Source organism: Cobetia sp. UCD-24C (genome assembly GCF_001306765.1).
Taxonomy (GTDB): domain Bacteria; phylum Pseudomonadota; class Gammaproteobacteria; order Pseudomonadales; family Halomonadaceae; genus Cobetia; species Cobetia amphilecti.
The window spans coordinates 230,685-346,027 of the sequence record NZ_LJTD01000004.1; the positions used below are offsets into that span (position 1 = coordinate 230,685).

98 protein-coding genes, 3 pseudogenes and 1 riboswitch (2 of these 102 cut by a window edge) are annotated in these 115,343 nt (G+C 60.0%); of the genes and pseudogenes, 43 read left to right on the forward strand and 58 right to left on the reverse strand.

The annotated features are described in order from the left end of the window. Window positions 1-731 carry the 5' portion of a 5-oxoprolinase subunit PxpA gene (locus AOG28_RS17700; RefSeq protein WP_082388459.1) on the reverse strand. The gene continues 34 nt to the left of window position 1, outside the view, so the window shows 731 of its 765 coding nt (coding positions 1-731); the start codon lies at window positions 729-731; its stop codon lies beyond the left edge, outside the window. A gap of 112 nt (window positions 732-843) precedes the next feature. Between AOG28_RS17700 and AOG28_RS17705 the strand changes: the two genes are divergently transcribed. Together AOG28_RS17705 and AOG28_RS07420 are read left to right on the forward strand one after the other, a co-directional pair. Further along, a complete protein-coding gene (locus tag AOG28_RS17705; protein ID WP_082388460.1) occupies window positions 844-1,746 on the forward strand; it encodes a LysR family transcriptional regulator in 903 nt (300 codons plus the stop codon). 174 nt (window positions 1,747-1,920) lie between these two features. Further along, on the forward strand, window positions 1,921-4,113 hold the full coding sequence (locus tag AOG28_RS07420) for an OsmC domain/YcaO domain-containing protein (protein WP_054555905.1): 2,193 nt from the start codon (window positions 1,921-1,923) through the stop codon (window positions 4,111-4,113). Window positions 4,114-4,325: 212 nt separating this feature from the next. On the opposite strand, the gene AOG28_RS18170 is transcribed toward AOG28_RS07420, so the two are convergent. Then, on the reverse strand, window positions 4,326-5,405 hold the full coding sequence (locus tag AOG28_RS18170; protein WP_152965360.1) for a hypothetical protein: 1,080 nt from the start codon (window positions 5,403-5,405) through the stop codon (window positions 4,326-4,328). 95 nt (window positions 5,406-5,500) lie between these two features. Continuing rightward, window positions 5,501-6,418 (reverse strand): LysR substrate-binding domain-containing protein, encoded by a 918-nt coding sequence (locus AOG28_RS07425; RefSeq protein WP_054555906.1) that lies wholly within the window; start codon window positions 6,416-6,418, stop codon window positions 5,501-5,503. A gap of 169 nt (window positions 6,419-6,587) precedes the next feature. Here AOG28_RS07425 and AOG28_RS07430 point away from each other — a divergent pair, with 169 nt between their 5' ends. Continuing rightward, on the forward strand, window positions 6,588-7,292 hold the full coding sequence (locus tag AOG28_RS07430; protein ID WP_054555907.1) for an SDR family oxidoreductase: 705 nt from the start codon (window positions 6,588-6,590) through the stop codon (window positions 7,290-7,292). Window positions 7,293-7,536: 244 nt separating this feature from the next. Beyond that, entirely contained in the window at window positions 7,537-8,220 is a 684-nt protein-coding gene (locus AOG28_RS07435) for a type 1 glutamine amidotransferase domain-containing protein (RefSeq protein ID WP_054555908.1), read from the forward strand. Between the two features lie 201 nt (window positions 8,221-8,421). Here the strand turns inward: AOG28_RS07435 and AOG28_RS07440 are convergent, their stop codons facing one another. From AOG28_RS07440 to AOG28_RS07480, 9 genes are all read right to left on the reverse strand, one after another. After that, window positions 8,422-9,477, reverse strand: a complete 1,056-nt coding sequence (locus tag AOG28_RS07440) for an ABC transporter substrate-binding protein (RefSeq protein ID WP_235506980.1) — start codon at window positions 9,475-9,477, stop codon at window positions 8,422-8,424. 142 nt (window positions 9,478-9,619) lie between these two features. After that, window positions 9,620-11,815: a TonB-dependent siderophore receptor gene (locus AOG28_RS07445; RefSeq protein WP_160317857.1), complete on the reverse strand. Its 2,196-nt coding sequence runs from the start codon at window positions 11,813-11,815 to the stop codon at window positions 9,620-9,622. A 401-nt stretch (window positions 11,816-12,216) separates the two neighbouring features. Continuing rightward, window positions 12,217-14,049: an allophanate hydrolase gene (gene atzF / locus AOG28_RS07450; protein ID WP_235506981.1), complete on the reverse strand. Its 1,833-nt coding sequence runs from the start codon at window positions 14,047-14,049 to the stop codon at window positions 12,217-12,219. Next, on the reverse strand, window positions 14,049-17,888 hold the full coding sequence (uca, locus tag AOG28_RS07455; RefSeq protein WP_082388464.1) for an urea carboxylase: 3,840 nt from the start codon (window positions 17,886-17,888) through the stop codon (window positions 14,049-14,051). Before uca ends, atzF begins: the two co-directional genes overlap by 1 nt. Before the next feature lie 193 nt (window positions 17,889-18,081). Continuing rightward, window positions 18,082-18,792, reverse strand: a complete 711-nt coding sequence (locus AOG28_RS07460; protein WP_082388466.1) for an urea amidolyase associated protein UAAP2 — start codon at window positions 18,790-18,792, stop codon at window positions 18,082-18,084. Between the two features lie 84 nt (window positions 18,793-18,876). Beyond that, window positions 18,877-19,647 (reverse strand): urea amidolyase associated protein UAAP1, encoded by a 771-nt coding sequence (locus AOG28_RS07465; RefSeq protein WP_082388468.1) that lies wholly within the window; start codon window positions 19,645-19,647, stop codon window positions 18,877-18,879. Next, on the reverse strand, window positions 19,631-20,497 hold the full coding sequence (locus AOG28_RS07470; protein ID WP_082388470.1) for an ABC transporter ATP-binding protein: 867 nt from the start codon (window positions 20,495-20,497) through the stop codon (window positions 19,631-19,633). The genes AOG28_RS07465 and AOG28_RS07470 overlap by 17 nt, the downstream gene beginning before the upstream one ends. Next, window positions 20,494-21,318 carry an ABC transporter permease gene (locus tag AOG28_RS07475; RefSeq protein ID WP_043332237.1) on the reverse strand — a complete coding sequence of 275 codons (825 nt, stop codon included), beginning with the start codon at window positions 21,316-21,318 and terminating at the stop codon, window positions 20,494-20,496. The genes AOG28_RS07470 and AOG28_RS07475 overlap by 4 nt, the downstream gene beginning before the upstream one ends. Window positions 21,319-21,426: 108 nt before the next feature. After that, window positions 21,427-22,575: a putative urea ABC transporter substrate-binding protein gene (locus AOG28_RS07480; protein ID WP_082388472.1), complete on the reverse strand. Its 1,149-nt coding sequence runs from the start codon at window positions 22,573-22,575 to the stop codon at window positions 21,427-21,429. Window positions 22,576-22,628: 53 nt separating this feature from the next. Beyond that, window positions 22,629-22,737: riboswitch (guanidine-I (ykkC/yxkD leader) on the reverse strand. Between the two features lie 315 nt (window positions 22,738-23,052). Between AOG28_RS07480 and AOG28_RS07485 the strand changes: the two genes are divergently transcribed. From AOG28_RS07485 to AOG28_RS07495, 3 genes are all read left to right on the forward strand, one after another. Further along, a complete protein-coding gene (locus AOG28_RS07485; RefSeq protein WP_200906750.1) occupies window positions 23,053-23,499 on the forward strand; it encodes a DUF6998 domain-containing protein in 447 nt (148 codons plus the stop codon). A 45-nt stretch (window positions 23,500-23,544) separates the two neighbouring features. Next, window positions 23,545-24,234 carry a DUF6998 domain-containing protein gene (locus AOG28_RS07490; RefSeq protein ID WP_054555909.1) on the forward strand — a complete coding sequence of 230 codons (690 nt, stop codon included), beginning with the start codon at window positions 23,545-23,547 and terminating at the stop codon, window positions 24,232-24,234. 508 nt (window positions 24,235-24,742) lie between these two features. Continuing rightward, a complete protein-coding gene (locus tag AOG28_RS07495; protein WP_054555910.1) occupies window positions 24,743-25,729 on the forward strand; it encodes a pyridoxal phosphate-dependent aminotransferase in 987 nt (328 codons plus the stop codon). A 93-nt stretch (window positions 25,730-25,822) separates the two neighbouring features. Here AOG28_RS07495 and AOG28_RS07500 read toward each other — a convergent pair whose 3' ends face one another. Together AOG28_RS07500 and AOG28_RS07505 are read right to left on the reverse strand one after the other, a co-directional pair. Then, the gene (locus AOG28_RS07500; RefSeq protein WP_054555911.1) at window positions 25,823-26,236 is read right to left on the reverse strand and encodes a DUF6691 family protein; all 414 of its coding nucleotides are present in this window, start codon (window positions 26,234-26,236) and stop codon (window positions 25,823-25,825) included. After that, complete coding sequence (locus tag AOG28_RS07505; RefSeq protein WP_054556117.1) at window positions 26,233-26,691, reverse strand: YeeE/YedE family protein; 459 nt, start codon at window positions 26,689-26,691, stop codon at window positions 26,233-26,235. Before AOG28_RS07505 ends, AOG28_RS07500 begins: the two co-directional genes overlap by 4 nt. Before the next feature lie 139 nt (window positions 26,692-26,830). Between AOG28_RS07505 and AOG28_RS07510 the strand changes: the two genes are divergently transcribed. Further along, window positions 26,831-27,742 carry a LysR family transcriptional regulator gene (locus AOG28_RS07510; protein WP_054555912.1) on the forward strand — a complete coding sequence of 304 codons (912 nt, stop codon included), beginning with the start codon at window positions 26,831-26,833 and terminating at the stop codon, window positions 27,740-27,742. 142 nt (window positions 27,743-27,884) lie between these two features. Here AOG28_RS07510 and AOG28_RS07515 read toward each other — a convergent pair whose 3' ends face one another. From AOG28_RS07515 to AOG28_RS07550, 8 genes are all read right to left on the reverse strand, one after another. Further along, entirely contained in the window at window positions 27,885-28,634 is a 750-nt protein-coding gene (locus tag AOG28_RS07515; protein WP_054555913.1) for a 2OG-Fe(II) oxygenase, read from the reverse strand. Between the two features lie 235 nt (window positions 28,635-28,869). Then, a complete protein-coding gene (locus tag AOG28_RS07520; RefSeq protein WP_152965363.1) occupies window positions 28,870-29,658 on the reverse strand; it encodes a CmcJ/NvfI family oxidoreductase in 789 nt (262 codons plus the stop codon). A gap of 183 nt (window positions 29,659-29,841) precedes the next feature. Beyond that, window positions 29,842-30,162, reverse strand: coding sequence for a DMT family transporter (locus AOG28_RS07525; RefSeq protein WP_043332225.1), 321 nt, complete (start codon window positions 30,160-30,162; stop codon window positions 29,842-29,844). A gap of 14 nt (window positions 30,163-30,176) precedes the next feature. Beyond that, the gene (locus tag AOG28_RS07530; protein WP_082388480.1) at window positions 30,177-30,617 is read right to left on the reverse strand and encodes a DMT family transporter; all 441 of its coding nucleotides are present in this window, start codon (window positions 30,615-30,617) and stop codon (window positions 30,177-30,179) included. 189 nt (window positions 30,618-30,806) lie between these two features. Beyond that, window positions 30,807-32,216 (reverse strand): NAD(P)-binding domain-containing protein, encoded by a 1,410-nt coding sequence (locus tag AOG28_RS07535; RefSeq protein ID WP_054555916.1) that lies wholly within the window; start codon window positions 32,214-32,216, stop codon window positions 30,807-30,809. A gap of 163 nt (window positions 32,217-32,379) precedes the next feature. Further along, on the reverse strand, window positions 32,380-33,270 hold the full coding sequence (locus AOG28_RS07540) for a PAS domain-containing protein (protein ID WP_054555917.1): 891 nt from the start codon (window positions 33,268-33,270) through the stop codon (window positions 32,380-32,382). Continuing rightward, a complete protein-coding gene (locus AOG28_RS18870; RefSeq protein WP_326998955.1) occupies window positions 33,267-34,196 on the reverse strand; it encodes a response regulator transcription factor in 930 nt (309 codons plus the stop codon). Before AOG28_RS18870 ends, AOG28_RS07540 begins: the two co-directional genes overlap by 4 nt. Then, window positions 34,193-35,500 (reverse strand): sensor histidine kinase, encoded by a 1,308-nt coding sequence (locus tag AOG28_RS07550; RefSeq protein WP_054555918.1) that lies wholly within the window; start codon window positions 35,498-35,500, stop codon window positions 34,193-34,195. Before AOG28_RS07550 ends, AOG28_RS18870 begins: the two co-directional genes overlap by 4 nt. Window positions 35,501-35,766: 266 nt before the next feature. Between AOG28_RS07550 and AOG28_RS07555 the strand changes: the two genes are divergently transcribed. The 3 genes from AOG28_RS07555 to AOG28_RS18420 all read left to right on the forward strand — a co-directional run bounded on the left by AOG28_RS07555 (window position 35,767) and on the right by AOG28_RS18420 (window position 40,225). Beyond that, window positions 35,767-38,196 (forward strand): DUF1989 domain-containing protein, encoded by a 2,430-nt coding sequence (locus tag AOG28_RS07555; protein ID WP_235506982.1) that lies wholly within the window; start codon window positions 35,767-35,769, stop codon window positions 38,194-38,196. 385 nt (window positions 38,197-38,581) lie between these two features. Continuing rightward, window positions 38,582-39,907 carry an ammonium transporter gene (locus tag AOG28_RS07560; protein WP_442854948.1) on the forward strand — a complete coding sequence of 442 codons (1,326 nt, stop codon included), beginning with the start codon at window positions 38,582-38,584 and terminating at the stop codon, window positions 39,905-39,907. A gap of 150 nt (window positions 39,908-40,057) precedes the next feature. Continuing rightward, window positions 40,058-40,225, forward strand: a complete 168-nt coding sequence (locus AOG28_RS18420) for a hypothetical protein (protein ID WP_160317858.1) — start codon at window positions 40,058-40,060, stop codon at window positions 40,223-40,225. A gap of 103 nt (window positions 40,226-40,328) precedes the next feature. On the opposite strand, the gene AOG28_RS07565 is transcribed toward AOG28_RS18420, so the two are convergent. Beyond that, window positions 40,329-41,339: a LacI family DNA-binding transcriptional regulator gene (locus AOG28_RS07565; RefSeq protein ID WP_054555921.1), complete on the reverse strand. Its 1,011-nt coding sequence runs from the start codon at window positions 41,337-41,339 to the stop codon at window positions 40,329-40,331. Between the two features lie 126 nt (window positions 41,340-41,465). Between AOG28_RS07565 and AOG28_RS07570 the strand changes: the two genes are divergently transcribed. Both AOG28_RS07570 and AOG28_RS18675 read left to right on the forward strand, forming a co-directional pair. Then, on the forward strand, window positions 41,466-42,683 hold the full coding sequence (locus AOG28_RS07570) for an ABC transporter ATP-binding protein (protein ID WP_054555922.1): 1,218 nt from the start codon (window positions 41,466-41,468) through the stop codon (window positions 42,681-42,683). 262 nt (window positions 42,684-42,945) lie between these two features. After that, window positions 42,946-43,287 (forward strand): annotated as a pseudogene (locus AOG28_RS18675) (carbohydrate ABC transporter permease); the annotation flags it as partial. Window positions 43,288-43,392: 105 nt separating this feature from the next. Here AOG28_RS18675 and AOG28_RS18425 read toward each other — a convergent pair. After that, window positions 43,393-43,722, reverse strand: a pseudogene (locus AOG28_RS18425) (hypothetical protein); the annotation flags it as partial. Window positions 43,723-44,447: 725 nt separating this feature from the next. Between AOG28_RS18425 and arfA the strand changes: the two are divergent. Next, on the forward strand, window positions 44,448-44,627 hold the full coding sequence (arfA, locus tag AOG28_RS07580; RefSeq protein ID WP_054555924.1) for an alternative ribosome rescue factor ArfA: 180 nt from the start codon (window positions 44,448-44,450) through the stop codon (window positions 44,625-44,627). Between the two features lie 331 nt (window positions 44,628-44,958). Then, a complete protein-coding gene (locus AOG28_RS07585) occupies window positions 44,959-45,861 on the forward strand; it encodes a LysR family transcriptional regulator (RefSeq protein ID WP_054555925.1) in 903 nt (300 codons plus the stop codon). A gap of 117 nt (window positions 45,862-45,978) precedes the next feature. Here AOG28_RS07585 and AOG28_RS07590 read toward each other — a convergent pair whose 3' ends face one another. The 6 genes from AOG28_RS07590 to AOG28_RS07610 form a co-directional block, all read right to left on the reverse strand. Next, window positions 45,979-46,560 (reverse strand): HvfX family Cu-binding RiPP maturation protein, encoded by a 582-nt coding sequence (locus AOG28_RS07590; RefSeq protein ID WP_054555926.1) that lies wholly within the window; start codon window positions 46,558-46,560, stop codon window positions 45,979-45,981. Continuing rightward, the gene (locus tag AOG28_RS07595; RefSeq protein ID WP_054555927.1) at window positions 46,557-47,288 is read right to left on the reverse strand and encodes a DUF2063 domain-containing protein; all 732 of its coding nucleotides are present in this window, start codon (window positions 47,286-47,288) and stop codon (window positions 46,557-46,559) included. Before AOG28_RS07595 ends, AOG28_RS07590 begins: the two co-directional genes overlap by 4 nt. Then, entirely contained in the window at window positions 47,260-48,117 is an 858-nt protein-coding gene (locus tag AOG28_RS07600; RefSeq protein WP_054555928.1) for a DUF692 domain-containing protein, read from the reverse strand. Before AOG28_RS07600 ends, AOG28_RS07595 begins: the two co-directional genes overlap by 29 nt. Beyond that, complete coding sequence (locus AOG28_RS17715) at window positions 48,105-48,419, reverse strand: hypothetical protein (RefSeq protein ID WP_082388484.1); 315 nt, start codon at window positions 48,417-48,419, stop codon at window positions 48,105-48,107. Before AOG28_RS17715 ends, AOG28_RS07600 begins: the two co-directional genes overlap by 13 nt. Window position 48,420: 1 nt before the next feature. Further along, window positions 48,421-49,377 carry an MBL fold metallo-hydrolase gene (locus AOG28_RS07605; protein WP_054555929.1) on the reverse strand — a complete coding sequence of 319 codons (957 nt, stop codon included), beginning with the start codon at window positions 49,375-49,377 and terminating at the stop codon, window positions 48,421-48,423. Window positions 49,378-49,797: 420 nt separating this feature from the next. Next, window positions 49,798-50,997 (reverse strand): oxidoreductase, encoded by a 1,200-nt coding sequence (locus AOG28_RS07610; RefSeq protein WP_054555930.1) that lies wholly within the window; start codon window positions 50,995-50,997, stop codon window positions 49,798-49,800. A 143-nt stretch (window positions 50,998-51,140) separates the two neighbouring features. Between AOG28_RS07610 and AOG28_RS07615 the strand changes: the two genes are divergently transcribed. Both AOG28_RS07615 and AOG28_RS07620 read left to right on the forward strand, forming a co-directional pair. Further along, a complete protein-coding gene (locus AOG28_RS07615; RefSeq protein WP_054555931.1) occupies window positions 51,141-52,019 on the forward strand; it encodes a LysR family transcriptional regulator in 879 nt (292 codons plus the stop codon). Between the two features lie 111 nt (window positions 52,020-52,130). Continuing rightward, window positions 52,131-52,910 (forward strand): NYN domain-containing protein, encoded by a 780-nt coding sequence (locus AOG28_RS07620; protein WP_054556118.1) that lies wholly within the window; start codon window positions 52,131-52,133, stop codon window positions 52,908-52,910. A gap of 88 nt (window positions 52,911-52,998) precedes the next feature. Here the strand turns inward: AOG28_RS07620 and AOG28_RS07625 are convergent, their stop codons facing one another. From AOG28_RS07625 to AOG28_RS07635, 3 genes are all read right to left on the reverse strand, one after another. Next, window positions 52,999-53,241 (reverse strand): YdcH family protein, encoded by a 243-nt coding sequence (locus tag AOG28_RS07625; protein WP_054555932.1) that lies wholly within the window; start codon window positions 53,239-53,241, stop codon window positions 52,999-53,001. A 93-nt stretch (window positions 53,242-53,334) separates the two neighbouring features. Further along, the gene (locus AOG28_RS07630) at window positions 53,335-54,180 is read right to left on the reverse strand and encodes an enoyl-CoA hydratase/isomerase family protein (RefSeq protein WP_054555933.1); all 846 of its coding nucleotides are present in this window, start codon (window positions 54,178-54,180) and stop codon (window positions 53,335-53,337) included. 252 nt (window positions 54,181-54,432) lie between these two features. Further along, the gene (locus AOG28_RS07635) at window positions 54,433-55,620 is read right to left on the reverse strand and encodes a CNNM domain-containing protein (protein ID WP_082388485.1); all 1,188 of its coding nucleotides are present in this window, start codon (window positions 55,618-55,620) and stop codon (window positions 54,433-54,435) included. A gap of 469 nt (window positions 55,621-56,089) precedes the next feature. On the opposite strand from AOG28_RS07635, the gene AOG28_RS07640 reads away from it, so the two are divergent. Beyond that, on the forward strand, window positions 56,090-57,121 hold the full coding sequence (locus AOG28_RS07640; protein WP_160317859.1) for a helix-turn-helix transcriptional regulator: 1,032 nt from the start codon (window positions 56,090-56,092) through the stop codon (window positions 57,119-57,121). Between the two features lie 125 nt (window positions 57,122-57,246). Here the strand turns inward: AOG28_RS07640 and AOG28_RS07645 are convergent, their stop codons facing one another. The 3 genes from AOG28_RS07645 to AOG28_RS07655 all read right to left on the reverse strand — a co-directional run bounded on the left by AOG28_RS07645 (window position 57,247) and on the right by AOG28_RS07655 (window position 61,835). Continuing rightward, entirely contained in the window at window positions 57,247-59,226 is a 1,980-nt protein-coding gene (locus AOG28_RS07645) for a tripartite tricarboxylate transporter permease (RefSeq protein ID WP_054555935.1), read from the reverse strand. 176 nt (window positions 59,227-59,402) lie between these two features. Continuing rightward, window positions 59,403-60,536: a tricarboxylate transporter gene (locus tag AOG28_RS07650; protein ID WP_235506983.1), complete on the reverse strand. Its 1,134-nt coding sequence runs from the start codon at window positions 60,534-60,536 to the stop codon at window positions 59,403-59,405. A 183-nt stretch (window positions 60,537-60,719) separates the two neighbouring features. Next, window positions 60,720-61,835 (reverse strand): 4-oxalomesaconate tautomerase, encoded by a 1,116-nt coding sequence (locus AOG28_RS07655; RefSeq protein WP_054555936.1) that lies wholly within the window; start codon window positions 61,833-61,835, stop codon window positions 60,720-60,722. Between the two features lie 134 nt (window positions 61,836-61,969). On the opposite strand from AOG28_RS07655, the gene AOG28_RS07660 reads away from it, so the two are divergent. Beyond that, complete coding sequence (locus AOG28_RS07660) at window positions 61,970-62,860, forward strand: LysR family transcriptional regulator (protein WP_043332186.1); 891 nt, start codon at window positions 61,970-61,972, stop codon at window positions 62,858-62,860. 262 nt (window positions 62,861-63,122) lie between these two features. After that, a complete protein-coding gene (locus AOG28_RS07665) occupies window positions 63,123-64,964 on the forward strand; it encodes a dipeptidase (RefSeq protein ID WP_235506984.1) in 1,842 nt (613 codons plus the stop codon). Window positions 64,965-65,177: 213 nt separating this feature from the next. On the opposite strand, the gene AOG28_RS07670 is transcribed toward AOG28_RS07665, so the two are convergent. Then, window positions 65,178-66,626: an amidase gene (locus tag AOG28_RS07670; protein ID WP_054555937.1), complete on the reverse strand. Its 1,449-nt coding sequence runs from the start codon at window positions 66,624-66,626 to the stop codon at window positions 65,178-65,180. 218 nt (window positions 66,627-66,844) lie between these two features. Between AOG28_RS07670 and AOG28_RS07675 the strand changes: the two genes are divergently transcribed. Then, complete coding sequence (locus AOG28_RS07675; protein WP_043332182.1) at window positions 66,845-67,033, forward strand: DUF3008 family protein; 189 nt, start codon at window positions 66,845-66,847, stop codon at window positions 67,031-67,033. Between the two features lie 166 nt (window positions 67,034-67,199). Here AOG28_RS07675 and AOG28_RS07680 read toward each other — a convergent pair whose 3' ends face one another. Then, window positions 67,200-67,988, reverse strand: coding sequence for an OBAP family protein (locus AOG28_RS07680; protein WP_054555938.1), 789 nt, complete (start codon window positions 67,986-67,988; stop codon window positions 67,200-67,202). 272 nt (window positions 67,989-68,260) lie between these two features. Between AOG28_RS07680 and AOG28_RS07685 the strand changes: the two genes are divergently transcribed. Then, window positions 68,261-68,998 (forward strand): HAD family hydrolase, encoded by a 738-nt coding sequence (locus AOG28_RS07685; RefSeq protein WP_082388488.1) that lies wholly within the window; start codon window positions 68,261-68,263, stop codon window positions 68,996-68,998. Between the two features lie 172 nt (window positions 68,999-69,170). Here the strand turns inward: AOG28_RS07685 and AOG28_RS07690 are convergent, their stop codons facing one another. After that, window positions 69,171-69,482: a hypothetical protein gene (locus AOG28_RS07690; protein WP_043332181.1), complete on the reverse strand. Its 312-nt coding sequence runs from the start codon at window positions 69,480-69,482 to the stop codon at window positions 69,171-69,173. A 576-nt stretch (window positions 69,483-70,058) separates the two neighbouring features. Here AOG28_RS07690 and AOG28_RS07695 point away from each other — a divergent pair. After that, a complete protein-coding gene (locus AOG28_RS07695; RefSeq protein WP_054555939.1) occupies window positions 70,059-71,690 on the forward strand; it encodes a BCCT family transporter in 1,632 nt (543 codons plus the stop codon). A 187-nt stretch (window positions 71,691-71,877) separates the two neighbouring features. On the opposite strand, the gene AOG28_RS07700 is transcribed toward AOG28_RS07695, so the two are convergent. Continuing rightward, entirely contained in the window at window positions 71,878-72,909 is a 1,032-nt protein-coding gene (locus AOG28_RS07700; RefSeq protein ID WP_054555940.1) for an LLM class flavin-dependent oxidoreductase, read from the reverse strand. Between the two features lie 272 nt (window positions 72,910-73,181). Here AOG28_RS07700 and AOG28_RS07705 point away from each other — a divergent pair, with 272 nt between their 5' ends. Both AOG28_RS07705 and AOG28_RS07710 read left to right on the forward strand, forming a co-directional pair. Then, a complete protein-coding gene (locus AOG28_RS07705) occupies window positions 73,182-73,949 on the forward strand; it encodes an extensin-like domain-containing protein (RefSeq protein WP_235506985.1) in 768 nt (255 codons plus the stop codon). Window positions 73,950-74,242: 293 nt separating this feature from the next. Beyond that, window positions 74,243-74,671 carry an Sbal_3080 family lipoprotein gene (locus AOG28_RS07710; RefSeq protein ID WP_054555941.1) on the forward strand — a complete coding sequence of 143 codons (429 nt, stop codon included), beginning with the start codon at window positions 74,243-74,245 and terminating at the stop codon, window positions 74,669-74,671. A gap of 153 nt (window positions 74,672-74,824) precedes the next feature. On the opposite strand, the gene AOG28_RS07715 is transcribed toward AOG28_RS07710, so the two are convergent. Beyond that, window positions 74,825-75,247 carry a glyoxalase/bleomycin resistance/dioxygenase family protein gene (locus tag AOG28_RS07715; protein WP_043332174.1) on the reverse strand — a complete coding sequence of 141 codons (423 nt, stop codon included), beginning with the start codon at window positions 75,245-75,247 and terminating at the stop codon, window positions 74,825-74,827. Window positions 75,248-75,517: 270 nt separating this feature from the next. Here AOG28_RS07715 and AOG28_RS07720 point away from each other — a divergent pair, with 270 nt between their 5' ends. From AOG28_RS07720 to AOG28_RS07730, 3 genes are all read left to right on the forward strand, one after another. Beyond that, a complete protein-coding gene (locus tag AOG28_RS07720; protein ID WP_054555942.1) occupies window positions 75,518-76,255 on the forward strand; it encodes an SCO family protein in 738 nt (245 codons plus the stop codon). After that, window positions 76,252-76,728: a hypothetical protein gene (locus tag AOG28_RS07725; RefSeq protein WP_054555943.1), complete on the forward strand. Its 477-nt coding sequence runs from the start codon at window positions 76,252-76,254 to the stop codon at window positions 76,726-76,728. Before AOG28_RS07720 ends, AOG28_RS07725 begins: the two co-directional genes overlap by 4 nt. A gap of 108 nt (window positions 76,729-76,836) precedes the next feature. Next, window positions 76,837-78,363 (forward strand): PepSY-associated TM helix domain-containing protein, encoded by a 1,527-nt coding sequence (locus tag AOG28_RS07730; protein ID WP_054555944.1) that lies wholly within the window; start codon window positions 76,837-76,839, stop codon window positions 78,361-78,363. A 311-nt stretch (window positions 78,364-78,674) separates the two neighbouring features. Here the strand turns inward: AOG28_RS07730 and aguA are convergent, their stop codons facing one another. The 3 genes from aguA to AOG28_RS07745 all read right to left on the reverse strand — a co-directional run bounded on the left by aguA (window position 78,675) and on the right by AOG28_RS07745 (window position 82,761). Next, window positions 78,675-79,811 carry an agmatine deiminase gene (gene aguA / locus AOG28_RS07735; protein WP_054555945.1) on the reverse strand — a complete coding sequence of 379 codons (1,137 nt, stop codon included), beginning with the start codon at window positions 79,809-79,811 and terminating at the stop codon, window positions 78,675-78,677. A 10-nt stretch (window positions 79,812-79,821) separates the two neighbouring features. After that, entirely contained in the window at window positions 79,822-81,150 is a 1,329-nt protein-coding gene (locus tag AOG28_RS07740; protein ID WP_225996407.1) for a Na+/H+ antiporter NhaC family protein, read from the reverse strand. 162 nt (window positions 81,151-81,312) lie between these two features. Continuing rightward, on the reverse strand, window positions 81,313-82,761 hold the full coding sequence (locus AOG28_RS07745) for an aminotransferase (protein ID WP_082388492.1): 1,449 nt from the start codon (window positions 82,759-82,761) through the stop codon (window positions 81,313-81,315). Between the two features lie 284 nt (window positions 82,762-83,045). Here AOG28_RS07745 and AOG28_RS07750 point away from each other — a divergent pair, with 284 nt between their 5' ends. The 3 genes from AOG28_RS07750 to AOG28_RS07760 all read left to right on the forward strand — a co-directional run bounded on the left by AOG28_RS07750 (window position 83,046) and on the right by AOG28_RS07760 (window position 86,883). Continuing rightward, window positions 83,046-84,302: a M20 family metallo-hydrolase gene (locus tag AOG28_RS07750; RefSeq protein ID WP_054555946.1), complete on the forward strand. Its 1,257-nt coding sequence runs from the start codon at window positions 83,046-83,048 to the stop codon at window positions 84,300-84,302. A gap of 65 nt (window positions 84,303-84,367) precedes the next feature. Beyond that, the gene (locus tag AOG28_RS07755) at window positions 84,368-85,858 is read left to right on the forward strand and encodes an aldehyde dehydrogenase (protein WP_054555947.1); all 1,491 of its coding nucleotides are present in this window, start codon (window positions 84,368-84,370) and stop codon (window positions 85,856-85,858) included. 248 nt (window positions 85,859-86,106) lie between these two features. Beyond that, window positions 86,107-86,883, forward strand: a complete 777-nt coding sequence (locus AOG28_RS07760) for a response regulator transcription factor (protein ID WP_235506986.1) — start codon at window positions 86,107-86,109, stop codon at window positions 86,881-86,883. A gap of 146 nt (window positions 86,884-87,029) precedes the next feature. Here AOG28_RS07760 and AOG28_RS07765 read toward each other — a convergent pair whose 3' ends face one another. Next, complete coding sequence (locus tag AOG28_RS07765; RefSeq protein WP_043332160.1) at window positions 87,030-87,614, reverse strand: NAD(P)H-dependent oxidoreductase; 585 nt, start codon at window positions 87,612-87,614, stop codon at window positions 87,030-87,032. Between the two features lie 561 nt (window positions 87,615-88,175). Between AOG28_RS07765 and AOG28_RS18175 the strand changes: the two genes are divergently transcribed. Together AOG28_RS18175 and AOG28_RS07770 are read left to right on the forward strand one after the other, a co-directional pair. Then, window positions 88,176-88,619, forward strand: a complete 444-nt coding sequence (locus tag AOG28_RS18175; RefSeq protein WP_152965365.1) for a hypothetical protein — start codon at window positions 88,176-88,178, stop codon at window positions 88,617-88,619. 4 nt (window positions 88,620-88,623) lie between these two features. Further along, window positions 88,624-90,177 carry a DUF4041 domain-containing protein gene (locus AOG28_RS07770; protein WP_054555949.1) on the forward strand — a complete coding sequence of 518 codons (1,554 nt, stop codon included), beginning with the start codon at window positions 88,624-88,626 and terminating at the stop codon, window positions 90,175-90,177. Between the two features lie 192 nt (window positions 90,178-90,369). Here AOG28_RS07770 and AOG28_RS07775 read toward each other — a convergent pair whose 3' ends face one another. The 5 genes from AOG28_RS07775 to AOG28_RS07795 all read right to left on the reverse strand — a co-directional run bounded on the left by AOG28_RS07775 (window position 90,370) and on the right by AOG28_RS07795 (window position 95,843). After that, window positions 90,370-91,644, reverse strand: a complete 1,275-nt coding sequence (locus AOG28_RS07775) for a Y-family DNA polymerase (protein WP_054556122.1) — start codon at window positions 91,642-91,644, stop codon at window positions 90,370-90,372. An 8-nt stretch (window positions 91,645-91,652) separates the two neighbouring features. Beyond that, on the reverse strand, window positions 91,653-92,114 hold the full coding sequence (locus tag AOG28_RS07780) for a LexA family protein (protein ID WP_043332158.1): 462 nt from the start codon (window positions 92,112-92,114) through the stop codon (window positions 91,653-91,655). Between the two features lie 243 nt (window positions 92,115-92,357). Next, a complete protein-coding gene (locus tag AOG28_RS07785) occupies window positions 92,358-92,669 on the reverse strand; it encodes a putative quinol monooxygenase (RefSeq protein WP_043332154.1) in 312 nt (103 codons plus the stop codon). Between the two features lie 233 nt (window positions 92,670-92,902). Further along, on the reverse strand, window positions 92,903-94,393 hold the full coding sequence (locus AOG28_RS07790; RefSeq protein ID WP_054555950.1) for a CoA-acylating methylmalonate-semialdehyde dehydrogenase: 1,491 nt from the start codon (window positions 94,391-94,393) through the stop codon (window positions 92,903-92,905). A gap of 100 nt (window positions 94,394-94,493) precedes the next feature. Beyond that, window positions 94,494-95,843: an aspartate aminotransferase family protein gene (locus tag AOG28_RS07795; RefSeq protein ID WP_043332339.1), complete on the reverse strand. Its 1,350-nt coding sequence runs from the start codon at window positions 95,841-95,843 to the stop codon at window positions 94,494-94,496. 149 nt (window positions 95,844-95,992) lie between these two features. Between AOG28_RS07795 and AOG28_RS07800 the strand changes: the two genes are divergently transcribed. Both AOG28_RS07800 and AOG28_RS07805 read left to right on the forward strand, forming a co-directional pair. Continuing rightward, entirely contained in the window at window positions 95,993-96,979 is a 987-nt protein-coding gene (locus tag AOG28_RS07800; RefSeq protein ID WP_054555951.1) for a LysR family transcriptional regulator, read from the forward strand. Then, window positions 96,976-98,043, forward strand: coding sequence for a LacI family DNA-binding transcriptional regulator (locus tag AOG28_RS07805; protein WP_054555952.1), 1,068 nt, complete (start codon window positions 96,976-96,978; stop codon window positions 98,041-98,043). Before AOG28_RS07800 ends, AOG28_RS07805 begins: the two co-directional genes overlap by 4 nt. A gap of 22 nt (window positions 98,044-98,065) precedes the next feature. On the opposite strand, the gene AOG28_RS07810 is transcribed toward AOG28_RS07805, so the two are convergent. From AOG28_RS07810 to AOG28_RS07830, 6 genes and pseudogenes are all read right to left on the reverse strand, one after another. Beyond that, a complete protein-coding gene (locus tag AOG28_RS07810) occupies window positions 98,066-99,202 on the reverse strand; it encodes a hypothetical protein (RefSeq protein ID WP_054555953.1) in 1,137 nt (378 codons plus the stop codon). A 171-nt stretch (window positions 99,203-99,373) separates the two neighbouring features. Beyond that, on the reverse strand, window positions 99,374-100,015 hold the full coding sequence (locus AOG28_RS18820; RefSeq protein ID WP_326998956.1) for a sodium:solute symporter family transporter: 642 nt from the start codon (window positions 100,013-100,015) through the stop codon (window positions 99,374-99,376). A 34-nt stretch (window positions 100,016-100,049) separates the two neighbouring features. Next, a pseudogene (locus tag AOG28_RS18825) lies at window positions 100,050-100,994 on the reverse strand (sodium:solute symporter family protein); the annotation flags it as partial. 380 nt (window positions 100,995-101,374) lie between these two features. Further along, window positions 101,375-101,803: a GNAT family N-acetyltransferase gene (locus tag AOG28_RS07820; protein ID WP_054555954.1), complete on the reverse strand. Its 429-nt coding sequence runs from the start codon at window positions 101,801-101,803 to the stop codon at window positions 101,375-101,377. Window positions 101,804-101,867: 64 nt separating this feature from the next. Further along, window positions 101,868-102,476 carry a helix-turn-helix domain-containing protein gene (locus tag AOG28_RS07825; RefSeq protein ID WP_054555955.1) on the reverse strand — a complete coding sequence of 203 codons (609 nt, stop codon included), beginning with the start codon at window positions 102,474-102,476 and terminating at the stop codon, window positions 101,868-101,870. A gap of 468 nt (window positions 102,477-102,944) precedes the next feature. Further along, window positions 102,945-104,090 carry an aminomethyltransferase family protein gene (locus tag AOG28_RS07830; RefSeq protein ID WP_054555956.1) on the reverse strand — a complete coding sequence of 382 codons (1,146 nt, stop codon included), beginning with the start codon at window positions 104,088-104,090 and terminating at the stop codon, window positions 102,945-102,947. Between the two features lie 686 nt (window positions 104,091-104,776). On the opposite strand from AOG28_RS07830, the gene glnT reads away from it, so the two are divergent. The 8 genes from glnT (at window position 104,777) to amt (ending at window position 114,046) form a co-directional block, all read left to right on the forward strand. After that, window positions 104,777-106,111 carry a type III glutamate--ammonia ligase gene (glnT, locus tag AOG28_RS07835; protein WP_054555957.1) on the forward strand — a complete coding sequence of 445 codons (1,335 nt, stop codon included), beginning with the start codon at window positions 104,777-104,779 and terminating at the stop codon, window positions 106,109-106,111. A gap of 117 nt (window positions 106,112-106,228) precedes the next feature. Next, a complete protein-coding gene (locus AOG28_RS07840) occupies window positions 106,229-107,146 on the forward strand; it encodes a class II glutamine amidotransferase (protein WP_054555958.1) in 918 nt (305 codons plus the stop codon). Further along, entirely contained in the window at window positions 107,146-107,832 is a 687-nt protein-coding gene (locus tag AOG28_RS07845; RefSeq protein ID WP_235506987.1) for a protein glxC, read from the forward strand. The genes AOG28_RS07840 and AOG28_RS07845 overlap by 1 nt, the downstream gene beginning before the upstream one ends. Window positions 107,833-107,846: 14 nt before the next feature. After that, a complete protein-coding gene (locus AOG28_RS07850) occupies window positions 107,847-109,187 on the forward strand; it encodes an FMN-binding glutamate synthase family protein (RefSeq protein WP_054555959.1) in 1,341 nt (446 codons plus the stop codon). 656 nt (window positions 109,188-109,843) lie between these two features. After that, window positions 109,844-110,530 carry a dimethylamine monooxygenase subunit DmmA family protein gene (locus AOG28_RS07855; protein ID WP_054555960.1) on the forward strand — a complete coding sequence of 229 codons (687 nt, stop codon included), beginning with the start codon at window positions 109,844-109,846 and terminating at the stop codon, window positions 110,528-110,530. Then, window positions 110,515-111,459: a PDR/VanB family oxidoreductase gene (locus AOG28_RS07860; protein ID WP_054555961.1), complete on the forward strand. Its 945-nt coding sequence runs from the start codon at window positions 110,515-110,517 to the stop codon at window positions 111,457-111,459. The genes AOG28_RS07855 and AOG28_RS07860 overlap by 16 nt, the downstream gene beginning before the upstream one ends. Before the next feature lie 39 nt (window positions 111,460-111,498). Then, complete coding sequence (locus tag AOG28_RS07865) at window positions 111,499-112,554, forward strand: heme-dependent oxidative N-demethylase family protein (protein WP_054555962.1); 1,056 nt, start codon at window positions 111,499-111,501, stop codon at window positions 112,552-112,554. Window positions 112,555-112,699: 145 nt separating this feature from the next. Continuing rightward, the gene (gene amt, locus AOG28_RS07870; protein WP_200906753.1) at window positions 112,700-114,046 is read left to right on the forward strand and encodes an ammonium transporter; all 1,347 of its coding nucleotides are present in this window, start codon (window positions 112,700-112,702) and stop codon (window positions 114,044-114,046) included. A 271-nt stretch (window positions 114,047-114,317) separates the two neighbouring features. Here amt and AOG28_RS07875 read toward each other — a convergent pair whose 3' ends face one another. Further along, complete coding sequence (locus tag AOG28_RS07875; protein ID WP_054555963.1) at window positions 114,318-115,163, reverse strand: IclR family transcriptional regulator; 846 nt, start codon at window positions 115,161-115,163, stop codon at window positions 114,318-114,320. 141 nt (window positions 115,164-115,304) lie between these two features. After that, window positions 115,305-115,343 carry the 3' end of a hypothetical protein gene (locus AOG28_RS07880; RefSeq protein WP_054555964.1) on the reverse strand. The gene runs 657 nt beyond the window's last position, so only the last 39 of its 696 coding nucleotides appear in the window; its start codon lies beyond the right edge, outside the window; its stop codon occupies window positions 115,305-115,307.

The window sequence follows — 115,343 nt, forward strand, 5'->3', positions numbered from 1 at the left end:
TCGTTTAATGAGGTGCGTACTGCCTTGACTATATCTAGAGCTCCTGGTGTGTCGCTATGAATACAGATAGATTGGAAGCTGACAGGGACAGTCTTTCCATGGATACTTTTCACGAGGTTTTCACGGCATGCCAAGAGTACTTTTTGAGCGATGTGGCTTGGATTCAATCTATCAATCCGGCGTACGAATATAATGTTTCCTTGTTCATCGTAATCTCTATCAGCATAGAATTCGTGCACACGTTGCAAGCCAAGCTTCTTGGCAGCAAAGTCCAGCTCAGATCCTGCGAGACAGTAAATCGGAAGTTCTGGTGCAGAGGCATATAGCCCTGTACTTAATGCCGATGCAAAGCATCTGTCGCGTACACCGTGCATATAGAGGGCCCCATGCAGCTTAATATGATGCAGTGCTATACCTTCACGCTTCGCTAATTCACGAAGCGCGCCAAGCTGGTAGAGAACGTCGTTTACCAGCTCCTCAGGTGCTGCATCAATATGGCGTCTCCCGAAACCGACGAGATCATTGAATCCAGGGTGTACTCCTACAGCTACGCCGTTCTGCCTTGCTTCACTCAACGTACGGGCCATGGTGGAGGGGTCACCGGCATGAAAACCGGCTGCAACATTGGCGGTGCTTATCAGTGGTAGTATCGAGCTATCGACACCATCACCTATGGTCCAAGCGCCCAAGCTTTCGCCCATATCTGTATTCAGATCAATGCTATCAATCATTTTTCTACCTCTGAAAGCGTGTACTACAGTATTGCTCCTTCAAGATTGCCTTTGGAAATATCAATTTTTGCTTTACTGTATCAAAAAATCCGAATGCTGAGGTTCACTGTCCATGTCTCGAGATCCTTCCCTGCGCAAGCTGCGGTATTTCCTTGCGGTAGCTAACAGTTCTCGTGTAACTCAAGCTGCTATAGATCTCAACGTTTCGCAGTCTTCAATCACTACCGGAGTGCGTGAGATAGAGGAGCAGCTGGGGGTTGCGCTATTTCAGAGAACGCCGCAGGGAATGAAACTTACGCAAGAAGGCGTTCGATTCAAGCAGCAGGTTATTCAAATCTTCCAAGCGGTAGATGAAGCTTTTGATAATCTTCAGGATCACCAGCCGCTGGTTGAAGGTAGCCTTGATCTGGCCGTCAGCTATACTGTTGCAGGATATTTTCTCCCTGCACTAGTTGCGAAGTTTCAGCGTAGTTATCCATGGGTACAGCTTCGTTTATATGAAGCATCGCGGCTAGATATTGAGCAAGGGCTGTTATCTGGTCGCTTTGAATTGGCGATTATGTTGATATCTAACCTTGACGCTGCTGACTCAATCGAATGTCAATCATTGACCTTTTCCCCAAGGAGGTTATGGGTTTGTAGTCATCATCCATTGCTCTCGAGAGATAGTGTGGGGTTAAAAGATGTTGCTCATCATCCTTATATCATGCTGACGGTCGATGAAGCGGATCAAGCAGCGGCCGAGTACTGGAAGCGCTCAGGTTTGACTCCTAATGTACTTTTTCAGACCTCTTCGGTGGAGGCAGTACGTAGTCTCGTAGCCAACGGTACAGGGGTGAGTATATTGTCGGATATGGTTTATCGCCCTTGGTCATTGGATGGGAGGAGAATAGAGCATATCGATCTGTCGGTCGCTATCCCTAGTATGGAGATAGGGCTTGCTTGGGCAAGGCATCGAGCGCTATCACCGGCAGCAGAAGCCTTCCAGAGTCAGACCACCACCTTTCCCCCCTAGCTAGCCTGATGCTTTGATTCAGGATTCATTAGAACTAGTCAGGCACATACTATCTCTAGAAGGCTTTTCGCCTCACCCGCGACGCAGGCCCCCAAAATCTGGATAATGGCGGCCATCGCGTAGCCGTCAGACTGGCGTGCTGGCGCCCACACTCTTTACAGCGGTGCATCGTTCATGGAAATCAAGGTCAACTTTCTCGACAACCTGAGGCTCGAGGCGAAATTCGACGACTTCACGGTCATCACCGATCAGCCCATCCGCTACAAGGGTGATGGGTCGGCGCCGAGCCCGTTCGACTACTTCCTGGCGTCGTCGGCGCTGTGCGCGGCGTACTTCGTGAAGGTGTACTGCGTGGCGCGGGACATCCCGACCGAGAACATCCGTCTGTCCCAGAACAACATCGTCGACCCGGAGAATCGCTACAACCAGATCTTCAAGATCCAGGTGGAGCTGCCGGAAGACCTCTCCGACAAGGACCGCCAGGGCATCCTGCGTTCCATCGAGCGTTGCACGGTGAAGAAGGTCGTCCAGACCGGCCCGGGCTTCGAGATCGAGACGGTCGACAACCTCGATGAGGACGCCCAGGCCTTGCTGATGGCGGAGCCGCCGGAAGGGCAGAGCACCTGGATCGAAGGCAAGGACCTGCCGCTGGAGCAGACCATCGCCAACATGACGGGCCTGCTGAATGATCTCGGCATGAAGATCGAGATCGCCTCCTGGCGCAACATCGTGCCGCACGTCTGGTCGCTGCACATTCGTGATGCCGCCTCACCGATGTGCTTCACCAACGGCAAGGGCTCGACCAAGGAGAGCGCGCTGTGCTCGGCCCTGGGCGAGTTCATCGAGCGCCTGAGCTGCAACTTCTTCTACAACGACCAGTTCTTCGGCGAAGCCATCGCTGACAGCGAGTTCGTGCACTACCCGAACGAGAAGTGGTTCCAGCCGGGCCCGAATGACGAGATCCCGGAAGGCGTGCTGGATGACTACTGCCTGGAGATCTTCAATCCGGACGGCGAGCTGGGTGGCTCCAATCTGATCGACACCAATTCCGGGCGTGCGGATCGTGGCATCGTGTCCCTGCCGTTCACTCGCCGTTCGGACGGTGAGACGATCTACTTCCCGTCCAACCTGATCGAGAACCTGTATCTCAGCAACGGCATGAGCGCCGGCAACACACTGCCGGAAGCTCAGGTGCAGTGTCTGTCCGAGATCTTCGAGCGTGCGGTGAAGCGCGAGATTCTCGAGCAGGAACTGACCCTGCCGGACGTGCCGCAGGAGGTGCTGGCCAAGTACCCGGAAATCGTCGAAGGCATCGAGGCACTGGAAGCCCAGGGCTTCCCGATTCTGGTCAAGGACGCCTCGCTGGGCGGCCAGTTCCCGGTGGCCTGCGTCACGCTGATGAACCCGAAGACCGGCGGTGTCTTCGCCTCCTTCGGCGCGCACCCGAGCTTTGAGGTCGCCATCGAGCGCAGCCTGACCGAGCTGATGCAGGGCCGCAGCTTCGAGGGGCTCAACGACTTCATGCCGCCGACCTTCAACTCGCTGGCCGTGTCCGAGCCGAACAACTTCGTCGAGCACTTCATCGACTCCTCGGGTCTGGTCTCTTGGCGCTTCTTCAGCTCCAAGACCGACATCGAGTTCGTCGAGTGGGACTTCTCCGGCAGCAACGAAGAAGAAGTCGCCAATCTGTTCGGCATCCTCGATGAGATCGGCAAGGAGGCCTACATGGCGGTGCACGAGGATCTTGGCGCGCCGGTGTGCCGTATCCTGGTGCCGGGCTATTCCGAGGTCTATCCGATCGAGGACCTGGTGTGGGACAACACCAACATGGCGCTGGATTACCGCGAGGACATCCTCAATCTGCATCGTCTCGATGACGAGCAGCTGGCGGACCTGGGCGAGCGTCTCGAAGAGAGCCAGCTTGATGAGCACATGGACATCAAGACGCTGATCGGCATCGAGTTCGACGAGAACACCATCTGGGGTCAGCTGACGATTCTCGAGCTGAAACTGATGATCAACCTCGCGCTGGGTCAGCACGAGGACGCGCTGGATCGTGTCGAGATGTTCCTGCAGTACAACGACAACACCGTCGTGCGTGGCCTCTATTATCAGGCCATGAAGGCGGTGCTGGAGATCACGCTGGATGACGAGCTGGAGCTTGAGGACTACCTCTACAACTTCCGCCGCATGTTCGGCGAAGACACCATGGCTGCCGTGGTGGGCTCCGTGCAGGGCGAGGTTCGCTTCCATGGTCTGGAGCCGACCAACATGCAGCTGGAAGGGCTCGATCGCCACCTGCGTCTGATCGAAAGCTACCAGAAACTGCACGCCCATCGTGCTGCCCTGGCGGCCAAGCAGGGCTGATGCTCGCCTGCTGAATCCCGTGGCATGACAAGAACGGCCCCTCACTGGATGGTGAGGGGCCGTCGTGCTTGTGCTGACACTACAATAGTTCTTGTTCTAAGAAGCCGTAATCGAGCTTGCTGGTGTGTGCATTTAAACAATTAGGGCTTCTGTTTTTAATTATAAGAAATTTTACCGCATGTTAGAATATGCCCTGCGTATCAATAAGTTTATTAAAATGGCCAAAGTACACCATGCCATGCAATATAAGCCTCCTTGAAATCGTTGGGTTTTAACTCTACTAAGTTTAAGAGAGATATAAACGTCAACCCGATGCCTACTAAGGTTAGCAGTTGGTTTCTACTGGACTCTCTTTCTTTAATTAGTAAGTTGTTCATTTTTTCTCTTTCATTCTTCTCTTTTTCTAGTCTTTCTTTGTTACTTTTTTCAATCGCTACCCTTTCCCTTTCAATATTTTCGCTTTCTTTTATCCTCAGGTCTTCGGCACGCCATCGTTGCTGAATTTTTATTTCGTTTTCCTGCCTGTTTTTAAGCTCTAAATGTCTAGCGTTATTCTTTTCTTTTTCGGCCCTGCTATGCAGTATAAGAGCTACATCCTTGAGTTGAGACGTTAGCTCTTGATTTAGCTCATATATATGCCAATGTTCTCTTATTTGATTCCAGGCTTCAAAAAGTTCATGTCTGTTAACCAATACTGGGTATGTGTAAAAGTCAGTAGCATTGAAGAAAAGTATAATTTCGTATAATTTATTTACAGTGACATAATCATGTGCTTTAAGTTTCTCGGTCAGCTTTGTAATACAGTTTGTTAAGATGCGATGGTACGCTGTGGCTAATGCTTGACATAGTACTATTCGCTCAAATTGTGATGCGTCGTTAGAGCAATAAGCCAAGCCTTTTCTGTCATTTACTATATATCTTCCAGAAGACGTGGGCCTTATGTCCTCAATTGTCAAAGCGTTCGAGTTTCTTAAAAAAAAAGAAATTTTGTTTTTTTGAGAGTCTAAGCTTGCTGTATTTGATAATGAGAAATAGCCGGCAGTAGCTAGTATATTTCTATGGTCTTCTTGAATATCATCACAAAATGTTATTTTAAAACTGGTTTGAAGAAGGGTTTTCTTGAAAAAAGTAATTAGCCATTCTTTTTTCGCTGTAGAGTTTATTAAATAAAACTCACTAAAGTCATGTATCGTCGGTAAGAAAAATGCAATGTTTTTACCATCGATTGTAAGCCTTTCTTTACTGTAGTTATCGATTTCTTTGTTACCAATCGACTTAATGTATGCATACATATATAGAGCTCCGTCTCTTTATGTCCATGTGCACAATATTAGCACTATTAACAGATCAATAGATGCTTATGCAATTTAATATCTATGACCAATGCTTACAAGTCCTGACAGCATTTAATGATCTGCTCGCGGATCCAGCGATGCGCGGGGTCCTTCTGATAGCGGCGATGCCAGCTCAAGTGGAAGGGGAAGGAGGCGAAGGCGACCGGCGGTGCCACACGGGTGACGGCGAACTGGCGGCAGAAATGCTGGCATAGCCCGGTGGGCAGGCTCGCGATCAGTGGCGAGCGCTCCAGCAGGGAGGGCACGGCCATGAAGTAGGTGACCGCCAGGGCCACCTCTCGCTTGAGCCCCTGACCCTCGAGCTGCTTGAAGATGCCGCTTTTCAGGCGGGTATGGGGCTGTACCAGCACATGGGCGTGGTGCTCGAAATCCGCCTTTGTCATGCGGCCTTCATCATCCAGACGCTCCAATAGCGGATGCCCGTTGCCGACCAGACAGTCGATGCCTTCCGTGATCACTTCCCTGACCACCAGATTCTCGGGCGGATCGACCTGACGGCCGAAGGCGAGGTCCGTCGTGCCGCTCATCACGCCGGCTTCGCTCATGTCCTGCGAGAGGCGGCGTACCTGGAGGGTGATGCCCGGCGCCTGTTCACGCAGGATCGTCGCCAGTTGCGGCAGGATCAGCACCTCGAAGTAGTCGTTGGCGGCGATCTCGAAATGACGGCTTTCGGTGGTGTGGTCGAAGTGCCGCTCGCTGTTGATCAGGCCGTCGAGGTCGGTCAGCGCCGCCTCGATGGTCGGGAACAGGTGATCAGCCTTCTCGGTAGGGCGCATGCGCTGGCGGTCGCGGATGAACAGCGGGTCATTGAACAGCTCGCGCAGCCTGGAGAGCGCCGCGCTCACCGAGGGCTGACTCAGGTGAAGACGCTCGCCGGCGCGCGTGACGTTCTGCTCGAGATACAGCGCATGGAAGGTGCGCAGGAGGTTGAGGTCGTAGTTGAGCTTCATGATGACTACCAGAGCAGGCGGAGTGTCGCGGTTGCACTCGGGCGAGTGAGCACTATTTGTCTGGATGATAGCAGCTATCTGTACTATCGATTATCACGATGGCAAGTTCAGGCGGTAGGGTAGTGATCAGAACACGACGAGTGATCCAAGCGACCCACAGGAGTGAGCCATGAGTGATGTGAAGCGGACGCAAGCCGAAGAGGAAAAGATCGTGCTGATCACCGGCGCCTCAAGCGGTATCGGTGAGGCCACCGCGCGCACACTGGTGAAGGCCGGGCACAAGGTCGTCGCGACCGCCCGTCGCAAGGAACGTCTCGATGCGCTGGTCGATGAACTGGGCAGCGACAAGGTGCTGGCGATTGCCGCCGATGCGACGGACTACGATCAGCTTGCCAAGGTCGTCGAGCAGGCCGTCGCCCAGCATGGCCGTCTGGATGTGGCGTTCGCCAATGCCGGTACCGGCGTCAGCCAGGCAGGCACCGAGAACGGCGATCCCGAGGAGTGGAAGCGAGTCATCGACATCAACATCAATGCGCTGCTGTGGACCGCCCACGCGACCCTGCCGCACCTGAGAGAGAGCAAGGGCCACTTCCTCCTCACCAGTTCCGTGGCCGGCCGCGCCAACCATGCAGGCTCCATCTACAGCTCCAGCAAGTGGTTCGCCTACGGCTTCGGCCAGAACCTGGCGATGGAAATGGCCGAGTGGCAGGGCCGCTGCACCACCATTACCCCGGGCATGGTCAATACCGCCTTCTTCGACCAGCCCAAGCCGGACAAGCTGGACCCGCAGGATGTGGCGGATGCCGTGCTCTACGCCATCAGTGCCTCACCGCGTGCCAATATCCGCGAAGTGCATCTGATGCCGACCTATTGAGCCGGTTGCCGGCATGCGAGTTGGCGAGTGAATGGGCCGATGAGCACGCTGGTGCAAGATAACTATTTGTGTGTGCGATAGTGGCTATCCGGACTATCGATTATGACGATGGTGGCGTGAGCAGTAAGCTTCATTCAACACAGGGCGAGCACCACTTGGTGCCCATCACGTGGTGACCATCACGTCGCCGACATCTTTCGTGAAGTGACCGTTGCGGGCTATCCCGCACGTTGAGGAGAGCATCATGAGCAAGGTTCTGGTAGTAGTGACATCCCACGATACGCTGGGTGACACGGGCAAGAAGACAGGCTTCTGGCTGGAAGAGCTGGCGGCTCCCTACTACGTCATGAAGGACGCCGGCATCGAGGTGACGCTGGCCTCTCCCAAGGGCGGTCAGCCGCCGCTGGACCCGGCAAGCCAAGGCGAGGATTTCCAGACGGATGCCACGCGTCGCTTCGACAAGGATGCCGCTGCTCAGCAGGACCTCGCCACCACCGCCGTGCTGGCAGACATGAAGGTCGAAGACTTCGACGCCATCTTCTACCCGGGTGGCCACGGCCCGCTGTGGGATCTGACCAACGACGCGGATTCCATCCGTCTGATCGAGCAGTTCCATGCGGCTGGCAAGCCGGTCAGCTCCGTCTGCCACGCCCCGGCAGTGCTGTTGAACGCCCGCAAGCCTGACGGCACTCCCTTCGTGGACGGCGTGCGTGTCACCGGCTTCACCAATGGCGAAGAAGAAGGCGTCGGCCTCACCAATGTCGTGCCGTTCCTGGTCGAAGATGCCCTGCAGCAGAAAGGCGGCATCTATGAGAAGAAGGCCGATTTCACCTCCTTCGCGATTCAGGATGGCCTGATCATCACCGGTCAGAATCCGATGTCCTCCGAAGGTGTCGCTGAGCTGCTGATCGACAGCCTCAAGAAGTAGATCGGGCTAGTTCAGGCAGCATGAAAAACCCCGCGACCGGGTCACCGGTCGCGGGGTTTTCGTCTTTCAGGTGGCGGGCCTCAGCTGCGCCCGCCTGGTTCAGTTGTTCTGAGTCAGTCGCCTGAGCCAGTCACCTGAGCCAGTCGCCTGTTTCAGTAGAATGAGTCAGTCGCCTGTTTCAGTAGAACACGCCAGTCACCATCAGCCATTCGAGGCTTTCGCTGCCCGCGCAAGCTGGGTCACGTAGGCATCGAGCACTTCCGGCATCGAGAGCGGTGTCGGGTTGGCCGCCGTGCCCATCGGGTCATTCTCCAGCAGGATGACCCTGTCGTTGCTGAAGGTGGGCAGGTCATTGTCCGCGAGGTGCTGGTTGAGGCGCTCAATCAGCGCCTGGCCGCCATAGGTCAGGATGATATCGACGTCGGCCAGCTCCGCCAGTTGTTGCGGTGGCACTCGCCCGCCAATCTTGCCGTCGCTGGCACTCGCCGTCACGAAGGACGGGGAAGTCAGCCCCAGCTCGGCAAGGAAGCGCCCCCGGGCATCGTTGTCGTTGTAGAAGGCGATCCGGGTCGGGTCTTCGGGGTCGATATAGCGCAGGGTGATGGCCGACTTGCCCTTGATCTCCGGGTGGGTGGCGATGTTCTCGGCGACCTGCGCCTCGAGACGCTCGATCAGTGCTTCCCCTTCGGCGGCCATGCCCATGCCGGCACTGTCGAGGCGAATCATGTCGCGCCAGCTGGAAGACCAGCGCGGGCCGGGGCGCGCCACGACCGGCGCGATCTTGCTGAGCTTCTCGTAATCGTCTTCGCTCAATCCTGAATAGGCGGCGAGGATGACGTCCGGCTGGCTGGCGGCCACGGCATCGAAATCGAGGGTCTTGCCCTGATCGAACAGGTTGGCTGAGTCGGCCCCCAGTGCTTCGAGGCGCGCCTTGACCCACGGCATCATGCCGTCACCATCATCATCCCCGAAGTCCTGTCGGGGGAAGCCCACAGGTACCACGCCCAGCGCCAACGGCACTTCATGATTGGCCCAAGCGACGGTGGCGATACGTTGCGGCTTGTTCTCGATGACGGTGGTACCGAAGGCATGTTCGATCGTGAGCGGATACTGCGCCGTTGCCTCGGCGGAGGCGGCAGATGATCTGGCAGATGACGTGTGTGCAGTCGCTGACTCGTGTGCCTGTACGGCAGGCGTGAGGCAGGCAGCCATGACGGTGGTCAGGCCGATGGCGCAGGAAAGTCGCGTGAGTCGCAAGGGAGACTCCTTGTGTGATCGGCTGGCGGCAGACGCCGCTGGCCTGAGACGAGATGACAGCCCCTGGCGGGGAGGGGCTGTCAGTGGTTAGGCAAGCGTTACGTGTGGAGACGAGTGTCCTGTCGGCAGGGCGGGCCCGTGCTCAGAAGTCGTAGGTCATGCTCAGCAGCGCACTGCGCGGCGCGCCGTACAGGTACTGGCTGTAGAAACCCTGCTGCGTGTAGTACTCCTCATCGAAGAGGTTGGACACGTTGAGCTGGGTGCTGAAGTTGTCATTGAAGCGATAGCGCGCCATGGCGTTGGCGAGGAAGACATCGCCCTGGCCGACCTTCTCGGTACCGGTGGGCGTGTCGGTATCCTTGTAGGTATCACCCTGCCAGGTGCCACCAGCGCCCAGCGTCAGACGCGACCAGTCGCCGGGCAGCTGCCAGGTGGCGTAGACCTTGGCCTGCTGGCGCGGATAGCTGGTATTGAGCTGGGTGCCATCGGCGTCCTCGGCGTCTACCAGTGCGTAGCTGGCGGAGAGATTGATGCCCGGCGTGACCTCACCGGCCACTTCCAGTTCGAAGCCTTCGACCACGGCGCCGTCGGACTCGGTGTAGGCCTGATCGGTGGTGCCGGCGACATAGACGCCGGGGATCTCGACGGCCAGATTGTCCTGCTCGCTGCGGAAGACGGCGAAGGACACGTCAGCGCGGTCCTCGAACAACGCAGCCTTCAGGCCCGCCTCATAGCTGGTGCCCTCGAGCGGGTCGAGCAGGGCGCCATCGGGGGCACGTTCGCTCTGGGTATTGAAGATCTGCGTGTAGCTGGTATAGGCGGTGAGGTTGTCGGTAATGTCGACGATCAGGCCGGCATAGGGCGTGAACTCGTTGTTGTATTCATAGCTGCGCTCGCCACGGTAGTCCTGGTCGATCTCCCAGTCGGTCAGGCGGGCGCCGATGATCAGGTGCACGGGGTCGGCCAGCGAGAAGCGCGTCACGGCGTAGAAACCGCTCTGCTCGGTTTCGGTGTCGTCGGTCAGGCCCCATTCGCCCCATTCCGGCTCGGCCAGCGCCGGGTCATCGCGATCGGTGAAGCTGCCCAGCGCCGGCACGGCGCTCGCCGGGGTGCGGCTCCAGATCTCGTACTCTTCCTTGAGCTGCATGTAGCCAAAGCCCAGCTGGTGATCACGACCGAGCAGCTCGAAGGGACCCTCGGCGCTCAGATTCAGGTTCTTCTGGGTGCGATCACCGCGATAGTCGACCAGATACGAGGTCGTCGGTACCTGACGATTGCTGTCGTAGTAGAGGATGCCATTGTCACGATCCACATAGCCGCCACGGTAGTTGTAGGTCAGCCCGTAGTTGGCATCACCATGACTGTAGGCGGCGGTCGCCTTCCAGCCGTTGGCGAAGTAGTGGGTCAGGTCGGCGAAGCCGCGCGTGTTCTCGGTGAAGAAGTGCGCCCATTCGGTATTGTTGGCGACCGACTGGTCGAAGTCGGTGCGCGTGCCGTCGGTGTAGTAGAGCGGCACGCCCAGATAGGCGCCATCCTGGTCATAGCGCTGATACTCGACCCCGACGTTCAGCTCGGTGTCAGGCGTCAATTCGGCGGCGATCACCCCGTAGAGGGTCTCGCGGTCATTCTCGACATCATCCATGAAGCTGTCGGAGCGGTCCTTGGCGGCCACGAAGCGCACGCCGACCTTGCCGGCATCATCCAGCGGCGTGCTGACATCCACCACGCCACGTCGTCGGTCCCAGCTGCCGACAGCGCCTGTCACGCTGGCCGCGGCTTCGTCCAGCGGCTTCTTGCGCACGAAGTTGACGGTGGCGGACGGATCGCCGACGCCTGTCATCAGGCCGGTGGCCCCGCGGACCACCTCGACGCGATCATAGATGGCGGTATCCCATTCGGCGTCGCCGAACGGCCAGAAGCTGCTGGTGTTGCTCTGTTGGCCATCGAACTGGAAATTGCGGATGGTATAGCCGCGCGACTGGAAACTGGCGCGGGTACCGTCCAGGCGATTGGAGGACACGCCTGGCAGGCGGTTGATCGCCTCGGTGGTGCTGGTCAGCGCCTCATCATCCATCTGCTGGCGGGTCAGAAAGCTGATAGACTGCGGTGTCTCGCGCGGCGACAGGGTCAAGCCATTGGCGCTGGTGCTGGAGTCGACCGTATACGCCTGAGTCTCTTCCGTGGTGCCGCCTTGCGCCTCACCGACGATGGTCATCGCCTCAAGTGTGCGTGTCTCATCCGCGATAGCGGTGGCACTGAGCAGTGACGAGGTCGCGAGCGCAATGGAGAGGGCGAGTGGCGAGCGAGTGAAACCTGGACGGCGGAGTGAGTGAGCCAAGACTGCGTTCCCTAGTTGTTTATAATAATCATTATTATTTACCCGCTGGCGGCACTTTTGTTTTGCGAAATGCCAGACACGCTTTGCGGGATGCCAAGAATGAAAATTTCGGGGAACTTCATGAGCCCGGCGTGGTGCTATCGGGCGATGGGTCTGGTCATGCGGCAGGCCTGAGACAGCCGCCGGGCCTCTCATACAGGCCATGCATGTGGGCCACGCGCGCGCTCCACGCATTCAGGCCACGCACGCAAGCGACATACTGAAACGCCCCGCGACCGTTCATCCGGTCGCGGGGCGTTTCGTTTCAGAACTGTTGCTCTTTGTCTTGTGGTGCAGGGCGGCTGAGGGTTATAGATCAGGGGTTACGGATCAGAGGTTGCGGATCAGGGGTTACGGCGCGCTTACTCGCGCTCGACCCACGCCTTCCAGCCGCCGTACTCGCTGATGTCCGTCATCGGCACGCCGCTGTCAGCGGACACCGAGCAGATGAAGCCGGCGACCCAGCGGCCATCTTCGAGTTCGATCTGGCCCAGTCCCAGCGGGAAGGGGATGCCGGCGAGGAAGCTGCCGACACTGCCGATGGGCAGTGACCAGACCTCCAGCACGATGCTGGTGCCGTTCTGCGGGGCACGCAGCATGGCCGGTTTGGCGGGTGTCGCGTCGTCCAGTTGATAGAGGCGGTAGCTGGGCGCGCTGTGAGTGCGCGCGACCAGACGGGCATCGCGCTGGGTGAGCTGATGATTGAGCGGCATGCCACTGAGGTGTGCGCCGCAAACGGCGATCTCAAGTCGGCCATTGGCCGCCGCGGGCAGCTGGCTTTCCGCGAGACGCGCCTGGGGACGGGCGACGGCGCTGGCACCCAGCGGCAGCGCGAATTCGTGCTCGAGCAGACGCGCGATGCTGAGCAGCTGCAGGTCTTCGAAGGCCGGCGCGAACAGCGTCACGCCCCCCGGCAGGCCCTGGCGATTGAAGCCCGCCGGCACGGCCAGCGCGCTCAGATCCAGCAGGTTCATGAAGTTGGTCCAGGTGCCCAGCTCGGAATTGACCGCGATCGGCGCCTCGGCCAGTTCCGCCTTGGTGGGCAGGCGCGGCGTGGTCGGCGCCAGCATCACGTCCACCTGCGCCAGCAGCGCCTCGGCCTGACGGCGGTATTCGGCCAGTTGATAGCGCGCATCGAAGGCATCGACGGCCAGCGGCGTGGCACCGCCGAGGGTGATCTCGCGGGTTACCGGGTGCAGCGCCTCGGGATTGCGCTCGATCAGCTCGCGCACCGCGTGATAGCGCTCCGCCACCCACGGACCTTCATAGAGCAGGCGCGCGGCGGCCAGCAGCGGGCTGCAATCCAGCTCGACCAGCTCGGCCCCCAGCGCCTTGCACTGGCGCATCGCGGCTTCCATGTAGCCGCTGTAATCGCTGTCGGTATGCCATTGAGCACGCGGCGGCACGCCGATGCGCAGGTCAGTCAGGTCGGGCAGCACGCCATAGGCCTGGCCGTGAACGCTGAAGTCATGCTCGCGCGCCCAGCGGTTGTCGGCATCGAACTGTGCGGTGACGGACAGCACCTTCGCGGCATCATCGCAGCCCAGCGCGAAGATGGAGATGGTATCCAGCGTCGCGCAGGCCGGTACCACACCGCCTGCGCTGAGCAGGCCAAGCGTCGGCTTCACGCCGACCAGATTGTTGAAGCAGGCCGGAACCCGCCCGGAACCCGCCGTGTCCGTGCCCAGCGCGAAGCTGACCTGGCCCTGGGCGGTGACGACGGCGGAGCCACTGCTGGAGCCACCCGGCACATAGGCGGGGTCGAAGGCATTGGCCGGGGTGCCGTAGACCGGCAAGGCGCGTTCACCGACCAGCCCGGTGGCGAACTGGTCCAGATTGGTCTTGCCCATCGGAATCGCGCCTGCCGCGATCAACTGCTTGACCACGAAGGCATCATCGCTTGGCGTGTAGGCAAAGTCCGGGCAACCGGCGGTGGTGGTCACGCCGGCGAGATCGATATTGTCCTTGATCGCAAAGGGAATGCCGTAGAGCGGTAGCGACTCAGGCGCCACGTCGTCCAGACGTGCCAGATAGGGTTCCAGCTGTTGTGCTGACAGGCGGGTGATCCAGGCGGCGTCGGTCTCGGCCTGCGCGGCCAGCAGCTCGTCCACCAGTTGGCGCGGCCTCATCTCACCGGCCTGATAGGCCTTGCTCAGCGCCGTGATGCTCAGGTTGAGCGGGGTATGGGTCATCATCACAGCGTCTCCTCGGAGGACAGGGTCGATTGGGCGTTGTCTGGTGCGCTGGCATCAGCGGAATCCGTGGCTTCGATGGCGGTCGACAGTACGATCAGCGGTTGGCCGGGGGCGACGCCGCTGCCTTCCTTGATCGGCAGGCGCACGACACGGCCAGCGGTATGGGTGCGAATCTCGACTTCCATCTTCATCGACTCGACCAGCGCCACCACCTGGCCGGCCTCGACGTCATCGCCTTCGGCGACTTCCAGCTTCCACAGGCTGCCGGTGACCGGCGTCTCGATGCCCAGCTCGTCATCACTCAGGCTGTCGGCTTCCTGCACCTCGTTGATCTGATCCTCGAAGGTGAACTGGCCGCGCGCATGCCAGTCGTCGATTTCCTGCTGGAAGGCCGCCTGGCGGCGTTCACGGAAGGCATCGGTCTCGGCCTGGTGCTCGGCGATCTGCGCCTGATAATCGGCGAGACGGAAGCGGGTCTTCTCGATCTTGAGGTCGTAACGCCCCTGTGGATGATCACGACGAATCTGCTCGAGCGCTGCATGGCTGACCGGATGGAAGCGCAGCTGATCGAACACGCGCAGTAGCCACGGGGTGGTGAAGTGTTCAGTGCGGCGATAGCGATTCCACATCTGCAGCGTGCGGCCAACGAACTGATAACCGCCCGGGCCTTCCATGCCATACACGCACAGATAGGCGCCGCCGATGCCCACCGAGTTCTCGGCAGTCCAGGTGCGTGCCGGGTTGTACTTGGTGGTCACCAGCCGCTGGCGCGGGTCCAGTGGCGTGGCCACCGGCGCGCCGAGATAGACATCGCCGAGGCCCATCACCAGATAGCGGGCGTTGAGCACCGTCTCGCGTACCGCCGCCTCATTGGCGAGGCCATTGATGCGGCGAATGAATTCCAGATTGCTCGGGCACCAGGGGGCATCCGGGCGCACCGAGCGCTGGTACTTGTCGATGGCCTGCTGACACGCCGGGTCATCCCAGGACAGCGGCAGGTGCACGGTGCGGGCCTCGATCTCGATGTCCTCGACATCCTTGAGCGCGACTTCGGCCTGTTCGAGATGCGTCATCAGCGTCTCGAGCGTCAGGCTGCGCGGGTCGTAATGCAGTTGCAGCGAGCGAATGCCCGGGGTCATCTCCATCAGGCCGGGCAGCGGGTGCTCCTTGAGCCACAGCATCCAGGCGTGGGCGCGGAAGCGCAGCGCGATATCCAGCTCCATCTGGCCGAACTCGATCAGCAGGAAGTCATCGCCGGCGCGGCGATAGACGATCTGCTCGCCGCCTTGTTCGGCGCTCAGGCGCTTGAGCACCGGCGAGTCATCGGGGCGCGGACGTTTTGCGGCGATGGCGCTCAGCGTGGCACCGCTGGTCTCCGTCAGGTGCTGTTCCAGTGCGTCGAGCTTGCCACTGGCGAGGGCCGCGATCACGGCGTCCTGCTGCACCTCGATGGCGCGAGCCTCATCCAGAGTCAGCGCGACGAAACGGATGCGATCGCCGGCGGCCAGCTGGCCCAGCTTCCAGCGCTCGGCGCGGACCACGGTAGCCGGGCACACGAACCCGCCCAGCGACGGGCCGTCCGGACCGAGGATGACCGGCATGTCGCCGGTAAAGTCGATGGTGCCGAAGGCGTAGGCGTTGTCGTGGATATTGGAGGGGTGCAGACCGGCCTCACCGCCGTCGGCGCGCGCCCACTGCGGACGTGGGCCGATCAGCCGTACGCCGGTGCGGCTGGAGTTGTAGTGCACTTCCCAGCGGTGACCGAAGAAGGTGCTGATGTCGTCTTCGGTGAAGAAGTCCGGCGCGCCATGCGGGCCATAGAGCACGCCGATCTGCCATTCGCGGCCTTGTGTCCTGTCTTGAGCGTTCCCGCCTTGTTCATCCGCGACCAAGCTCGCGCCCTGCGGGACCAGCGCCTCGGGCAGCCGGGTCAGGGCGGGCGGGGGGCACTCGGCGAGATCGGCCAGCGGCAGGGTGTCGCCACTGCGCAGCGCACGGCCGGCATGGCCGCCGAACTGGCCCAGGGTGAAGGTCGCGCGCGAACCCAGATACTGCGGGCTGTCGATGCCGCCGGCGATCAGCAGATAGCTGCGCGCGCCGGCAGCCACCTTGCCCAGACTCAGGGTGCTGCCAGCGGCGATCTCATGCACCTGCCACAGGGCAAGCTCGTGAGTCGCGGCGTCAGCAGCGCCGTCTTGCGGTGCTGAAACGGACAGCGTGGCGGGCAGCGGCGCGCCGGCCAGTACCACGCGCGTGGCGCGGTGGAAGTGCAGCGTCGGGCCATTGAGGGTGATCTCGAGGCCTGCGGCATCGGTGGCGTTGCCCAGCAGCGCATTGCCGAGACGGAAGGCGTAGTCATCGAAGGGGCCGGAGGGCGGCACGCCCACATCCCAGTGGCCCAGGCGACCCGGCATGTCCTGCACGGTGGTCAGAGTGCCGGGCACGAGCACCTCGAAGGTCGGCGCGGCCCACTCGAGGCCTTCCAGCCAGCGGGTGTAGATCTCGACATTGATGAAACGTGGGTCTTCCAGCAGGTGCGACAGCCACTGACGGTTGGTCTCGATGCCGTAGAGGCGAGAGGCCGCCAGTGCCCTGGAGAGATCGCCGCGCGCCTGCTCGCGAGTCGGTGTGTGCACCATCACCTTGGCCAGCATCGGGTCGAACCAGGCGGGGACCTCGAAGCCGGCCTCGATGGAGTGATCCACCCGCAGCTGGCTGTCGTCGGCGAGGGCGGCGGTCACGGCGTCATTGGCGAATTCCACCTCGGTGAGCAGGCCGCTGGAAGGGCGGAAGTCGTGCTGCGGATTCTCGGCGTAGACGCGTGCCTGCATGGCGTGGCCGCGGGGTGTGAGCGGCGCGACCAGCTCGCGCAGATTGCCCAGCTCACCGGCGCCCAACTTGAGCATCCAGGCGACGATATCCACGCCCCACACAAGCTCGGTGACACCGTGCTCGACCTGCAGGCGCGTATTGACCTCCAGGAAATAGAAGGCCTGACGCTCGGCGTCATAGATGAATTCGACGGTGCCGGCGCTGCGGTAATTGACGGCTTCGCCGAGGCGGATGGCGGTGGCGATCATGTCTTCGCGAACGTGCTCGGGCAGGTTGGGTGCTGGGCATTCCTCGATGACCTTCTGGTGGCGGCGCTGACTGGAGCAATCGCGCTCGCCCAGCGCGATCACCGTGCCTTCGCCATCGCCGAACAGCTGCACTTCCAGATGACGGGCGCGGGCGATGTACGCCTCGAGGAAGACGCCACCATCACCGAAGTTGCGCTCGCCGAGGCCCTTGACCGAATCGAAGGCGCGGGAGAGAGAGGCTTCGTCGTCACAGACCTGCATGCCGATGCCGCCGCCGCCGGCGGTGGACTTGAGCATCACCGGATAGCCGATACGGGCGGCCTCGCTCAGTGCGCTCTCGACATCGTCCAGCAGGCCGGTGCCGGGCACCAGCGGCACGCCGGCGTTCTCGGCGATGGTACGCGCTTCGTGCTTGAGGCCGAAGGCGTGGATCTGCTCGACGGTCGGGCCGAGGAAGACCAGGCCGGCGGCGTCACAGGCTTGGATGAAGCGGGTGTTCTCGGACAGGAAACCATAGCCCGGGTGCACGGCCTGGGCGCCACTTTCGCGGGCGATGGCGATCAGCTTGTCGATGTCGAGATAGGTCTCGGCGGCGGCACCTTCGCCGAGGCTGTAGGCTTCATCGGCCTCGCGCACGAAGGGGGATTCACGATCGGCTTCTGCGTAGACGGCGACGCTCTGGACACCGAGGGCACGCAGCGTGCGCTGGATTCGGGTGGCGATGGCGCCACGGTTGGCAATCAGGACCTTGTGGAACATGACGGAGTCATCCTTCCGGCGGCGGGTCGTCCCGCCTTCAAACTGTGAGCTGCCGGTCGTCCGGTAGCCGGGCAGAGCCTTGGGAGCTGACGAGTGATGCAAGAGAGATGACATCGTCAGGTGGGGCTCGGCCTATCTTGTCGTATGCGTGTTCGAAAGCTTCGCTTTCAGCTCGGCGGCTCAGCTCGGCCGATCAGCCCAGGGGCGAGTCGCTGATGCGGATGGCGACCGGTGTCGGGTCGTAGCCATTGCAGGGGTTGTTGAGCTGCGGGCAGTTGGAGAGCAGCACGTAGACGTCACGCTCGGCGACCATCTCGACGTACTTGCCCGGGCCGGACAGGCCGTCTTCGAAGCTCAGGCCGCCATCGGCGGTGACCGGCACGTTCATGAAGAAATTGATGTTGTGGCCGATGTCGCGCTTGGTCAGGTCGTACTTCGGGTAGCGGGCGATGGCCAGCATCCAGTTGTCACGACAGGAGTGCATGTGGCGCTTCTCCAGGTCGTAACGCACGGTGTTGGACTCGCTGGAGCAGGCGCCGCCCAGGGTGTCATGCCGGCCGCAGGTATCGCCGGTGATGGTCAGCAGCGCACGGCCACGCGTGGAATAGAGCACCGTGCCGGTGGTCAGGTAGACCTTGCCCTGCTCGCGCACGGTGTCCATCGCGCTGTAACGCTCGGCGGTGTCGTCGGCTGAGAAGAACAGGGTGTCGGCGGCCTGATTGCCGTGCAGGTCGGTGATACGCAGGTGCTGGCCGGCGCGGACCAGGCCGATGAAGTGGTCGCCGGCCTCGACGGTGCGCTCAAGCTCGCGCGGCTGCTGTGCGGGGTCGGCGTAGCTCAGCGGGGCACCGTCCGTCGCGGCTGGGGTGTGGGCATGTGGGTATTCGAGTGTCGAGGTGCACATGGGGATGTCCTTTGTCCTTGTCATCTGGGGCGTCGTTTGCCACTAGCCAGTCGCCGTGGCGTCCGTCTGCTGTCGGGGGACGCCTCAGCCCGCCAGGTGATAGAGCTGGTTGTTGGCGTAGGCGCGGGCATTCTCGGGGCGCGACAGATAGCAGGCGTCGTGCTCATCCATCGGCGTCGCGGTGCCGAAGGACATGTCCACGCCACGCAGCGGATAGTCCTCGGCGGGGTCCAGCGGATGCGGACAGGTGTGTAGCATGACGAGGGTGTCCATCTCGAAGCGCAGGGTGACGCTGTCGCCGGCGGCGCAGTGGTCCGCGACGTAGTGCAGATTGGCGTCTTCATCGGCGCGCACGCGGGAGAACAGGTTGAGGTTGGCGCACAGGTCGCGCTCGCCCAGACCGTACTTGGCCATCTCGATCAGCAGGCTGTCGTGGCCGCTGGGCGTGAAGTCATTGAAGGCTTGCTGATAGGCCTTCTTGTGCCAGCCCTTGGCGGCGAAGTGTTGCTCCATCAGGTTGCCGCTGGCGCTGTCATGCCAGCCGAGATCGTCCTGGATGATGGAGGCGAAGATACGGCCCATGTCGGAATACAGGCAGTGGCCTTCGGTGAGGCGGAAGGTGTGCTGACCCTTGAGGGTATCCGGCAGATTGAGGCGCTCAAGCGTATCCAGCGGGTTGTACATCACCAGGCCGACATTGGCGTTGGCCTCGCTCGCGGTCAGCTTGAGCGCGCTGCCACGCGGCATGCGCATCGACCAGTGATGGCCGCCGGGCAGATGGGTCTGATACTTTGCAGTAAAGCTCGCGGTAAAGCTGGCGCGGGCGGCGGTTGCGGCATCAAGCGGTATGTTCATTGAATTGGCCTCCGGTGAGAGTGGCTTGGGAAACGGAGTGGGCTGGTGTCATCAGCGCTTCGTGCTCGGGCGTCGGTTGACCAGAGCCCGTTTTGACAGAGCCCGGCTGCGGGGACGACGCCTTGGTCTTGCTACGCTCGGTGGGCAGGTCATAGGTGATGGTCGAGCCATAGGCCTGCGGGGCCTGCGCATCGACACGCACCTTGTCGAACACCCAGACGCGCGAGCCCAGCTCGAAGGCTTCCTTGAGGTCATGAGTGATCATGAAGATGGTCAGCTGCTGTTCTTTCCACAGGCGCAAAATCAGCTGGTGCATGTCCTTGCGGATGCCCGGGTCCAGCGCGCCGAAGGGCTCATCCAGCAGCAGGATGCGCGGCTTCATCATCAGCGCCTGGGCGATGGCGAGGCGCTGCTGCATGCCGCCGGACAGCTCATGCGGATACTTGTCCAGCGCATGGGACAGGCCGACTTCCGCCAGGCGCGCTTCGGCGGCGACCCGCGCTTCACGGCGCTTGGCCCCGAACAGCTTGCCGGTCAGCGGGGCACGTGCCAGCTCCTCGGCCATGATCACGTTGCCCAGCACGGTGAGGTGCGGGAAGACGGAATACTTCTGGAAGACGATGCCGCGGTCCGGCCCCGGCTCGCCGGGGATGGGCTTGCCATCGAGCAGCAGCTCACCGCGCGAGACGCCCTCGGTGCCCAGCAGCAGCTTGAGGAAGGTGGTCTTGCCGCAGCCGGAGGCGCCGACCAGGGTGATGAATTCTCCGGCCTCGACGGTCAGGTTCATGCGTTCCAGCACGACCTGCTGGCCGTAGTGCTTCTCGAGGCCCTTGGCGTGGATCAGGCTCATGATTGGCTCTCCTCAGCGTGGTACCAGGGGAAGGCGCGGGTCGAGACGAGCACCAGCAGACGGTCGAGCAGGAAGGCCAGCAGCGTGATCCAGGCCACGTAGGGCAGGATGACGTCCATCGCCAGATAGCGGCGCACCAGGAAGATGCGATAGCCGAGGCCGTCCTGGGCGGCGATGGCTTCCGCAGCGATCAGGAACAACCAGGCGCTGCCGAGAGCCAGGCGCGTGGCGCTCAGAAGGCGCGGGGTCAGCTGGGGCAGCAGTACGCGGGTCAGCACCTGCCAGGAGCTGGCGCCCAGCGTCTGGGCCTTGATCAGCTGCTCATCGGGCAGGCGCAGGGCCTGATTCTGCAGGTCGCGAATCAGGAAGGGCGTGATGCCGATGACGATCAGCGCGATCTTGGCCAGCTCGCCGGTACCGAAGGCGATGAACAGGATCGGCAGGATCGCCATCGGCGGAATCAGGGACAGCACGGTAATCAGCGGTGACAACTTGGCGCGCAGCAGCGGCAGGCCACCGGTGAGCAGGCCGACGGTCAGGCCGATCAGCGCGCTGATCAGCACGCCGGCCAGCAGGCGCTCGAGACTGGCGAAGGTGTCGGTCCACAGCGGCAGGTCGCCGGTGCGCACGTTGACCTCGGTGGCCAGTCGCGAGAACGACTCGCCCATGGCGGCGAAGGACGGCAGCAGGCGGTCATTCGGGTTGTCGAGCAGTCGCTGGTTGGACTGCACGATGTAAAGGATGGCCAGCAGCGCGAAGGGCAGGCCACCGAGCAGCCAGCGGCCACCACGGGAGGGTGTCAGATTGATCAGGCGTTTCATGCGCGGGCTCCACGGGTGCGAACGAGGGTGCGGTCGAGGGAGGCGGTCGGTTCACGTTCCGCGAGGCAGGCTGCCCCGCGGAGCGTGTGCGGCATCCACCGCGTGGCGTTACTGGCTGTCGGCCAGTGCGGCGGTGTAGCTCGGGTCGAAGCGCAGCATCACGTTGCCTTCATTGCCGATGACGCCGGCGGGGGTCTCGATACCGATGAAGCCGGCATCCGGGGCGCCTTCGCCCAACAGGCCCTGCGCGAAGCTGAAGTCGGCGATGTGCTGCATGGTGTCCTTGAGACTCGGCGCATTGAAGGCGGCCACGGCTTCGGCGGGGGTGTAGTACATGTGGGTCGCGGCCAGCTGGGACTGATAGCCGGCGAGGTCGGTGCCGGCGGCATCGGCCATCTGGGAGAGGGCGTCTTCGTCACCGGCTTTCATCTTCTCCATCACCTCATACCAGGCACCGACCAGCGCGTGGCCGAAGTCCGGGTTGTCCTTCAGCGTCTGGGTGTTGACGACCATCAGGTCGAGAATCTCGCCCGGGATGTCGCTGGAGTTGAAGACTTCGGTGTAGCCGGGCATCTCCTTGAGCGTGGCCAGCTGCGGGTTCCAGGTCACCACCGCCTGGGTGTCGGTGTTGCTGGCCAGCGCCACGATGTCGGCATCGCCGGTATTGGTGGTGGTCAGGTCGCGCTCGCTCATGCCGACGCTGTCCAGTGCGCGTGCCAGCAGGTAGTGGGAGACACTGAACTGCACCAGATTGACCTCGCGGTCCTTCAGGGACTCGATGGAATCGCCGTCGCGGACCATCACGCCGTCGTTGCCATCGGAGTAGTCGCCCAGAATCAGCGCGGTGGAATCGACGCTGCTGGCGGCGGGGAGGGTTAGGGCGTCCATGTTGGTCATGGCGCAGCCATCGACATTGCCGGAGGTGTACTGATTGATGGACTCGACGTAATCGTTGACCTGCACCACATCGATATTGATGTCGTACTTCTTGGCCCACTTGTCGACGATGCCCTGGGTGTCCGCGTATTCCCACGGCATCCAGCCGGCATACACCGACCAGCATACGCTGAAGGAATCCTGCGCCATGGCCTGCGGGCTCAGCGATGCGCCAAGCAGCAGGGCGCCGGCCAGCGCGGCATGTCTGGAAGTGTTTCGGGAAACGGTAGATGAAGCAGATGAGACAGCAGCGGATGACACCTGGGCGCTGGCATCCGAGGGGGAAGTCGCGGACTGGGAAAGGCGAGTGAGCTGGGTCATTGTCGTTATCTCCGGCGGAAAAAGTGAGAGGCGCCGACCTTTACAGGCTTTGCGTCTCCCGGGCTTTTGTCCCGCCGTGTAACCCCCAGCTTGGAGGTCGAGTGCTCTCGGACCAGTCGTGACGGCTATCAGCCAGTCACCGGAACCCTAGCGCTCCATTGGTGTAGATTTTCGATTGTTGTATGCCTATCGGTGCCTCGGTGAATGTCTAGCAGGAAGTGTGCCTGTGAGAATTTCTTCATATAAAACAATGCTATATAAGATTTCATGCAGCATGGATATGCATATCGAAATCGTACGCTGCACCAATTTGATGAATTCTTCCGTCTCTTGCACCTTGGTGAAGTCAGTCGAGAGTGAGTGCTATCCAGTGGCCAGTGAGAGAGAAATTCAGAGATATTTTTAATACACAGTTGGTTGTTTTCAAAACATGGTAAAGATAATATGTGATTACCTTGGATAATTGATGACTAAATCGTGGATAAAAATAAACTCAAAAGCTTGGTAGGCGACTTATATAATATTGTTAATGAGCTGGAAGAAATGTTCCCCGGGCGACATTTCACTCCGGATGGCCATATGGTAGGGAGTCTAGGAGAGTGTCTAGTTGCCAATGCATATGATCTAGAGCTTTTGACTGCTTCCAACAAAGGGTATGACGCTATCGCCAAGTGCGGTACCAAGATCGAAATCAAGGCAACACAAGCGAAATCGGTTGCATTTCGCAGTGAGCCCGAGCATGCAATTGTGATCAAGATTTTACCCGATGGTAGCTTTGAAGAAATCTATAATGGCCCTGGGTCATTAGTTTGGCAGCAGTTTTCTGAAAAGAAATTACCTAGTAACGGGCAGTTTCAGATTTCTCTTGCAAAACTGAAAGTGATGAACAAGTCAGTCCGTTTTGAAGAGCGTATAAGGCCGTAATATAAATGCATTATGCATATGTCAACCTTCTATGAGTAGTTGATCATGGCACTTTCACAGATGCAGATCATCCAATCCTTGGGTGAGGCAATGGCCTGGTTCGAGCGAGAACTGAACTGGGGCGTGCCGCCGACTGAGCTACGTCATCTTTGCGGACGCATTGGTGAGCTTTACGCTGCATTGATCACCAATGGTCAGATGGCGACCGAGGTGAATCAGCGCGGCTATGACGTGGTAAGCGGTGACGGTGAGCGAATCTCGGTCAAAACCACTGTGATGATGAGCGGTGGAGGCCATGTTGCTTTCAATCCCCGCTCGTTGGATGAAGTGGAGCGCATCATCATCCTGCGTATCAATACAGAAGAGATGCAGATCGAGAAGTTGCTGGATGCCACATTGGAAGAGGCAAGGTCGTTGATGTCACCGGAGCGCGCGGGCAAGCAGAGTATCTCGTTGTCTCGATTGGCCAAGACTACGAAGCCGCGCAGCGAGCTGAAAGCCGTGCGTGAGGTCATGTACGCGTCTTGTATTGTTCGCGAGCTTGAGAACGGCAGCATCGAAGTAGAGCGTGATGATGGTCAGGGGATGCAGTCAGTGAGCCCTGTTCAGCCAGTGCTGCGTGAATTGGCAAAACAGTTGAATCTGCCGCTGGTGAATGGCAACGGCAATCCGCACAACACCCGTCAGCTGGGTAGCCTGGTCATCAGGGAGATTGCTCAGGAATCTGCTGGGTGATTCAGCTGTGATGGGATACGAAGACGCCGGCCTTTGGCCGGCGTCTTCGTATCTTGAGCTGCTTTTATTTCTGCTTTATCGGGCGCTCACAATGTAGCGCGCCGCTTTCCCAAGGGGTTGCCATTGCCGCGGCGCATGGTTGCGCGATCCGGCGCGTCGTTTCGTTGTGCCTCTCACCAAAGTCTTATACGTTGGTGGTGCTTTATTAGCACATACAAAAACAACGGCTTGCTCCCGATTGCCCGTGTGGTTTCACACGAGGGGGAAGGGCAGCAGCGACAGACAAAGGACACACGATGACAGACGTAGTCGAGAAGGATCTGCAGAAGTCTTCTGTGGTTCAGGCGGTTGAGAAGGGCTCTCCATCATCGCGTTCGCGTCGTGGTTTCCTGGGTATGAGTGGGGCGGCAATTGCCGGGGCGGCGTTGGGTCAGTTCCTGCCGGGGATTCCCAGTGCCTTGGCCAAGGAGACGGCACCTGCGGCGGCGGCAACGAGAACGCGCTTGGCATGGCACCGTCTGCACAGCGCGCCGCAGCGGCATCCATCCCGCATTCCAATCGCTATCCCTTCGCCCATCTGGGCAAATTGCAGTCACTGGTGGCGACTCATCACAAGGTACCGAGCGAGAGCATTCTGTTCACGCCGGGCTCCTCGGATGCGATCCGTGCCAGTGTGCTGGCCCATGCGACTCCCGATACCCAGCTGGTGATTCCCGAGCTGACCTACGGCGATGGCGCCCTGTATGCCGGCTTCTATGACCTCGCCATTCGTAAGGTGCCGTCCTCGCGCGAGGACTGGTCATTCAAGATTTCCGACATGAAGCAGGCCGTGGCCGACCACGCCGGCCCCTCCATCGTCTATCTGGTGAATCCCAACAACCCGACCTCGACCATCATTTCCAGTGATGAACTGGAGGCCTGGGTCAACGACAGCCGCGACGACACGCTGTTCATCATCGATGAAGCCTACGCCGAATTCGTCAATGACCCGGCCTTCCGCTCCGCCGATCATCTGATTGCTGGTGGCGCGAAGAACGTCCTGCTGCTGAAGACCTTCTCCAAGATTCACGCCATGGCTGGCCTGCGTGTCGGCTACGCCGTCGGCGATATCGATCGTCTCGAGCATGTCTCCCACTATGTCGAAGACGATGCCATGACGCTGTCGTATCCTGGTGTGATGGCGGCGACGGCCTCCATGCAGTCACCGGAGTTTCTGGTCCACAGCAAGCAGAGCAACGATGAAGCGCGCGCCATCTTCACGGCGACGCTCGACGAGCTGGGTTGGGAATATCTGCCGGGGCAGACCAACTTCGTCTTCCACCGTATCTCCAGGCCGCTGAAGGAATTCCAGACCGCGATGAAGGAACGCCACGTGCTGATCGGGCGCGCCTTCCCGCCGGCGGATGGCTGGTGTCGCATGTCACTCGGCACACCGGAGGAGATGCACTATGTCGCCGCCGTGCTGCGCGAAATGAAGGCCAAGGGCGTCGTCTAACCGTGACGATCTCCCTTGTGGAAGACGCAAACGCCCGCCATTTGGCGGGCGTTTCTCATGCGTGGCTTTTTCTTGAGTCGCGTAGCGCTCGGGTCAGTGACCACGCGTCAGGCGGGTGGCCAGCCACCAGCCCAGCAGCATCGTCACCAGAAAGCCCGCCAATGGCAGACTCATGGCGCTGCTGGAGACGATGGCAGGCCCGGGGCAGTAGCCGCTCAGCCCCCAGCCGATACCGAACAGGGCCGCGCCGAGCAGCAGGCGGCCATCGATATCGCGACGCGTGGGCAGCTGGAAGCGCTCGCCCAGCAGGGGAGTGCCACGCCGCCAGACGAGGCGATAACCGAGGAAGGTGGTGATGACGGCACCGCCCAGCACGAAGATCAGCGTGGGGTCCCAATCTCCGGCCACGTCGAGAAAGCCGACCACACGTGCGGGGTCGGTCATGCCGCTGAGTGTCAGCCCGAGGCTGAAGACCAGCCCGGTAAGAAAGCCGATGACCGTTTTCATGGTGACTCCCCCAGCAGATGTTGGCTCACGAACACCGTCAGCATGGCCACAGTCACGAACACCACCGTGGCCACCAGCGAGCGAGGTGATAGGCGCGCGATACCGCAGACCCCATGACCACTGGTACAGCCGCCGCCGATGCCTGTTCCGATACCCACCAGCAGACCGGCGAACATCATGCTCAGCACTCCGCTGGTGGGATTGCCGATCAGCGCATCCTTGCTTGCGGCCACGTTGCCCCAGTCAAGGTTGAGCAGCAAAAGCAGCAGCGGGCCGCTGATCAACCCGAGCACGAAGGCGAGACGCCAGCGGCGGTCCGGGCCTGATTCCAGCAGCGCGCCGCGCGTGATGCCACTGATACCGGCGATACGTCCCAGAAAGGCCATCAGCATCACTGCCGAGAGACCGATCAAAACGCCACCGGCGAGTCCTTTCATGCTGCTTATCATGTCCATGTCGTTCATCCTCGTGTCGCGATCATCCTGCGGTGCGTCGATGATATGCTCGTGGCTGGCGAGCGCCAACCGGCTGTCTGGCCGCTTGGCTGTACGACCAGGCCGCCGACCTTTCGATGGAGGGCACCGCAGGAGCACCATGAACGAACTGACCCAACGCCTGCGCACCTTTCTCAAGGTGGCGGAGCATCAGAGCTTCAATGTGGCGGCGCGAGAGCTGGATATCGCCAGTTCCACGGCGACGCGTCACGTCAATCATCTGGAGCGCCAGCTGGGCGAGCCGCTGCTGGTGCGCACCACGCGCCATGTACGGCTGTCGCCGGCCGGCGAGCGCGCCCTGATCCGCTTTCGCGCCATTCTGGCCGAGGTGGACCAACTGGAGGATGAGCTGGAGACGCTGAGTGAGCGGGTCGCAGGGCCGCTGCGCATCTCGGTGCCGTGGCGCTATTCACGCCTCTATCTGGCGCCGCTGGTGAGCGAGTTCATGCAGTGCTATCCCGAGGTGGCCCTGGATATCGTCAGCAGCGACCAGCGGGTGGACCTGGTCGAGGACCACTTCGATGTGGCCCTGCGCATCGGCCATCTGGAAGATTCGAGCCTGATCGCGCGCCAAATCAGTGATCAGCGCTTCGTGCTGGCTGCCGCGCCGTCCTACCTCGCCGCCCAGCCGCCTATCCATCAGCCACAGGACCTGGAGCACCACCGCCTGCTGACCTTCAGCTATACCACCGCCAATCATCACTGGCGGCTGGTGCAGGGCGACCGGGAGCATCGCATCTCGGTGCGCGCCCGCGCGCTGCGCACCAACAATGCCGACATTCTCACCCAGGCGGCACTGGGGGGCGCCGGTGTGGTGGTGCAGCCGCTCTGGGCGATTCGGGAAGAGCTGGCAAGTGGCCGCCTGCTGCCGGTGCTGGAGGACTTTCAGGTCACCTCATCGGATTTCGACACCGGTATCCACGTCGTCTTCGCGCGTGAGAATCAGCACAACCCGCGCGTACGTGCCTGGGTCGACTTCCTGCTTGCCCGCCGCGAGCGGCTGTCCTGCTGACAGGCCCTGTGAACGACACGCAGGAAAACACGAAGGGCCCGGTCTCGAGAGATCGGGCCCTTCGTGTTTTCAGACTGCGCGCTGGGTACTTATCAAGCGGCAACTGCCAAGCGGCGCATGGCCACTGCTGCTCAGGCAGTCATCAGTAGAGGATATCGCTGCGGATGATGTACTTGGCACCGTCGCGGATCGGCTCACTGGCATGCACGCAGTGCTGCGGGTGCGAGCCATGCGGGAAGCATAGTACGCCACCCTTGGGCGTGGAGACCGAGACCTTCTGGATGTCATCCTGCGACTGGGCCGGCTTGCCGGGGTCGCGACGGCTGACCAGAAACTCGGTGCGCCCGCCGGTATAACCATCGCTCAGGAAGATGAGGAAGGTGTACTGGCTCATCAGGCCCGGATAGGCGTCCTGGACGATCTCGCCATTGATGACACGACTGCCCGGCCAGGCACCATCGGTGTGCGGCTTGAAGAAGTCGCCGGCCTCGTAGCGATAGACGCGAAAGCGCGCATTGATGCCCTTGGCGCCTTCGCCCTGGATCTGCTCGGTCACCAGTGGTGCCGAGCGCTGCCAGATAACCTGATCGACCGCTTCACTGACGACCCAGTTGACGTTGTGGTTGTGGCGTACCGAACGCGGCAGGGAGACGGGCGCATCTTCCTCGAAGCCCATTTCCTCCAGGGCGGCGACGAAGTTGTCGGCCTCGGCGTGTGTCAGCACATTGAGCAGCTGGAAGGCACCCGGGACACCCTCGACTTCCTGACGGACCACCTCTGGTGTCGCGTCGGCCTCGAAGAGATCAGACACGTCGCCGTTGTCGGTCCAGATGGGCAGGGGCGTGGGAGAGAAGCCGCGTTCGTGGCGGACGACATGGAAAGACAAGCTCATGGCAAAGCTCCTGAATGACGAAGAGTGTGTGACGAGAACGTGGTGGCCGCTAAGCGGTAGCCGCCAGGCCTGCAAGGAGGGAGGCCTGGACGACGGTCATCTGGCGGCGAGTGCCGTTAAGTTCGGGCGAGGGGCGAGAGAGGGGCAGCTACCCGGATGGGCCAGGTGTCTGCCATCTCGACCACGGCGCTCAGCCGCCACTAGCCAGTCGTTATCAACCAGCGGCCGTGACACCTCAGTCGGGATAGCGGACCAATACCCGTGTCTCGAGACTGGTGCGTGTCGGCGCATCGTCGGGCGTATCGAGCAGCTCGGCCGCGGTATGCGCGACCGGTGGCTTGCCGGCGCTGTCGAAGGCATTGAAGACGATGGCTTCGTCGGGGCGCATCTGTGAGGCGAAGTACCAGCGGTGAGCCGGGTTGTGCACGAGGCCCTGGATCTGGCCGCAGCGGTCCGGATAGAGGATGTCGATGTTGACCCAGTCCTCGTGTTGCACGCTCTGGGTATCGGCGAAGGCCAGCGGGTCACGCGCGACGGCCTGCTCGACCGGCTGCCAGACATTGACGATGCCGTAGTGGCCGCTCAGCCACTGCTCCGCCTGCTCGGGCGGGAGCAGATCGTGCACGCGCTGCGGGCCAGAGCGCGGCGAGTAGTCGACATGCACATGCTGCGCCGGCACGCGCTCCCCCTCGAAGCCGCGCAGGGTGTGGTCGAACACCTGCACTTCACTGACGCCGAGCTGCTGCTTGAGCAATGCCTCGATGGCCGGTGTGTGCAGGCGATCGCGCACCTTGGCATCGCGCACATCGACGGCAAGTTCGGGCGTGTCGAGAAACAGCAGCCCCTGGGCGGCGAAGCTGGGCGGTGTGGCGCGCAGGTCCTGCAGCCTGACACCGCGGCGGTCATGCTCCGGCTCGATGCGGCGACCAGTCTCGCCGTTCGGGTCCACCTTGATCTGCAGGCCTTCCGGGCAGTTGAGCTGATAATTGACGAACGCCATGCGGGTAGGGACGGGCGCTGACATGAACGAGACCTCCTTCACGATGGGTTGTCAGAGGAAGCCGCAGGACAGGCACTCAGGCGGGTGCCTGCGGTGCCGAGTCCAGGAGGCTGGTTCACGAGGCTAGTGGACTGGCGCGGGCAGAAAAAGGTGCCTGTCGGCAATTGGTTATTGCACAAATGGCAATAATCAAGCGCCGACCGGCGCTCAATGCCCGCCGGACAGGTGCAGACCGGCGATGGACAGCACGATGACGCCGATGCAGGCCATGCGTCGAAACGAGAAGTGCTCGCGCCAGAACAGCACGCCGATGATGGCGCTGACCACGGTACCGATGCCGGAGAACACGGCATAGGCGATGCCCAGACTGATGGTGTCCATGGCCAGATACAGCAGGCTCAAGGAGGAGCTGAAGCCCAGCGCGACCAGCAACACGCCCATGCGGCGGTGCTGATTGGCGTACTGGTTGAAACCGGTGACGCCGACGACTTCACAGCAGCCGGCGGCGATCAGATAGACCCAATCCATGGCGTCACTCCTGGTCATTCACTGAAGGTGGTCTGCGGTGTGGCACTCGCGCGAGGCTGCTTGTCGGCAGGCGCGCTGGGGGCCGTCTTGAGCACGATGATGCCGATGAGCATCAGCACCACGAAGCCCAGCGTGGACCACTGGAATTCGAGATCGAAGAACAGCAGGTCAGCGACTACCGTCCCCACCGTGCCCAGGCCGACGAAGATGGCGTAGGTGGTGCTGGCGGGCAGTGTCTTGGCGATCTGGGTGACCAGACTCAGGCTGATGATGACCAGCAGCACCGTCAGTGCCCATTCCAGCGGACTGTCGGCGACTTTCAGGCCCGTGGCCCAGCCGATTTCGCATAGGGTCGAGATCAGGAAGTAGAGCGTGATGCGCATGGTGATCGGGTGTCCTTGTGGGGTGTCGGGGAAATGCGGTGTTTCATCACCTGTGAGAGACCTGCGTTTCATCAATATCCAACAACCAATACCAGTCTATATGAGTTTTTGTTGATGTTTTGATGCAGTAAAAGGCGGAGGGAAGCCCTCCGCCTGGTGTCCCTCCACCTGCTGCCTGGCAAGTCGAAGGCGCAGCCTTGTTTGGCCAGAGCCCTGGTGAACAAGAGCTTCTGTAAACACGAGCCCTGGTGATCAGGAGCGTCAGGAGGCCAGCGGCGTGGTCGTCGCTTGAATGTCTGATTCCGCATCGGATGGTGTCGCGGCCTCGGCAGGCTGGGCCAGATAGGCTTCCAGCGAGTCATCCATTGCCTCCAGCCACGGCGTGTGGTGCCTGGGCGCCTGGGTGCCGGTCATCAAGGAGCGATAGCCGTGATCGCGGAAGGTCATGATGTTCTCGTGCTTGTGATGCTCCCATTCCAGGAAGGTGCGATTCACGCCATCGATATCGAAGCTCGGGTAGTCGGTCTCCTCGATCAGCGATTTCACGTAATCGCCCTGGAAAAGAATCATGTCCTCATCACTTTCCAGCGTTTCCTCGCGGGCCCGCCACGCCAGACTGTCTTCACGCATCGCGTCCAGTGACGGCAGGGGCAGGGTGCCGAGAATCGCATCACGCACCCACCAGGCCTGGGCATCGAACATGTTGAAGGTGTACCACTGGTCCTGCATGCCGAGATAGAACAGGCGCGGATTCTCTTCCCACGCCACCCCCTTGTAGAGCCCCAACGGCCACATGCGGTTCTGGGTCTTGAGGCGCAGCGACTCCTCGAGGAACGGGAAGTGATGCAGATAGCCGGTGCACAGGATGATGGCATCGACGCGCTTGTGGCTGCCGTCACTGAAATAGGCGGTATCGCGATCAACCTTCACCAGCAGCGGCTTCTCTTCCCAGTTGTCCGGCCATTTGAAGCCCATCGGGGCGGTGCGATAGCTGGTGGTGATGCTGCGCGCACCATACTTGTAGCACTGCGAGCCGATGTCCTCGGCGGAATAACTGCTGCCGAGCAACAGCAGGTCCTTGCCCTTGAATTCCAGTGCATCACGGAAGTCATGGGCATGCAGAATGCGGCCATTGAAGCTCGAGAAGCCGGGGAATTCCGGCACATTGGGCGTCGAGAAATGCCCGGATGCTACGATGACGTGATCGAATCTTTCGCTGGTCACCAGATCGAGCGCCTGGTCATGCACGCTGACCGTGAATTGCTGGCTGGCATCATCGAAGGTGACCTGGCGCACCGGGCAACCGAAGCGAATGTACTTGCGTACGCCGGCCTTCTCGACGCGTCCCTTGATGTAGTCGAACAGCACCGCGCGCGGCGGATAGGAGGCGATAGGGCGCCCGAAATGTTCTTCAAAGGAGTAGTCGGCGAATTCGAGACATTCCTTGGGGCCATTCGACCACAGATAGCGATACATGCTGCCGTGGACCGGCTCGCCGTGGGCATCCAGTCCGGTACGCCAGCTGTAATTCCACAGACCCCCCCAGTCATCCTGCTTTTCGTAACAGACAATCTCGGGAATCTCGATGCCCTTGTCGGCGGCGGATTGAAAGGCACGCAACTGAGCCAGGCCACTGGGTCCTGCACCGATGATCGCGATACGTTGGGTCATGGATACCTTCCTGTTCTTGTTGTGTCTTCATGCGTTATCCGAGGCTTCAGGACGTGGTGACGTCGTGAAACCCTGACAACGAAACAGGCTAGCGAGATGTGCTCCGGCTGCACATTGCTCGGAAAGGGTAGCCATAAAGGGGTACATCAGTTCATGTCTCAGTTCATGTCTCATTTAATGGTTCAGTCGATGGCGGTACGCCTGAGATATCCGAGGTGTCGACGGCGAAGATGATGCCCTCCACCGCCAAGGGCGTGCCATCCGGTGAATAGATGCCATGGCCCTTTTCCTGCACCCGGATAACCTCGCCGTCGCGATGGCGAATGCGGTAGGCGAGAGTGAAGGGGGTGCGGGCCTCAAGGGCTGCCTGCACCTGATCCCACACGCGGTCGGCATCTTCGGGATGGATCATCTCGCCGTAGGTGAGGGAGGGATGGTCGAGCAGTTGCTGAGGGCTGAGGCCGGTGATGGCCAGGCAGCCGTCACTGATGTATTCCATCGACCAGTGGCGGTTGTTGCGCGCACGATAGACCATCGCGGGCAGCCCCTTTATCAGCCGCGTCAGGCTGCGCAGGTTGGCGGCGTCGATCTGCTCCTGCTGCACGCGCTCGCTGATGTCATGCAGGGTGAGCGTGGCGGGCCAGGGCGAGGCCAGCGAGAGCGACTGGCTGCGCACTTCACACCAGCGATAGTGGTGGTCCGCCCCCATGATGCGCAATCGCCAGCAGTCAGGGCGTTCGCGGCGCGAAACGTGGCGGGCGAGCATGTCCCAGCGCGATTGATCCGCGGGGTGCAGGGCATCGCGCAGGCGCTGCGCTGCCGTGCCGTGCCCGTCCGCCCGGGTGGCGGTGGGCGTGTCTTCTCGTGCGTCGCCTGATTCGCGTCCGCTCAGGGCCTGCCAGCCGCGCGAGGCATACAGCAGGGTACTGTCGGCATCCACCACCAGCACGGCATCACTCAGCCCATCGAGAATCGCCTGGGCGTTGAAGTGAGAGGCAGTCGAGGCGGTTGAGGCGATCGAGGCGGAGGCGAACTGTTCGAGAAAGCGCATCATCGCAGGCTCTCCTTTTCGGCCCGGGTCGTATCCTGTTCGGCGCCCGTCGCGTCCGCGGCAGGCGCTCGGCTGGCATCGCTCACGGGCGTCAGCGGGTGAGCGTAGACCCAGGCGGCCAGCTCCAGTCGCGAATGCAGGTTCAGCTTGCGCAGCAGATTCTTGACGTAGACCTTCACCGTGCTGTCACTGATGCCCAGCTCGCGGGCAATCAGCTTGTTGCTGAGGCCGCGCCCGATCCATTTGAGGGTATCGCGTTCACGCTCGGTCAGGCCTTCGTACCAGTCAGGTGTCGTGGGCCAGTCAGCTGTCGTGGGTCGGTCGAGAGCGGCGGCCCCGTCGAGTGTGGAGCCAGCAGGGGGATTCGCCGTCGCTGGCGGCGCCTCAGCCTGCTCCCGCTCCTGCTCCTGCTGTTGTTTATGCGTTTGTGCTTGCGAGTGTTGTTCACGCTGGCGGTGATCCTGCTGTAGACGCCGGGCGAGCAGCAGCAAGGTCTCTTCTTCCAGCCCCAGCTTGCCGTCGACCACGGCCTGCAGGCGCTCGAGAATGCGTTCGGGGTCGGTGTCCTTCATCAGGTAGCCATCCGCCCCTTGCTGGATGGCATCCAACAGGTGGCGGCTGTCATCGGATGCGGTCAGCAGCACTACCTTGAGAGTGGCATCACGCTGCTTGAGATGGCGCATCAGGGTCAGGCCATCGAGCTGCGGCATCTGCCAGTCGACGATCACCAGCTCCGGGGCGAGGGTGGGCAGGGCGTCAAGCAGGTCGGTGCCGTCATCGAAGTCGGCCACGACCTCGAACAGGCCACCTTCACTCAACAGCTCGGCCAGCCCGCGTCGAAACAGCGGATGGTCGTCGACGAGCACGACTCGTGTCGGGGGTGTCGAGGGTGTCTGGTGTGTCGAGGGCATCTGGCGAGTCACGGTCATGTGTCGTGGCGCTCCCAGCTCAATGTCACGCGGGTACCGCCATGGCGGGGTTGGGTGATGGCGAAGTCGGCCCCGAGCTGGCGTGCGCGATCCTGCATGATGCCCAGCCCGAAATGGGCGGGGGCGATGTCGGCGGGGTCAAAGCCGCAGCCGTTGTCCTCGATGGTCAGCAACACCCGCTCCGCTGGCTGAGGCCCTGAAGATTGATGAGGCCCTGAAGACTGATAGAGCAATTGCAGGCGCAGGTGGGTGGCCCGGGCATGGCGCACGCTGTTGGTCATCGCTTCACGCACGATGAACATCACCTGCAGGGCCTGGGCATCGGGGAGGTGCAGCGCCTGGATGCGGTTGTCGAGCTCGAACACCATGCCTGAGCGTGTCTCGAATTCCTCGACCAAGTTGTCCAGCACACAGGCCAGCGGCGCGTCTCCCCAGGTGGCGTGTGCGCCGTTGATCAGTTCCCGGGTCTGGCGCAAGGTGCGCCGGGCCTGGGTATGCACGTCCTCGGCCAGTGCCTGCACTTCCTGTGGCGCATGCCGAGCGGCGCGAGTCAGGCGTGCGCTCTGCATCTGCAGATAACTCAATTCCTGGGCGAGGGTGTCGTGCAGCTCCGCCGCCAGATGTCGGCGTTCGTTCTTCAGCGCCTGCGCCACCGCTGCCTTGCTGGCTTCGGCGTGACGCGCCTGTTGCTGCTGATGCAGTGCCAGGCCACGGCTCAGGGCGTCGATGGCGGCGCTCGCGTGCCCCGATTCCAGGGCTGCGGCGGCCGGCTCTCCAAGCCACAACCAGTCATCGCCAGTCGCCTGTCTGTCAGTGGTGTGCGTGAGGGCGATCAAGACCCCGTGGGGCTTGCCCGAGACAGGTAATGGCTGGCGGCTGGCGTGCGCGTCGTGGACGATCTGGCTGACGATCTCCTGCAGGGTCTGACGCGTCTTTGCGGGCAGGGCGAGGCCAGTCGGCGCTATCACCTCATGGCGTTGCTGATCGACCCCGCGATGCAGCACGCAGCTCTCGACAGGACGTGAGCAAGCCTGAGTGCCGGCAACCTGCTGGTTCAGTAAGTCCATCCACTCTCGCAGCAGCTCTCCCAGCAATGATGGCAGCGTCTCCGTGAGGTCAGCGCAGGTGGCGATGCGCAGGGTGATGGCGTCGAGCTTTGGCGTCTCGCGCCTCGCATCGCCGGGGGAGGAGTGCAGTGGGTCGTCGGCGCGGCGTACGTCGGCTCGGCGTACATCAACCAGGGCGGCCGCCGTTCGTGCAGCAGGCACCATGCCTTCCTTCCCTGCGCCGAGAATGACTTCCATGCGAGCTCCTCTCTCTACTTCCTGCTTCGGGGTACTTTCTTCGGGCTTGCGATGTCGCGTCAGCAAGCTTGATGAGCAAGCTTCATGCCAGTGAACGGCTTACCCCTTCATGGGTACCTCTCTTGATGGATTGTCGCGATCTCCACTGTGAGTAAATTTAATTAACCATGAAGAACATGGTGCGTCGCAGAAGGGGATATGCACCATCCAGGCACATCGGGGAGCTGCTTCACCCCATCACGCGTGCAACGCCGAACCCACTTGCCATGACCACAAGAGGTATCACCACGATGGAGCTTGCAGTCGAGATACCCGCTGCCACGCCGTGCCAGCCGTATCGTTATCGAATACCCGGGCTGGATGCGCTGGCGCTTGAGCTGTCGCCGGGAGACAGCGTGCAGGTGTCATCCGTCGATGGTGCCCAGGCCTGCGAGTGGCTGCTATTGCCGCCAGGGGGCCGGGAGGGACAGCACGGGGCGGCAGAAGCTGGAGGGGCAGAAGTTGGAGAGATTGCAGACGCAGTCGATGGACTGACACTCGCGCGCTACGCCAGCATCACCTGTCTGGAAGAACATGCCTTTGCCAGCCAGCCACAAGGGGGAGAAGAGGGTAAGGCCGAGCGGGCACGAAGCCCGTTCACCCAGCAGCGTCTGGCAGCGCTGGGAGTCGCGCAGGTGCCCCTGTCGCAGTGGCAGCGCTTGTCAGTGGCCGGGTTGCCGGCCGAGATTCGCTGGCCGCGTGAAGCGCCAGCCGCGCGCCTGATTCTGCTGGCCCCCGGTGATGACATGCAGCTCGATGGCAAGCATCTGGCCACTGAGCTTGAGGTCTCGCACTTCCGCGAGGGGCTGGTGGGGCAGGAGCAGCTGCCAGCGCCCTTGGCACCGATCAAGCAGGAGACGAGAGTCTCGGCGGGCACGGTCGAGGTCTATGAGGTCAAGCAGGGCGAGTGGATCCAGATCATCGATGTGGCGGGCCGCCAATGCTCCGATTTCGTGGCCTTCGATGCCAATGCCTGGGTGCAGGGGGAAGAGCTGGGGCTGGACGCCGGCGCCACGCGCAGCCTGTCCGGCCACTGCATGCCCAATCCGGGGCTCTATTCGGTGTTCTTCGATCAGCATCTGCATCCGATGCTGGAAGTGGTGCAGGACACGGTGGGGCGCCATGACAGCTTCATGCTCGCCTGTTCGCCGCAGTATTACGAACATCACGGCTACTTCGGCCACGATAGCTGCACGATCAACTTCAACAACGCCCTGTCGGCGTCGCATGGCATTCAACAGCGTGCCAGCTGGCCAGCGATCAACTTCTTCTTCAATGCCTATGTAGAGCCCTGCGGCACCCTGGCGGTGGATGAGCCCTGGTCGCGCCCCGGCGACTATGTGCTGCTGCGCGCCGACCGTGACCTCATCTGCGCCTCATCGGCCTGTCCGGATGACATTGATGCCGCCAATGGCTGGGTGCCGACCGATATCCAGGTGCGCATCTACGCCGCTGAACATGATTTCCCCCGTGGGATCGCTTATCGCAATCGGCCCGAGGAATTGCCGCGCATGACACTGCCCACCGCCTTTCATCCCTGCACCTCCGCCTTGACCAAGCAGTTCATCGACTACCACGGCTACTGGCTGGCCACGCATTACGAAGGGTGGGGCGCGCGGGCCGAATATCTGGCTTGCCGCGAGCGGGTCGCGATGATGGATCTCTCGGCGCTGCGCAAGTTCGAGGTCGCCGGTCCCGATGCCGAACGCCTGCTGCAATACGCATTGACCCGCAATGTACGACGGCTCTCCATCGGCGAGGTGGTGTACTCGGCCATGTGTCAGGAAACCGGCGGCATGCTCGATGACGGCACCTTGTTCCGCATGGGCGAGCAGACCTTCCGCTGGATCTGCGGTGACCCGGCCAGCGGCCAGTGGCTCAGGGAGCTTGCCCAGCGCCAGGGATATCGCGTCACGGTGCGTGACTCCACTCATCAGCTGCACAACATCGCGCTGCAGGGGCCGAAGAGCCGCGAGGTGCTGGCGCCGCTGATCTGGAATGCGCGTACCCAGCCAGACGTTCAGGGGCTGGGCTGGTTCCGCTTCATGATCGGTCGTCTGTCGGGGCCGGATGGCATTCCGCTGATGGTGTCGCGTACCGGCTATACCGGCGAGCTCGGTTATGAAATCTGGTGTCATCCCAAGGACGCCCCGGCCGTGTGGGAGGCGATCTGGGCGGCGGGTGAGCCCCATGGCATCGCGCCTCTGGGCCTGGATGCCCTCGACATGCTGAGAATCGAGGCGGGGCTGATTTTCGCCGGTCATGAATTCTGCCCGCAGACTTCCCCCTATGAAGCGGGTATCGGCTTCACCGTGCCGATGAAGAGCAAGGAGGATGATTTCGTCGGGCGGGCAGCGCTGCAACGCGAGGCGCCGGAATCACGGCATCGTGTGATGGGCATGAAGATGCACAGCAGCGAGTTGGTCAGCCATGGCGATCTCGTCTACAACGGCCGCTATCCGGTGGGCGTGGTCACCAGTGCCACCCAGTCGCCGCTGCTTGATCGTTCCATCGCGATGTGCCGCCTGGCACCGGACTTCGCAAGCCCGGGAACCCAGCTTGAGATCGGCCAGCTGGATGGCCATCAGAAGCGCCTCGCCGCCGAGGTGGTGGCATTGCCTTTCCATGACCCGGAGCGCCTCAAGGTGCGTAGCTGATCTCACTGCCAGGAGGGCAAGCATGAGAGGTGAGTCGCGAGCAATGACTTGCGTATATGCAGCGCCCTGCAAGTCATCTCACGGTGCATGCCGTGGCCGGCATGCCTCAATAACGCCCATCCTCCTCGCAGGGAAGGCTTCATGGGCTTCATATCTGAAGAGGAGTCCTCGGTTTCAAGAATGATTCAGTAAAAACAACGAATTGCTGAGGGTGGCCAATCAGGGTCATCTGGCATGTCGCTTGCTTTATCCAGCAGGTCCCCTTGAAAAACAACAACAACCCCCGGACGGGCAGTGCCGCTTGCACAGTGAGGCGCGCTGATCCACAGGCTCCGGTAAAGGAGAAAAGACGATGGATGAAAAGACGTTGCAAAGCATATTGAATATGCATCAGGCGATGAACATCGAGGTGTTCTATTGGTGGTGTACCGCCATCATGTTCCTGATCCATGCAGGCTTTCTGGCCTATGAGATCGGTGCTTCGCGTTCCAAGAATGCGTTGGCATCCGGCATGAAGAACGTGCTGACGCTGGCCTCGATCATCCCCGCCTTCTACTTCGTGGGCTGGTGGATCTACAACGCCTTCCCCAACGGGCTGATCCCCATCGAGGCGTCCGCCGCTCTGCCGTGGAGCGCGAGCATGCGTCCGGACGCTGATGACATGGGTACCGGCATCTTCTTCGCCGCCTTTGCCCTGTTCGGCGCGACCACCGGCTCCATCCTGTCGGGGGCGGTGATCGAACGCATCCGCCTGGGGGCCTTCCTGATTCTGGCGGTGATTCTCGGTGCCGGTGTCTGGATCATGGCGGGCGCCTGGGGCTGGCATCCGGATGGCTGGATGCTGCACAAGCTGGGCTACCACGATGTCGGCGCCGCCGGTGTGGTGCACGCCGTGGCCGGCTTCTTCGCGCTGGGCGTGCTGCTCAATCTGGGCGCGCGCATCGGCAAGTACAGTGACGATGGCAAGCCGCAGGTGATCGCGCCGCACAACATGCCGATGACCCTGATCGGCCTGATGCTGATCATCGTCGGTTTCTTCGGCTTCCTCGGCGGCTGCATCATCTTCAACACCGGTGACATCGGCTGGACCACCATCTACGGCAATCGCACCAACCTTTCTGCCTTCGCCTTCAATACTCTGATGGGCTTCGGCGGCGGTGTGATCGGTGCCTATCTGTCCTCGCGTGATCCCTTCTGGACCATGTCCGGTGCGCTGGGCGGCATCATCACCGTCGCGGCGGGGCTGGATCTCTACAACCCGGGCCTGGCCTTCGTGCTGGCGGTCACCGGTGGCGCCCTGATGCCGAAGATCGGCGCACTGCTCGAGAAGCGTGGCCTGGATGACTCCGTCGGCGCCTTCGCGGTGCATGGCTTCTGCGGCTTCTACGGCGTGGTACTGGTGGGTATCTTCGCGGCTGGCTTCCCGAATGTCGGCGAAGGCGTGCCGGACGTTTCCTTCACCGGCCAGCTGACCGGCGCGGTGGTGATGGCGCTGACGGGCTTCATTCCGGGCTGGGGCGTGGCCTATCTGCTCAAGAAGTTCAACCTGCTGCGCGTGCCGCCGCATGTCGAAGTGCTGGGGCTGGACCTGTTCGAAGTCCCGGCCAAGGCCTACCCGGAAAGCCTGTCCTCCGAGACGAGCTCCAGCGTGCCGGCACGTTCCGGTGGGGTGGTCGCGGCGCCGATGGACAAGCGTCCGGACATCAGCTGAGTCCTGGTAGCTGAGCCCTGGTAGCTGAGCCCCGGCGCACCTTCTGAAGGGGCCGGTCTGTCGAGATGATGTCGAGATAAGCGCTGACTGGCCCCGTTATTGCAGTACTGGTAGACCCAACCGATATCCGCTTTCGCAAGGAGTCTTGCAATGGAAACTGTCGATACTGTGGTACACGCTGGCAACTACGCCTTCTTCTTCAGCAACTCTGGCGCCGTGGCGGTGTGCCTGCTGGTCGCCGCTGGCGTCTGCGTTGCGCTGAGCGCCAACATCCTGCGCCACGAGAAAGCGTCCTTCGAGAGCAAGAAGACGCCGTGACCCTCTGGTGAGCACGCGGTGCTCGCCAACGACATATCAAACGCCGCAGCGCTCAGCGCTGCGGCGTTTTTCGTCGTACAGCACCGTTGTCATGCATGACGTTTCAGCGGCCGTTGCCCAGGCTCTGGCCGCCTTGCAGCGTGCAGGAGAAGCGTTGCTGAATATCGCGGCTTTCGCCTTCGATCATGCCGAGCACGATATCCACGGCAGCCTTGCCCATGGCATCGAAGGGTTGCTCGATGGAGCACAGCGTGGGGGAGAGTATCTGCGCGATATCATGGCCATTGAAGGTGGCAAGCGATATCTCGGCGGGTACCTGGATTCCATGGCGGTGAAGAAGTCCAAGCACATGAAAGGCGAGGGAGTTGTGTGTCGTCAGCAGTACGCTGGGACGCTGCGGTGTCTTCAAAAGCTCTGTGACCAGGGCCTCGCTGCCATTGAGGGACAGGGGGAGCTCCTTGACGTCGATGTGTTGCGCCAGCCCCGCCGCCGTCATGGCTTCACGGTAGCCTTGCGCGCGCAAGGCATAGCGCTGGGCGTCCTTGAAGTCGCCAGCCAGAAGTGTGATGCGCTGATGTCCAAGAGCAATCACATGCTCGACGAGCTGTTGCATCGCAAGACGGTTTTCTGCTGCCACGAAAGGATGCTGGCTGTGTTCCTCTTCATTGAATAGCAGCACGAAGGGCACTTCCAGTCTCTCGAGCAGAGCCAGATGCTCCTCCAGGTGTGAAGAACCGAGATTGACGACCAGCCCGTCCACACCACGTGCGATCAGTGTCTCGAGGGCGAGCCTTTCATCGGCTGGCTCATAGGCCGTCGTCATCACTAGCGCGGCATAGCCGCGCGCACGACAGGCACGCTGCAGGCTCTCGACCGCCCAGGAGTAGCTCTGCGGAATGATGCTGGGGATGACCACGCCGATGGTGCGTGAGCGATTTTCCTTGAGCGACTTGCCGACGAAGCTCGGGATATAGCTCAGCTTCTCGATGGCAGCACGGATCCGCTCAGCGGTATCGTCGTTGACCAGTGCGGTCTGATTGAGATGTCGGGAGACTGTCGCAGTGGAGACACCGGCCTCTTTGGCGACTTGAGCAATGGTCGCACGTCGTTTCATGTCATGTTTTTCCTGAGTGTTATCTCACCGTCACATGGCTGTCACTTTACGCGTCAATAATGACAACCATGTTATGTAATCGATTACATGTGCGCAATTCCTCTTTTTATTGCGGAGATGATGGCAATGGCCTCCATTGAATTGAAAGCGCTCGAGAAGCACTACGGGGAGCAGCGAATCCTCAAGGGCATCGACCTGAGCGTGCGTGACGGCGAATTCATCAGCCTGGTAGGCGCGTCCGGCTGCGGAAAGTCTACCTTGCTGCGCACCATCGCGGGCCTCGAGCGACATAGTGCTGGCGAGATGACCATCGATGGCGAGCCAGCATTGCACCTCAAGCCTGCCGAACGCGATCTGGCAATGGTATTCCAGTCCTACGCGCTCTACCCGCACTTGAGTGTCTTCGACAATATCGCCATGCCGCTTCGTATGCGATGTAATCGATTACATCGATTGCCGCTAGTCGGGCGTCATCTGCCGGGGGCCTCAAGGCGTGAAGGCGAGATTCGTGCTCAGGTCCTGCAAGTTGCGGAGAATCTCCAGATCACATCGTTGCTATCGCGCAAGCCCGGCCAGCTTTCAGGGGGGCAGCGCCAGCGCGTCGCATTGGGTCGCGCGATGGTGCGCAAGCCACGCGCCTTCCTGATGGATGAGCCGCTATCGAACCTGGATGCCAGCCTGCGGGTACGCATGCGTCAGGAGCTGGTGCAGATGCATCGCGCGCTGGGCAGCACCTTCATCTATGTCACCCACGACCAGGTCGAGGCCATGACGATGTCAGACCGGGTTGCGGTGCTGATGGAGGGAGCGCTGGTGCAGGTCGCGAGTCCGGATGAGCTGTATCGGCGTCCGGCTGATATTCGCGTCGCGCGCTTCATCGGGACACCAGCGATCAATGAACTGCAAGCCACCGTCGCGCTTGATGGACGGCTGTGTCTGAGTGACATCACGCAAAGTGCGCCGCTGGGCTGCTGGTTACCGGTGGCCAAAGGCACTCGCGTGACACTGGCCGTGCGGCCGGAAGGACTGAGCTGCGTGCCTGCTGGCAAGGGACATGTGCAGGGGCAGGTGAGTTACATGGAAAACCTGGGAGCCGAGGTTCTGGTGCAGCTGAGCTGCGAGAACGGCCAGGTGCTAAGCATTCGGGCGACGCCACAGGAGGGCCGCGAGCTGAAAATCGGGCAGCCACTGGGTGTCAGGATCGCGGCGGATGCACTGCATATATTCGACCACCTGGGGCTGCGTATCGATCAACCGCAAGCGGATGACAGTTCTGCGCAAGCCTCCAGCGCCATGAGTCTCAGTACCTTGATGGGTGGGGAGGTGAAGCATGGCTTTGCCTGACGCACTGCAGCGCTATCTGAGTCGTCACTGGGGGGATAGAGCAGAAGCGCTCTGGGGGCTGGCGCTGAGCGGGCCGGCCATGCTGCTGATGCTGGTGTTATTGATCGGGCCGCTGCTGGCTATCACGCTGCTTTCGTTCAGCGACTGGCAGCTGGGCATGCCGACGATGGGCTGGGTCGGTGTCGACAATTATCGCCAGCTGGCAGCCGATGACGTCTTCTGGCAAGCGGTGCGCAATACCGCCGTCTATGTGCTGGTGGTGATGGTCGGGGCGGTGGGACTGGGACTTCTGCTGGCGCTGTTGATTGAAGGCTGTACACGAGGCAAGGCGATCTATCGCACCCTGTTCTTCCTGCCAGTGATGGCCTCGTTGGTGGCGATGACCATCGTGTGGGAATTCCTGCTGCATCCCGAATTCGGGTTGATCAATCAGCTCTTGATGATGCTGGGTGGCGAACCACGTAGCTGGTTGCGCGATGAAGACTGGGCGCTGGTGGCGCTGTGCGTGATCGGCATCTGGCATCAGGCGGGTTTCAACATGGTGCTGTTCATGGCCGGCCTGACGGCGGTGCCGCGCACGCTCTATGAGGCTGCCGATATGGATGGAATACCCCGCGGCTTCTCGCACTCCGGCCTTTTCGACCCGCCCCTTGATGTAATCGAAGACCACCGCGCGTGGCGGGTAGGAGGCGATCGGGTGGCCGAAGTGTTCCTCGAAGGAGTAGTCCGCGAATTCCAGACACTCCTTGGGGCCGTTGGACCAGAGATAGCGGTACATGCTGCCATGGACGGGTTCGCCGTTCTGATCAAGACCGGTACGCCAGCTGTAGTTCCAGAGGCCGTCCCAGTCGCTCTGCTTTTCAAAACAGACTTTCTCGGGAATGTCGATACCCTTGTCAGCGGCAGATTGAAAGGCGTGTAGCTGTACCAGGCCACTCGGCCCTGCGCCAATGATCGCAATGCGTTTTGTCATGGGTATTTCCTGTTGAGACTGTGATGAGGTGTCTTGTTCGGTGATTTCTGTGTTGCGTAATGTCATGTTTACGACATGCTTTGCCTTATGTATTAGATTGAATTTTTGCCCATTTTCTTGGGTTGAAGTGGAAGCTTCCTTTCTTCATTGATGGCAATGAAATCTGGTTCTCCAGAGCAGACAGACAGCATTTTGTGGCTTTTTATTGCCATACTCTGCTCGCGGAATGTGGGCTATCCTCGCAGAAATAAGGTTGTATCCCAAATCCCATGCACTGGCACGGTGCAAGCGAAGTATGTGCACATGAGGACTGGTATAGACTTTAGTATAATATTTTTTGCCTGCCTGATTCGCATCGAATAGTGGTGTTTAATGAACTGAAATTATCTCGATAAAGCGATGTATATTTTTTAAATAAGTTATTGTTTTAATTGGTTTTTTATATCATGTTTTTGCTGATATGTAGATGAGGTTTTTTGATTTTTTCTGTTGATATATCGCAAGATTGGAGATGGAAAGTCTGTGACAAGGCGACTGATCTTTCGTGAGAATTTCATGCATAGATGGTCTAGTGCTCCAGGCAGCGTGAGGCGAGAGTCTGACATGTCAGACGAGTTGTACCTTCTCCGGTAAATGAAGTGGTCAGGACCGGGCTGAGGGCTCTTATATTGTTGGCAAGCCGCGAGTCGACGAGACAGAGCAGCACGACGATGAGTGCAGGATTTCATCACTCTGCACATCGTGATGGCGTATACTGGATTTGGTCAGTAATAGCGAAAGGAGATTAACAGATGACCCACAAGCGCAAGGTTCAAGACAACGCCCTCAAGGCGGTACTGCGAACCCCGATGTTCAAGCAGCGGGTGGTAAAAGCGCGCAAGGGCAAAGGTAGCTATCAGCGCAACGGCAAGCAGCAAGGGAGCAAGGGGGGCAGTGAGGCTCCTTCAGTCAGGGTGTATCACGCTGCTTGAAGAAGCCTTGTTGCCCTGCCACCAGCATTGAGCTTGATCTGACAGATGGTTGGACATACGAGCGCCGCTGAGTCATCTCTGCGGCGCTCGTGTTTATCCTAAACAGTTCTCACTTTTTTATATTGCCAGCATGTTTTCGCAACGCTGAGTTGCAGATGAGTATTGATATCTTGATCCTCAATCAATATTCCGAAGTTCCTCGGGAGAGTGGCTACGACTAATCTATCTTGTCATATTGTTGACAATAAAGTCTGTAGCGTAAATATTGATTATCGTTGATATAGCAAGGAAGCTGTAAGTTTCATGAATAAGCCATATAAGGATAGATGGTATGCCGGTAACATTTCGCCAGCTCCGAGTATTCGTGACAGTCGCTAGAGAGAGAACACTGACGGCAGCGGCAAAACGACTTTTTCTGACGAAGCCGGCTGTCAGCATGGCGTTAGGAGAATTGGAACGACAATACGATCAAATATTGTTCGATCGTCATCGTAATCGACTTTATTTAAATGATTACGGCCGGCAACTTTTGCCTCTGGCGGATGAATTGCTGGCTCGTAGTCATGATATTGATCATCTGTTTGATGAAGCACAGATAAGTGGTGTATTACACATAGGTGCGAGTTATACGATCGGCCATCAGATATTACCCAAGTTGTTGAGTGAATTTCGGGCTATCTCTGGGCATGAACATCAGCAGGTCACGATTGCCAACAGTACAAGTATCTGTCGTTCGCTGGAAGCATTTGATCTTGATATTGGAATGATCGAAGGGCGTGTTGTAGATGAGCGTTTTTCTATCAAGCCCTGGTGTCATGATCGGATGTTGATTGCGGTCGCCGCTGACCATCCGTTGGCGCATAGAACCCATGTGGCAATAGAAGAGTTGACGAATTATCCCTGGTTACTGAGAGAGCAGGGCTCCGGAACTCGGGAGCAGTTCATAAGGTTTGTCGCACCTCACCTACCTCAATGGAAACTGGGTCTTGAGATAAATTCAGCAGAGGCAATCATCAATGCTGCTGCGGTCGGTCTTGGTATTACATGTGTCTCAGAGCTTGAAGCATACCGTGCGCTGCAGGATGGCCGATTGAAGGAAATTCCTACGGGAATTGAAATGTATCGTGGGTTCAGCTTGATATTGCATAAGGATAAATATTGTAGTCCGTTGATGAAATTGTTTCTTGATTATTGCTTGGGATTCGATAAAGAGGCATTGTGGAAGACAGGGTGACAAGTGCTGTTCATGACGATGGCTATTGTAGTATATCCATCTTTATCATGTCAATGACAGTAGAGTTGGAAAATATAGTATGATAACGCCTGTCAAGACACGACAGGCGTATTGGTATCAGCCGAACTTTTTCTTTAGCCAATAGTCACAACTGATATAACGTCCGCCACCATAGAAAAATAGTATCAACAACATAATGAAATAGGTTGTACTGAATTCAATCCCATTGTTCAATATCACTGGGTCACCCAATTCCGTAATATAATTATATCGGCCCGGGAAGTTGGTTGACAGCCAATGAATGAATGAGCTCATTCTTTGTGCTGATTCCATATTGTTGCTCGCAATGGCCAGCCAACCGTGTGACCAATGGACCATCATGCTGGCAACACTCATGACAACGATCATGGGAATTGCAATCAGGCGAGTAAACAAGCCGAGTGCAATCAGTATCAAACCAACAACTTCAGTCGATGTTGCCAGAAATGCAAGCAAGGTAGGAAAGGGCAGGTCCAGACCGCCCTGCGCATGAGATGCTGCAAACCAGGCCACAGTATTCGAGAAACCCAGTACTTTGGATTGTGCTCCTTCATAAAGCACAGGCAGAAGATAGAGCCGTATGGCGAGCAGGGCAATGAAATCAAATCTCATGCACTTTTCAATGATATCAAAATACCATCGTTGGGTTGTCGCGATCATACTACCTCCTGATGATTGTTCATGATGAACTGCATATTGTGAGTCTGGTATAGCCAGTTGATGAGCTCTGTTTCTGATACGTGCAGAGCATGTCGTAAATGAATTTCTTCCCAGTCCATGCCTTTTGATTGAGCAAGCAATGGCATGAGCTCTCGATCTATCTCATTCAGTTCCTTGTAGATAATGTCATGCTCATTGTTTCGGCATATCATGTAGTAATATCTTGGGAGGATTTCCGTGGTGTCAGAGTTAGCTTCAATGTCTCCCAGTGGCAAGGTAAAAGGTAACTGTATGCAATATAATGTTGGATTAGGTATGATCCGAAGATTATCCTGTATCTGTTTTTTACTGAGAGGTGTATTCTTGGCGATACATCCAGGATCGATCTCTATCATCAGTAGCAGCCATTCATACTCCATCACCTTCAATATCAGTGGCGGAAGCCACTGCTCATCGGTCACGTACATGAGAAGCTCTGTGGCAATGTGATGAAACTCTGGTGCCGCCGCTGAATGATTCTCCATGAAGTCATCAATCAGCCTCTTTACTTCCAAGTCAGAAAAGTAGTGACATGTAGAGGCATAGGTGGTACCCAAGACATCGAGAATATTCCCACGTATACATTGTCGATAGTGATGAATGCCGGGAGTGTCCGAGTCATTGGTCGCAGATCGTATTGCGACTGTCATCGCCATGACCTCAGACTGCAATACTATCGGCGGATTCATTTCTGACTCCTTGCAGGAATTCTTTCGACAGCAATTCAAGTTCGGCACATAATGTTGGAAGAGAAGGAATGTCATTATCTCTCTCAAGCAGAACAGGCTTTCTTCCATGGCTCGTAATGATGTCTTTCCCCAGTGTCATGACGTGCGGACAGACGGGGTGACCATGAGTATCAATAATCAACTCACTTCCCTGTGTCGCATGACCAGCGATATGGTAGTAATCGATTGCGTCTTTTGGGATGTCAGCCATGAACGCGATAGGATCATAATGATGGTTTTGGCTGTTGATGTATAAGTTATTGATGTCAAGCAATAGGTGACATCCCGAAGTTTCTATCAATGATGCAATGAATTCCTGTTCTGGCATCTCGTGCGGGTATTGATGATAATAGGTGATATTTTCCAGCACTAGTGGTCGCCCTAGAATATCCTGGACAGTCTTGATCCTGTCAGCCAAATACAGGATGTTTTCATTGCGTCGGGGTATGGGCAATAAATCATATATATAACCTTTGGCGTCATGCGAGAAACTGAGGTGCTCGCTATAGATATCGATATCATAGTGTTCAATAAATTCTTTTACATTCTTGATGTGCTTCATGTTGAGTGGGGTAGTATCCCCAATGGAAAGACTCAAACCATGGGCGATGAGTGGGTAAGTCCCGGCTAAACCATCAAGTTGTTCTCTTTTGGCACCCCCCATGTTCATCCAGTTTTCTGGCGCCAGTTCGAGGAAATCAATCTGGTCGACATGCCGGGGATGGTTGAGGTCAGTGAGGTGTTCTGCGCGGAGGCCTATCCCCAACGCTTCAGGTTTTATTGCCCGCATACGCCACCTACACATTTTGAGTCGTTTGTCGCTTTCGTTGTTTCATTGACACCTTTGCCATCAGTGCCGCATTTTCCATCGCGTGCTCTTACCAGTTTGCCCTGTGGGTCCTGGCTGACATTTGCCTTCCCATAGATCTTCTCGGTACCGCATTTTCCGCTCGCACACTTCCCACCGTGCGTCTTTTCTTTTTTTACTACCTTCTCTGGTGTCTGAGTGGTGGTATCGGTGGTGTTTGCTGAAACTGAGGCAGTGCTGACGGCAGAGACCAGCGCGATGGATAATAAGACGTTGGAATTCATGTCATTTTCCTTCTTTTTCAGTGATGGGGAAGCATGAGAGATCTCGGCTCGCATAAACGGTGCCTGAGTAGTATTTCTTGAAGTCCTTGATCACTTGGTCTTGTTCGAGCAGGCTTTTACCCATGAAGTGATTCAATATCACGACGTTGGGCTTGATAGCCGCAGCCAGCTTGCCCATCGCAGAGGGGGAGCCGTGCATGAATCTGGAATGCTCACCGGCATCTTCTGTCAGTGCCACTGGAAGGACTAACGTATCTGCTCCCTTGGCAAAGTCGATGAAATGCTTGTTGCTGCCATTCTGATCGGCAGAGATGACGAGTGTTCCTTCAGGAGTATCGATGCGATAGGCAAGAGTCGGGACATCACCATGAGGGATTCCCAATGCTGAAATTTTCAAACCATCCTTGTTGTAGACTATTATCGGTTGAGTACTTTTGTAGTCGACATTTTCTGGATTTATTTTCAGCTTGATATCTTCGTTACCCGTAAAGATTCCTGAAAGATAAGCGTAAGCTCCTTTTTCCGAGCTGAACATTCGTTGCATGAACTGTGTCAAACTGGGGAAGTACTGGCTTGCCAGCGGGCCGCTGATAGTAATTTCCTTGTTATCTGTAAAGAAGACACTGTTCTTGAGGATGGCAGCTAGATCAGAGGTGTGATCTGTGTGCAGGTGAGTGATGCCGATAAAATCAACATCTTCCAAGTGTGCCCCTGACTGACCAAATCTCAGAAAGACACCCCCTCCGGCATCAATCAAGATTTTTGGCTTTCCTTTCCACCAGACAAGTTCTCCAGAGGAAGCTCTCATATCATCTGAAATCGGTCCGCCACTTCCCAGGATCTGTAGTGTGAATTCCTTGTCATCACACTGTGTGGCTGCAGCCCATACAGGAGAACTTATCCCGATAACGCACGAGACAGCCATTGCCAAGGAAATTTTCTGAATTGCTTTATTCATGAGCTTCCTGTCCTGATTCAATAAATGCCTTCGCTTATTCATGCTGATTCTGTAAGCCCAATATGGACATCAGGAACGATAAATAAAATGTAGAATTATTGAACCGAGGGTTAATGAAAGCTTTACGTTTCAAGCGGATGGGGGCAGGGTGCTGGTTGATAGAGCAGGCATGAGGTGGATAAGCGGGCAAAATGACGCTTACCATCGCGCGAATATAGACGAAAGATAGTGTCGACGTGACGGGGGAGAAGCAGCTAATCGCTCTACTCCAGATGCGCCTCACCACTTGTGACGCATCTGGAGACTTGTTCGTGTGGATAGGATCCGGATGGTGAGTTCTGTGCGCTACGTTGATATGTCTGTCTATATAGCATCCGGGGAGTCGGCACCGTCGAATCTGCCGATTCAAGATGTCATGGATCAGTCAGCGAAGTGTGCATTCCAGATGTCAGCGCGTGCGGCGTCACGTGCCTCATACTTGGCCAGGATGTCTTCCAGATCACTCAAGGACTCGTGGTCGCGGTCTTCGCCCAATTGCGTCAGTCGCATGGTGTACCAGGCCGTGACACCGCCCTCGGGGGGAGCAGAGAAGCGCGGGAATTCCGGTTCCGGGCATTCTCCTGCTTGCCACAAGTTGGACAGTCCCGGATTGAGTGCCAGCGGGCGTGCCAGACCGACGAAGTCGACAGCGCCTTCACTCACTGCAGCTTCGGCCTGGGCAAACGTCTTGAAGCCACCGGTCGCCATCAGAGGCAGGGTGGTCACGGCGCGTGCGCGCTTGGCAAACTCGACGAAGTAAGGGCCATTGGCGCTGGCGTCGGAGGCCGAGCTGGCGCCGGGGAAGTAAGTACCGCCACTGATATCGATCAGATCGATGGGTAGCTCATCGAGTGCCTCTATTACCTGCAGCGCTTCGGCTTCCTCGAAACCGCCTTGCAGTTGGTCGCTGGAGTTGAGTTTCACCATGACCGGGTAGTCGTGGCCTACGGCCTCACGCACGGCAATGATCACCTCACGCATCAGCCGCATGCGGTTGTCGAGGCCGCCGCCGTAGTCATCCGTGCGCTGGTTGAAGAGGGGAGACAGAAACTGGCTGAGCAGGAAGCCGTGCGCCGCATGTACCTGTACCCCGCCAAATCCGGCTTCACGCGCCAGGCGAGCCGTCGTTGCCATGGCAGCAGGCAGTGCCTTGATGGCCTCCAGGCTCATGGCCTCGCAACGTAGCCCGGGAATATCCAGGGCACTGGGGCCGTGCGCCGTGCTGGTCGGTGGGTAGGCCATCGCACCGGCGTGGCCGAGTTGCAGCCAGAGGTCTGCACCGTGCTGTTGACCGCGCTGGGCCAGTTGCGTGAAGGCCGCGAGATCCGACTGCGCGTTGAGCACCAGATTGCCCGGTTTCTCGGCATGGTGGTGGTCAGGCTGTACCTCACCGACCAGTGACGCCGCCACGCCACCCTCTGCCCAGCGCTCGTAAAGGCGCAGCTGTGCCTCACTGGGGTGCCCCGTGCCATCGCCGAGAGAATCCGACATCGCAGCCTTGACGATTCGGCTGGCGAGCACCCGGCCGCTTGGCAACGTGAAAGGGGTGAACAGGGCGGAGGCTGTCGGCTGGTCTGTCATGGTGGCGATGTCTCTCTTGGTGCGGGTTCAGTAAAAAATGTGGCACTGAATCTGTCATTTCAGGAACTGATGACAGGGTGACATGCCTTGCGGACGGTGATAATCCGTTGTGCGCGCACAGTATCCGTGAGCAAATGGAACATATGAAAACGCATACGGACCTCGACATCTTTCACGCCGTCGTCGACGCCGGCACCTTCACCGGGGCGGCGCGCCAGCTTGGCATTACCCACTCCGCGATCAGCAAGCGCATCGCGCAGCTGGAACAGCGCCTTGGTGCCCAGCTGTTGATTCGCTCCACTCGGCAGATGCGCTTGAGTGAAGCAGGACAGCTCTATGCCCTGGAGACTCGCGAGTTGCAGGAGCGCCTGCGCAATGTGGAGCAGGAGATTGCCGAAGGCAGCGGCGCGCTCAAGGGGCGAATTCGCCTCTCGTGTTCCAATGCCTTGGGCAAGCTGCAGGTGATGCCCCTGCTGTTGCGCTTCATGGAGCGCTATCCCGAGGTGATCGTGGACCTGACGCTGTCGGACGCGGTGCTCGACCTGGTCCATGAAGGGATGGATCTGGCGATACGCAGCACCGCACAGCCTGAGCTCGGCCTGATCGCCAGGCGGTTGGCCACCAACCATCGCGTCATCTGTGCATCACCGGACTATCTGGCAAGCCACGGCACGCCGCGCTCAGTGCCGGATCTGGCGGAGCATGTCAGCCTGATCCTGAATCTCCCAGGCGGCTTCAATGCCTGGGGGCTCAAGTCACTGCCCGACATGCGTTGCGGCTTTCTCTCCAATTCCCTGGAAACCCTGCACGCCGCCTGCCTGGGCAGCCGCGGCATTGCCTGTCTGCCGCACTACCTGATCGCCGATGACCTGGCTTCTGGACGCTTGATCCCGCTGCTGGAAGACATACGTGGGGACGGCGCAGATACCAGCATCTACATCGTCCGGCCGGAGACGCAGATTCTTCCTCGGCGAGTGAGGGTGCTGATGGATGCCTTGATAGAGGGATTTGAAACCGGCTAGGAGGCGTTTGCCAAGGGTATGACTTATCTGGTGATCATCAGGGTCATTACATGACATATTATCCCAAGGAGAGATAATAGGATTTCAGTGGCGTACATCATGGAGCGATACATGTCACAGATTGGGCGCAATAGATTGGCGGTACTTATTGATGCTGACAATGCGCAGGCTGCTATCTGCGAAGCGCTGCTGGCAGAGATTTCAAAACTGGGGGTCAGCACCATCAAGCGGGCTTACGGAGACTGGACGACGCCGAATCTTGCGCCATGGAAAGAGCATCTTCTGCGTCATGCCATTCATCCGGTTCAGCAGTTCAGCTATACCCAGGGCAAGAATGCAACTGACTCTGCGTTGATCATCGATGCCATGGACTTGCTGTACTCGGGGAACGTGGAGGGGTTCTGCCTCATCTCCTCGGACAGCGACTTTACACGGCTGGCGGCTCGTTTGAGAGAGAGCGGCATGCTGGTGTATGGCTTCGGTGAAGACAAGACACCTCAGCCATTCATGTCTGCCTGCGACAAGTTCATCTACAGCGAAGGACTGCGCAAGGTGGCTGAGAAGCCTGTCCCGGCCATGCCAGTCAGCAAGCCGGCTGCTGAGCCGGTAACCCTCGTCAAGCCGACCAAGGCGCAGAGGCAGTTGAGGTCGCATATCTTGAATGCGGTGAATGAACTGCAACAAGTTGATGGTTGGGCTCCTTTGTCAGCAGTTGGTGGATATCTAAAGAAGAAGATGCCCGACTTGAAACCGTCTGATCATGGTGCCAGCAAGCTTGGAGCGATGATTCAGAAACTGGATTATCTGGATGTATGCCGTAGGCCTGTTAAAGGGGGAAGTATGCATTTCTATATCCGAAAAAAGAGTAGCCAGCCTGCAAAGGTCAGCTGATCAGGCAATCTAATGATAGAGGTAGTCAGTCACACAAGCCGATGGATAATAATCGGCCGCTATTTCCAGATAATGCGCAGTCGTCGCTTTACTCAGCCGCCATCATTCGCTCGTACAGACCATCCTTGAGCAGGCTGCGCTGGTGCTTGAGCTGGTGCATGGAGTCATCGCCGATCGGCGATTCATCGACTTCCAGGGCGTGAATCTCGATATCGATACGGGTATAGGCTTCCGCGATGCGGGCAAACTCTTCATTGCCATTGATCAGGCGCAGAATGAGTTCACGTTGCTGAGGGAAGTCGTTGCACAGGGAGTGGTCATCGATATGCATGGTGTGGCTCCGAAATAGGGTGGGAGAATCCAAAAAGAGGGAGTGTCGCCACTCCCTTAAAGGGCATCCTTGCTTACGTTGCAGGACGTATTCTCAAACGATGGACTGGACGTCGATCACGATCTGGTCCCAGTTGCGCTGGGCGGTCATGTCGTTTTCGACATCGCTGTCATAGGCATTCTGGAAGCGCTTGATGGCGGCGGTCTGGCTGGTGGCCTGATAGAGCCAATAGGCCTCTTCCTTCAAGGCGTCTTCGATGGGCTTGTCGATGGAGGCGTAGACGGCCTGTTTGCAGGCATTGATGGCGGCTGATGGCCACAAGGAGATTCGCTCGGCCAGCGAGTCGACGAAGGGGCCGATCTCCTGCGGGTCCAGCGCACGATTGATGGTGCCGTATTTGGCGGCCTGATCGGCATCGAAGTCCTTGGCGCTGAGGATGATCTCCAGCGCTCGGCCGAGGCCTGCCTGACGTGCCATGCGTGAGGCACCACCCCCGCAGGGCAGAATGCCCATCGCGACTTCCATCTGCATGAAACGGGCCTTGCCACGTGCGGCGAATCGCATGTCACAGGCCAGGGCAAATTCGTGACCACCGCCGCGGGCAAAACCTTCAATCTTGGCGATGGTCGCCTGGGGCAGGCGGCTTACGCGCTCGAGGACCACCTGCAGGTCCAGCAGCTTGACCTCACCCTGGTGGACCGCATGAGTCGACATGTCCTTGAGGAAGTCCACGTCGGCATGCGCGACAAAGATCTCGGGATGGGCTGACTGGAAGACCACCACCTTGGTGTCGCTGTCACGCTCGAGCTTCTGCGACAGCATGGTCAGGTCGGCCAGCATGGGAATGTCCTGAATATTGACCGGCGGATAATCGAAGGTCACATACAGAATGGCGCCTTTCTGTTCAGAGCGGAACGTCGTAAATTTCTTGTATATCATTATGTTATCTCGGTTCGTTCGCTGCCCGTCGTGTGTGATTAACGTTAGCACCGAGTCCGGGGATTGATTACCGAGAGATTGGAAGAAAGAAATTATTCGATTGATTGAGAGTAGGGGGTCGCAAGAGGAATCAACGGATTATCAGGCGGTATCAACAGTCGCCAATAAAAAAAGTCCCGCGATAGTCGTATCTGGCAACGACTTTCACGGGACTTTTGCCTGCGAGCGGGTCACAAGCGTGGAGGGACGAGCCTAGCCCTTGCTGTCATCGGCGCTCTTGGCAGGCCCTTTGGCAGAGTTATTGGCAGAGCCCGCATCTTGCTCGGTTTGCTCGTAGACGGGTAAAGCACCTTCACCAGAGCCAGCTTCATCGCCCGGGACAGCACCTTCCCCAGCAGCCGCTGCAGCGGAAGGCTGGGTGCTTGAGGTGTTGGCACCGATACGCTTGGTCCAGCGCTGGCGGGCAAAGCGGCGCAGATTGGCCACGTTGTCCGTCTCGTCGATGATGTCCTCGCCCAGAATCGTCTCCATCACGTCTTCCAGCGTGATGACACCCAGCCAGTTGCCGAGGTTGTCGTAGACCACGCACAGATGCTGTCGTTCGCGCTGCATGAGCCCAAAGGCATGTTCGACGTTGTCTTCGGCGTGCAGCTCGCTGATCGGGCGCATCAGGTCCTTGAGCGGCGTGGTGGGCTCTGCCTGATGGGCATCGGCCCGATGGATCATGCCCAGCGTTCGCTCATCGTCGGTCATCACCGGGTAGCGACTGAAGGGCCAGACCGTCAGCTGGTCATTGAATTCGGCGACGCTCATCTCGGGACTGACCGTCTGGCAGACAGGGCGCGGCGTCAGAACGTCACGCACCTTCATCTCATGCAGATTGAGGATGTTGGTGATGACGCGCTGTTCATCATTTTCCAGGGCTTTCTTGTCGAGCCCCATCTGGGCCAGTGCCTTGATCTCGCCACGCACATCGATGTCATGGGCATCCTTGCCGATGCGCGAGGTGATCAACTCCGACAGCCAGATCAGTGGCTTGAGCGCGATGACCATGGCATTGAGCACGCCGGGCAGCATCGGCGACAGCTGACGCCAGTAGGTGGCACCGATGGTCTTGGGGATGATTTCCGAGGCCACTAGGATCAGCAGCGTCATCACCGCCGAGGCCACGCCGACCCAGGCTTCCCCGAAGACGACCGATACCTGCGCGCCCACCCCCGTGGCACCGACGGTATGCGCGATGGTATTGAGCGTCAGGATGGCGGCCAGCGGCTTGTCGATATTGTCCTTGAGCTTGGCCAGTGCGGCGTGGCGCTTGGGGTGCTGGTCTCTCAGGCTTGCCACATAGCTGGGAGAGAGCGACAGCAGCGCCGCCTCGAGCACGGAGCAGATGAATGAGATGCCAATCGCGATGGCAGCGAACAGGATCAACAGAAACATGAGGCGTGCTCCTTGGGGGAAAGGCATCCATTAGTGACATAAGGCGCAGCACTGTCAAACCCGTGAATTCTCGCAGAGTTTTCAGCCTGCTGGCCAAGCTTGCCAGCCTGTGCCGCAAAGTGCCGTTGACTCGAGGGATGCAAGAGGGCTGCAAGAGGGCTGCAAGAGGGTTGGAAGAGGGCTGGAAGAGGGCCGCAAAAGAGAACAGGGCTTTACATGAGACAAGATGCAATACTTATATGATAATGAGATTGTTTTGCTTTCGGTAATCATTGTATTTTGTGGGCGCCAGCCGTATTCGCAAGCCACGGCCTGGCATGGCCGCTGAGTGGCACTGTGCGTCCCTTCAGCCGTCAGTGCGACCCGCAGCAGGCGGTAGGCCTTTACCAGGATTCACATTGCAGGGATTTGCAGCGACATGTCACAGCCGCTTGGAGACATAGCCGACAGTCGGATTACACGCCGCGTCATGGCCCCACCTCAACAGCGCCCTTCATCGCTCAGCGAGCGGCGAGGCTGGCGAGCAGAGAAATATCCGCATTGCGAGGGGCAGGTGCATGACCTGCATCCCTGGCGGGACGCGCATCTGACGCTGTGTGATCTAGAGGTGTCACGCGCCTATCACGGCCAGCATCAGTTTCATGAGGGCCTCTATCTCTGCCTGGTGCTGGAAGGGCGACTGACGCTATCAGGCCTGGACGGCGCGGGGATCGACTTGTCCGCGGGGCAAGGGGGGATCTTTCGCCCGGCGAGAACGCAGTCTGCGCCGCCGACGCTGAAGAGCTATCACCCTCAAGGCCGCCTGCGCTGTATCAGCTTGCATCTGGAGGGCGAGTCCAGCCAGAGCCTGCAGGTACGGCGGGGTCTGGCGAACTGGGATGCATTGCCGTGCGCGCGTCATTCCCAGCCGCTGGGCTGGACGCCGGGGCGCTGGCTTCATCAGCAACTAAATGAGCGTGTCAGAGCCCCTGATGGTGAGGGCCCACAACGAGAGTGCGAGACGCCAGCGACCCCCGCCTGCGAGGGAGAGATGCTGGAGTGGCAGGGGATCGCGCTGCAGTTGTTGGGGGCGGCACTCAAGCGCCGCGCTGGTGAGGCGCAGGAAGTGCCGGCGTTCTCCGCAGCCGCCGCACCCCCTGCATCGCCATTAGCGTCCCCATCGCGCCCCCACAGCGCCTGTCGACATCTGGAGGCGGTGCGCCAGCGTCTTGCCGCCGTGCCGCATGGCGCACACTCGCTGGAGGAGCTGGCGCGGCTGGCCTGCATGAGCCCCTCCGGCTTGCGCCACAAGTTTCGCCAGGCCTTCGGGCAGTCGCTGGGTAGTTATCAGCGCGAATGTCGCATGCGGTGTGCCGAGCAGGCTCTGCGGCGCGGGGTGAGCATTCAGCAGGTGGCGCATCAGGTGGGGTATGCCCATGCCTGCAACTTCGCCACGGCCTACCGGCGTCATTTCGGAGTGTCGCCACAGGTGGCACGAGCCAGGTTTCATCGCGTCGATTGAGTCGTGTTGGCGGCGAGTACCTGACAATGGGCTTGGGGTTGTCACAATACGCAAGCGGGCACCCAATGGGTGCCCGCTTGCGTATATCGTACTCGAGAGTCGAGTGCTGGTGATGCCCGCTGGCCTTACAGGAAGGGAATCATCGGCAGCACCACGTCATCCAGCAGACCCGTCGGGTAGTGCAGGTTCATCGCCGCCTGCATGCCGAGCAGGAAGACTGCCACGCCCAGCGCGAAGAGCCCTGCGAACAGCGGCGACTTGCGCGCGATGGTGAGCTGGAAGCCCAGGCAGAACAGCACGGCGGTGGAGACGAAGCCCAGCAGCGCACTGACGCCGATCAGCACGAAGAAGCCAAGTACCACACCCACTGCCTTGAAGGCCGGTTGCTTGACACGAATCATGCCGCGACGCCAGCCGTTGAAGACCACGGCGATCACCGAGAGCAGCGTGATGAAGGCGGCCAGCGTCGGGAAGGCCTTGCCCAGCGGCATCAGGTCCTTGACGTCATAGAGCGCCCACAGGGCGGCTGCGCCCATCATCAACAGCAGCAGGAAGTCGACGCCACCGAAGCCACGCGATTCCAGCACATCCTCTTCCGGCGACGGCGCAGTCTCGACCACTTCATGGGTCTGGCGACGACGCATGATCGCCTTGCGGATCACCGGCAGGAAGAAGGCCAGCAGGATCAGGCCGAGGATGATCAGCACGCCCGGACGCAGGAAGGCTTCGGCGCCGTGGAACTGCATGCTCTGATAGAAGTAGTTCTCGGCACCCGGTGCCAGCACGAAGCCGATCAGGAAGGCCGGACGCGACCAGCCAGCACTCTTGAACAGCACACCGATCATGCCGATCATGCCCAGCGCGGCCCAGTCACCCAGCGAGCGGCTGGCCTGGTAGGCAGCGAACAGGATCAGCACGGTGATGGCAGGGGCCAGAATGGCGAAGGGTACACGCGTCAGCTGCGCGACCGGACGCGCCAGCCCCAGACACAGGCCCGCGCCCAGGATATTGGCCAGCGCCAGTGACCAGATGATGGTGTAGGTCATGTCCAGATTGGTAGTGATCATCGACACGCCGGGTTCCAGACCCAGCAGCAACAGCCCGCCTAGGAAGACCGCCGCCGTGCCGGAGCCTGGCACCCCGAACAGCAGTGTCGGCACCATGGCACCGCAGGCGCAGGCATTGTTGGCGGATTCCGGCGCGATGACGCCGCGGATGTCGCCCTTGCCGAACTGGCTCGGGTCCTTGGCGGTCTTGACCGCGAAGCCGTAGGTGATCCAGTCGACCACGGAACCCGCCAGACCCGGAATGGTCCCGATCAGGCTGCCGATACCGGCACAGCGCGCGACCAGCCACTTGTTCTTGACCACATCCTTGATGCCGGCAGACCAGCCCTTGCCCAGGTCGGTGTTGCCGTTCTTGGCGATACTGCCACGTCCCAGCAGCAGCTCGACGATTTCCGGCAGGGCGAAGATGCCCAGGCCCAGCACTATCAGCGGTACGCCGTCGTACAGGTAGTCGATGTCCAGGTTCATGCGGTACTCGCCGGTCGCCGGTGCGGCGCCGATGGCACCGACCAGCAGGCCGAGGCCGCAGGCAGCGGTGCCCTTGAACAGGTTCTTGCCGGACAACACCGCCACCATCGTCAGGCCCAGCAAGGTCAACACGAACAATTCGGCTGACGAGAAGGCCAGTACGAGGGGACGTGCGACGAGGATGAAGCCGGTCAGGATGATGGCACCGATCACGCCACCACACAGGGAAGACAGGAAGGCACTGGTCAGCGCGCGGGCTGCCTGGCCCTTCTTGGCCAGCGGGAAGCCATCCAGCACCGTGGCTTGCGACGCGCTGGAACCGGGAATGCCCATCAGGACAGAGGCGAAGGTATCGCCAGTAGGAATGACCGCGACCATGCCCATCAGCATGCCCAGGGCGTAGCCCGGGTCCAGTCCATAGAGGAAGGGCAGCAGCAGGGCCATGCCGGCGATGCCGCCCAGGCCGGGAATGATACCGACCAGCAGGCCGACGAAGATGCCGATCATCATGAACAGCAGATGCGTCAGCGTGAAGACGTGTCCAATGCTGGACAGGAGAGTGTCGATCATGGCGTTACTCAACCTCTTGTTCTTCTCTAGATGCTTCTCTAACACTCAGAGGCGGTGCCGGGGAGAGCATGGTGAGGCAGGGAGTGAAAGGCTCACGGGGCTGCTGGTCGGCAGCCCCGTGAGTGGGTCCCCATCACACCCGGGGGTTCAGACCGTTACGGGTGTGATTGCGCGCCTCAACGAGATTGCAGGCGGATATTGTGGCGTTCCATCAGCCAGTTCTTGACCCATTCGTGCTCGGCTTCGCTCAGCTGCATGGCTTCCTGAAGCTGGGTCGCGGCGGCCTTGCCGACCATCAGGCCATAGGGCCCGACCTTCTCGGCGGCATCCTTGAGGAACTCGGGGTCCTTGGCCAGATCACGCGCGGCCTGGCGGTAAAGCTCCAGCAGTTCCGGGTCCACGTCCTTCGGCACCAGCAGCATCTTCTGCATGGCGTAACCGGAGGCGAAGAACTTGTGGAAGATCTGGTAGGCCTCGTCGTCACGTGAATGGCCTTCCTGGGCCAGATACAGCTCGGAGAAGGTCGGCAGGTCCGGGAAGGACGGATCGCGCTCGATATGGCCTTCGTCATCCATCACGCCAAGGCTGAACAGCGGTACGGCCTGGCCGGCGTCGACCAGCGGCGTGACGTTGCTCTTGTAGGCGGAGGTGGTCTGGAAATCGAGGGCGACTTCGCCACGTTCGAAGGCCAGGCGGCCTTCACCACGGCTCTTCATGCCGAAGACCGGGTCGACCTGGAAATCGAGCAGATCGAAGGCCATCAGCACCGGCATCTCGAGCCCGGTCGGGTTCTGACCGGCGAACTTCACTTCCTGGGAGGCGAGGGCCTCGAGCGCACTGGCGCTGTCCTTGCCCAGCGAGCTTGAGGCGTAGACGACACCCCCTGTCGGTGCGGCGAAGATCGGCTCCCAGTCGGCATAGTCATAGCGCACGCGACGGTCGCGCAGCATGGCCGGATACTGGGTAGAGGCCGAGGTGACGACCATCTCGTCGCCGTCATCGCCGGCACGCTTGCTGAACAGGTTGACGCCGGTGATGGAACCACCGCCCGGGACGTTGTCGATGACGACAGCCGGGTTGCCCGGCAGGTCCTTGGTCACCCAGTTGGACATGAAGCGTGCCCAGACGTCCGTGCCGCCCCCGACACCGAACGGGACGGTCCAGGTCAGGGTGTCAGGGACTTCCGCCGCGGCGTGAACGGCTGAGGACAGTGGCATCAGGCCCATGACGGGCAGCATGAAGGCCAATGCGGTGGTGCGGGCATGACGCTTGAGGGTCTGGCGCTTGGGGGTAGACACGATGATGGACATGGTCTGACTCCTGATTATTGTTGGAATGCTTTGTCGATCAGTGATGCGCTATCTGCATGGCGGCGCAGTCAGGCTATTTCGTTTAGCGAAAATTCATTGTAAATCAATATACTGCAGTACCTGCTCGTTGCCTGTCGACGAACTCTTCGCCTCTGGCGCTTGCCAGTGCGGTCGTCTGGCGTGTCATGCACGCCCAGGCATTTTCACCGAGTCGGGGAGGTTCAAGAACACCTCGCCACTCATGATCTTGCGTGCCGTGCGCAGCAGAGACACGCGGCTGGGGGTCATCGGGTCGGCATTGGCATGCTCGACCTCGACATCCAGAAATCCGGCGGGATGTTCCAGATGAACGTTTGCCGCCAGGCTATCCGGTGCCAGAGTGCCGGCCGCGAGTGCCACACGATTGGCCAGGGTGCCCGGGATGCTGGTCGCAACGGCCAGCGTGATGGCACCCGTGACGGCCAGGGCGCCATGGCAGCGATGCGGTACGAAGTAACGGGCGCATAGAGTGCCGTCCTGGGTGCGCGGGGCGGAGAGTATCACCGGCTTGGGCAGCACCGAGCCGCTGACGTCGCCCATGCCCATCAATTCTCCCGCCTTGAGGCGAATCTGCTCGAGACGTGCCATCGCCTCGCGGTTGGCATCCATCTCGGCCGGCGCTTCGTTGCCTGCCCAGCCCAGACTTGCCGCTTCGATCAGCACCACCGGCGTAGCGGAGTCGAGGCAGGTCACCTCGACGCCATCAATCACGTCGATGACCTGGCCGCTGGGCAGCATCTTGCCGGTCTTGGCGCCCACCGCGCCGAGGAAGCCCAGCTTGATGGCGCTGCCGGCGCCGGGCACGCCACTGATGCGCGTGTCACCCTGATAGGCCACCGCGCCGCCGGGCGTCGGCACCTGGCTGTCGATCAGCGTGCGGGTGTTGAGGTTGTGAATCCGCAGACGCGTCAGGTCGCCCTGCGGCGCAATCATGCCGGTCTCGATGGCGTAGGGGCCGACGGCGGCCAGCATGTTGCCGCAGTTGGGCGAGAAGTCGACCTTGTCGCCTTCTACGTCGACCTGAGCGAACAGGTAATCGACATCAGCTTCAGGATGACTGGGCGGCCCGACGAGGGCGACCTTGCTGGTCAACGAATTGCCGCCGCCCAGGCCATCGATCTGCAGTACGTGGCCGGAGCCCATGACCTGACGCAGAACCTCGCGACGGCCTTCGTCATCGGCGGGGAGGTGATCCAGACGCAGGAAGGGACCCCGAGAGGTACCGCCACGTAGGATCATGCAAGGAAGTGAATGCATCATGTTGGAACGCGCTCCTGTCTGTTTGCGCCTTCGTGAAGCATCACAGCCGATGATCTATGCATCAAATGCAAATAAAACCTATACTGTAATCATTGTGCGCATTAATCCGAAAACTGAAACAATAAGGTAGTTGCATGCATAGATTGGAGTTTCTGGATCTGTCGGCGTTCGTAGAGGTCGCCGAGAATCATTCCTTCAACGAGGCGGCAGAACGGCTGCATATTTCGCAGCCGGCGTTGTCGCGCCGCATCCAGAAACTGGAGGAGATTCTGGGCGCCAAGGTGCTCGAGCGCACCACGCGAAGAAGTCGTTTGACGCCCGTTGGGCGTGATTTCCTGCCCAAAGCCCGCAAGTTGCTCGAAGATTATGAGTCGTCTCTGGTCGGCGTCCGCGAGCTTGCCACCCACCGCAAGGGGGTGCTGACCATCGCCTGCCTACCCACGGCAGCCTTCTACTTCCTGCCCAGCGTGGTGCGCGAATTCAATACCGCCTATCCCGGTATCCGGATTCGCATCCTGGATGTCAGTGCCAATGAAGGGGTCGAAAGGGTGGTTTCGGGGGAGGCAGACTTTGGTATCAACATGGTCAGTGCCCACCATCCGGCGGTGGATTTCACCTCCATCTATCGTGATCCCTTTGTGCTGGCCCTGCGTCGTGACCATCCTCTTGCACAGAAACAGCGCGTGGAATGGAGCGACCTGGATGATGTGCGCCTGATCACGGTCTCGCGTGACAGCGGCAACCGCATTCTGCTCGACAACACCCTGCTGTCCGCCGGCCTGCATCTGGATGGCTTTTACGAGGTACAGCATCTCTCGACGTCACTGGGTCTGGTCGAGAGCGGGCTGGGCGTCGCCATCCTGCCGTCGATGGCCATGCCGGGGCCGGAACACGAGGTGCTGTGTCAGCGTGAACTGCCCGAACCGCGCATTGATCGGACCATTGGCCTGCTGCGGCGGCGCGGTGAGTCCCTGTCGCCGATCGCGGAACTGTTCATCGAGATTCTGCTCAAGCGCTGGAACTGAGTCGCTCGTCTGGGACGAAGAGGGACAAGGCCACAATGGAGTGCAGAGTGGCAGGCACCTCTCGCCAGGGTTGGCGTGGCGTGGCCTAGTACATAAGATGGTTGTGTATAAGACATTCATGTTTCACGGCAAGGCCGATGAAACCGTCTTGATGTCGCGTGGTCAGCTGCCGCCGGGCGTCGGTGAGGGTCTTCTCCTCATCCATTGTCTCTGCGGCCATTGACGATGTGGCGTCTTGCCTAACACAAGGATGTACATGCCCATGAGTACCCGCACAGCCACTCACGCCACCTCTCGTCAGACGGCCCTCGCGCTGGGTCTGGCACTCGGGCTCGGCAGCGCGCTGCCTGTCAGCGCAGACGAGCCGATGGCAGCCGATGATACGGGCAAGCGCGCACCGCAGGGCGAACATACGCTCAAGCGTGCCCAGCTGGTCAGCTTGATCGAACAGGGCCGGCAGGAGCTGGCGCCGGACTTCAATGGCTTTCTGACCCAGGTAGCCGAACGCAATTCACAGGACACGGCCGTCAGGGCTGCCATCGAGCAGTATCAGGCCGGTGAGACGCTGGAGGGCGATGCCTTCGTCAACATCTATCGTCTGCTGGGGGTCTTCAACCGTCTGCAGTACGGCGATAACGTCCAGGCGCTGCTCAAGGAAATGGTCGCGATCCCGACCGCCAAGGTGGGGGAGAAGCCGCAATTCGAGAACCCGGAAATCGCGCGCTTCGGTGAGTTGATCAAGGCGCGCGCCGAGGCGTTCGGCCTGACGTTCCGTAACGTCGACAATCGCGTCTTCGAGGTTGAGCTCGAGGGAACTGGCGATGACGTGTTCGGCATTCTGGCCCACGGCGATGTGGTGCCGGCAGGCGAGGAGGGCTGGACACTCGACGACGGTACCCATCTTGACCCGTTCGCGATGACCGAGATCGACGGCAAGCTCTACGGGCGCGGTACCGAAGATGACAAGGCCTCTATCGCTGCGGCGCTGTATGCCATGAAGTCGCTCAAGGAGAATGAGGTGCCGCTCAAGCGCACCATTCGCCTGATGATCGAGACCACGGAAGAGACCGGCGGTGATGGCTTCGAGTACTACAAGGCCAGAAATGACCTACCGGAATACAACATCGTGCTCGATAGCGGTTATCCGGCGATCACGGCCGAGAATGGTTTCGGCACCATCGATGCGCGCTTCCCCTTGACGCCCAAGGCGGGCGAGGCGTCATCTGATCAGGCAGTCGACGCTCTGCCGACGATCACCGACTTCAAGGGCGGCCTGGCGACCAACCAGATTCCGGAGCGCTCCACCGCCACGCTGCACGCGGCTGACGCAGCGGGCGCCAAGGCGCTCAGCCACAAGCTTGAAACGCTCGGCAGCCGCTACGTCAAGGAGCATGGCCAGGACTTCAGCGTCGCCAGTGAGGTGGAAGGCGAAGAGGTCAGCGTGACGGTGACCGGCAAGTCGGCCCACTCCTCGGCGCCGGCCAACGGCGTCAATCCTGTCACACGGCTGGCGGGCCTGCTCGCCACCTCCGGCATCGATTTCCATGACAATGCCTATGAAGATGCCATCCATTACCTGAACGACAACTACGGGCTGGACTATCACGGCAAGCAGCTGGGCATCGCGTATTCCCATGATTTCATGGGGCCGCTCAAGGTGACGCCGACCTTCTTCGCCAAGGAGGACGATGCGCTGCGGGTCGCGGTCAATGTGCGTGCGCCTGCCGGCGAGAAATCACCTGAGGAATTGAGCCAGACGATTCAGGACAAGCTGAGCGCCTATGCCAGCGAGCAGGGCATGGACATGACGCTGAATGTCGAGATTCGCGACTGGATGCTGCGTGATCCCAGCGGTGCCTGGCTGCAGACGCTGCTCAATATCTTCGGGGATACCACCGGCATGGAGGCCGAGCCGCGCTCCTCCGCGGGCAGCACGACCGCCAAGTTGTTGCCCAATGCGATCAACTTCGGCCCGTCCATGCCGGGTGAGACCTATACCGGGCATACCTCCGAGGAGTTCAAGCGGGTCGATAACCTGCTGCTCGACATCCAGATGTTCACCGAGATGATGGCGCGCATCGGCAATCAGGATTCGCTCAAGTAACCGGGGTGGTTCACGGGGCTGGGTTCATGTGAATCGTCTTTTGCAGGGCGTATTGAAATAGCCCTGTGAAATAGCCTTTTGAGACAGCCCTTGAAATAGCCTCTTGCCTGGACGACAGGCATCACGGCCAACGCCCGCCACCGCCCTGATGAAGGGGCAGTGGCGGGCGTTGTCGTATGTGCAGGCCGCCGGTCAGACAGTGCGACCGCGATCTCACCTCGGGCGGTAGGGCTCGGCGGGATGCGCGGTAGGGTAGGCATCCATATAGGCAGCGGCTGCCCGCAGCAGTCGCACGTCATCGTGCTTGCCGCCTGCCAGCTGAAAGCCGACGGGCAGCCCCTGAGACGTGAAGCCACAGGGCACTGACGCCGCAGGTTGGCCGCTCAGATTGAAGGGGTACGAGAACGGTGCCCATTCCTCCCAGTCATGCATCTGGCTATCCGGGGGTACCTGATGATTCAGGGCGAAGGGGGTGACGGCGACGCTGGGTGTCAGCAACAGGTGGTAATCCTGATTGAATTGCTCCAGCGCCTGGGTGATCCGGTAGCGCTCCTCAAGCGCCTTGAAGAGATCCAGCGACGACCATTCGCGTGCACACATGGCATTTTCGACCAGCCCGGGGTCGAGCTGTTCGCGCTGCTGGGCATCGCAGTCATCCCAGACCCCCAGCGAGGCGGTGAACCAGATCTTGCGAAACGTCTCGAGGCTTGTCTCGACCGGGGGATCGACTGTCACGATGTCCGCGCCAAGGTTCGACAGACGCTGTGCGGCGCGCTCCACCAGGCTTGCGATCTCGGGGTCGACCTCGACAGACCCGAAACATGGCGAGTAGGCGATGCGCAGTCCTGCCAGCGACTTGCCGATATCCGCGCCCCAATCCTCGGGTTGGCCGTGGTTGGCGTATGGGTCCTGGGCATCGTGACGGCCGATGACATTGAGCATGGCGGCGGCGTCACGGGGACTGCGGGTCATGGGCCCGATGCTGGACAGAAAGGCAGCCTTGGAGGGTGGCCACTGCGGTGTCCAGCCGAAGGTGGGCTTGAAGCCGAAGATGCCACTGAAGGCGGCAGGGATACGGATCGACCCACCGGAGTCTCCGCCCTGATGCAGCACGCCAAGATTGAGGGCGGCGGCGGTAGCCGCGCCACCGGAAGAGCCACCGGGAGTCAGTTCGGTATTCCAGGCATTGCTGGGGGCGCCATGCACGAGGTTGTCGGTGACGGCCTTCCAGCCGAACTCGGGGGTGTTGGTCTTGCCCAATAGAATCGCGCCTGCCTCACGCAAGCGCCTGACCGGCGGCGCATCCTGCTGGCATGGCGCGGCCGTCGTGATCAGAGAGCCAGCTCTCGCTGGCATGCCGGCAACATCGGTCAGGCCTTTCAGTGAGGTAGGAATGCCATCGAGCGGACTCAATGGCTTGCCGGTCTGCCAGCGCTGCGTGGATTCACGCGCCTCCTCCAGCGCCGTGTCATGCGCGACATGCACATAGGCATTGACGAGCGGGTTGAGCCGCTCGATACGATCGAGCACCGCTCGGGTCACCTGTAGCGGGTCGAACTCACCGCGTTGATACCCGCGTGCCAGCTGCTCGGCGTCCAGCGCCGTCAGGTCATCCTTGGCAGTATGGGGCGAAAGATGTTGAGGAAATTCGACGTCACGCATGGCGGCTCTCCTGCTGCTGGATGGCGATATTATTGTTGAGGACAGTCATCTGTCTCTCCTGCATGGCCTTGGGTCAGAGAGGGGAAACTCAAGGCATCGCGAGGCTTGAAAAGGGCGAAGGAGGGCCGCATGGCCTATGGAGAGTGACAGCAAGCGGCATGGTCGAGCTCATGGCAGCCGACCATGGTTCACGATATTCGCCCAGAGGGAGGACAATCATGCCAGCCAAGTCCAAGGCACAGCAGATGGCAGCCGGGGCAGCACTGTCAGCACGTCGTGGCGAGCAGAAGGTCAGCGAACTGGATGGGGCCGCCCGCTCGATGTATGACTCCATGAGTGAGGAGGAGCTCGAGAAGATGGCCTCGACATCACGTGAAGACAAGCCGCGACACGACAATCAGAGCTGAGCCCTGCGGGATGCCCATTGTGGCTTCCTGACGCGATAGCTGAAACGACAAGGCGCCTGGCAATTGATTGCCAGGCGCCTTGTCGTAGATGCATGCCGTAGATGCATGTCGTAGCTGCATGTCGTTGGTGCGTGTCGTGGCTTGTGTCGCTGATGCGCCGCTGGCCTCAGCGGCTGTCGTTCAGGCTCTCATGCGGCGGCTGGTGGGACTCGCTGTCGGGCGGGGTCGGGCCACCGTTGGCCTTGGGGCTGACATCGGGCAGCGGAATCTCGGCGCGCTTCCGGCGGCGCTCCTCGGTACTGATGCCCAGGCGCTCATCACGGCGCTTCATCAGCTCCTCATCGATCTGACCGTCACGGGTGAAGGCCATCATCAGCTGCGGGATACCGTAGGGGAAGTCGTCCCGGTCGATCTGCCAGGTGTGGAAGGTCTTGCCGTAGGTGGTGACGAGGTCCTCGAAGTAGCTGCGCTCCGCCAGTTCCGGAATTCCCGGGGCCACCAGGATGCCGGACTTCACTTCATAGTGATGGCTGTGCCAGAGCGGCTTCTCTTCCTCGGGCAGCTGCTCGTAGCGCTCGGCGCTGATGATGTATTCGATCCCGATCAAGCGGGCATCACTGCGATTGGAATCGAAGATCACGCATTGGTGCAGATCATGTTCCAGGTGGATGCAGAAGTGGCTGGCCTCCACCTGACGCCCCATGTCATCGGCGTAATGGTGGAAGCCGTTGAGGTAGGTACTCATCGCTTCCATCGGATACTTGCGCTGCATGACCTGCGAGGCCGCATCGAGCACCTGATGCTTCAGCGGATGGCCGCTACTGACCTTGCGAGCACTGTTGAGGCGTCGGCCCAGAAAGAAGGCGGTCGCCGCGGCGGCGCCGGCCAGAAGGCCTGTGCCGAAGCCGGACGAGTGTGAGGGATGTGAGCATGTGCGGGAATGGCGATGACGCATACTTCCTCCTGCATGGGTGTCTTGATAAGGCAAGAATTCCTGTCATGACGTTGCCATTGCAGTGCATTACCCTTGAGCGCGTCAAGTCACCTACCGACAGCCTTGCCTAGAAAAATCCTCGCCCAGGTCTGCTGCAGAGTGTCGGGATTGCTTTTCAGGTTTCTGCCCTCATCAATGAGGGATATCACTTCTTGTGGCCGCTCAATGCCTTGCGCGACAAGGTGTCTTGTTCATCACGTGTTTCGGCCATCTTTTCTCGAATTGGAGCTCGCATGAAGCAACTTATCTTTGATTGTGACGGTGTATTGGTGGATAGCGAGATCATCGCTGATGGCGTGCTCAAGGAAAAACTTCCCGTCTGGCTGCCAGACTTGGGGAGTGCAGAGCAGATCGAGCATGAGCTGGACCGCTGTCTGGGCATGATGACGCGCGATATCCTGCTGGACCTGGAAGCCCGCAGCCAGCACACGCTGCCCGTGGATGCGCTCGACCAGGTACGTCATCTCGTCGATGCCCGCCTGGCCGACTCACTTAAGGCCATGCCCGGGGTGCGCGAAACGCTGGAGTGGATTCGCGATCAGCGTCTGCCGTTGGCGATCGTGTCCAACAGCTCTGAGCAGCGCATGAAGATCAATCTCGAGAGCTCGGGGCTGCGTGGCATTCTCGATGAGATTGCCGCGGCCAATGGTGATGAGCAGCTGCCGATCTTCACCTCCGATGAGGTCATGAATCCCAAGCCGGCGCCAGACCTCTATCTGCTCGCCCTCAAGACGCTGGGACGCTCCGCCGAGGAATGTCTGGTGGTGGAAGACAGCCGCACGGGAATGCAGGCAGCCGTGGCCGCAGGCCTCAAGGTCGTCGGCCATCTGGGCGCCAGCCACATCCCGCCGGGCCACGCCGAGGTGCTGCGGACCACAGGCGCCTGGCAGGTCATGAAGCACTGGGATGAATTCAGCCGCCTGTGCGCTGATGCCGGTTTCGTGGCCAATGAAGAAGCCGTCAGTCACTGAGGTGCCTCCAACCCCTTCGCATTCTCGACAGAGCTTGAGCCAGGCACATTCTGCTGAGAGCTGGTCGGATGGATGACCTTGGATATGGCACAGCAACACATAAAAGCCGCCCTCGGCAGGGGCGGCTTTTATGTGTCTGGGCTGACATCCCCGGGGGGACATCTCTCGGGTATCACTTGAAACAGATACGCGTGCCCCAGGCGAGCAGTTCTTCCTGATTGAGGCTGCGCGATTCGACCCCGATCATTTCATCTCCCCATTGGTCCGCCCAGGTCAGCACGCCGTGGCTGATGCCGCGTGCGCCCATCAAGTCGCGTATCTCACCGGTACCCTTGAACCAGAGTGCGCTGTGATCATTGCGCGTCAGGTCCGAGATGCCGTGGCAATGATGGATTCTCACCTTGTAGATGCCATCCAGTGACATGACCTCGACCACCGGCACCATGCCGTGCTGCAGTGCGCGTGCCAGCGACTCGAGTGTCATGCTGGTCTCGTCCTGGTGGGTGAGCGGCTGATCGGCGATCAGGCTTGGGGGGAGTGGGGTAGCAGGCGACGCGTGGGTGGGGGTCACAGCGGTGCGTGGCGGGTGTGTTGCAGTGGTATGTGCAGGCATCGGGAATACCCTCAGTGGGATGTCATGTCGGCGGTGAATCGCGTTTTATAACTATCGTACAAGTAATGTAGAGGTTATCTGGCGATCTCGCCATCGTGACTGGCCAGCTTGCCCGGGACTTCCCGTCTCTCTGCTCCTTCGTCACTGTCCTTCCAAGGCATGCGCTGTCTCTCCAAGGTCTGCACTGTCCTTTCAAAGCCTGCACTGACCTTTCAAAAGCGGCTTTCTCCTCCCACGCGGAGGCTGTGGCCTGGTTGGGGCAAACGCTTACCTGTACAGACGGTGACAAATTTTCCCGTGCTGCTGACGTCGTCTGCCCTTGAAGTTCTGGGGAATCAGGTTCATGTCTAGAAGGCACTGCGAATATTCGTTGGCGATACGCTACTCGTTTCTCGCTGGTGCGCGATCCACCTCACCGCTGTCACAGCTCACAGGGAGTAGCGATTTATGACATCTGGAGGAAAGCGCGTATTCAGCGCGTCGGTCATCATCATTCTGGGGCTGGTCGCATTGGGGGCAGGATTCCCCACCCGTTTCGGTGAATTGGCAGATCAGGCGCTCGGCGCCGTGACCAGCATGTTCGGCTGGTTCTATCTGATATCCGTATTTGGTTTCGTGATCTTTCTCATCAGTCTCGCGCTGAGCAAGTACGGCAAGATCCGGCTCGGCCCGCAGGATAGCCGGCCTTCCTATACCTTCTTTTCCTGGGTCAGCATGCTGTTGGCAGCAGGGTTTGGCGTCGGGCTGGTGTTCTATGGCATGGCGGAACCCATGCAGCACTATCTGAAGCCGCCGTTTGCCGATATGCCGGGCGAGACGCCAGAGTCTGCGCGCTATGCCATTCAATATGCCTTCTTCAACTGGGGCGTCCATCAGTGGGCTGCCTTCTCGGTGGTCGGCCTGATCATTGCCTATTTCCAGTTCCGCAAGGGGCAGGCTGGGCTGGTGTCCTCGGTGCTGTCTTCCGTGACGGCCAAGCATCCCAAGGTGCGCCGCTATGGCCCGGTGCTGGATGTCTTTGCGGTGGTGGCGACCGTGATGGGGGTCGCGACATCGCTGGGCCTGGGCGTGTTGCAGATGAATGGGGGGCTGCACTTCGTCTTCGGCGTGGAAGAAGGCTGGCAATGGCAGTTCATCATCATGGGCGTGATGTTCTGTGCCTACATGGCCTCGACCTGGTCCGGGCTCGACAAGGGCATCAAGCGCCTGTCCAACCTCAACATGAGCATCTGCATCGCGCTGATGCTGTATGTGCTATTCACTGGCCCGACGCTGGACATTCTCAAGACGATCACCCTGGGCATCGGCGATTATCTGCAGAACTTCATCGGCATGAGCCTGCGCATGTCGCCCTATGACGGCAATGACTGGAACAGCTCCTGGACCGTCTTCTACTGGGCATGGGTCATCGCCTGGTCGCCGTTCGTCGGCACCTTCGTCGCGCGTGTCTCGCGTGGCCGCACCATCAAGGAGTATGTGGTGGGCGTGCTGATCGTGCCGCCGCTGCTGGCGTGCCTGTGGATCGGTGTCTTCGGTGGCGCGGCGATCAACATGGAGTTGGCCAGTGATGTCGGTCTGGCGGCCGCGACGGATGCCAACATCACGTCTGCCTTGTTCGAGATGTTCGACCTGATGCCCTTCAGCAGCGTGCTGTCGGTGGTCGCGATCATGCTGATCTTCATCTTCCTGGTGACCTCCGCCGATTCGGCGTCCTACATCGTGGCGCAGATGACCGACGGCGGCTCGATCAATCCGCCGCTCTACAAGCGTATCGCCTGGGGCGTGCTGATCGCGGCCATCTGCTTGACGCTGATCTCGACGGGCGGTCTCAAGGGCTTGCAGTCAGCCTCGGTACTCTCGGCCTTGCCCTTCACCTTCATCATCTACGGCATGATCGTGGTGCTGGTGAAGGAGCTGCGGGCTGATCGTCGCCAGATGCTCAGTCAGCTGTATCGCCGTCATGGTGAGACACCGGTCGGTGCGGATATCTTCGAGGCTGACAGCCTGGCCGAGGAAGACCGCATCCGCCGTGCGCCGGACGTCAAGAATCGTCGCGTGAACCCACGCGACCATCATTGAGCCGAGTCGAGGCATGAACTTATCGTCATGAACTCATCGCCTTGAGTTCATCGTTTTAAGTTCATCGCCTTCAGCTCATGACGTCAATGCGTGCCTTCACGGTAGACTCAGAACGACAAGACGCCGCTCACAGGACATGTGAGCGGCGTCTTGTCTTGGCAAGCCAGTCAGCGTGAAGGGGCTCACGTCATTGATTGGCGTCCGGCGTCCGGCGGCCGGCGACCTCGGCGAGTACCTCGTAGCTCTTCAGGCGGTCGGCATGCTCATAGAAATCCGAGTTGAACATCAATTCGTCGGCCTGCGTCACCTCCAGCAGATGCTCGAGTTCGCTGCGAATGCGTTCTGGCCCGCCGATGATGGCAGCGGCCAGATTCTGGCCGACCATGGCTTCCTCGCGTGCTGACCAGTCCAGTGTCTCGCGTGGGGGCAGGGCGCGCGTGCTCTTGCCGCGGATCAGGTTGAGGAATTTCTGTTGCTGGGTGCTGGCCAGGAAGTGGGCGCGTTCATCACTGTCGGCGGCGATCAGCGGCAGGCCGAGCATCACATAGGGCGCATCCAGCACCTCGGAGGGCGTGAAGTTCTCGCGATAGAGCTTGATGGCCTCCAGCATGTAGCCGGGGGCGAACTGACCGGCGAAGGCGAAGGGCAGACCTTTTTTCGCTGCCAGGCGTGCGCTGTAGTCGCTGGAACCCAATAGCCACAGGGGGACATGAGTGCCTTGCCCCGGCATGGCCTTGACGCGCTGACCGGGTGAAGCCTCGCCCAGATACTGCTCGAGTTCGGCCAGCCGCTGGGGGAAGTCATTCACGCCGGCGGAAGGGTCGCGGCGCATCGCCTGCATGGTGATGCCATCGGAGCCCGGCGCGCGGCCAAGCCCGAGATCGATCCTGTCGGGGTAGAGCGTGGCCAGGGTGCCGAACTGCTCCGCCACCACCAGCGGGGGATGATTGGGCAGCATGATGCCGCCCGAGCCGACCCGCAGGCGGGAGGTCTTGCCGGCCACATGGCCGATCAGCACCGAGGTGGCGGCACTGGCGATGCCATCGATGTTGTGATGCTCGGCCAGCCACAGGCGATGAAAGCCCAGCGCTTCGACATGCTGGGCGAGACTGACGCTATTGTGGAAGGTTTCAGCAACACTGCCGGTATCGCGGATGGGGGCAAGGTCCAGCACCGAGAGCGGGATCGTGCCCAGGCGTGAGGTAGGGGCTGTCGTCATGTGCGCTCCTGATAGCGGATTGGCGTGCAGAGAGCAGCCGGGGCGTGGCCCCTCAAGGGTGTGTGGCTGGTCTGCTGAATGGCGTCCAGCATAGTGGACAGCCGCGTCTCTGACAGCGCCTCGCCCTTCATTTCACTGTTTCTGATATGGCATATATGAGGCAGTCGATACGTCATGCCATTCACGGTGGTCAGTCACCCTGGGGCAGGTGAAGCCCAGGGCAGGCGAAGCCCGGGGCAGGTAAGGGCCTGCATCGCGCACAGGAGGCGAACATGAACGGTTTGCAGCACAAGCAGCGCCGCAAAGGCATGGGGCTCACGTTGATATGCCTTGTGCTCATCGGCCTGGGCGTTGCGATCCAGCGCGATATCATCGTGCTGGATCGCTGGATACCCGCTCACTATCTCCCGTGGGCGCCACTGCAATTGGAGGACCCGCCCGGCATGGTGACCGGCTGGAAGCTCTCACGCTTGAACGAGAACCCGGCCGCCTGTCGCGCATTTCTCGAGCGGGAAGCCCCGCAACGGGTTTCCTTCCTGCCGGACCGCCCCAGCGACAACGGCTGTGACCTCATAAACAGCGTACGCATGCATTCGGCGTCAGGCGTGAGTGGTGAGCAGGGCGTTCGCTTCAACCAGTCCTTCATTTCCAGCTGCCCGCTGGCGGTGAGCTGGTTGCGCTTCGAGCGCCATGGGCTCAAGTCTGCGGCGCAGGAAGTCATGGGGAGCGAGGTGACGCAAGTGTCCCATGTGGGCAGCTACGCCTGCCGCAACATCTACGGACGAGAGAACGCACGTCGCAGTGAACATGCCACTGCGGATGCACTGGATGTCACAGGCTTCACGCTGGCGGACGGCCGTCAGGTTCGCCTGCCGCGCGACTGGACGGCGCCCGAGGATGAAGATGCCCCGGGCCGCTTCCTGCGTGCCGTGCAGGACGCCGCCTGTGAGAGTTTCGGTACCGTGCTGGGGCCGGATTACAACGCCGCCCATCGTGATCACTTCCACCTCGGCACGCGGGGCTGGCGATTCTGTCGCTGAGCAATACTTAATGCTGCGTCGGGCAAGAGTGCGGCAATGCGGACATCCGCGCACTCTGTCAGTGGGTCATTATTGGCTCGGCGTGATAAAGGGGACTCATGTTTGCCACGCCTGTCATCATTTGTCGGTGTCGCTGTAGGAGACTCGCGCTTGCATGGGGGATTACGCCTGATCACGGGCAGATTCCTCGCATTTATTTGTTTTCACTAATACCCTGCGGGCAAGCATGCCTTCCATGGCATATCTCGCGATAAAGCCTCTTGTTCAATGACAGGGAGTCAAGAATGACAGGGATGACGAAGGCGTTATTGGCAGCTTCCATCACCTTCGTGATGGCCGGCTGTACCTCGGTGCAGGTTCAGCCTCTGGAGCGCATGTCCTATCTGGATACCGTGTGCATCGAGCGCAATGAGGCCGTGATCGTGCCCGGCTTCCTGAATGTGATCCAGCAGGGCTTCAGTCGCAATGGCTTGAATACGCGAGTCTATGACGCTCCGGTCCCCGGCCATTGTGAAGTGATATTGACGTATACCGCTTTGCGCTCCTGGGACGTCACGACCTATCTGTCACACGCAGAACTCTGGCTTAATGATCCGTATGGCGATGAAATCGCCTATGCGCAATATCATCTTGTCGCAGGGGGCGGCCTGACGTTCTCCAAGTTTGCCGGGGTCGAAACCAAGATGAACCCGGTCATTGATGAGTTGCTCGTCAACTACTGAAGCCTCAGCCGTGATGGGCATTCAAGCCATCTGCTTGTACGCCTCACCGGTACGTCATTTCTCGCCATGATGGCGCACTTGATAGCTGGGCCGGCGCTTGTGTCATGCGCCGGCCCCAGTGGAGACTCTCGATCCATCTGGTGTGCTGGAATCTCAGGGTGCCATGCCCATGCCTCGGCTGATCGTCGGGGCGCAGCGCTCGGGGTTGATGCTGACCACGCGTAGGCGATGCCCATCGGGAAGCACGCAATCGAGCACCTGCCAGGCACAGCCGGGGGCGCTGCTGCCGTGACTCTCGATCAGATGCGCTCCCTGGGCCTGCCATTGTTCGCGGAAGCGGGCAAAGTCCGTTCGCTCGATCTCAAGCGTCAGCTGGCGGCTGTCGGGTTGCTCGGCACTGCGCTGCAACAGCAATACGCTGGTCTGCTTGTCTCGGCGATGGTTCAGCTCCAGGGTCGCGCTGGTGGCGTTGCGCAGCAGGATGGGCAGGGCGAGTGTTTCGGTGAAGAAACGGCAAGCGGCATCGAGGTCGCGCACTTCAAGGATGGCTGGGTGCAGGGAAAGGCGCTGAATCATGGCGAAGCCTCATGGCGTGAGGGGAATGGGGAACTGGCTCAATTGCGTGAGCATGGAGACAGTGTCGTGTCCGTCTGGGTGAGACGCACTTTGAATCTGATGATGGTGGTGATGGCTTTACGCTATCTGAGGCCTTGTCGCGCTTGCGAAGGCCCGGGGCAATCGCTGTGGCAACTTGTCGCATTAGTGGTTTCGCGGGTGTGAATGGTTAGCATCCCTGTCATCGACCCTGCTGCCTTTACCTTCTCTGCACGCCACGCTGGAGTGTTCATGTCGCCGCGCAAGCTGATCCTGATGGGACTCAGTGCTTTTGCCCTCGTCATTATCGCGTTGATCACGGGGCTTTCTGCCTCGCATCAACCGCGTGATGCGTGGCCGACGACGCTCGAGCTGCCTTCCACGCGGGGACTGCTGCACGCGGACACCCTGTCTCGGGGGGAAGCGGGTCACCTGAGCGTGCTGATTCCCGGCTTTACGCATTGCCCGGACATCTGTCCGTTGTCGCTTGCCCGGCTGCAGATGGCCTGGCAACGCCTTGACGAGACTTCACGCGCGCATCTGCATCCGATGTTTCTGACGCTGGATCCGGCGCGCGACACCCTGCCCGTGCTGTCACGTTATCTGTCTGCCTTCAGCCTGCCGGTGACCGGCCTTCGCCTCCCGTCACAGGACGACACGCGTCTGGAGGAATTCACCCAGCGCCTCGGCATCCAGTTTCAGCGGCGAGAACCCGAGCAGAGTCATCCCCCTGAACACGCGCAAGCGCAAGCGCAGGCGTCGGCCGGTGAGGCCGATTACATGATCGACCACAGCGTGGCGATCTTCGTGATCGATGAGCAGGGCCGGCTGCGTGACACCCTGCCGCTCAGTCAGACGCCTGAGCAGCTTGCTGATCGCCTGACGTTCCTGCTCCAGTCCGTGGCCGCAGCACCGTCTTCTGCCGATGTTGCGACCGTCAACACGAGCGCAGATACGAACGCTGATGCTCCGGCCATGGGGGGCGCATGACAGCGACTTGTCCCTCGACTCGCCACGCCAGGCGTGAATTCGTCTCCTATCATCGCGCCCTGTCGCGCCTGACTGCGGCCAATGGGCATGTCGTCTTCGTGATGCTGATCGCGTTGGCCGCCATGCTGGTCATGCCGCTGGCGGCCCCACGTGTGGTGATGGTCAACGACCATGCCGTCTTCGAGAGCGTCGGTACCGGTCGTTGGGTGAGTGCTGATAGCGACTGGATAATGCGTGCCGCTCGCGAAAGCGGTTCGCAGGCGCAGATCACCCACAGTTCCGCTGCCTCGGATTGTCCGTTGGCCAGCATGGCGGCCTTCACGCTGGCATTGGTCGCCGTTGCCCTGTTGCTGGCGTTGGGGCGGTTGTCTCGCGACGCGGCCCCGCGTCCCTGCCTTGTCGCGTTTCGCGACATCAATGTCTATCTGCGTCCGCCCGGGCGCGCGCCACCCCACGATTCCCTCGCGCCATGAATTGCTGGGCCACCTCGCGGTGGCTCTCCATAGTGTTCGGTGACCTCACGTTGACCGGCGGACAAAGCATCCGTCGCGCGTCGTGGCACCTGTCGATGGGTAATCGAGATGAGTTCAACGACCAATACCGACACCGCGGGTCGCGCCGCTCGCGGTTTCAGCGATATCTACCGTGCCGTGTGGCGCTGGCATTTCTATGCCGGCCTGCTGGTGCTGCCTTTCCTGACCTTGCTGGCCGTCACCGGCGGTCTTTATCTGTTCCGTGAAGAGATCGATCACTTCGTGCATGCCGACCTGATGAAGGTCAACACGCCGGTGGTGCAACAGGTCAATGGCCAGGCACTGGCGAGTGTCCCGCTGAGCGAGCAGGTGCGTGTCGCCGTGGAAAGTCTGCCCGGCAAGGCCGTGCGTGTCGTGCCGCCTGCGGCCAGTGACCTGACCACGGAAGTCGATATCGTGGCAGCCGATGGCAGTGGCAAGCAGGCGGTCTACGTCAACCCCTACAGCGGTGAAGTGCAGGGGCAGATGGCCTACCGTGACAGCATCATGTGGACGGTGCGCAATCTGCACAGCCTCGCGATCACCGGCCCCATCGGCAATGCCGCGATCGAGATCGCCGCCGGCTGGAGCATTCTGCTGGTACTCAGCGGCCTGTATCTGTGGTGGCCGCGGGGTCAGAAGGGCGGTGTCGTCACGCTGCGTACCACGCCTGCGCGTCGACTGTGGTGGCGTGACCTGCATGCCGTGTGTGGCATCTTCGCCGCTGGTTTCATCCTGTTTCTCGCCGTGACCGGCATGCCGTGGTCAATGGTGTGGGGTGCCAAGGTCAACGAGTTGGCCAACGGGCATAACTTCGGGTATCCCGATGGCGTGCGCGTGAATACGCCGATGTCGGATACCCGTCTGGTGGACCAGGAGCGGACGACCTGGTCGCTCGAACAGGCCGTTATCCCGTTATCTTCCTTGCCGACTGCAGCGACAATCCACGTCGTGGACGAGGGGGAGCATGCTGGGCATGGCGGCGGCACCAGGTCTGATGCCGAGCAGGCCTCCGGCGCTGCGGCCGTGCCGCTGAGCGCCGCCGAGATTGCCCATGCCGATATCGGCCTCGATCAGGCTGAGCGCATCTTCGCTCGCGAAGGCCTGGCGCCGGGCTATGCCATCAATCTGCCGGGCTCGCCGCAGGGCGTCTACACCGGCTCCATCTATCCGGATGCGCTGGAGCGCCAGCAGGTGGTGCATGTGGATCGCTATTCCGGCGATGTGCTGCTGGACATGCATTACGCCGATTATGGCCCGCTGGGTCGAGCGCTGGAGTGGGGCATCAATGTTCACCTGGGGCAGCAGTACGGGCTGATCAACCAGCTGGTGCTGGTACTGGCCTGTATCGCGATGGTGATTATGAGCGTCGGTGCGGGCGTGATGTGGTGGAAGCGTCGTCCGGTGGGCGGTATCGGTATCCCGCCGCTGCCCAAGGAGCGCAAGCGAATCGCCGGTGTCTGGGGCTTGATGATGATCATCGGTGTCATCTTCCCGCTGGTCGGCCTCTCGCTGATCGTGATGGGGCTGCTGGACTGGCTGTGGATTCGCGCCACGCACAAGCGAGGGGATGACCTGCAGGAGGCCAAGGTGTAAACGAGCACACCTCTCCACTGGCAGGCACGTTTACCGTCTTCACCAGTGGATCTGCCATGCTCGCACCGGTCGTTCGACAAGGCCTACGCCTACCACGTCAATCGTTTCTACGACGATCCGTTCCAGGGTAGTGGGCAGGGCGATGCACAGGTCAATGAGCCGAGGCGTATCTTCTGGACGCATGCCAGCTGGAGCTTCTGAGACCCGTATCCTCTCAATAGTGAGCGCTGGTCGCCGCTATTCGTTAGAACGCAAGAAGCCCGCCATCGGTCATGTCACCGGTGGCGGGCTTCTTTTTACGCCAACAGGCGTCAGTGTCGTTCAGTCAGGCGCTTGGGTTGCTGTTGGGTAATGCAGTGGATGTTGCCACCCCCCAGCAGAATTTCACGAGCATTGACGCCAAGAATCTGCCGAGTCGGGAAGATGGCTTGCAGTTTCTCGCGCGCGACATCATCCAGCGCCGGGTCAAGCAATGGCATGACGATGGCCTCGTTGGCGATGTAGAAGTTCACGTAGGACCCTGCCATGCGGTCGCCGGGACGTCTCGGGTGTGAGCTACCCAGGCGGTCCAGACCATTGGCTTCATCTTCCTGGATATACAGAGGGCCGGGCTGTGGTAGCAGATGCACCTTGAAGGCACGCCCTCTGGCATCCACGGAGTTCTCGAGAACCTCAAGCGCCGCCTTGGAGATCGCATGCTGTGGGTCCTGGGGATCATCGCTCCAGTTGAGGGCGACTTCTGCAGGCCCGACGAAGCAACACAGGTTATCCACGTGGCCATCGGTCTCATCCAGATGGCAGCCATTGGGAAGCCAGATGATGGTGGTGACACCGAGATGGTCCTTGAGGATCTGCTCTATCTGCTCGCGACTCAGATCAGGGTTGCGATTGGCATTGAGCAGGCACTCTTCGGTCGTGATCAGCGTCCCTTCGCCGTCGACATGAATGGCACCGCCTTCCAGCATGATAGAGGCATCAAAGCGCGGAACATCCAGAATCTGCGAGATCTTGGTGCGGATTCTGCGGTCCTTGTCCCAGGGGAAATAGAGTCCTCCATTCAGGCCGCCCCAGGCATTGAACTCCCAGTCGATCATGGCAATACGACCATCCGGATGAGTCAGGAAGGTCGGGCCGACATCGCGCATCCAAGCGTCGTTGCTGGATATCTCGACGACACGCACATGCGCGGGCAGTTCATTGCGTGCGTTTTCGTACTGCTCATCATTGACGCCGACGATGACGGTCTCGCTGCCGGCGATGGCCGTGGCGACATCCACGAAAGCCTGTTGGGCGGGCTTGGCACCGTAACGCCAGGTGTCCGGCCGCTGTGGCCATAGCATCCAGCAGGCATCATGTCTGGCATATTCGGCAGGCATGAAGAAGCCCTTGGCAGCAGGTGAGCCTGGAGTGAAGACATCAAGAGAATGAGAGGGGGAGGAGCGGGTCATGATGTTCGTCTCACAGGTAGCCGGCGGCAAGGAAGATAAGCGCGGATATCGATGCCGCGATCAAGACGTAAGGCAGTTGGGTCAAGGCATGCGACATGGGAGAGCAGCCACTGCCCTGTGCCGAGAGCACTGTGGAGTCACCATAGAAGCAGGCGTGACTGCCGAAGGCGCTGGCCGAGATCAGTGCGCCCACGACCAGTGGCATGTTGGCATCCATGCTCATGGCGAGCGGCAATACGATCGGCATTGCCACCGCAAAGAGGCCCCAGAAAGAGGCGGTTGCAAAGGCCAGCAAGGCCATGGTCAGGAAGATGACCATCGGCAGCAGCCCCGGCGTCATGATGGGTTGCACATGGGTGATGACGAATGTGGTCAGGCCCAGGGTGTCATTGACCTCTTTCAGGAAGAAGCCGGCAACCAGTGTTCCCAGAGGCAGCAGCATCGATTTGAAGCCTTCCAATGCCGTGTCGAAGGTGTCATTGAAGCTGAGCAAACGCTGCGCAAAGATCATCACGAACAGTACCAGCAGTGCCACTATCACGCCGCGTAGAATGTCTGTGTCGAAATACCAGGTGAAGAAGACCAGCGCGAACATCGGCACCAGGAAGTTGAGCAGGTGTGGCGGTGTCTTGCCGGTATCTTCGACTTCCAGTGTCGTGTCAGTGCTGTCATCGGGGATGGTCTGTCCAGAGGCGGCACGCAGTTCGGCGGCTTTCATCGGGCCGATATTGGGAATCCAGCCCATGGCGACCATCGGTACGATAGCTGCCGCTACCCAAGCGTAGAACATGTAAGGAATGGCTTCGATATACATGGATATGCCATTTCCCGGGATGCCATTTTCTTCCAGCAGGCCCGAAAAGAAGACTGCCCAGGTCGAGAAGGGTACCAATACACAGACTGGTGCAGCGGTGGAGTCGACGATGTAGGCGAGTTTTTCGCGTGAGATGTTGAATCTATCGGTAATCTTCTTCATCGAGGCGCTGATGGTCAGCGCATTCAGATAGTCATCGACGAAGATCACCAGGCCCAGCACCCAGGTTGCCAGCAAGCTTTGATTCCTAGTCCGGATTCGGCTGCCAAGCGCTGCCCCGAAGCTGAGTACACCGCCTGTCTTTACCAACAAGGCGATGAAGCTGCCAAATAGACCACATACGAGAATGATCCAGGTGACGGTATCGTTGGCCAGCACCGTCAGCATGGTATCTGCGCCATCTGAAATGGCATTGTAAGGGTCAATCATCAACAAGCCGACGATTGCCCCTGTCATGAGTGATTCGATTGTCCTGCGTGTAATGAGCGCCATGATGAGCACGATGCCTGTGGGGATCAGGCTCATGTATCCAAAATTGTCCATAACATACCTTTTGTCATTATAATTTTTTATACATATGTGACGGCCGATGCCGCTGGCGCAGCGAAGTTCAAGGGCCAGCGGCAATGTCGGCAACACGCGATAACCTGGGCGAGGCCGCGTCACATCAATCCATTTTCTGGACTGTTACAGATAACCGTCTTGCGTGAGTGATTCGGTGACTGCCGAGAATGAGGCATCGAGGATGGCCACGACCTGATCGATCACGGCTTCATCCCAGATCAACGGCGGAGAGATGATGTTGAGGTGGCCGACAGGGCGAATGATCAAGCCTCGCTTCTGTGCTTCTGCAGCGACCCTATCCCCGACACGTGCTTCCAGTGGCAAGAGCTCGCCGGTTGTCTTGTCTGCCACATTTTCCAAGCACATCATGAAGTTACTGCCGCGAACGTCGCCAACGGTAGCGTGATGCTTCAGGGTTTTCAACTGCGCCTCAAGATAGGGGCCGACTCGCTGGATGTTTTCGCACAGCGCTTCTCTTTCCATGATCTCGATGTTCTTGAGCGCGGCGGCACAGCTGACCGGATGGCCTGAATAGGTAAACCCTGTACTCAATACACCACCTTTACCCTGGGGGGTACCCAGCACCTCATAGAGGGAGTCTGAAATCAGCGTTGCGCCAAGCGGCACATAGCCTGAGGAAAGTCCCTTGGCGCAGGTAATGATGTCCGGGCTGAGACCGAAGACCTTTTCGCTGCTGAAGAAGTGGCCGAGACGTCCGAAGGCTGTCACGACTTCATCGACGATCAACAGGATGTCGTGCTGGCGGCAGAGGGCCTGCATGCGAGTGTGGTAACCCTCGGGAGCGACGAGAACACCGCCTGCGCCCATGATGGGCTCCATGATGAAAGCGGCGATATTGTCAGCGCCCAGTGTTTCGATTCTGTTCTCGAATTCATTCACCAGTTGGTCGCAATAGTCAGCTTCACTCATGCCCTTCGGACGACGATAACAGTTGGCTTCGCTGAGGTAGCTGACATGGGAGTCCAGGGTATCGAACATCCAGTTGTTGCTTTCGATGCCTGTCAGGGTGGCCGCCATGTAGGTGGTACCGTGATAGGCATTCTTGCGGGAGATGATCTTCTTCTTCTGCGGCTTTCCGATACGGTTGTAGTAGTAATGCACCAGACGAATGGCGACATCATTCGCGGTGGAGCCTCCACAGGTATAGAAGACGTGGTTGAGGTGTGCCGGTGCCAGACTGGCAAGCTTGGCCGATAATTCCGCTGCCGGAATATTGGTCAGATTGTTGAAGGTAGAGAAGTAGGCCATGCGTGTGGCCTGTTCCGCCATCGCGTCACCAATTTCCTTGCGACCATGCCCCACGTTCACGCACCACAGCCCCGCAATACCATCGATGAAACGGTTGCCTTCGATATCTGACACGTAGATACCGTCGCTATCACTGATGATGTCGCAACCCTGCTCGTGGAAGGTCGAGAAGTCAGTGAAGGGGTGGATGAAGTGATCTCTGTCCTTCTCCCAGACAGCCTGAGCATCGCCGCTCAGGCCATGGGCAGAATGTTCGGATGGTGCATCGATAGATGAGGTGTGATCCAGAGTGTTGGTGGTCATCAGTGTTGTCTCTTGTTGTTGGTGATGGCGGAGAGCCAGCGATTGTCTGGGGTCTGGTGTCATGCAGCGTGCCAAGCGCTCTTCACTGTCGCTCTCGCTGCAATCGTTCACTGGAACCAGCGTATCCAGATCGGATAGCCGCCCGGTATATCCCAATGGGGGTATTCCGCTCCGGGTGCGTGAGTTTCTAAGGTGACGGTCTACTCGATGTGACGGCGGGGTGCTGAGTGACAGGTCGGTACACGCCCATCGACATACGGACACAAGAACAAGAGGACGCAAGCATGCAGGCAGTTGCACAAGAGATTCAGCCGCTCAGGATCGACCAGCAACGTCTCTGGGATAGCCTGATGGATATGGCGAAGATCGGGGCCACGGCCAAGGGCGGCTCCTGTCGTCTTGCGTTCAGCGAGGAAGATACCCAGGGGCGCCGCCTGCTGATGCAGTGGTGCGAGGCACTTGGTTGCGAGATGCGTGTCGATGAGGTCGGAAACCTGTTCATTCGTCGTGAGGGCAGCGAGCCGTCGCTGGCCCCGGTCTCAACCGGCAGCCACCTGGACACTCAGCCCAAGGGCGGACGTTTTGATGGCATTCTCGGTGTACTGGCAGGACTTGAGGTCTTTCGAGTGCTGGATGCGCAGGGCATTGTCACGCGCCGGCCACTGGAATTGATCGTATGGGGCAATGAAGAAGGCAGCCGCTTCTCCCCGGCGATGGTAGCGTCCGGCACCTATGCGGGCGTCTTTGAGCCGACTTATACCCTGGCGCGTGAAGACAGCGCAGGCATTACCTATGGCGAAGCGCTGGCGAGCACCGGACTGCGCACGCCAGATTTCAAGACGGGCCCCAGGTTGGACAGTTATTTTGAGCTCCACATTGAACAGGGGCCGGTGCTGGAACAGGAAGGCAAGTCACTGGGGGTTGTCACCGGCGTTCAGGGAATTCGCTGGTTTGATGTCACGATTTCTGGTGTCGCGGCACATGCAGGGCCGACGCCGATGCGTTACCGCCGCGATGCGATGATGGCGGCTGCGCGCTTGATGGATCAGATCCACCAGCATGTGCAATCAGACCCGACGGGGAGTGCACGTGTCACGGTGGGCACCCTGAATATTCCCTCCGCCTCGCGCAACGTCATTCCGGGTGAGGTCAGCATGACGGTGGACCTGCGCCACGTGAAAGAAGCCGAGCTTGAGACACTGGAATCCACGTTCATGTCGATGCTTGAGAAGGTGTCGGAGGAATATGGTGTCAGTGTGGTGCAGGAGCGCATCTGGAAGTCCGAAGTCGTCGACTTCGATGAGGCATGCATCGAGGTCGTCAGGCAGGCCGTCGCCAATCAGGATGCGCCCTCACGAGAGATGATGAGCGGTGCTGGCCATGACGCCGTCTATGTTTCGCGCGTGGCGCCGACAGCAATGATCTTCGTGCCGTGTCTCGATGGCATCAGCCACAACGAGGCGGAATATGCTTCACCTGAAGACTGTGCCCTCGGCTGCCAGGCACTGCTGGAATCCGTGCTGGCGCGTGCGGGTCGCTGATTTCTCCACCGTTGCCATCTCGTTCTCACGTCTTTTCCGCCGCAGTCATCCCTCGGAGCCATACCATGCCACTCACTCATGCCCAATGGCAGCAACGTGCCAGCCAGCTGTCCTTTGAAACTCGCGCCTATCTCGATGGCGAGTTCACACACGCCGCCAGTGGCAAGACCTTTCCCTCTCTCAATCCTGCGACGGGCGACACTCTGGCGCAGGTGGCCTGCTGCGAGGCGCCCGAGGCAGAACGCGCCGTGGCTTGTGCCAGAGCTGCCTTCGACAAGGGCGATTGGTCGCGGCTGGCACCGGCAGCCCGCAAGCACACCTTGCTGCATCTGGCAGAACTCATCGCCGAGCATCAGCAGGAGCTCGCACTGCTCGATACACTCGACATGGGCAAGCCGATCACCAGTGCGCTGGGCGATGTGGCCTCTGCCATTGAATGTCTACGCTATACCGCTGAGTCCCTGGACAAGCTCTATGGTCAGGTCGCGCCGACCGGCGAAGAGGCGTTGGGACTGATCGTGCGTGAACCCCTGGGCGTGGTCGTCTCCATCGTGCCCTGGAACTTCCCGCTGATGATGACGATCTGGAAGATTGCTCCAGCCCTGGCGACTGGCAACAGTGTCATTCTCAAACCCTCCGAGAAGTCATCGCTCTCGGCGCTGCGCCTGGCGCAACTGATCGCGCTGACGGAGATACCCAAGGGAGTCTTTCAGGTACTGCCAGGCTTCGGCGCAGATGTTGGTAAGGCCCTGGCGCTTTCGATGCAGGTCGATGCCATTGCCTTTACTGGCTCGACTCAGGTGGGCAAGCTTCTGACGCAATATGCGGGTCAGTCGAATCTGAAACGGACTTTCCTCGAGTGTGGTGGCAAGAGCCCGAATATCGTGTTCGAAGACTGTGCTGATATCCCGGGCGTCGCACGTCAGGCCGCTGCCGCCATCTTCCATAATCAGGGAGAGGTTTGCATCGCAGGTTCTCGCCTGTTGGTGCATAACCGTATTCGCGAGCCATTCGTTCGTGCGCTGTGTGAAGCTGCCAGGAGCATGCAGCCGGGGGACCCGTTGGACCCGCAAAGCTTCATGGGCGCCATCGTCGATCAGGAACAGTACGACAAGATTGCCAGCTACATCGCGCTCGGTGAGCAGCAAGGGGCAAGACGTGAGGCGATCATCACGGATGACAATCGCCAGGTTGAGGGCTGTTTCATAGCGCCGACCATCTTCACTGGCGTGACGGCAGACATGGCCATCGCCAACGAGGAAATCTTTGGCCCGGTTCTCGCCGTCATGGGGTTTGATGATGAGGAACAAGCGATTGCGATCGCCAATGACTCTGACTATGGGTTGGCAGCAGGGCTCTGGAGTCAGGACGTCAACCGGGTGATTCGTGTCGCGCGCCGATTGCAGTCTGGACAGGTCTATATCAACAACTGGGCAGGGCCGGACATGACGATGCCCTTTGGTGGTGTGAAGCAGTCCGGCAATGGCCGCGACAAGTCACTGCAGACACTCGGTGAATATACCGAGACGAAGTCCATCTGGTTGGCCATTACCTGAATGGTGGTGGCGGGAATGAGCCGTGCTGGACGTTCTGACACGAACAAGCGTCTTGCAATGAAAGCGCCAGGCTCATGCCTGGCGCTTTCATTGGCGTTCGGGGCGTGATGGCTCCGGATGCGCCAGCGTTATACCTTCGTTGGCTATGCTAGGATGTCTTGATACGTCACCAGGGTCGGCTCATGATTCACAAAGAGTTGTTGTGCGCTCCAGAAATATCGAGCTGGCATTGCGTGCTGGCGAAGCTGATGACATCGGCATCTTCGGCGGAATTCCCTCGCTTGCTGCAGGACGTCTTCCACGACATTCTGCCTTTTGACACGATACTGGTCAGCACCTACAAGCAAGGGTGCGCACCCATCCTGATCTACGACAATTATCCTCCTGAGCGTCGGCAGCAGGGGGTAGAACGTTATATTGGCGATGCCTATATATTGGATCCCTTCTATACCTCGACCCAGCAAAGCTGTCGTCCCGGCGTCTACCGCCTGAGTGAGCTGGCACCTGATTGCTTCGAGGACAGTGAGTACTACAAGCATTATTACGGCGCGTTGGGACTCAAGGATGAAATTGGCATCTTCATACAACTGCCCGGCGACATCGTGATGGTGTTTTCGCTGGGATTGCATGAGACCTCTCTGCCGCTGACTCGAAAATCACTGCTGGCGCTCAAGAATCTGCAACCGATCATCGAGCCCCTCGCGCGCGAGTATTGGAAGTGGCAGGGCGTCAGTTTCGTGGATCGCCTGGAGCATCATGAGCCGGTAGAGGCCGCCTTCGATAGCTTTGGTGATGGTCTTCTGACGCAGCGTGAGCAGGACATCGTCAAGTTGTTGCTGGCCGGACACTCCACCAAATCTGCCGCGCGTGAACTCGCAATCAGCGATGGCACCGTCAAGGTACATCGCAAGCATATCTATCAGCGTCTGGCCGTTTCGAGCCAGGCCCAGATGTTCCGCCTGTTTCTGGATCACGTCTCGCTCGTCTCACGCCAGAGCGGGGCACTGAGCCAGGTCGGGCCTTGATCGGTGTTCTCGAGCGCCGGATTATCGCTACTTGATGGCTGAATGACGGCTACTCAACGACGAAAGGCTGCCCATGAGCAGCCTTTCGTGTATTCGAGAGCTTGAGAGAGGCGTCATCAGCTCAGACTGTATGACGCCCCGAGCCTTCAGGCGCGGCCGACGTGCTCGCGCAGGTGCGTGCGGTAGGCCTGGGTGTAGGCTGCCAGGTCAGGGTTCTTGATCACATCAGTGGCCAGGTAGGTCGGCAGGGCCGTCATGCCGAGGAATTCCATCGCCTTGTGCACCGGGAAGTAGACGCCATCGATGCCCTTGCCCTCGAAGAAGTTGCCTTCTTCATCAAAGGCCTCAAGTGGCGCATTCCAGGTCAGTGACAGCATGTACTGGCGGCCCTGCATCAAGCCGCCAGTGCCGTAGCCTTGGGTCGGGCTGGTGCGATGACGGCCATCGCTGGCGTACAGCGAGCCGTGGCCCTCAGTCAGGATGTCATCGAGATACTTCTTCACGGTCCACGGCAGACCCATCCACCAACCTGGGGTCTGATAGATGATCAGGTCCGCCCACAGCTGCTTCTCGATTTCCGCCTTGGCCTCGAAACCTTCCTCGATGACGGTTTCACGCACCTCATGACCCAGCTCGGCCAGCTCACCGCGCGCCAGTTCATGCAGCGTCGCGTTCAGCTCGCCATTGGAATGGGCAAAGGCCTTGCCGCCGTTGATCAGTAGAATCTTCATGCCGGGTACTCCACAACTGTTGGCTTTTCAGCAATGGCGCACAGCATGAGCGTTCGCAAGTCATTGATAAAGCGGCACTGGCGTAAAACACCTTTGCTGTGGGTGCAACAATCCAGACGGGGCACTTCCTTAAGCCATGGGAGTCGACGGGCCGTGGCTCGCTCAGTTCTCCCGTTTCACGACTGAGGGGCGGGTCTTGTTATCGACTCTACCTAGCTTCTCATGGGAGATTTCGGCTTGGCCGATTGTCTCGATAAGATGTCGATTGCGGTTAGGCAAAATCAAGTGCAGAAGCATTGGGCTCTACTGAACAGGATGTGCCTATGTGCCAATAGCTTCTCTGTCTTGCCTATCTCTGGGGGTAGTGTGTTTCAGAGCTTAGTTTGAAGTGCAATCGCTGTGCTCATCATGAACTTGAGTTACATAGGTGCCTATCGCATAAACTATCGATGACATACATCGCTTATCTACTGAGATTATATTCCTGTTAGTGTTAAAGTTTATAGGAAGTGGGGGGCGTTATAGTTGAATAATGGTTGAGGGAAATATTGGAGGGATCGTGTGGCGAGAAGATCAAGTGGACTGAGGGCTGTTGTCAAGACAGCTAAAATTCTCAATCGAATTTCAAAGCAAATAGAAAAAGATCGCCAACGTCAGCAGCGAGAGCAGAGTCGTCAAGAGCAGGCTGCCAATCGGGCGAGGGAACGCTATCACCGACAGATAGAGCAAGAGGAGCGTAGGGCTGAACTGGAGCGAGCACGGATAGCTCGCGAAGAAGAGCGTGCACGCCAGCAGCACGAGCGTGATCTTGCACGTATTACGCGAGATAAATTACGCCAAGAAAAAGAAAATCAGAGGTCTATCGAAAAAGCAGCGCGCGAAGAGTCACGGAGCCAAAAGCAATTCTGGAAAGATGAAGCTATTGCGGGTAAAGAGGCGTTAGCCAATCGAGAGCAAGAACGTGCGTCTGCCAAGCAGGATGCCATCGCGAAATTTTTGAGGTGAATTTATGGGCGATAATGTCGGAATGATAATTGTTTTTCTGATTTTCTACGGGGTCCCCATAGGCTCCATTCTTGTCTATTCACGTGAGAAGCGCAAAAGGCTTGTAAAAGAGTTGGAGAACAAAGAACTTGCTATTCGCGTTGAGCATCATGAGAAGGCTATCGATTTGGAGGCCAAGCGAGCTGATCTGGATCGTAAAGCTGAAGAGTTTGGCTCTTTGGAAGATGCGATAGTGGGTTTGGATAAGCGTCGTGAAGCCTTGACGCTTGAGTTGACTAGTACGACCAGCCAGCTCGAGGAAGCGCAATCCGCTTTCAATATAATAGATCGTGAGACTTTAGATTTGCAGCGCCTCAAAAAAGACGCTGATGCTATTGCTGCTCAAAAAGAGCGTAATGTTCAAGAGATTGAAAGTCTTAAAGATAAGTTGATTGAGCATCGCATCAAGGAGACCGCGGGCCAACGCACCATGCGACAGGTGATGTCCAAGCTTGACCTCTATACGAGGCTGGAGGAGTTTGTCGATTATGGTCATTTTGAACTCCCCGAGTACCTGTATGAAACCAGCGAGCGTTTTGCAGCTGAGATCAAGCAAATACGTCAAGCTCAGAAGGCTATGATCAAGGATAAGACGGCGTTTATCCAATATGGAGATGTTGTCATTACGGGTGATGAACGCCTTGACAAGAAGATCATTGAAGGGCAAATGAAGCTTGTCATGCGTGCCTTTAATATTGAGGCAGATGTATTGATCGGCAAGGTTAGTCCTTCTAATTTCGAGCGAACATTGAGTCAGTTCGAAAAAATTGCGAGTGACCTTGAGAAGCTGGTTGCATCACTCCGTTGTGGGCTGAATACTGATTATGTCGCTCTCAAATACGAGGAATGTGGGGTTCAATATCAATACACGCTGAAGAAGAAAGAAGAGGTTGAAGAGCAGCGAATCATTCGTGAGCAAATGCGAGAAGAGGCCAGGGCTGAAAAGGAATACAGAACTGCTATCGAAGCTGCGCAGCGTGAGGAAGAGATGTATCAAGATATTCTTGCACGCGCCAAGAATGAGCTTGAGCAGGCGTCAGCAGAGGAGCGAGCATTGGCTGAAGCCAAAGTGGCTGATCTCGAGCAGCGTCTACAGGAAGCGGAAGCAGCCAAGGAACGTACCAAGAGTCTGGCAGAGCAGACACGTCGTGGTTACGTCTATATCATCAGTAATATTGGTTCTTTTGGCGAAAATGTCTACAAGATTGGTATGACTCGTCGCCTCGATCCTATGGATCGTGTGAAAGAGCTAGGTGATGCCAGCGTACCGTTCTCATTTGACGTTCATGCTTTGATCTTCTCAGATGATGCTCCGGCGATGGAAACAGCACTTCACCGTAAGTTTTCACATTATCGAGTGAATGCCGTGAATCTACGCAAAGAGTTCTTCCATGTTGAACTCTCTTCAATTCGAGAGGCGGTGATTGAAATAGGTCATGGTGATGCTGATTTCAAGACCACTATTACGGCTGAAGAATACTTTGAGTCTCAACGCTTGAGAGAGCAGGTCGCTGCTTAAGCTGGTATAACTTTTCAAGCAACTCCTAGATGCTAGCTTTACCCAAGCCCTCATGACCCTTGGCTATATCCAGACGGGTTATGGGGGCTATTGTTATTGAGCTTGTTCCTGGGCTGCCTCTTTGTACCTGGGTTTAGGCTCAGGCACTTCCATCGTTTCTGTTCCTGCAGTGGAGAAGTCAGTTCATATCCACTAACGCAACCGCTTCAATTCTTGCCAGTTGGTGGTGTAGCGGGCGCTGCGGTGGGCGCAGCGCAGTTGCCAGGCGGCGTCGGGGCGTGCGACGCCCAGACGCACGGTGCCGCGGCCCATCTTCTGATTCATGGCGTCCAGTGTCGCCATCAGCTGCTGACTGCGTTCACGCTTGGCGATATCCGCTTCGTCGTCGAGCAACGAGAGTTGCTCGCGTGGCTGGTCAATGAGGTCGAGCAGCATCACGCCAGCCTTCATGAAGCGATAGCCGCGCAGGTAGATATGCTCCAGCGCCTGTTGCGCGGCGGCGAGTATCTCGCGGCTGTCACTGGTGGGGGCGGGCAGCTCGACGATGGTGCTGGGTGAGTATTGCGGCAGGTCGGGTCGGTGGCGATTGCTCTTGAGGAAGACCAGCACGGCGCGTGTCAGGCTGCCTTGATGGCGCAGCTTCTCGGCACCGCGCTGGGCATGTTGGCGGATGGCATCCCTGAGTTCATTCAAGTCACCGGTCATGCGCCCGAAGGAGCGCGAGGTCATGATGCGCTGGCGGGCGTCATCGGCATCATTCATCTCGAAGCAGGGCGTGCCTTGCAGTTCGCGCGCGGTGCGTTCCAGTACCACGGAATACCGCTGGCCGATGGCACGCGGGTCGGCGCAGCGCAGGTCCCAGGCAGTGTGCAGGCCTTGCAGTGCCAGGCGTTCGACCAGTCGTCGACCCACGCCCCAGACATCGCCCAGTGGCGTATCGGTCAGCAGGCGCTGGGTGCCGACTTCATCGGGTTCCAGCACGCAGACACCGCCGAATTCCGGACGCTTCTTGGCAGCGCGATTGGCCAACTTGGCCAGCGTTCGAGTTGACGCGACCCCGACACATACGGGAATGCCGGTGAACTTGCGGACATTGCGGTGCAGAGTGCGGCTCAATGTCAGCATCGAGTTGCGATCAAAGCCATCGAAACGTACGAACATCTCATCGATGGAGTAGGGCTCGACCCCGGCGGAATATTCCTCCAGCACCTCACGCACGCGCGCCGACATGTCGCCATACAACTCATAGTTGGAGGAGAGCAGGTGAATGCGCCCCTCACGGACGAGTGGCTGTAGCTGGAAGGCGGGGGTGCCCATCTCCACGCCCAGCGCCTTGAGTTCGTTGGAACGCGCGATCACGCAGCCGTCATTGTTGGACATCACGCCGACAGGGCGGCCCTCCAGACGCGGGTCGAACACCCGCTCGCAGCTGGCGTAGAAGTTGTTGCAGTCGACCAGTCCGATCATCGGCGTCTTCATACCGCGTATTCGTGGATGACGGAGCGCACCACCCCCCAGACCTGGCATTCGAGGTCGAAGATCGCGACCGGCGGATACAGAGCATTGCCGGAGCTCAGATAGGGGCGCTGACCGATCAGCTCATAACGCTTGACCACCACCTCACCCTCGACCAGTGCCACCACGATATGCCCGGGACGGGCATCGATGGAGCGGTCTACCACCAGGGTGTCGCCCTCATAGATGCCGAAGCCTTCCATGCTGTCACCCGCCACCGTCATGAAGAAGGTCGCTGCCGGGCGCTTGATCAGCCGCTCGTTGAGGTCCAGCGTGCGCCCCGCGTAATCCTCGGCCGGCGAGGGGAAGCCGGAAATGCCAGCGCGCCCCGTGATGTGAGGGTGCGGCAGTGCACAGGGCTCCGGCGCTGGATGAGGGCGAGCCAGCGAGGCATGGGACGGTTGAGCGGCAGATACGGTCATGGGTGGGGTCTCCTTTCGATACTGTATTCATATACAGTATCGGCGCTGGGAAGCCCTCAGGCAACCGATAATCCCTGCGAGTGCTGCACATTCACGAGACGCAGATCAAATGAGGTGCACCTGTGTTCAATGGTGGACGGCAGGTAAAACTGCTAGCGGATATTGCTCAGCGGTATCTCACGAAAAAGCCCGACCTCCTGGAGGCCGGGCTTTTTTGGGTCTTCCCCAATGCTGTTCTGGCTATTAGCCCGCCGGGCTCAGGATGCGGATATCGCCATCGGCGATCCAGTCACCGGCGTTGTCGCGGAAGCGCTGCATGTGTTCGGTCTCACGGTGGGCCTGCAGCGCATCGTGGGATTCCCAGGCTTCCACCACGGTGATGGTGTCGGGGCGTGGGTCGTTGTCCTTGTCGGCGGCGCGTTCGGAGTCCAGGCACGGGTGGTAGGCGTGGCAGCCATCTTCCTCGCGCACGGTGGGCGCGACGGCGCAGAGTTCATTGAAGACATCCTGAACATGGCCTTCCTTGGCGGTAACGGTGGCGATTACCCAGATCATCTTGGCTCCTTGTGACGGTGCTGACCGCCGGTGTGGTCGGGATTCTCGTGATGAGATGTCCTGACTATGTGGAGCCGTTTCTGGCCACTGCAAGGGGCAGGGGCTGACTGCCGGCATGACCCTGCATGATGAGCACACGAAAGCGCCGGACAGCAGGGCTGTCCGGCGCAGTTGTTATCAGACGCAGTTGTTATCAGATGATGATCCGCGGATCAGAAAGCGAAGGCGATGGATCAGGACGGGAAGGCGAACTGGGCGCCTTCACGCAGACCGGCGGAAGGCCAGCGCTGGGTGATGGTCTTGCGGCGAGTGTAGAAGCGCACCGCATCCGGGCCGTAGGCGGACAGATCGCCGAACAGCGAGCGCTTCCAGCCACCGAAGCTGTGATAGGCGACCGGTACCGGCAGCGGCACGTTGATGCCGACCATGCCGACCTGGATGTGATCACTGAAGTAGCGGGCGGCTTCGCCATCGCGGGTATAGATGCAGGTGCCATTGCCGTATTCGTGATCATTGATCAGCTGCATGGCGGCTTCCATCGAATCGGCGCGCACGACCAGCAGCACCGGGCCGAAGATCTCTTCCTGGTAGCAGGTCATCTCCGGGGTGACGCCATCGATCAGGGTGCCGCCGACGAAGAAGCCGTTCTCGCCGCCTTCGACCTGCGGATTGCGGCCATCGACCACCACCGTCGCGCCTTGCTGCTCGGCGCTGTCGATGTAGCCGACCACCTTGTCGCGATGGGCCGCGGTGATCAGCGGGCCGAAATCATTGCCCTTGTCGCTGTAGATGCCGACCTTGAGGCCTTCCATCTGCTGCTTCATCTGCGCGATCAGCTTGTCGGCGGCGTCATCTCCCACGGCCACCGCGACGGACAGTGCCATGCAGCGCTCACCGGAGGAGCCGAAGGCGGCGCCATTCAGTGAGTTGGCCACGTATTCCATGTCGGCGTCCGGCATCACGATGGCGTGGTTCTTGGCGCCACCGAGGGCCTGACAGCGCTTGCCGTTGGCCGCGGCGCGGCTGTAGATGTATTCGGCGATCGGGGTGGAACCGACGAAGCTGACCGCCTGGATGCGCGGGTCGTCCAGCAGCGTATCGACGGCTTCCTTGTCGCCATTGACGACATTCATGACGCCGGCCGGCAGGCCAGCCTCCATCAGCAGCTCGGCGATGAACAGCGTGGAGGTCGGGTCGCGCTCGGAAGGCTTGAGGACGAAGGTATTGCCGCAGGCGATCGCCATTGGATACATCCACAGCGGCACCATGGCCGGGAAGTTGAACGGCGTGATGCCGGCAACGACGCCCAGTGGCTGGAATTCGCTCCAGGAATCGATGCCCGGGCCGGTATTGCGGCTGTGCTCGCCCTTGAGCAGTTCCGGGGCGCTGCAGGCATATTCGACATTCTCGATGCCGCGCTGCAATTCGCCCAGCGCATCGTGACAGATCTTGCCGTGCTCCTGGCCGATCAGGCGGGCGATCTCGTCGGCGTGCTCTTCCAGCAGCTGCTTGAAGCGGAACATCACTCGGGCGCGCTTGATCGGCGGCGTATTGCGCCATTCCGGGAAGGCGGCGGCGGCGGCCGCGATGGCTTCCTCGACGGTCGCCTTGCTGGCCAGGCGCACCTGACCGCCGACCTCACCGGTGGAGGGATTGAAGATGTCCTGGGTACGGCCTTCGCTGTGATCGAGGTTGCCGTTGATGAGGTGACCGAGCGTTTTCATTGTTGTGGGCTCCATGAAATGACTTGCAAGAAAAAGGGCAGTAATGGGGCTGGCGTCGATCGCCAGTCCGAACGTGATTGTCAGTCTTAAGCTTCGATCATCAGTCCTGTGCGGCGAAGGCATCACCCAGGGCATTGATCAGACGGTCCAGTTCATCGTGCTCGGTGATGAACGGCAGGCCTAGCTGAATGGTGTCGCCGCCGTAACGGACATAGAAACCGGCCTTCCAGCAGTGCATGGCAATCTCATACGGGCGCCGCGCCGGCTCGCCGGGATAGGCCTCGACCTGCAGGGCACCGGCCAGGCCGTAGTTGCGGATGTCGCTGATGTAGCGCGTGCCCTTGAGCTCATGCAGCTTCTTCTCGAATACCGGACTCAGCTCGCGGACGCGGGAGATGAGCTGGTCGTTCTCGAGCACGTCGAGGGCTGCCAGCGCCGCGGCACACGCCACCGGGTGACCGGAGTAGGTGTAGCCGTGGGGAATCTCCATCATGTAGTCGGGGCCGCCGTTGTCCATGAAGGTCTGGTAGATGTCGCCCTTGACGACCACGGCGCCCATCGGCACCGCGCCATTGGTGATCTGCTTGGCGACGTTGAGGATATCCGGCGTGACCCCGAATTCCTCGGCGCCGCTCATGGCGCCCATGCGCCCGAAGCCGGTGATGACCTCATCGAAGATCAACAGGATGTCGTGCTGGTCGCATATCTCGCGCAGGCGCTTGAGATAGCCCACTGGCGGCGGCAGCACGCCGGCGGAGCCTGCCATCGGCTCGACGATGACAGCGGCGATATTGGAGGCATCATGCAGCGCGATCAGCTCCAGCAGCTCATCGGCGCGCTCGGCACCGGTCCTGGGCATGCCGGGCGTGAAGACATTTTCCTTGAGCAGGGTATGCGGCAGGTGATCGGCATCGACCCCCTGACCGTAGAGCGAGCGGTTGGCCCCGATGCCGCCGACGCTGAAGCCCCCGAAGTTGACGCCGTGGTAGCCCTTGCTGCGCCCGATCAGCTTGGTCTTGGTCGGCTTGCCTTTCTTGCGCCAGTAGGCACGCGCGATCTTCAGCGAGGTGTCGGCACTCTCGGAGCCGGAGCCGGTGAAGAAGACGTGATCCAGCCCCTCAGGCATCAGCGTCTTGATGCGATGCGCCAGCTCGAAGGCCTTGGGATGGCCGTACTGGAAGGCGGGTGCGTAATCCAGCTCACGCAGCTGCGCGCTGACCGCCTCGGCGATTTCCGGGCGGCAATGACCGGCACCGCAAGTCCAGAGACCCGACAGGCCATCGAAGATCTGACGGCCCTGGGAGTCCGTGAAGTAGGCTCCCTGCGCCTTGGTGATGATGCGCGGGTCCTGCTTGAACTGGCGGTTGGCCGTGTAGGGCATCCAGTAGGCATCGAGCTGCTCCTGGCTCAAGCCTGCCTGGGCGGAAGGGGATGTATCGAAGGCGGTCATGATGTCTCCCACAGAGTGTGTTGTTGTTGGTTCTCGGCTCCTGTCCAACTAGATTAGGAAGTCCTTTTGGTAAGATAAATGCCATTGTCTTTATCTTCAGGAAAGCATTTACTTAACTTTCCATGTCGTGGAAATCAGGAGGGCAGACCATGCGCAAGGACGGCATGAGAGGACAGCTTGGCGATGCCGATCTGCGCTTGCTGCGCATCTTTCGCAAGGTGGTGGAGTGCGGCGGCTTCTCGGCGGCCGAGATCGAGCTCAACATCAGTCGCTCCGCCATCAGCATGGCGATGAGTGACTTGGAGACGCGGCTTGGCCTCAAGCTCTGCCAGCGGGGTCGCAGTGGTTTTGCGCTCACCAATGAGGGAAGAGACGTCCATGAAGCCGCGATGCAGATGCTGGCAGCGGCGGAAGGCTTTCGCACGCGCATCAACGGACTGCACGCCTGGCTCAAGGGCGAGCTGAACATCGGCATCACCGACAACCTGGTCACCATGCCGGAGATGCACATCACTCACGCCCTGAGCGCGCTCAAGAAGCACGGCCCGGAAGTGAAGATCAACATCCGCATGATCCCGCCCAATGAGATCGAGCGTGCCGTACTGGATGGGCGATTGCATACCGGCGTGATCCCGACGCTCAAGACGCTGCCGGGGCTCGAGTATCGCTCGCTCTACGAGGAAACCTCCTGCCTTTACTGCGCGCGGGGCCATGTGCTGTTCCGTGAACCCCGGGCGGGCGACACCCTCGCGCGCGGGCGACCGGTGGGCGAGGAAGAGATTCGCCAGCATGATGCGGTGCTGCCGGCCTACGCACAGACGCCTGCGATCAAGGCGCTGCACGAGCCGCTCAAAGCCGCCGCTTCCGCGACTGACCGCGAGGGCATCGCCTTTCTGGTGCTCTCCGGGCGTTATCTCGGCTATCTGCCCACCCACTATGCCGAGCGCTGGGTGCGCGATGGCCAGATGCAGGCGCTCAGCCCGGTGGCCAACTCCTATGTCACCTATTACAGCGCCATCACGCGCAAGAGCCGCGCACCCAATCTGGTGCTGGAGCGTTATCTGACCGAGCTGGACGCCCTGCGCCAGGCGACACCGACACGGAAAGCGCCATCTACCCAGGAGGGCCGGTCATGAACAAGTCCAAGCGTGCCGGGGTCAGGGAAGTCGCCCAGCAGGCGGGGGTGTCGGTCGCGACGGTCTCACGGGTGCTCAACAATCCGGAAAAGGTGGTGAAGAAGACGGCTGACAAGGTGCTGGCGGCGGCCGAAGCGCTCGATTTCCTGCCCAACAATGCCGCGCGTGTGTTGTCTCAGCATCAATCGCGCACCCTGGGGATCGTGATCCCGACCTTCGAGAATCAGATCTACGCCAAGTTCATCGATGCATTGGAGGGCGCGCTGGCGCGGGCGCACTACAGTCTGATGGTGACGACCACCCAGAAGGGGCGGGTGATGGAATTCGACAAGGTACGCGAGCTGGTCAACATGGGGGTGGACGCCGTGATTCTGCCCGGCGGCAGTCATGCCGCCGAGACACTGGACTACCTGTCACGCTTCTCGGTGCCGGTGGTCTTCAACAGCATCTACCTGCCGGACTCGCCGTTGATCACGGTGGGCTATGACAACTACGGCCTGGCCAAGGCGCTGGCGGAGTATCTGATGGCCTTGGGCCATCAGCGTATCGTCATCCTCTCCGAGCCGCTGGCGCACAACGACCGCGCGCGCCTGCGCTACGACGGCGCCGTTGCCGCGCTGCAGGCGCTGGAGAGTGCCAGCGCCGATCGCGAGCATGATCAGTTCGTCGATGTCACCACCGCCGGGGCGAGCGCCGCGATAGGCGAGCTTTCTTGTGAGCCTGGGGGCGCGCTCGATGGCGAAGGGCAAGGCGGCCTGCGGGATGGCATCACCGCCGTGATGTGCCTCAATGACGTGCTGGCCAGTGGTGCCATGCTGGCGCTGCAGCGGCGGGGAATCCGTGTGCCGCAACAGGTCTCGGTGGTGGGATTCGATGACCTGGAAATGGCGGAGTTCCTCAATCCACCGCTGACGACGGTAGACCTGCCGGTGGAGGAGATGGGCGAAGTGATCGCCCAGGCGTTGATCCGCCATCTCGAGGACGACGCGCCCTTGACGTCACGCTTGCTGGACGCGTCGCTGGCGATTCGCGGTAGTGCAGGCCCGGCGCCCAGTCAGGGCTGAGCACCTGTTCATGGGGCCTGATTCACAGCGTCTTGTAGTCGACCCAGCCCGGACCATAGATCGGCTGCAACCAGGCGCGATGCAGGGAGTTGTCCAGTGACTCGGCCTGAAAGCGCACGTACTTCCAGTCGCCGTCCAGTTCCAGCTCCCACTCTGCGGCAGCGGTGGGGGCCGTGATCTCGATCAGCTGCGGCGCGTCTGGCTCGCCTGCGCCTGTGGGGTCCACGCCTCGCTGCACCATCGCCTTCCACTTCACCTTGCCCTGTGCGCTGACGCGCAAGGTATAGCGTCCCTGCTGTTCAGACATTGCCAGTGGCGTATCGGCCAGCATCACCCCGGTGCTGGCATAGAAGCGGTTGCGCTTCACGTTGCGCAGGATATCGGCCTCATTGAGCGCCGCGGCCACCATGATGAAGCCCAGTGGCGCGTAGTTCTCGTAGACATATTGTTCGCGATAGAACTCGTCGTTGCCGGCAAAGCCTGCACAGCGCACTCCCTCACACAGAAGATCATCCCAGCAGGGTTCTGCCATGTGCGGCGCATAGGGTCTGGCCCCCATGTGTTCTTCCAGGATGGAAAGGCCGTTGTAGACCTCCATGCCCATGATGTTCATCTCCGCGAGGCGCGCACAGGGGTTGAGGAGCGTCTTCTTGATCTGTGTCCATTCGCCGCCTTCGCGTGGGCGGGTGGTCTCGAAGAAGTTGGGATGGGCGCAGATCGACAGGCCGCCGACCTTGCCCATGCTCAGCACATGCAGATATTTCGAATGCTCGCCGGCGAAATAGCCGTCGAGATAGCCGCCATCGTCGATGGTGTCGTTCTGGATCTCGCGCCCCGGAATCACCACGAAGTCATCACGCTGCTCACCACGTGAGAACAGCTCGATATTGTTGAGGTAGGGGTGAACCGAGGTGCACACGAAATCGAAGTGGAAGGGAGCGGCCTGTGAGCGCCGGATCACTTCGTCATGATCCTCGCCATGAATCCGGTCCATCGAAATGCTCTCATCGAGCGCTTCGCGGGTATGCACATGAATATTGCCCTTGAGCCAACGCGTGCCGGGCTGAGGCTCTGACTCGCTCAGCGGGGCGTAGGGATTATGGACACGATGGGCGGCTGGCCTGGCGGCGCTGTGGGAAGTCGGTACTGCTCGGGTCATGTGAGTCATCCTTGTCATGACGGCGTGCCAGAGAATCCTGCTGATCAGTCAGCGGGTGAAGAGATCACAAGCAAGCGGCAAGCCAGGCACCAGGGGGCGGTGAAATGGCTCGTGGCGATGACAAGCCCCGAGCCACTTCCTGTCTTTACGATCCTGGTGATCCGGTGTCGCTCAGACAGCCTTCGAGGCCAGCGCGATATCCGGTTTGGCGGCGTCCGGGAGAGCGCTTGCGGCGTGTGACTCGGCGCCATCCCAGTAATAGGCCGCGACATCCTCGCTGGGGCTATGACGGGTCAGCTTGCTGACGACCACCAGCACGACCAGCGAGGTCAGGAAGCCCGGGTAGGCGGGGTCGATGCCAGTCGACAGCAGTGGCCAGAGGGCGGTGACACTCAGGGCGCTCGCCATGCTGCTGATGCAGCCCCGGGACGTCGCAGGCTTCCAGAACATCACCGCGAAGAACGGGAAGATCAGCGTGGTGGCCGAGATGCGCAGCGCCCATTGATAGGCCGAGATGATGTCGGTCATCAGGAAGGTGACGCCCAGTCCCAGCACGCTGATGATGACGACACTCAGGCGCGCCGAGGCCATCTTCTGCTTCTCGTTGGCGTGACGATTGATGAAGTTGCCATAGAGGTCATGCGCCAGATTGGAGCTGCCCTGCAGGATGTAGGAATCCGCCGAGGTCATCAGGGCGGCCAGCAGGCCGACGATGACCAGCCCGCCGATGGCCGGGTGCAGCAACTGCATGGTGACGTAGGAGAAGACGAGATCGGCCGAGGTATCCAGCGGCACGAATTGACGCGCCAGCACGCCGATGCAGTAGGGCAAAGAAGGAGATCAGCATCACGATGGAGAAGCCTGACACGCCGGCCTTGATGGCCACATCCTCACTTTCGGAGGCGAAGATGCGTTGCCAGGTGCACTGCCAGACGAGGTAGAACGGCGCCACCGTCAGCGCGAAGGTCACTACCTCCATTGTCTTGCCCTCGGGCAGCGGGGCGAGAAACTCGATCGGCGTATTGAGCAGGGCATGTTCCAGCCCTCCGGCATAACTCAGGGCAGTGAAGCCCAGCACCATGATGCCGGCGATCAGCAGGATGCTCTGCAGGGCATCGGTGACGATGGCCGCTTCAAGGCCTCCCAGAATGGTGAAGCCGAGAATCAGCGCAAAGGACACGAAGATGGCGGTATTGAATTCCAACCCCAGCACCACGGTGAGAATGGTGCTCATGCCGATGATCTGGATCGCGGTGGCAGGCACCGAGTAGACGAAGGCCGAGAAGAACGAGGGAAACAGACTGGCCTTGCGGCCGAAGCGGCGCCCGAACAGATCCGCCAGGGTATAGAGCTTCTTGCGACGCAGCGGGCGGCTGAAGAAGATGACCAGCATCAGGCTCGCGATGATGCCGGGCAGGGCAAACATGAAGTAGCCGGAGAGTCCCTTGGGAAAGCCCATTCCCATCCAGCCGATGAAGGCTGCCGCGCCACACCAGGTACTGATGGTGGTGCCGGTGATCTTCCAGTAGCCCATGTTCCAGCCGGCAATCAGATAGCTGTCAGAGGTCTTCACCTTGCGGAAGTAGTAGTAGCCGATCGCGAACATGATCACGAAATAGCCAATGATATAGGAGTAGTACCAAGCCATAGTCGAGTCTCCGTTTATTGTTGATTGTTCTATGAAGGTCATGCATGGAGCGGGGCGTACGTGGCGTAGCAGGGACTGAAACGACCCTCTGATTGTTGGGGATGATGCAGTGGGGCAGGTAGCGGACATGACCGGGGCAACCATGTCTTGTCTTCGAATGTAACCCGTTACATCGACTCAATCTAGCCGAGAAAATGGCACTGTCAAAAACATATTTCACCGGCGGACGAAAGTCTCATGCCGGCGCGATGGCAAGATTCTCGTGGGGAGGGGAGTCATGCAAGAGGCGTCATCCTCATGCCTTTTCGCGCAGAAACAGATGCCGTAGCTGGAGGAAACGACGACAACTCTGCCGCCATTCGGGCGATATGACTGCCAGAGGAATGAAGGGCTATACAGGTCGCGTCTCGCAACGCTGTCATGGCAGGCGATTTTTTCTTCGGCCTGCAGGGCATGGCAGGGCATGAAATCGGGGCGAGCTCAGTCAGGAAGGCGGGCGAGCTCGATCAGGAAGGCGTACAGAATCACGGGGTCATCTGAAATACGCACTGTGTCTTGGCCAGCGTAAAGCCGCAGGCGGCATAGAATCTCCTGGCGACATCGCGCGCCTCATGGGTGCGAACCCGCAGGGTCAGCGCCTCGTCGGATGCCCAGGCGATGGCCTGCCTGGCCAACGCCCGCCCTGCGCCTTGTCGTTGCGCCTCTTGTGCGACGGACAGGCCCAAGATCTCGATGAAATCGGCTGAAGCGACACGAAAGACATGCTGGGCATGCAGCCAGCCAATCACTTCGCCCGCCTGTTCCGCCACCCAGATGCGGTCATGGCGTGACGCCAACAGGTGCTCCAGTCGCTGCAGGATCAACGCATCATCGTCGTGGGGCAGATAGCCCAGTGCGGACGCAACGCGTGAAATTCCCTGAGCATCCTTGGGTGTGGCAAGGCGAATCTTCATTGATGTTGTCCAGTCCCCATGACGATGATGATGGATGTTCGAGGGTCTCATTCGTCAGAGAGGCTCATTCATCGTCGTAGTGAATGATCGACAGCAGCTGAATCGGTACCTCGTTCAATTTCTCGGGGCCATGCGGCACACCGGCATCGAAAGCCAGGCTGTCACCGGGCCCCATGTCATAGAACTTGTCACCATGACGGTAGGTGAGGTTGCCGGAAAGCAGGTAGATGAATTCATGCCCGGCATGACAGAAGTTGGGGAAGACTTCGCTGGCGTCATCCATGGTGATCAGGAAGGGTTCGTAGCGCTTCTTGGGGCCTTGTTTGTAGCTCAACAGTTGGTAGGCATGGCCGACTTCCGTGCCGGTGCGCACTACCTGCATGCCTTGTCCGGCCTTGATGTGCTGGGCACCACGCCCGTTGACATCGTAATCGCTGAACAGCTTCGAGATCGGCAGGCTCAAGGCATTGCACAGCTTGTTGAGGGTATCGAGGCTGGTGGATACCTGGGCGTTCTCCACCTTGCTGATCATGCCCTGGCTGACACCGGCGATACGCGAGACGTCGGAAATCTTGTAGCCCTGCGAGACTCGCTGCTGCTTGAGCGCGCGCGCAATGTGCTGCTCGAGTCCCAGGCGTGTCTCGTCGGCTGCCGCGGTGATGGTCTCCTTCACCTCGGACTGCGCGGCAGGTTCCGCGGCCAGCGAAGGCGCTTTCGTGTCAGGAGCTTTCGTGTCAGGAGCTTTCGTGTCAGACACTTTCGTGTCAGGCGCTGTCGGTTGAGGTGTATCGGAGGAATGTGAGGATTCTCGCGGCATGGATAACTCCTGTGGCGGAGGTGAATGCGATAAGGACAATGATCAGGCGGGGTGAGAATACGCGTCCTTGTGGGAGTCGTTGCGCGTCACCCGCGTGCGAATATCGGGTGACATTATCAAGTTTACCGCCAACCCTCATCCACGTTTGTGGCCAGTCCTCGGTCTGACTCCATGGCATGTGATGCAAGAGGCCTCCTCGACGCCATGCCGAGGAGGCCTCTCAGGTTTCACGCTATCCAGCATCACGCGATTCGCGCTGTCGCCGCGGGGCTTGAGCTGTTGCCTCGCGGCTTGAGCTTGTTGCCTCGTGGCTGTGGCGTGCGATCAGCCGCGAGCCAGTCGCTTGGCCTTTTCCGGGTCATCGAAGGGCAGGGAATGGCTGATGGCCGAGAGGCTGGTCTCGCCGTCAGTGCCGGTCTTGAGGGTCAGCGGGGTGCCATGCTCGGCATAGCCGGGCTCGAGACGTGCCAGCGCCATGGAACGATCGCTCAGGCGCGAGTACATGCCCTGGGTGATGACCCCGACACACTTGCCGTCGGCGTAGACCTTGTCACCGATCTGGGCGACGTCTTTCGAATCCAGCAGCACGCCATAGACCTTGACGCGCTCCTTGCCCTGCAGCGCGAAGTGTTCGCTGGCGCCACGGAATTCGGTCTTGCCCGGCGAGACGGTGAAGTCCAGGCCCAGCTCCCACAGGGTGTCGCCCACCGGCTGGTCGGGATACGGGTAGGTTTCGGAATTGTCCGCCGGGTAGAACAGCAGGTGGCTCTCGACCCGCAGCCAGTCAAGGGTGCCGAAGCTGCACGGCTTGATGCCCATGTCGGCACCCTCCTCAAGGATCTGCTCCCACAGAGAGGGGGCGTCCTTGGCCTTGCAGAAGATCTCGTAGCCACGCTCGCCGGTGTAGCCGGTGCGCGAGATCATCACGTGGCAGCCGAACAGCTGGGTCTGCAGATGGTGGAAGTAACGCAGCTCACGGATACCCGGCACGTGACGCTCCAGGAAATCCACCGCGACCGGCCCCTGCAGTGACATGTCATGCATGTCGTCATCGAAGGTCAGGCTGACGGCGCGCCCCAGGGCACTCTTGGCCAGCATTTCATTCGCGGTGCCCGTGCCGTGCACCACGAGGTAGGAGTTCGGCGCCAGACAATAGACGATGCAGTCGTCGACGAACTTGCCGGCCTCATTCAAGACGCTGGCGTACACCGACTTGCCCGGATACAGCTTGGACATGTCCCGCGTGGTGACGTAATCCAGCACGGCCTGAGCATGCGGGCCATTGCAGTGGATCTTCTTGAGCCCCGAGACATCCATCAGACCGGCGCGGGTGCGAATGGTCTCGTGGTCATCGGCCGTATCCGAGACGGCGTAATTCCAGGCGGTGCCCATGCCATTCCAGTCTTCAAGCTCCGCGCCCAGCTTGCGGTGTTGTTCGGCCAGTGCCGAGATGCGCCATGAATTCGCCATGCGTCCCTTTCTCCTGTGAGTCGTGCTGCCTAGCGTAAATGGGGGGTGCCGTAGTCCTGCTGATGCTGGCGAAGATGGCGCGCAAGACGCGCATCCGCCGCAGGAGGTGTTGTTGTTCTTTCGCCTTTTCAGGCGCCTCTTCAGGCGCTTCACAAGGGCTTGTGCCTGCTGCTTGCCTTGCCTGATCGCACGAGGGTCGATTCTTGAAAGGAAAGAAACATTCCTCATGGTTAAGCAAGGGGCTTGCCAATTCCGTCAAAGGCCATGGCCACGGCAGCCCTTGAGCGAGTCAGGCGCCGATCGGCAGCACGAATTCGGGCGTGAATATTAGCGCTTTGCGTCATGCTGGTGCGAAGAGAGGGCTTTGGGCACCGAAATGATGCCTATTTCGAGAAACGGGCAGGAATTCACTCAGGATCACCTGGCGTTTCCTGTGGGTGGAAATGAGCTTGGAAAATAAATTTCCATGCAAAACAGGAGGTTGGTGAAAAGCTCTGGGCGACAGCTGACGAAATGGCATGCTGCATGCTTTTCTTTGAGGGAAATAAAGTTGACCAGCAGGAATCACAAAAACTCGTTTCATCCGCTATCTTGACGTGGCGAGTCACCACAAGGGGTCAGGTTTCCCGGGGTGGCAGACAGTGTCGAGGGAGATGGAACCCGGTCCGCTCTCAGAGGAAACCCAGATGTCACCCGAAAACGCGCAACAGTTCATCAAGGATCACGACATTCGCTATCTGCTGGCGCAGTTCGTGGATATTCATGGCGCTGCCAAGACCAAGTCCGTGCCGGCCAATTGCCTGATGGATGTGGTCGAGAAGGGCGCCGGCTTTGCCGGCTTTGCCGTCAGTGGTCTCGGCATGTCGCCGGAGGGGCCGGACTTCATGGCGCGGGGTGATCTGAGCTCGTTGTCGTTGGTGCCGTGGCAGCCGGGTTATGCGCGCATGGCCTGTGATGGCTACGTCAATGGGCAACCGTTCGCCAACGACAGCCGCGTGGTGCTGCTCAAGCAGCTGGAGCGCCTGAAGGAGAAGGGCTGGACGCTCAATAGCGGGCTGGAGCCGGAATTCTCGCTGTTCCGCCGGGGGGAAGCGGGTGAGCTGTTGCCGGTGGACGAGAGCGATACCCTCGCCAAGCCCTGCTACGACTACAAGGGCCTGTCGCGTTCGCGTGAATTCCTCGAACGTCTGGTCGAATCGCTGCAGGCGGTGGACTTCGACGTCTATCAGATCGATCACGAGGACGCCAACGGCCAGTTCGAGATCAACTACACCTACAGCGATGCGCTGACCTCGGCAGACCGCTTCACCTTCGTGCGCATGGCCGCCGGCGAGATCGCCAATGACCTGGGCATGGTGTGCTCCTTCATGCCCAAGCCACTGGCGGACCGCCCGGGCAACGGCATGCACTTCCACCTGTCCGTATGTGATGACACCGGCCGCAACCTGTTCGGCGATGACTCCGACGCCCAGGGCATGGGTCTGTCACCGCTGGCGTACCACTTCCTCGGCGGATTGCTGGCACATGCCCCGGCACTGTGTGCCTTTGCCGCGCCGACCGTCAATTCCTACAAGCGTCTGGTCGGCGGTGGCAGCACCAGCGGCGCGACCTGGGCACCGGTCTTCATCGCCTACGGTGACAACAACCGCTCGGCCATGGTGCGTGTGCCCTACGGTCGCCTCGAGTTCCGCCTGCCGGACGCCGGCTGCAACCCCTATCTCGTGCACGCCGCCATCATCGCGGCGGGGCTGGATGGCGTGGCGCGCAAGCTGGACCCGGGCACGCCCCACAACATCAATCTCTACTCGCTGACCCCGAGCGAATGCGCCGAAAAGGGCATCGAGAAGCTGCCGCAGAATCTTTCGCTGGCCATCGATGCGCTCGAGGCGGACAGCATTCTGCGCGAGAGCCTGGGCGAGGGAATCTGCGCCGAGTTCATGCGCCTCAAGCGCGAGGAATGGCTGGATTACAACGCACAGGTCAGTGCCTGGGAAGTCCAGCGCTACGCCGAATTCTTCTGATCTCATCCGGCGGCGCTCGCGGATCTCGCGGGTCATGCCAGACGAGGGTCGCCACTGTCACCACCACGCTCAAGACACCAGGCAGGAGACGCCTCCTGCCCGTGAGAGGACATCACCATGTGTGGAATCGTAGGGCTTTATCTCAAGAACCCGGCGCTGGAATCGCGCCTGGGGGAGCTGTTCGAGCCGATGTTGATCGCGATGACCGATCGCGGCCCGGACAGCGCCGGCTTCGCCATCTATGGCGACGAATTTGACGCTGGCATCAAGCTGACGCTGCAAAGCGATGGTGCCGATGAGGATTGGGAGGCGATCGCCAAGGGCCTGGGCGAGCAGGTCGGCACGGTGGCGGACTGGTTCAGCAATGCCAGTGTCGCGGTATTCAAGATCGCCGGGGAAGAAAGTGCCGTGCGCAGCTGGCTTGCCGACAGCGCCCCGCAGATTCGCGTGCTGAGCGTGGGGCAGAGCATCGAGATCCTCAAGGCGGTGGGCCTGCCGGCCCATATCGCCAGCCTCTATGGCCTCAAGGGCATGCAGGGCAGCCACATCATCGGCCATACCCGCATGGCGACCGAAAGCGCCGTGACCCTGCAGGGCAGCCACCCGTTCTCCACCGGGCGTGATCTGTGCCTGGTCCACAACGGCTCGCTGTCCAACCACAACTGGCTGCGCACCAAGCTCAAGCGTGAGGGCATCAGCTTCGAGACCGACAACGATTCCGAAGTCGCCGCCGGCTACCTGACCTGGCGTCTGGAGCAGGGCGACAGCCTGGAAGCCGCGATCACCGGCGCCCTGAAGGACCTTGATGGCTTCTTCACCTTCACCATCGGCACGCGTGATGGCTTCGCCGTGGTACGTGACCCGATCGCCTGCAAGCCTGCCGTGATCGCCGAGACCGATGACTACGTGGCCATGGCCTCGGAATACCGTGCCCTGGCCAGTCTGCCGGGCATCAAGGATGCCCGCGTGTGGGAGCCGGAACCCGGCCGCCTGTACCTGTGGGAAAAAGACACCGCCCGTTCGGAGGCCGCGTAATGATGAAGACACACGATCTGGCCGTTGAAGGGCTGCGCGAATTGAACCAGGCCCTGCACGATGCCGACACCCTGAAGGACGCGCGCGAGTGGCGAGTGGTCAATTCCGACGGCGCCCACAACATCGCCTGCGGCATCAATGACGACATCAGTGTCGATATCGATGGCCATGCGGGCTACTACTGCGCGGGCATGAACCAGAAGGCCAGCGTCACCATCCACGGCAACACCGGGGTCGGGGTGGCGGAAAACATGATGTCGGGCTGCGTGCGGGTCAAGGGCGATGCTTCCCAGTCCGCGGGCGCGACTGCCCACGGCGGCCTGCTGATCATCGAAGGCAATGCCTCGGCGCGCTGTGGCATCTCGATGAAGGGCGTGGATATCGTCGTCAAGGGCAACATCGGGGCCATGAGTGCCTTCATGGGCCAGGCGGGACGCATGGTGGTCTGCGGCGACGCCGGTGAAGGGCTCGGCGATTCGCTCTATGAAGCGCGAATCTACGTGAAGGGCACGGTCGCATCGCTGGGCGCGGACTGCATCGCCAAGGACATGCGTGCCGAGCACCTGGAAGAACTGGCGGAGTTGCTGGCGAGTGCCGGAATCGAGGAAGACCCGGCCAGCTTCACGCGTTATGGATCTGCGCGTCAGCTCTATCACTTCAAGGTCGACAACGCCTCAGCCTACTGATCAGGATGCTCAACATGACCGACGAGACTCAAACACAGCCCTACAACCCGGCACTGCGGGAATCCGCGACCTTCGGCCGCGATGTCATCCATGAGATCCAGCGCGCGGCGGAGACGGGAATCTACGATATCCGTGGCTGGGGCGCCAAGCGCAAGGTGCCGCATTTCGATGACCTGCTGTTCCTCGGCGCCAGCATGTCGCGCTATCCGTTGGAAGGCTATCGCGAGAAGTGCGAGACCGAAGTCGTGCTCGGCACGCGCCATGCCAGGAAGCCGGTCGTGATCAGCACGCCGGTGACCATCGCCGGCATGAGCTTCGGTGCCCTGTCCGCCCAGGCCAAGGAAGCGCTGGGCCGGGGTGCCTCGGAAATCGGCACCTCCACCACCACCGGCGATGGCGGCATGACCCGGGAAGAGCGCGGCCAGTCCTCGCGCCTCGTCTATCAGTATCTGCCGTCACGTTATGGCATGAACCCGGACGACCTGCGCAAGGCCGACGCCATTGAAGTCGTGCTCGGCCAGGGCGCCAAGCCCGGCGGTGGCGGCATGCTGCTGGGCCAGAAGATTTCCGAGCGGGTCGCGGGCATGCGTACGCTGCCGCAGGGCATCGACCAGCGCAGCGCCTGTCGCCACCCGGACTGGACCGGCCCGGATGACCTGGCGATCAAGATTGCCGAACTGCGCGAGATCACCGACTGGCAGGTGCCGATCTACGTCAAGATCGGCGCGACCCGCACCTACTACGACGTCAAGCTGGCGGTGAAGGCGGGCGCGGATGTCATCGTGCTGGATGGCATGCAGGGCGGCACCGCCGCCACCCAGGATGTCTTCATCGAACACGTCGGCATCCCGACCATGGCCGCCATCCCCCAGGCCACTCAGGCACTGCAGGAGATGGGCCTGCACCGTGAGGTGCAGCTGATCGTCTCCGGCGGGATTCGCAACGGCGCCGATGTGGCCAAGGCGATCGCGCTGGGTGCCGACGCCGTGGCCATCGGTACCGCCGCCTTGATTGCGCTGGGCGACAACCATCCGCGCTATGCCGATGAGTATCAGAAGCTGGGGTCCGCCGCCGGTTTCTATGACGACTTCCAGGATGGCAAGTGTCCGGCCGGTATTTCCACCCAGGACCCGGAGCTGAGCCAGCGACTGGACCCGGTCGCAGCCGGCAAGCGTCTGGCCAACTACCTGCGCGTGCTGACGCTGGAAGCCCAGACCCTGGCACGTGCCTGTGGCAAGTCGCACCTGCACCACCTGGAACCGGAAGATCTGGTCGCTCTTAACGTGGAAGCCGCGGCCATGGCCCGGGTGCCGCTGGCGGGCACCAACTGGGTGCCGGGCCAAGGCGGATATTGATGGCACGATCTCTCTTGTGCGTGTGCCATTGCGCATGATTGTCATGGCAAAGCTGCGAAGCCTTTTGTCAGCAAGTTCGCCGCAATGTTGTCCATGCAAGCTGTCGCAGTGACAAGAACTCTGCTCCGGTTGATGTAGAAAAATATGACCTGATTATATCGAGTCACTAGAGCGCCTCACCCCTTCGGTGAGGCGCTTTCTTTTGTGCTGAGTCAAGTCAAGGAATCCGGCCAATATCATGCAAGCGAAAGCGCGTCAGAATGCTGGCGTTAGAGTAGCACATGGTGTCGTGTCGATTGAGAGGTCGTGATTTTCTCAAGGCTGAGTTTTTCCATTCTTTCAGGATCTTGTGGTTATTTCATGAGAAAGATGTCAGGCGTAGAGGTTGGCGTGTGGGGTGAGGTTGAATCAGGGCAATAATGGTGAATACAAGCCGTTTTGTCTGAGCTTGATGTTCTGTTTTGGTGCGTGAATGTCTCGATTTATGGTTCATATATGAAGCAGGATTTTCAGGCAATTTTGTCGGGTATGTGGGGCAATGATTTTGCCGTCAATGGCACGAAATATGCTCAAGAAATGGAGTGGTAGTCGGATGCCCGTCATCGTCAAGACGGCGGCATTACAACAAGGACAATTTCTCAGAGCAGGGTCGTGTCATGAAAAGCCCGCAATCATCCTCTGTCACTGCCGGGATTCGAAGTCGGCAACACTATCCACGCATCGAGGCGCTGCCCGATGCCCAACGCTATCTGGTGGCATGCCAGTCTCCCGAGAGCCTGCCAGGCACTGGCCAGGCGGCGGGCAACGCCCGTCAGCAGCTGCAGATGCATTGTCAGCTGATCAGTACGCTGCTTGATCAGCTCGGTAGCCGCGAGGTGGGAGGCACCTCGCAATCCACTCCGGCAACAGAGGCGTTGCCCACGGGGCCCGCCGACAGCGCCCGCCTGCATCGCTGGTACGACGTCGATGATCGCCCCCTAGCCTGCGATGCGCTGGCGGGTGCCATCGGCGAGGTAGGCGCGGCGGGGTGTCTGGTCATCATCGGCAGTGAGCATTTCGTGTGGCAGGTCGCCAATCTGGCTCAGCAGCAGGGACTGCTGCTGGATGACATGGTGATGCTGCCGGTGGCTGCCCTGGGGCGGCATGTGTTCTGCGTGCACTGCCAGCAGGTCAGTGAGCACGTCATCCACTCGCCGGCGGCCTGCGATGGCTGTGGTTTGATGCTGGAAGTGCGTGATCATTTTTCCAAGCGTCTCGGCGCCTACATGGGCGTGCGAATCGATGCGGAAGCGCCGGGAGAGATTCCCCCACAGGAGGAGGTGGCACCATGTCTCGCTTCATGAAGGCGCGGGTCGCCGCGGTCGATCAGCTCAGCAGCAGCGTGCGCCGTCTCACTCTGGTGCCTGCCGATGAGACTTCACCCTTCACGCCGTTCTCGCCGGGCAGCCATGTGGTGCTCGGCATTCCGGGAGAAGGGCGGGTGTGTCGCAACGCCTATTCATTGATCAGCTCGCCGGATGATCCCTCGCATTACTGCATCGCGGTGCGTCGTCAGCCGGTCTCGCGTGGGGGCTCCGAAGCCATTCATTCCCGCGTCAAGGTCGGCGACGAGCTGGAGCTCAGCCCGCCGGCCAATCTCTTTCTGCCGCACTGGCAGGCACGCCACCACCTTATGTTGGCAGGCGGCATCGGCATCACGCCGTTTCTCTCCTACCTGCCGGAGCTGGAGAGTCGTGGCGCCAGCTGGGAGCTGCACCTGCGCAGCCAGGACCTAGACGTCGCCCGCTTCCCGGAGGCCGCGCCCTATCTGGCGAGTGGCAACATCACCCAGCATCGTCTCGAACGCCCGAATCTGAAGGCCTTGCTGGCGCGTCAGCCCGCCGGCACGCACGTTTATCTCTGCGGCCCGCAGGCCATGATTGATGCCGTGAAGGAAGTAGCACGCGAGCTGCACTGGAGTCTCGCGCGCATCCACCACGAGGTCTTTGCCGCCCCGGAACCGGGGACTCCCTTCACGGCCGTGGCGCGCACCAGCGGCGTGGAAGTGGCGGTCGGTGCTCAGGAATCGATGCTGGAAGCACTGGAGCGCAGCGGTGTCGAGGTGACGAGCCTGTGTCGCGGCGGGGTCTGCGGACAGTGTCGGGTCGAGATGCTGGAGGGGGAGGCGGAACACCGTGACGCCTTCCTCGATGAACAGGAGCGGGCCAGTCAGCGCTGCGTGATGCCCTGCGTTTCCCGGGCACGCAGCCAGCGGCTGGTGTTGGATCTCTGAAACCGTCTTTCGCGAGATGGACCCCCAAGGAGCAGGAACATGCAATTTTCCCCGCGAGATGACCAGGCGTTCCATGGTCAGTTCACCTTCAAGAATTCCGACTACGCCATCCAGCGTTTTCCCTTCCCGTTCCTGGAAGATGAGTACCGTTACTCGGTCAATATCGAGCCACATGTCTTGCCGGGCAAGCCGGGTTCCATCACCGAGCACATGCTGGATATCGATGAGCATTATCTGAGCGAGATCGCCGAGCGTGAGCGGGTGCTGGCCAAGGACCCCAGACGCTGCCTGGTGATGCCACACATGCAGCCGGCAGCCTGGGACTTCCTCGAATTCGTGATGACGCACTACGCCCGGGACTATCCGCAGGCTTTCAGTCTCGAGCGCGACGGCGATGACTGCGTGTGGCGCAACCATCTGCTGGGGCTGGAACAGAGCTTCCGCATGGGCGATGACACCAGCCTGCCACTGCCGCCACTGGACTATATCGGCCGTCAGATGCAGGGCGATATCGCGTTGCTGGACCAGCGCGACGGTGACCTCTTCATGGACGCCGGCATGATCACCTGTCCGGCGGACTGGTCACTGGCCTTCGATGCTGGCATGAGCTTCAAGCAGTGGCATGGCCCGGTGCCGCTGGCGCATGAGATGGGCGTGTTCGATCGCGCGCTCAAATACCTGTGCGCCATTCAGGTCGGGGGGCCGGTGCGACGCCTGAACTGGACCATGACCATCCATCCGCGCATGGACAGCTCCCCGGAGACCTATGCCGAGTGGGGCAGTGATCGCACCACCATCACCGCCGAAAACGCCGGTCGTGATGTGCATCTGCGCGTCGAGCTGCAGACGCTGGTGCGCATGCCGCGCAGTCATGCGCTGTTCTTCGGTATCCGCACCTATCTGATCAGCCTCGAGGACCTGTGTACCAACCCGGTCTGGCAGTCGCGCTTGTTGAAGGTGCTCAAGACCCTGCCGGCGGAGCTGATCGACTACAAGGGGCTGACGCGCTATCTGCCCAGCGTGCTCGAGTGGCTGGAAGCCCGCGAGGCAAGCGTTGCGGCCAAGGCCGAAGCGGCGGCGCAGGCAGCGGTCTAGGCCACGTTGCGGGCAAGCCGCTCTGGCTAAGAGCTCCTGATAAAGAGCTCTCGGCAAACAGCCCTCGGCACCGAGGGCGTGATAGGGCATGGATCGCAAGCCACTGACGAAAGCGCTTGCGAATAACAACAAAGGGGAAACGCTGGTGAATATCGATGTGCTCCAACTCAGCTACGCGCTGGATACGTTCTACTTCCTGATGTGTACCGCGCTGGTCATGTTCATGGCCTGCGGCTTCGCGATGCTGGAATCCGGGCTGGTGCGCTCCAAGAATACCGTCGAGATCCTGACCAAGAATGCGCTGCTCTATGGCATCGCCTGTCTGGTGTTCCTGGTGGTGGGCTACAACGTGATGTATCCCGGTGACAACGCTATCAGCAGCGTGATTCCGGGGCTGTCGTTCATGCTCGGCGCTGACAATACCCTCAGCGACATCAGTGCTGGCGAAGGGGCGGCCTATTACTCCAGCATGGCGGACTTCATCTTCCAGGCGGTGTTTGCCGCCGCGACCATGTCCATCGTCTCGGGGGCCGTGGCGGAACGCATGCGTCTGTGGCCGTTTCTGATCTTCGCGGTGGTGATGGTCGCGGTCATCTATCCGGTGGAAGGCTACTGGAAGTGGGGCGGCGGTTTCCTGGATGCGATGGGCTATCAGGACTTCGCAGGTTCGGTGGTCGTGCACATGGCGGGCGCGGCGGCGGCATTGGCGGCGGTATTGCTGGTCGGTCCGCGCAAGGGTCGCTATGGCGTTGACGGCAAGGTGCGTGCCATCCCGGGCGCCAACCTGCCGATCGCCATGCTGGGCATGTTCATCCTGTGGATGGGCTGGTTCGGCTTCAATGGCGGCTCGATGCTCAAGATCGCCAGTCTCGATGATGCCAACAGCGTGGCGCGTATCTTCGTCAACACCAATGCGGCGGCCTCTGCGGGCATGGTGGCCGCGGCGCTGCTGTCACGCGCCATGTTCGGCAAGACCGACATGACCATGGTGATGAACGGTGCTCTGGCCGGTCTGGTCTCGATCACCGCGGAACCGCTGCTGCCGTCTGCCGGCCTTGCGGTGCTGGTCGGCGCGGTGGGCGGCATCATCGTGGTGCTGTCGGTGGTGGGGCTTGATCGCCTCAAGATCGATGACCCGGTCGGCGCGATTTCCGTGCATGGTTCCGCAGGCCTGTGGGGCATCATGGCGGTGCTGTTCTCCAATCCGGAGGCGGACTTCGGCACCCAGATCCTGGGCACGCTGATCATCTTCGCCTGGATGTTCGGCGCAAGCTTCGTGGCGCTGCTGGTGATCAAGAAGGTCTGTGGTGGCCTCCGTGTCAGCGAGGAAGAAGAACTGGAAGGCATGGACATGCACGAATGCGGCATGGGCGCCTACCCGGAATTCGTCAACATGTCCTCGCCGTCACAGGGGGAAGGCAATGTATCCGGGCACGCTGGCAAGGCGAGTGCTGCGGCCTCGGCTGCGGTGCTAAAGGGGGCGACGCGTTGAGCCCGCACTCCAGGTGCTGGAGTCTCATAGTCTGATGATTCAGAGGCGCAGAATTTGATGACTCAGAGCGTGATGCGCCCCGCCAGCATGTGATACGAGAAGGCCCGCCAATTGGCGGGCCTTCTCGTGTTCCAGGGCGAACGGAGAGCGAACGGAGGGCGAACGGCGGGGGAAAGGTGGGCAAAGGTGGGTAAAGGATAGGAAAAGCAGGCGGAAACAAGAGAGATGATGAAGCCCCCGGGATGAACAAGCCGCGAAGACGGACTCGGCGTCAGCGGCGGTGCAGGCCACCCAGTTCATGATTGATATGGCGGGCGCAGTCCATCAGCGCGCCGCGCAACAGCAGGCGGCGGCGCTCATCGGCCATCATCGCATCAGGTCCCGAGATATTGATGGCGCCGACCAGATGGCCGGTGTGGTCATACAGTCCCGTGGCAATGGCGGTGGCGTAGTCGGAGCGGCTCTCCACCCACCCCTGGCGGCGGGCCTCCTCGATGGCATCCTTCAGGGCAGGCAGATTCTGGGGTGCCGGCGGTGGGTAGTCATCCAGCCGAATCTGGCGGTAGAGCTGCTGCAGTTCATCCTCGCCCAGTACCGTGAGCAGAATGCGCCCCATGGCGCTGACATGGCACGGCAGGCGCGAACCGATGGGGATGTTGACCGACATGCGCTGTGCGGCGAAGGCGCGGTAGAGATAGATGGCGTCCGTGCCCTCGCGAACGCTCAAGTGGCACGACATGGTGGTCTGGTCGCGCAGGGTGTCCAGGTGGGGTGCCACCACCTCGACCAGGTCGCGGCTGGCCAGATAGCTGAAGCCCAGCGAGATGACCTGTGGCCCCAGTTCATAGGTATTGCGGGCGATCTTCTTGAGATAGCCCATGTCGGTGAGAGTGATGACGATGCGATAGATGGCCGAGTTGCTGGTGCCCAGCTCCTCGGCGAAGTCGTTGGTGGTCAGCACCTTGCGACTGCTGCTGAACATCTCGAGGATTCTCAGCCCGCGAAACAGCGCCGGCACGGTGTAATCGTTCTCGCGTGATGTCGCGAGCGAGGAAAGTGCTGTCGGGGTGCTCGCGACATCTTGCCCGCTGGAAAGCGACACTTGGGAATCGGACATACCTGGTTCCTTTGGCAACGTACGACAGGCGGTTGGCGAAACGCAGCGTCCCCGTCGCGGCCTGTGGGGCAGGCAGCGACGGGGAGCGGGTGGTAACGCGAGAGGTATCCGCGGGCGGATACCGGTGTCGCGCCGCAATCGCTAGCCGTGATGATGGGCCAGCAGGGCAGCGGCTGTCAC

Coding starts and splice junctions, on each gene's coding strand:
- AOG28_RS17705 (WP_082388460.1), top strand. CDS start 844: ATGTCTCGAGATCCTTCCCTGCGCAAGCTGCGGTATTTCCTTGCGGTA.
- AOG28_RS07420 (WP_054555905.1), top strand. CDS start 1,921: ATGGAAATCAAGGTCAACTTTCTCGACAACCTGAGGCTCGAGGCGAAA.
- AOG28_RS18170 (WP_152965360.1), bottom strand. CDS start 5,405: ATGTATGCATACATTAAGTCGATTGGTAACAAAGAAATCGATAACTAC.
- AOG28_RS07425 (WP_054555906.1), bottom strand. CDS start 6,418: ATGAAGCTCAACTACGACCTCAACCTCCTGCGCACCTTCCATGCGCTG.
- AOG28_RS07430 (WP_054555907.1), top strand. CDS start 6,588: ATGAGTGATGTGAAGCGGACGCAAGCCGAAGAGGAAAAGATCGTGCTG.
- AOG28_RS07435 (WP_054555908.1), top strand. CDS start 7,537: ATGAGCAAGGTTCTGGTAGTAGTGACATCCCACGATACGCTGGGTGAC.
- atzF (WP_235506981.1), bottom strand. CDS start 14,049: ATGATGACCCATACCCCGCTCAACCTGAGCATCACGGCGCTGAGCAAG.
- uca (WP_082388464.1), bottom strand. CDS start 17,888: ATGTTCCACAAGGTCCTGATTGCCAACCGTGGCGCCATCGCCACCCGA.
- AOG28_RS07460 (WP_082388466.1), bottom strand. CDS start 18,792: ATGTGCACCTCGACACTCGAATACCCACATGCCCACACCCCAGCCGCG.
- AOG28_RS07465 (WP_082388468.1), bottom strand. CDS start 19,647: ATGAACATACCGCTTGATGCCGCAACCGCCGCCCGCGCCAGCTTTACC.
- AOG28_RS07470 (WP_082388470.1), bottom strand. CDS start 20,497: ATGAGCCTGATCCACGCCAAGGGCCTCGAGAAGCACTACGGCCAGCAG.
- AOG28_RS07475 (WP_043332237.1), bottom strand. CDS start 21,318: ATGAAACGCCTGATCAATCTGACACCCTCCCGTGGTGGCCGCTGGCTG.
- AOG28_RS07480 (WP_082388472.1), bottom strand. CDS start 22,575: ATGACCCAGCTCACTCGCCTTTCCCAGTCCGCGACTTCCCCCTCGGAT.
- AOG28_RS07490 (WP_054555909.1), top strand. CDS start 23,545: ATGGCACTTTCACAGATGCAGATCATCCAATCCTTGGGTGAGGCAATG.
- AOG28_RS07495 (WP_054555910.1), top strand. CDS start 24,743: ATGGCACCGTCTGCACAGCGCGCCGCAGCGGCATCCATCCCGCATTCC.
- AOG28_RS07500 (WP_054555911.1), bottom strand. CDS start 26,236: ATGAAAACGGTCATCGGCTTTCTTACCGGGCTGGTCTTCAGCCTCGGG.
- AOG28_RS07505 (WP_054556117.1), bottom strand. CDS start 26,691: ATGGACATGATAAGCAGCATGAAAGGACTCGCCGGTGGCGTTTTGATC.
- AOG28_RS07510 (WP_054555912.1), top strand. CDS start 26,831: ATGAACGAACTGACCCAACGCCTGCGCACCTTTCTCAAGGTGGCGGAG.
- AOG28_RS07515 (WP_054555913.1), bottom strand. CDS start 28,634: ATGAGCTTGTCTTTCCATGTCGTCCGCCACGAACGCGGCTTCTCTCCC.
- AOG28_RS07520 (WP_152965363.1), bottom strand. CDS start 29,658: ATGTCAGCGCCCGTCCCTACCCGCATGGCGTTCGTCAATTATCAGCTC.
- AOG28_RS07525 (WP_043332225.1), bottom strand. CDS start 30,162: ATGGATTGGGTCTATCTGATCGCCGCCGGCTGCTGTGAAGTCGTCGGC.
- AOG28_RS07530 (WP_082388480.1), bottom strand. CDS start 30,617: ATGAAACGCAGGTCTCTCACAGGTGATGAAACACCGCATTTCCCCGAC.
- AOG28_RS07535 (WP_054555916.1), bottom strand. CDS start 32,216: ATGACCCAACGTATCGCGATCATCGGTGCAGGACCCAGTGGCCTGGCT.
- AOG28_RS07540 (WP_054555917.1), bottom strand. CDS start 33,270: ATGATGCGCTTTCTCGAACAGTTCGCCTCCGCCTCGATCGCCTCAACC.
- AOG28_RS18870 (WP_326998955.1), bottom strand. CDS start 34,196: ATGACCGTGACTCGCCAGATGCCCTCGACACACCAGACACCCTCGACA.
- AOG28_RS07550 (WP_054555918.1), bottom strand. CDS start 35,500: ATGGAAGTCATTCTCGGCGCAGGGAAGGAAGGCATGGTGCCTGCTGCA.
- AOG28_RS07555 (WP_235506982.1), top strand. CDS start 35,767: ATGACCACAAGAGGTATCACCACGATGGAGCTTGCAGTCGAGATACCC.
- AOG28_RS07560 (WP_442854948.1), top strand. CDS start 38,582: ATGCATCAGGCGATGAACATCGAGGTGTTCTATTGGTGGTGTACCGCC.
- AOG28_RS18420 (WP_160317858.1), top strand. CDS start 40,058: ATGGAAACTGTCGATACTGTGGTACACGCTGGCAACTACGCCTTCTTC.
- AOG28_RS07565 (WP_054555921.1), bottom strand. CDS start 41,339: ATGAAACGACGTGCGACCATTGCTCAAGTCGCCAAAGAGGCCGGTGTC.
- AOG28_RS07570 (WP_054555922.1), top strand. CDS start 41,466: ATGGCCTCCATTGAATTGAAAGCGCTCGAGAAGCACTACGGGGAGCAG.
- arfA (WP_054555924.1), top strand. CDS start 44,448: ATGACCCACAAGCGCAAGGTTCAAGACAACGCCCTCAAGGCGGTACTG.
- AOG28_RS07585 (WP_054555925.1), top strand. CDS start 44,959: ATGCCGGTAACATTTCGCCAGCTCCGAGTATTCGTGACAGTCGCTAGA.
- AOG28_RS07590 (WP_054555926.1), bottom strand. CDS start 46,560: ATGATCGCGACAACCCAACGATGGTATTTTGATATCATTGAAAAGTGC.
- AOG28_RS07595 (WP_054555927.1), bottom strand. CDS start 47,288: ATGAATCCGCCGATAGTATTGCAGTCTGAGGTCATGGCGATGACAGTC.
- AOG28_RS07600 (WP_054555928.1), bottom strand. CDS start 48,117: ATGCGGGCAATAAAACCTGAAGCGTTGGGGATAGGCCTCCGCGCAGAA.
- AOG28_RS17715 (WP_082388484.1), bottom strand. CDS start 48,419: ATGAATTCCAACGTCTTATTATCCATCGCGCTGGTCTCTGCCGTCAGC.
- AOG28_RS07605 (WP_054555929.1), bottom strand. CDS start 49,377: ATGAATAAAGCAATTCAGAAAATTTCCTTGGCAATGGCTGTCTCGTGC.
- AOG28_RS07610 (WP_054555930.1), bottom strand. CDS start 50,997: ATGACAGACCAGCCGACAGCCTCCGCCCTGTTCACCCCTTTCACGTTG.
- AOG28_RS07615 (WP_054555931.1), top strand. CDS start 51,141: ATGAAAACGCATACGGACCTCGACATCTTTCACGCCGTCGTCGACGCC.
- AOG28_RS07620 (WP_054556118.1), top strand. CDS start 52,131: ATGTCACAGATTGGGCGCAATAGATTGGCGGTACTTATTGATGCTGAC.
- AOG28_RS07625 (WP_054555932.1), bottom strand. CDS start 53,241: ATGCATATCGATGACCACTCCCTGTGCAACGACTTCCCTCAGCAACGT.
- AOG28_RS07630 (WP_054555933.1), bottom strand. CDS start 54,180: ATGATATACAAGAAATTTACGACGTTCCGCTCTGAACAGAAAGGCGCC.
- AOG28_RS07635 (WP_082388485.1), bottom strand. CDS start 55,620: ATGTTTCTGTTGATCCTGTTCGCTGCCATCGCGATTGGCATCTCATTC.
- AOG28_RS07640 (WP_160317859.1), top strand. CDS start 56,090: ATGGCCCCACCTCAACAGCGCCCTTCATCGCTCAGCGAGCGGCGAGGC.
- AOG28_RS07645 (WP_054555935.1), bottom strand. CDS start 59,226: ATGATCGACACTCTCCTGTCCAGCATTGGACACGTCTTCACGCTGACG.
- AOG28_RS07650 (WP_235506983.1), bottom strand. CDS start 60,536: ATGTCCATCATCGTGTCTACCCCCAAGCGCCAGACCCTCAAGCGTCAT.
- AOG28_RS07655 (WP_054555936.1), bottom strand. CDS start 61,835: ATGATGCATTCACTTCCTTGCATGATCCTACGTGGCGGTACCTCTCGG.
- AOG28_RS07660 (WP_043332186.1), top strand. CDS start 61,970: ATGCATAGATTGGAGTTTCTGGATCTGTCGGCGTTCGTAGAGGTCGCC.
- AOG28_RS07665 (WP_235506984.1), top strand. CDS start 63,123: ATGAGTACCCGCACAGCCACTCACGCCACCTCTCGTCAGACGGCCCTC.
- AOG28_RS07670 (WP_054555937.1), bottom strand. CDS start 66,626: ATGCGTGACGTCGAATTTCCTCAACATCTTTCGCCCCATACTGCCAAG.
- AOG28_RS07675 (WP_043332182.1), top strand. CDS start 66,845: ATGCCAGCCAAGTCCAAGGCACAGCAGATGGCAGCCGGGGCAGCACTG.
- AOG28_RS07680 (WP_054555938.1), bottom strand. CDS start 67,988: ATGCGTCATCGCCATTCCCGCACATGCTCACATCCCTCACACTCGTCC.
- AOG28_RS07685 (WP_082388488.1), top strand. CDS start 68,261: ATGAAGCAACTTATCTTTGATTGTGACGGTGTATTGGTGGATAGCGAG.
- AOG28_RS07690 (WP_043332181.1), bottom strand. CDS start 69,482: ATGACACTCGAGTCGCTGGCACGCGCACTGCAGCACGGCATGGTGCCG.
- AOG28_RS07695 (WP_054555939.1), top strand. CDS start 70,059: ATGACATCTGGAGGAAAGCGCGTATTCAGCGCGTCGGTCATCATCATT.
- AOG28_RS07700 (WP_054555940.1), bottom strand. CDS start 72,909: ATGACGACAGCCCCTACCTCACGCCTGGGCACGATCCCGCTCTCGGTG.
- AOG28_RS07705 (WP_235506985.1), top strand. CDS start 73,182: ATGAACGGTTTGCAGCACAAGCAGCGCCGCAAAGGCATGGGGCTCACG.
- AOG28_RS07710 (WP_054555941.1), top strand. CDS start 74,243: ATGACGAAGGCGTTATTGGCAGCTTCCATCACCTTCGTGATGGCCGGC.
- AOG28_RS07715 (WP_043332174.1), bottom strand. CDS start 75,247: ATGATTCAGCGCCTTTCCCTGCACCCAGCCATCCTTGAAGTGCGCGAC.
- AOG28_RS07720 (WP_054555942.1), top strand. CDS start 75,518: ATGTCGCCGCGCAAGCTGATCCTGATGGGACTCAGTGCTTTTGCCCTC.
- AOG28_RS07725 (WP_054555943.1), top strand. CDS start 76,252: ATGACAGCGACTTGTCCCTCGACTCGCCACGCCAGGCGTGAATTCGTC.
- AOG28_RS07730 (WP_054555944.1), top strand. CDS start 76,837: ATGAGTTCAACGACCAATACCGACACCGCGGGTCGCGCCGCTCGCGGT.
- aguA (WP_054555945.1), bottom strand. CDS start 79,811: ATGACCCGCTCCTCCCCCTCTCATTCTCTTGATGTCTTCACTCCAGGC.
- AOG28_RS07740 (WP_225996407.1), bottom strand. CDS start 81,150: ATGAGCCTGATCCCCACAGGCATCGTGCTCATCATGGCGCTCATTACA.
- AOG28_RS07745 (WP_082388492.1), bottom strand. CDS start 82,761: ATGACCACCAACACTCTGGATCACACCTCATCTATCGATGCACCATCC.
- AOG28_RS07750 (WP_054555946.1), top strand. CDS start 83,046: ATGCAGGCAGTTGCACAAGAGATTCAGCCGCTCAGGATCGACCAGCAA.
- AOG28_RS07755 (WP_054555947.1), top strand. CDS start 84,368: ATGCCACTCACTCATGCCCAATGGCAGCAACGTGCCAGCCAGCTGTCC.
- AOG28_RS07760 (WP_235506986.1), top strand. CDS start 86,107: ATGACATCGGCATCTTCGGCGGAATTCCCTCGCTTGCTGCAGGACGTC.
- AOG28_RS07765 (WP_043332160.1), bottom strand. CDS start 87,614: ATGAAGATTCTACTGATCAACGGCGGCAAGGCCTTTGCCCATTCCAAT.
- AOG28_RS07770 (WP_054555949.1), top strand. CDS start 88,624: ATGGGCGATAATGTCGGAATGATAATTGTTTTTCTGATTTTCTACGGG.
- AOG28_RS07775 (WP_054556122.1), bottom strand. CDS start 91,644: ATGATCGGACTGGTCGACTGCAACAACTTCTACGCCAGCTGCGAGCGG.
- AOG28_RS07780 (WP_043332158.1), bottom strand. CDS start 92,114: ATGACCGTATCTGCCGCTCAACCGTCCCATGCCTCGCTGGCTCGCCCT.
- AOG28_RS07785 (WP_043332154.1), bottom strand. CDS start 92,669: ATGATCTGGGTAATCGCCACCGTTACCGCCAAGGAAGGCCATGTTCAG.
- AOG28_RS07790 (WP_054555950.1), bottom strand. CDS start 94,393: ATGAAAACGCTCGGTCACCTCATCAACGGCAACCTCGATCACAGCGAA.
- AOG28_RS07795 (WP_043332339.1), bottom strand. CDS start 95,843: ATGACCGCCTTCGATACATCCCCTTCCGCCCAGGCAGGCTTGAGCCAG.
- AOG28_RS07800 (WP_054555951.1), top strand. CDS start 95,993: ATGCGCAAGGACGGCATGAGAGGACAGCTTGGCGATGCCGATCTGCGC.
- AOG28_RS07805 (WP_054555952.1), top strand. CDS start 96,976: ATGAACAAGTCCAAGCGTGCCGGGGTCAGGGAAGTCGCCCAGCAGGCG.
- AOG28_RS07810 (WP_054555953.1), bottom strand. CDS start 99,202: ATGACCCGAGCAGTACCGACTTCCCACAGCGCCGCCAGGCCAGCCGCC.
- AOG28_RS07820 (WP_054555954.1), bottom strand. CDS start 101,803: ATGAAGATTCGCCTTGCCACACCCAAGGATGCTCAGGGAATTTCACGC.
- AOG28_RS07830 (WP_054555956.1), bottom strand. CDS start 104,090: ATGGCGAATTCATGGCGCATCTCGGCACTGGCCGAACAACACCGCAAG.
- glnT (WP_054555957.1), top strand. CDS start 104,777: ATGTCACCCGAAAACGCGCAACAGTTCATCAAGGATCACGACATTCGC.
- AOG28_RS07840 (WP_054555958.1), top strand. CDS start 106,229: ATGTGTGGAATCGTAGGGCTTTATCTCAAGAACCCGGCGCTGGAATCG.
- AOG28_RS07845 (WP_235506987.1), top strand. CDS start 107,146: ATGATGAAGACACACGATCTGGCCGTTGAAGGGCTGCGCGAATTGAAC.
- AOG28_RS07850 (WP_054555959.1), top strand. CDS start 107,847: ATGACCGACGAGACTCAAACACAGCCCTACAACCCGGCACTGCGGGAA.
- AOG28_RS07855 (WP_054555960.1), top strand. CDS start 109,844: ATGAAAAGCCCGCAATCATCCTCTGTCACTGCCGGGATTCGAAGTCGG.
- AOG28_RS07860 (WP_054555961.1), top strand. CDS start 110,515: ATGTCTCGCTTCATGAAGGCGCGGGTCGCCGCGGTCGATCAGCTCAGC.
- AOG28_RS07865 (WP_054555962.1), top strand. CDS start 111,499: ATGCAATTTTCCCCGCGAGATGACCAGGCGTTCCATGGTCAGTTCACC.
- AOG28_RS07875 (WP_054555963.1), bottom strand. CDS start 115,163: ATGTCCGATTCCCAAGTGTCGCTTTCCAGCGGGCAAGATGTCGCGAGC.